The sequence below is a fragment of the Maritimibacter sp. genome, assembly GCF_016774595.1.
Lineage (GTDB): Bacteria > Pseudomonadota > Alphaproteobacteria > Rhodobacterales > Rhodobacteraceae > Maritimibacter > Maritimibacter alkaliphilus.
The window spans coordinates 56,747-170,956 of the sequence record NZ_JACBWT010000004.1; the positions used below are offsets into that span (position 1 = coordinate 56,747).

The 114,210-nt window shown below is 62.4% G+C and carries 110 protein-coding genes and 6 pseudogenes (2 of these 116 only partly in view); 57 read left to right on the forward strand and 59 right to left on the reverse strand.

Annotated features, from left to right (window positions below):
• Positions 1-349, reverse strand: the start of a protein-coding gene (locus HOY44_RS21895; RefSeq protein WP_287437881.1) for a phosphate/phosphite/phosphonate ABC transporter substrate-binding protein. The gene continues 527 nt to the left of window position 1, outside the view; the window shows 349 of its 876 coding nt (coding positions 1-349); its start codon is at positions 347-349; its stop codon lies off the left edge, out of view.
• Positions 349-2,280, reverse strand: a complete 1,932-nt coding sequence (locus HOY44_RS21900; protein WP_287437883.1) for a cytochrome c peroxidase — start codon at positions 2,278-2,280, stop codon at positions 349-351. The genes HOY44_RS21895 and HOY44_RS21900 overlap by 1 nt, the downstream gene beginning before the upstream one ends.
• A gap of 40 nt (positions 2,281-2,320) precedes the next feature.
• Between HOY44_RS21900 and mntR the strand changes: the two genes are divergently transcribed.
• Positions 2,321-2,791: a manganese-binding transcriptional regulator MntR gene (gene mntR / locus HOY44_RS21905; protein ID WP_287437885.1), complete on the forward strand. Its 471-nt coding sequence runs from the start codon at positions 2,321-2,323 to the stop codon at positions 2,789-2,791.
• A gap of 244 nt (positions 2,792-3,035) precedes the next feature.
• Here the strand turns inward: mntR and HOY44_RS21910 are convergent, their stop codons facing one another.
• The 15 genes from HOY44_RS21910 to HOY44_RS21980 form a co-directional block, all read right to left on the reverse strand.
• The gene (locus HOY44_RS21910; protein ID WP_287437886.1) at positions 3,036-3,752 is read right to left on the reverse strand and encodes a copper chaperone PCu(A)C; all 717 of its coding nucleotides are present in this window, start codon (positions 3,750-3,752) and stop codon (positions 3,036-3,038) included.
• A gap of 163 nt (positions 3,753-3,915) precedes the next feature.
• Entirely contained in the window at positions 3,916-4,848 is a 933-nt protein-coding gene (locus HOY44_RS21915; RefSeq protein WP_287437888.1) for a cytochrome c oxidase assembly protein, read from the reverse strand.
• A gap of 165 nt (positions 4,849-5,013) precedes the next feature.
• Positions 5,014-6,015, reverse strand: a complete 1,002-nt coding sequence (locus tag HOY44_RS21920) for a cytochrome c oxidase assembly protein (protein WP_287437890.1) — start codon at positions 6,013-6,015, stop codon at positions 5,014-5,016.
• Positions 6,012-7,949 carry a penicillin acylase family protein gene (locus tag HOY44_RS21925; protein WP_287437892.1) on the reverse strand — a complete coding sequence of 646 codons (1,938 nt, stop codon included), beginning with the start codon at positions 7,947-7,949 and terminating at the stop codon, positions 6,012-6,014. The genes HOY44_RS21920 and HOY44_RS21925 overlap by 4 nt, the downstream gene beginning before the upstream one ends.
• 24 nt (positions 7,950-7,973) lie before the next feature.
• On the reverse strand, positions 7,974-8,141 hold the full coding sequence (locus HOY44_RS21930) for a hypothetical protein (RefSeq protein WP_091846779.1): 168 nt from the start codon (positions 8,139-8,141) through the stop codon (positions 7,974-7,976).
• Positions 8,132-9,661, reverse strand: a complete 1,530-nt coding sequence (gene lnt / locus HOY44_RS21935) for an apolipoprotein N-acyltransferase (RefSeq protein ID WP_353806685.1) — start codon at positions 9,659-9,661, stop codon at positions 8,132-8,134. Before lnt ends, HOY44_RS21930 begins: the two co-directional genes overlap by 10 nt.
• A gap of 50 nt (positions 9,662-9,711) precedes the next feature.
• The gene (lspA, locus tag HOY44_RS21940) at positions 9,712-10,194 is read right to left on the reverse strand and encodes a signal peptidase II (RefSeq protein WP_287437899.1); all 483 of its coding nucleotides are present in this window, start codon (positions 10,192-10,194) and stop codon (positions 9,712-9,714) included.
• Positions 10,195-10,198: 4 nt separating this feature from the next.
• Positions 10,199-10,981: a ZIP family metal transporter gene (locus HOY44_RS21945; RefSeq protein ID WP_287437901.1), complete on the reverse strand. Its 783-nt coding sequence runs from the start codon at positions 10,979-10,981 to the stop codon at positions 10,199-10,201.
• Positions 10,982-10,993: 12 nt separating this feature from the next.
• Positions 10,994-11,449 carry a DUF411 domain-containing protein gene (locus HOY44_RS21950; RefSeq protein WP_287437903.1) on the reverse strand — a complete coding sequence of 152 codons (456 nt, stop codon included), beginning with the start codon at positions 11,447-11,449 and terminating at the stop codon, positions 10,994-10,996.
• A 3-nt stretch (positions 11,450-11,452) separates the two neighbouring features.
• Positions 11,453-12,598, reverse strand: coding sequence for a M23 family metallopeptidase (locus HOY44_RS21955; protein ID WP_425339796.1), 1,146 nt, complete (start codon positions 12,596-12,598; stop codon positions 11,453-11,455).
• A 224-nt stretch (positions 12,599-12,822) separates the two neighbouring features.
• On the reverse strand, positions 12,823-13,449 hold the full coding sequence (locus HOY44_RS21960; RefSeq protein WP_287437906.1) for an SCO family protein: 627 nt from the start codon (positions 13,447-13,449) through the stop codon (positions 12,823-12,825).
• On the reverse strand, positions 13,449-13,916 hold the full coding sequence (locus HOY44_RS21965; protein ID WP_287437909.1) for a copper chaperone PCu(A)C: 468 nt from the start codon (positions 13,914-13,916) through the stop codon (positions 13,449-13,451). The genes HOY44_RS21960 and HOY44_RS21965 overlap by 1 nt, the downstream gene beginning before the upstream one ends.
• Before the next feature lie 23 nt (positions 13,917-13,939).
• Entirely contained in the window at positions 13,940-14,599 is a 660-nt protein-coding gene (locus HOY44_RS21970; RefSeq protein ID WP_071675771.1) for a DsbA family protein, read from the reverse strand.
• Positions 14,596-15,018: a disulfide bond formation protein B gene (locus HOY44_RS21975; RefSeq protein ID WP_287437912.1), complete on the reverse strand. Its 423-nt coding sequence runs from the start codon at positions 15,016-15,018 to the stop codon at positions 14,596-14,598. Before HOY44_RS21975 ends, HOY44_RS21970 begins: the two co-directional genes overlap by 4 nt.
• A gap of 5 nt (positions 15,019-15,023) precedes the next feature.
• Positions 15,024-15,590: an SCO family protein gene (locus tag HOY44_RS21980; protein WP_287437915.1), complete on the reverse strand. Its 567-nt coding sequence runs from the start codon at positions 15,588-15,590 to the stop codon at positions 15,024-15,026.
• A gap of 208 nt (positions 15,591-15,798) precedes the next feature.
• Here HOY44_RS21980 and HOY44_RS21985 point away from each other — a divergent pair, with 208 nt between their 5' ends.
• The 8 genes from HOY44_RS21985 to HOY44_RS22020 all read left to right on the forward strand — a co-directional run bounded on the left by HOY44_RS21985 (position 15,799) and on the right by HOY44_RS22020 (position 23,123).
• Positions 15,799-16,227, forward strand: a complete 429-nt coding sequence (locus HOY44_RS21985) for a MerR family transcriptional regulator (RefSeq protein ID WP_287437917.1) — start codon at positions 15,799-15,801, stop codon at positions 16,225-16,227.
• 46 nt (positions 16,228-16,273) lie between these two features.
• Complete coding sequence (locus HOY44_RS21990; protein ID WP_353806682.1) at positions 16,274-16,462, forward strand: YnfA family protein; 189 nt, start codon at positions 16,274-16,276, stop codon at positions 16,460-16,462.
• A gap of 69 nt (positions 16,463-16,531) precedes the next feature.
• Positions 16,532-17,302: a transglutaminase-like domain-containing protein gene (locus HOY44_RS21995; RefSeq protein ID WP_287437919.1), complete on the forward strand. Its 771-nt coding sequence runs from the start codon at positions 16,532-16,534 to the stop codon at positions 17,300-17,302.
• The gene (locus HOY44_RS22000) at positions 17,292-18,257 is read left to right on the forward strand and encodes a cation diffusion facilitator family transporter (protein WP_167646968.1); all 966 of its coding nucleotides are present in this window, start codon (positions 17,292-17,294) and stop codon (positions 18,255-18,257) included. Before HOY44_RS21995 ends, HOY44_RS22000 begins: the two co-directional genes overlap by 11 nt.
• Positions 18,229-18,600, forward strand: a complete 372-nt coding sequence (locus tag HOY44_RS22005; RefSeq protein ID WP_287437922.1) for a SpoIIAA family protein — start codon at positions 18,229-18,231, stop codon at positions 18,598-18,600. Before HOY44_RS22000 ends, HOY44_RS22005 begins: the two co-directional genes overlap by 29 nt.
• Positions 18,601-18,722: 122 nt before the next feature.
• A protein-coding gene (locus HOY44_RS22010) for an IS3 family transposase (RefSeq protein WP_287437924.1) occupies positions 18,723-20,074 on the forward strand; the annotation gives its coding sequence in 2 pieces (ribosomal slippage) (positions 18,723-19,059 and positions 19,059-20,074; 1,353 coding nt in all).
• A 469-nt stretch (positions 20,075-20,543) separates the two neighbouring features.
• On the forward strand, positions 20,544-21,020 hold the full coding sequence (locus HOY44_RS22015) for a hypothetical protein (RefSeq protein WP_287437926.1): 477 nt from the start codon (positions 20,544-20,546) through the stop codon (positions 21,018-21,020).
• Between the two features lie 939 nt (positions 21,021-21,959).
• A complete protein-coding gene (locus HOY44_RS22020) occupies positions 21,960-23,123 on the forward strand; it encodes an HPP family protein (RefSeq protein ID WP_287437927.1) in 1,164 nt (387 codons plus the stop codon).
• A 105-nt stretch (positions 23,124-23,228) separates the two neighbouring features.
• Here HOY44_RS22020 and HOY44_RS22025 read toward each other — a convergent pair whose 3' ends face one another.
• The 3 genes from HOY44_RS22025 to HOY44_RS22035 form a co-directional block, all read right to left on the reverse strand.
• Entirely contained in the window at positions 23,229-23,792 is a 564-nt protein-coding gene (locus HOY44_RS22025; RefSeq protein WP_287437929.1) for a hypothetical protein, read from the reverse strand.
• Between the two features lie 85 nt (positions 23,793-23,877).
• Positions 23,878-24,435 (reverse strand): hypothetical protein, encoded by a 558-nt coding sequence (locus tag HOY44_RS22030; protein WP_287437930.1) that lies wholly within the window; start codon positions 24,433-24,435, stop codon positions 23,878-23,880.
• 591 nt (positions 24,436-25,026) lie between these two features.
• The gene (locus HOY44_RS22035; RefSeq protein ID WP_287437932.1) at positions 25,027-25,806 is read right to left on the reverse strand and encodes a hypothetical protein; all 780 of its coding nucleotides are present in this window, start codon (positions 25,804-25,806) and stop codon (positions 25,027-25,029) included.
• A 146-nt stretch (positions 25,807-25,952) separates the two neighbouring features.
• Between HOY44_RS22035 and tnpA the strand changes: the two genes are divergently transcribed.
• Genes tnpA through tnpC form a run of 3 tightly spaced genes read left to right on the forward strand, consistent with a single transcriptional unit; the run spans position 25,953 to position 28,399 of the window.
• On the forward strand, positions 25,953-26,366 hold the full coding sequence (gene tnpA, locus HOY44_RS22040) for an IS66-like element accessory protein TnpA (protein ID WP_287437934.1): 414 nt from the start codon (positions 25,953-25,955) through the stop codon (positions 26,364-26,366).
• On the forward strand, positions 26,363-26,713 hold the full coding sequence (gene tnpB / locus HOY44_RS22045) for an IS66 family insertion sequence element accessory protein TnpB (RefSeq protein WP_287437936.1): 351 nt from the start codon (positions 26,363-26,365) through the stop codon (positions 26,711-26,713). Before tnpA ends, tnpB begins: the two co-directional genes overlap by 4 nt.
• Positions 26,714-26,773: 60 nt before the next feature.
• Positions 26,774-28,399, forward strand: a complete 1,626-nt coding sequence (tnpC, locus tag HOY44_RS22050; RefSeq protein WP_287437938.1) for an IS66 family transposase — start codon at positions 26,774-26,776, stop codon at positions 28,397-28,399.
• A 406-nt stretch (positions 28,400-28,805) separates the two neighbouring features.
• On the opposite strand, the pseudogene HOY44_RS22055 reads toward tnpC, so the two are convergent.
• The 3 genes and pseudogenes from HOY44_RS22055 to HOY44_RS22065 all read right to left on the reverse strand — a co-directional run.
• Positions 28,806-29,137, reverse strand: a pseudogene (locus HOY44_RS22055) (transposase); the annotation flags it as partial.
• Positions 29,138-29,306: 169 nt separating this feature from the next.
• Entirely contained in the window at positions 29,307-30,248 is a 942-nt protein-coding gene (locus HOY44_RS22060) for an alpha/beta fold hydrolase (RefSeq protein WP_161353339.1), read from the reverse strand.
• 64 nt (positions 30,249-30,312) lie between these two features.
• Positions 30,313-31,023, reverse strand: a complete 711-nt coding sequence (locus HOY44_RS22065) for an alpha/beta fold hydrolase (RefSeq protein ID WP_161353338.1) — start codon at positions 31,021-31,023, stop codon at positions 30,313-30,315.
• Positions 31,024-31,263: 240 nt separating this feature from the next.
• On the opposite strand from HOY44_RS22065, the pseudogene HOY44_RS22070 reads away from it, so the two are divergent.
• The 4 genes and pseudogenes from HOY44_RS22070 to HOY44_RS22085 all read left to right on the forward strand — a co-directional run bounded on the left by HOY44_RS22070 (position 31,264) and on the right by HOY44_RS22085 (position 34,773).
• A pseudogene (locus HOY44_RS22070) lies at positions 31,264-32,461 on the forward strand (IS256 family transposase).
• A gap of 67 nt (positions 32,462-32,528) precedes the next feature.
• Positions 32,529-33,089 carry a MarR family winged helix-turn-helix transcriptional regulator gene (locus HOY44_RS22075; protein ID WP_287437943.1) on the forward strand — a complete coding sequence of 187 codons (561 nt, stop codon included), beginning with the start codon at positions 32,529-32,531 and terminating at the stop codon, positions 33,087-33,089.
• Between the two features lie 81 nt (positions 33,090-33,170).
• Positions 33,171-33,371 carry a hypothetical protein gene (locus HOY44_RS22080; RefSeq protein ID WP_161353336.1) on the forward strand — a complete coding sequence of 67 codons (201 nt, stop codon included), beginning with the start codon at positions 33,171-33,173 and terminating at the stop codon, positions 33,369-33,371.
• A 53-nt stretch (positions 33,372-33,424) separates the two neighbouring features.
• Positions 33,425-34,773: pseudogene (locus HOY44_RS22085) on the forward strand (IS3 family transposase).
• A 145-nt stretch (positions 34,774-34,918) separates the two neighbouring features.
• On the opposite strand, the gene HOY44_RS22090 reads toward HOY44_RS22085, so the two are convergent.
• The 4 genes from HOY44_RS22090 to HOY44_RS22105 form a co-directional block, all read right to left on the reverse strand.
• Positions 34,919-35,428, reverse strand: a complete 510-nt coding sequence (locus tag HOY44_RS22090) for a hypothetical protein (RefSeq protein ID WP_161353333.1) — start codon at positions 35,426-35,428, stop codon at positions 34,919-34,921.
• 103 nt (positions 35,429-35,531) lie between these two features.
• Positions 35,532-36,596 (reverse strand): hypothetical protein, encoded by a 1,065-nt coding sequence (locus tag HOY44_RS22095; protein ID WP_287437944.1) that lies wholly within the window; start codon positions 36,594-36,596, stop codon positions 35,532-35,534.
• A 126-nt stretch (positions 36,597-36,722) separates the two neighbouring features.
• Complete coding sequence (locus tag HOY44_RS22100; protein WP_161353328.1) at positions 36,723-37,706, reverse strand: hypothetical protein; 984 nt, start codon at positions 37,704-37,706, stop codon at positions 36,723-36,725.
• A gap of 344 nt (positions 37,707-38,050) precedes the next feature.
• Positions 38,051-38,608, reverse strand: a complete 558-nt coding sequence (locus HOY44_RS22105; RefSeq protein ID WP_287437945.1) for a hypothetical protein — start codon at positions 38,606-38,608, stop codon at positions 38,051-38,053.
• A 989-nt stretch (positions 38,609-39,597) separates the two neighbouring features.
• Between HOY44_RS22105 and HOY44_RS22110 the strand changes: the two genes are divergently transcribed.
• From HOY44_RS22110 to HOY44_RS22120, 3 genes are all read left to right on the forward strand, one after another.
• Complete coding sequence (locus HOY44_RS22110; protein ID WP_161351928.1) at positions 39,598-40,122, forward strand: hypothetical protein; 525 nt, start codon at positions 39,598-39,600, stop codon at positions 40,120-40,122.
• A gap of 158 nt (positions 40,123-40,280) precedes the next feature.
• On the forward strand, positions 40,281-40,928 hold the full coding sequence (locus HOY44_RS22115; protein WP_161351929.1) for a hypothetical protein: 648 nt from the start codon (positions 40,281-40,283) through the stop codon (positions 40,926-40,928).
• A 206-nt stretch (positions 40,929-41,134) separates the two neighbouring features.
• A complete protein-coding gene (locus HOY44_RS22120; RefSeq protein WP_161351930.1) occupies positions 41,135-41,599 on the forward strand; it encodes a hypothetical protein in 465 nt (154 codons plus the stop codon).
• Between the two features lie 143 nt (positions 41,600-41,742).
• On the opposite strand, the gene HOY44_RS22125 is transcribed toward HOY44_RS22120, so the two are convergent.
• Both HOY44_RS22125 and HOY44_RS22130 read right to left on the reverse strand, forming a co-directional pair.
• Positions 41,743-42,591, reverse strand: coding sequence for a hypothetical protein (locus HOY44_RS22125; RefSeq protein ID WP_287437946.1), 849 nt, complete (start codon positions 42,589-42,591; stop codon positions 41,743-41,745).
• Positions 42,592-42,738: 147 nt separating this feature from the next.
• A complete protein-coding gene (locus tag HOY44_RS22130) occupies positions 42,739-43,251 on the reverse strand; it encodes a hypothetical protein (RefSeq protein ID WP_287437947.1) in 513 nt (170 codons plus the stop codon).
• A 449-nt stretch (positions 43,252-43,700) separates the two neighbouring features.
• On the opposite strand from HOY44_RS22130, the gene HOY44_RS22135 reads away from it, so the two are divergent.
• The 3 genes from HOY44_RS22135 (at position 43,701) to HOY44_RS22145 (ending at position 47,477) form a co-directional block, all read left to right on the forward strand.
• Positions 43,701-44,090 (forward strand): helix-turn-helix domain-containing protein, encoded by a 390-nt coding sequence (locus HOY44_RS22135; protein ID WP_287437948.1) that lies wholly within the window; start codon positions 43,701-43,703, stop codon positions 44,088-44,090.
• Between the two features lie 106 nt (positions 44,091-44,196).
• Positions 44,197-46,077 (forward strand): site-specific integrase, encoded by a 1,881-nt coding sequence (locus tag HOY44_RS22140; protein ID WP_287437949.1) that lies wholly within the window; start codon positions 44,197-44,199, stop codon positions 46,075-46,077.
• Positions 46,074-47,477: a site-specific integrase gene (locus tag HOY44_RS22145; RefSeq protein ID WP_287437950.1), complete on the forward strand. Its 1,404-nt coding sequence runs from the start codon at positions 46,074-46,076 to the stop codon at positions 47,475-47,477. Before HOY44_RS22140 ends, HOY44_RS22145 begins: the two co-directional genes overlap by 4 nt.
• A gap of 182 nt (positions 47,478-47,659) precedes the next feature.
• On the opposite strand, the gene HOY44_RS22150 is transcribed toward HOY44_RS22145, so the two are convergent.
• From HOY44_RS22150 to HOY44_RS22160, 3 genes are all read right to left on the reverse strand, one after another.
• The gene (locus HOY44_RS22150; protein ID WP_287437951.1) at positions 47,660-48,292 is read right to left on the reverse strand and encodes a nucleotidyl transferase AbiEii/AbiGii toxin family protein; all 633 of its coding nucleotides are present in this window, start codon (positions 48,290-48,292) and stop codon (positions 47,660-47,662) included.
• A 59-nt stretch (positions 48,293-48,351) separates the two neighbouring features.
• A complete protein-coding gene (locus HOY44_RS22155; protein WP_287437952.1) occupies positions 48,352-48,615 on the reverse strand; it encodes a hypothetical protein in 264 nt (87 codons plus the stop codon).
• Between the two features lie 437 nt (positions 48,616-49,052).
• Positions 49,053-49,622 (reverse strand): hypothetical protein, encoded by a 570-nt coding sequence (locus HOY44_RS22160; RefSeq protein ID WP_287437953.1) that lies wholly within the window; start codon positions 49,620-49,622, stop codon positions 49,053-49,055.
• Positions 49,623-49,885: 263 nt separating this feature from the next.
• Between HOY44_RS22160 and HOY44_RS22165 the strand changes: the two genes are divergently transcribed.
• From HOY44_RS22165 to HOY44_RS22175, 3 genes are all read left to right on the forward strand, one after another.
• Positions 49,886-50,428 carry a hypothetical protein gene (locus tag HOY44_RS22165; RefSeq protein WP_287437954.1) on the forward strand — a complete coding sequence of 181 codons (543 nt, stop codon included), beginning with the start codon at positions 49,886-49,888 and terminating at the stop codon, positions 50,426-50,428.
• A gap of 192 nt (positions 50,429-50,620) precedes the next feature.
• Entirely contained in the window at positions 50,621-50,923 is a 303-nt protein-coding gene (locus HOY44_RS22170; protein WP_287437955.1) for a helix-turn-helix domain-containing protein, read from the forward strand.
• A gap of 2 nt (positions 50,924-50,925) precedes the next feature.
• Positions 50,926-52,152: a type II toxin-antitoxin system HipA family toxin gene (locus tag HOY44_RS22175; RefSeq protein ID WP_287437956.1), complete on the forward strand. Its 1,227-nt coding sequence runs from the start codon at positions 50,926-50,928 to the stop codon at positions 52,150-52,152.
• Here HOY44_RS22175 and HOY44_RS22180 read toward each other — a convergent pair.
• Both HOY44_RS22180 and HOY44_RS22185 read right to left on the reverse strand, forming a co-directional pair.
• On the reverse strand, positions 52,137-52,412 hold the full coding sequence (locus HOY44_RS22180) for a hypothetical protein (protein ID WP_287437957.1): 276 nt from the start codon (positions 52,410-52,412) through the stop codon (positions 52,137-52,139). The two genes, HOY44_RS22175 and HOY44_RS22180, sit on opposite strands and share 16 nt — an antisense overlap.
• Before the next feature lie 39 nt (positions 52,413-52,451).
• Positions 52,452-53,024, reverse strand: a complete 573-nt coding sequence (locus HOY44_RS22185; RefSeq protein ID WP_287437958.1) for a hypothetical protein — start codon at positions 53,022-53,024, stop codon at positions 52,452-52,454.
• A 1,415-nt stretch (positions 53,025-54,439) separates the two neighbouring features.
• On the opposite strand from HOY44_RS22185, the gene HOY44_RS22190 reads away from it, so the two are divergent.
• Positions 54,440-54,796: a hypothetical protein gene (locus HOY44_RS22190; protein WP_287437959.1), complete on the forward strand. Its 357-nt coding sequence runs from the start codon at positions 54,440-54,442 to the stop codon at positions 54,794-54,796.
• Between the two features lie 148 nt (positions 54,797-54,944).
• Here the strand turns inward: HOY44_RS22190 and HOY44_RS22195 are convergent, their stop codons facing one another.
• Positions 54,945-55,454 carry an MbcA/ParS/Xre antitoxin family protein gene (locus HOY44_RS22195; RefSeq protein ID WP_287437960.1) on the reverse strand — a complete coding sequence of 170 codons (510 nt, stop codon included), beginning with the start codon at positions 55,452-55,454 and terminating at the stop codon, positions 54,945-54,947.
• 374 nt (positions 55,455-55,828) lie between these two features.
• Positions 55,829-56,077 (reverse strand): hypothetical protein, encoded by a 249-nt coding sequence (locus tag HOY44_RS22200; RefSeq protein WP_287437961.1) that lies wholly within the window; start codon positions 56,075-56,077, stop codon positions 55,829-55,831.
• 224 nt (positions 56,078-56,301) lie between these two features.
• Here HOY44_RS22200 and HOY44_RS22205 point away from each other — a divergent pair, with 224 nt between their 5' ends.
• From HOY44_RS22205 to HOY44_RS22210, 3 genes are all read left to right on the forward strand, one after another.
• On the forward strand, positions 56,302-57,180 hold the full coding sequence (locus tag HOY44_RS22205; RefSeq protein WP_287437962.1) for a hypothetical protein: 879 nt from the start codon (positions 56,302-56,304) through the stop codon (positions 57,178-57,180).
• A 2,276-nt stretch (positions 57,181-59,456) separates the two neighbouring features.
• The gene (locus HOY44_RS22685) at positions 59,457-59,642 is read left to right on the forward strand and encodes a type II toxin-antitoxin system MqsR family toxin (RefSeq protein WP_353806686.1); all 186 of its coding nucleotides are present in this window, start codon (positions 59,457-59,459) and stop codon (positions 59,640-59,642) included.
• Positions 59,626-60,057 (forward strand): type II toxin-antitoxin system MqsA family antitoxin, encoded by a 432-nt coding sequence (locus HOY44_RS22210; RefSeq protein ID WP_287437963.1) that lies wholly within the window; start codon positions 59,626-59,628, stop codon positions 60,055-60,057. Before HOY44_RS22685 ends, HOY44_RS22210 begins: the two co-directional genes overlap by 17 nt.
• A 340-nt stretch (positions 60,058-60,397) precedes the next feature.
• Here the strand turns inward: HOY44_RS22210 and HOY44_RS22215 are convergent, their stop codons facing one another.
• Positions 60,398-60,958, reverse strand: coding sequence for a hypothetical protein (locus tag HOY44_RS22215; protein ID WP_287437964.1), 561 nt, complete (start codon positions 60,956-60,958; stop codon positions 60,398-60,400).
• A gap of 466 nt (positions 60,959-61,424) precedes the next feature.
• Here HOY44_RS22215 and HOY44_RS22220 point away from each other — a divergent pair, with 466 nt between their 5' ends.
• Positions 61,425-61,898, forward strand: a complete 474-nt coding sequence (locus HOY44_RS22220) for a hypothetical protein (RefSeq protein ID WP_287437965.1) — start codon at positions 61,425-61,427, stop codon at positions 61,896-61,898.
• A 225-nt stretch (positions 61,899-62,123) separates the two neighbouring features.
• A complete protein-coding gene (locus HOY44_RS22225) occupies positions 62,124-62,879 on the forward strand; it encodes a hypothetical protein (RefSeq protein WP_287437966.1) in 756 nt (251 codons plus the stop codon).
• Positions 62,880-62,975: 96 nt separating this feature from the next.
• Here HOY44_RS22225 and HOY44_RS22230 read toward each other — a convergent pair whose 3' ends face one another.
• The 7 genes and pseudogenes from HOY44_RS22230 to HOY44_RS22265 all read right to left on the reverse strand — a co-directional run bounded on the left by HOY44_RS22230 (position 62,976) and on the right by HOY44_RS22265 (position 69,819).
• On the reverse strand, positions 62,976-64,046 hold the full coding sequence (locus HOY44_RS22230; protein ID WP_287437967.1) for a sulfotransferase: 1,071 nt from the start codon (positions 64,044-64,046) through the stop codon (positions 62,976-62,978).
• Positions 64,047-64,050: 4 nt separating this feature from the next.
• A complete protein-coding gene (locus tag HOY44_RS22235) occupies positions 64,051-64,428 on the reverse strand; it encodes a hypothetical protein (protein WP_287437968.1) in 378 nt (125 codons plus the stop codon).
• A complete protein-coding gene (locus tag HOY44_RS22240) occupies positions 64,425-64,664 on the reverse strand; it encodes a hypothetical protein (RefSeq protein WP_287437969.1) in 240 nt (79 codons plus the stop codon). Before HOY44_RS22240 ends, HOY44_RS22235 begins: the two co-directional genes overlap by 4 nt.
• A gap of 2 nt (positions 64,665-64,666) precedes the next feature.
• On the reverse strand, positions 64,667-65,824 hold the full coding sequence (locus HOY44_RS22245) for an arylsulfotransferase family protein (RefSeq protein WP_287437970.1): 1,158 nt from the start codon (positions 65,822-65,824) through the stop codon (positions 64,667-64,669).
• A gap of 440 nt (positions 65,825-66,264) precedes the next feature.
• Positions 66,265-67,245 (reverse strand): phosphatase PAP2 family protein, encoded by a 981-nt coding sequence (locus HOY44_RS22250; protein WP_287437971.1) that lies wholly within the window; start codon positions 67,243-67,245, stop codon positions 66,265-66,267.
• Positions 67,246-67,527: 282 nt separating this feature from the next.
• A pseudogene (locus HOY44_RS22735) lies at positions 67,528-68,269 on the reverse strand (transposase).
• 167 nt (positions 68,270-68,436) lie between these two features.
• Positions 68,437-69,819, reverse strand: a pseudogene (locus HOY44_RS22265) (ISNCY family transposase).
• Positions 69,820-70,030: 211 nt separating this feature from the next.
• Between HOY44_RS22265 and HOY44_RS22270 the strand changes: the two are divergent.
• Positions 70,031-71,133 (forward strand): IS3 family transposase gene (locus HOY44_RS22270; RefSeq protein WP_287437974.1). Its coding sequence is split into 2 segments (ribosomal slippage): positions 70,031-70,292 and positions 70,292-71,133, totalling 1,104 coding nucleotides; the frame shifts between segments, so codons are not numbered across the junction.
• Positions 71,134-71,259: 126 nt separating this feature from the next.
• On the opposite strand, the gene HOY44_RS22275 is transcribed toward HOY44_RS22270, so the two are convergent.
• Together HOY44_RS22275 and HOY44_RS22280 are read right to left on the reverse strand one after the other, a co-directional pair.
• Positions 71,260-71,853: an FAD-binding protein gene (locus HOY44_RS22275; RefSeq protein ID WP_287437975.1), complete on the reverse strand. Its 594-nt coding sequence runs from the start codon at positions 71,851-71,853 to the stop codon at positions 71,260-71,262.
• Between the two features lie 60 nt (positions 71,854-71,913).
• A complete protein-coding gene (locus tag HOY44_RS22280) occupies positions 71,914-72,516 on the reverse strand; it encodes a helix-turn-helix transcriptional regulator (RefSeq protein ID WP_202530759.1) in 603 nt (200 codons plus the stop codon).
• Between the two features lie 153 nt (positions 72,517-72,669).
• On the opposite strand from HOY44_RS22280, the gene HOY44_RS22285 reads away from it, so the two are divergent.
• The 9 genes and pseudogenes from HOY44_RS22285 (at position 72,670) to HOY44_RS22325 (ending at position 84,006) form a co-directional block, all read left to right on the forward strand.
• Positions 72,670-73,272, forward strand: coding sequence for a superoxide dismutase (locus HOY44_RS22285; protein WP_287437976.1), 603 nt, complete (start codon positions 72,670-72,672; stop codon positions 73,270-73,272).
• Positions 73,273-73,323: 51 nt separating this feature from the next.
• A pseudogene (gene fdxA, locus HOY44_RS22290) lies at positions 73,324-73,650 on the forward strand (ferredoxin FdxA); the annotation flags it as partial.
• A 655-nt stretch (positions 73,651-74,305) separates the two neighbouring features.
• A complete protein-coding gene (locus HOY44_RS22295; protein WP_161351837.1) occupies positions 74,306-75,220 on the forward strand; it encodes a beta-keto acid cleavage family enzyme in 915 nt (304 codons plus the stop codon).
• A gap of 66 nt (positions 75,221-75,286) precedes the next feature.
• A complete protein-coding gene (locus HOY44_RS22300) occupies positions 75,287-76,231 on the forward strand; it encodes a LysR family transcriptional regulator (RefSeq protein WP_287437977.1) in 945 nt (314 codons plus the stop codon).
• A 75-nt stretch (positions 76,232-76,306) separates the two neighbouring features.
• Positions 76,307-78,484 (forward strand): hydantoinase/oxoprolinase family protein, encoded by a 2,178-nt coding sequence (locus tag HOY44_RS22305; RefSeq protein ID WP_287437978.1) that lies wholly within the window; start codon positions 76,307-76,309, stop codon positions 78,482-78,484.
• Positions 78,481-80,580: a hydantoinase B/oxoprolinase family protein gene (locus tag HOY44_RS22310; RefSeq protein WP_287437979.1), complete on the forward strand. Its 2,100-nt coding sequence runs from the start codon at positions 78,481-78,483 to the stop codon at positions 80,578-80,580. The genes HOY44_RS22305 and HOY44_RS22310 overlap by 4 nt, the downstream gene beginning before the upstream one ends.
• Before the next feature lie 416 nt (positions 80,581-80,996).
• Positions 80,997-82,151 (forward strand): TRAP transporter substrate-binding protein DctP, encoded by a 1,155-nt coding sequence (dctP, locus tag HOY44_RS22315; protein ID WP_161351833.1) that lies wholly within the window; start codon positions 80,997-80,999, stop codon positions 82,149-82,151.
• 69 nt (positions 82,152-82,220) lie between these two features.
• Positions 82,221-82,712 (forward strand): TRAP transporter small permease, encoded by a 492-nt coding sequence (locus HOY44_RS22320; RefSeq protein WP_287437980.1) that lies wholly within the window; start codon positions 82,221-82,223, stop codon positions 82,710-82,712.
• Positions 82,705-84,006 carry a TRAP transporter large permease gene (locus HOY44_RS22325; RefSeq protein ID WP_161351831.1) on the forward strand — a complete coding sequence of 434 codons (1,302 nt, stop codon included), beginning with the start codon at positions 82,705-82,707 and terminating at the stop codon, positions 84,004-84,006. The genes HOY44_RS22320 and HOY44_RS22325 overlap by 8 nt, the downstream gene beginning before the upstream one ends.
• A 14-nt stretch (positions 84,007-84,020) precedes the next feature.
• Here HOY44_RS22325 and HOY44_RS22330 read toward each other — a convergent pair whose 3' ends face one another.
• Complete coding sequence (locus tag HOY44_RS22330) at positions 84,021-84,938, reverse strand: LysR family transcriptional regulator (RefSeq protein WP_287437981.1); 918 nt, start codon at positions 84,936-84,938, stop codon at positions 84,021-84,023.
• Between the two features lie 301 nt (positions 84,939-85,239).
• Here HOY44_RS22330 and HOY44_RS22335 point away from each other — a divergent pair, with 301 nt between their 5' ends.
• The 10 genes from HOY44_RS22335 to HOY44_RS22380 all read left to right on the forward strand — a co-directional run bounded on the left by HOY44_RS22335 (position 85,240) and on the right by HOY44_RS22380 (position 97,091).
• The gene (locus HOY44_RS22335; protein ID WP_161351829.1) at positions 85,240-85,461 is read left to right on the forward strand and encodes a hypothetical protein; all 222 of its coding nucleotides are present in this window, start codon (positions 85,240-85,242) and stop codon (positions 85,459-85,461) included.
• Positions 85,454-86,686: a thiamine pyrophosphate-dependent enzyme gene (locus tag HOY44_RS22340; protein WP_287437982.1), complete on the forward strand. Its 1,233-nt coding sequence runs from the start codon at positions 85,454-85,456 to the stop codon at positions 86,684-86,686. The genes HOY44_RS22335 and HOY44_RS22340 overlap by 8 nt, the downstream gene beginning before the upstream one ends.
• Position 86,687: 1 nt before the next feature.
• A complete protein-coding gene (locus tag HOY44_RS22345; protein ID WP_161351827.1) occupies positions 86,688-87,701 on the forward strand; it encodes an alpha-ketoacid dehydrogenase subunit beta in 1,014 nt (337 codons plus the stop codon).
• Positions 87,702-87,704: 3 nt separating this feature from the next.
• Entirely contained in the window at positions 87,705-88,982 is a 1,278-nt protein-coding gene (locus HOY44_RS22350; protein ID WP_287437983.1) for a dihydrolipoamide acetyltransferase family protein, read from the forward strand.
• A complete protein-coding gene (lpdA, locus tag HOY44_RS22355) occupies positions 88,975-90,357 on the forward strand; it encodes a dihydrolipoyl dehydrogenase (RefSeq protein ID WP_161351825.1) in 1,383 nt (460 codons plus the stop codon). The genes HOY44_RS22350 and lpdA overlap by 8 nt, the downstream gene beginning before the upstream one ends.
• A gap of 94 nt (positions 90,358-90,451) precedes the next feature.
• Positions 90,452-90,931, forward strand: coding sequence for an Lrp/AsnC family transcriptional regulator (locus HOY44_RS22360; RefSeq protein ID WP_287437984.1), 480 nt, complete (start codon positions 90,452-90,454; stop codon positions 90,929-90,931).
• A gap of 147 nt (positions 90,932-91,078) precedes the next feature.
• Complete coding sequence (locus tag HOY44_RS22365; protein WP_202530757.1) at positions 91,079-92,821, forward strand: CocE/NonD family hydrolase; 1,743 nt, start codon at positions 91,079-91,081, stop codon at positions 92,819-92,821.
• Between the two features lie 84 nt (positions 92,822-92,905).
• Complete coding sequence (locus HOY44_RS22370) at positions 92,906-94,054, forward strand: alpha-hydroxy acid oxidase (protein WP_287437985.1); 1,149 nt, start codon at positions 92,906-92,908, stop codon at positions 94,052-94,054.
• Between the two features lie 43 nt (positions 94,055-94,097).
• On the forward strand, positions 94,098-94,964 hold the full coding sequence (locus tag HOY44_RS22375) for a Rossmann-like and DUF2520 domain-containing protein (protein ID WP_287437986.1): 867 nt from the start codon (positions 94,098-94,100) through the stop codon (positions 94,962-94,964).
• Positions 94,965-94,997: 33 nt separating this feature from the next.
• Positions 94,998-97,091, forward strand: a complete 2,094-nt coding sequence (locus tag HOY44_RS22380) for an acetate--CoA ligase family protein (RefSeq protein ID WP_287437987.1) — start codon at positions 94,998-95,000, stop codon at positions 97,089-97,091.
• A gap of 47 nt (positions 97,092-97,138) precedes the next feature.
• Here HOY44_RS22380 and HOY44_RS22385 read toward each other — a convergent pair whose 3' ends face one another.
• From HOY44_RS22385 to HOY44_RS22395, 3 genes are read right to left on the reverse strand one after another with little or no spacing between them, the layout of a single operon-like run.
• Positions 97,139-98,023 carry a VOC family protein gene (locus HOY44_RS22385; RefSeq protein WP_161351820.1) on the reverse strand — a complete coding sequence of 295 codons (885 nt, stop codon included), beginning with the start codon at positions 98,021-98,023 and terminating at the stop codon, positions 97,139-97,141.
• Positions 98,024-98,041: 18 nt separating this feature from the next.
• Positions 98,042-98,920: a fumarylacetoacetate hydrolase family protein gene (locus HOY44_RS22390; RefSeq protein ID WP_287437988.1), complete on the reverse strand. Its 879-nt coding sequence runs from the start codon at positions 98,918-98,920 to the stop codon at positions 98,042-98,044.
• Complete coding sequence (locus HOY44_RS22395; protein ID WP_287437989.1) at positions 98,917-99,822, reverse strand: NAD(P)-dependent oxidoreductase; 906 nt, start codon at positions 99,820-99,822, stop codon at positions 98,917-98,919. Before HOY44_RS22395 ends, HOY44_RS22390 begins: the two co-directional genes overlap by 4 nt.
• 241 nt (positions 99,823-100,063) lie before the next feature.
• Here HOY44_RS22395 and HOY44_RS22400 point away from each other — a divergent pair, with 241 nt between their 5' ends.
• Positions 100,064-101,014, forward strand: a complete 951-nt coding sequence (locus HOY44_RS22400; protein WP_287437990.1) for an ABC transporter substrate-binding protein — start codon at positions 100,064-100,066, stop codon at positions 101,012-101,014.
• A gap of 11 nt (positions 101,015-101,025) precedes the next feature.
• On the opposite strand, the gene HOY44_RS22405 is transcribed toward HOY44_RS22400, so the two are convergent.
• Genes HOY44_RS22405 through HOY44_RS22415 form a run of 3 tightly spaced genes read right to left on the reverse strand, consistent with a single transcriptional unit; the run spans position 101,026 to position 103,983 of the window.
• Positions 101,026-102,357, reverse strand: coding sequence for a TRAP transporter large permease (locus HOY44_RS22405; RefSeq protein WP_287437991.1), 1,332 nt, complete (start codon positions 102,355-102,357; stop codon positions 101,026-101,028).
• Entirely contained in the window at positions 102,354-102,908 is a 555-nt protein-coding gene (locus HOY44_RS22410; RefSeq protein ID WP_287437992.1) for a TRAP transporter small permease subunit, read from the reverse strand. Before HOY44_RS22410 ends, HOY44_RS22405 begins: the two co-directional genes overlap by 4 nt.
• 4 nt (positions 102,909-102,912) lie before the next feature.
• On the reverse strand, positions 102,913-103,983 hold the full coding sequence (locus HOY44_RS22415) for a C4-dicarboxylate TRAP transporter substrate-binding protein (RefSeq protein ID WP_161351814.1): 1,071 nt from the start codon (positions 103,981-103,983) through the stop codon (positions 102,913-102,915).
• Positions 103,984-104,251: 268 nt separating this feature from the next.
• Here HOY44_RS22415 and HOY44_RS22420 point away from each other — a divergent pair, with 268 nt between their 5' ends.
• The 5 genes from HOY44_RS22420 to HOY44_RS22440 all read left to right on the forward strand — a co-directional run bounded on the left by HOY44_RS22420 (position 104,252) and on the right by HOY44_RS22440 (position 108,546).
• Entirely contained in the window at positions 104,252-104,722 is a 471-nt protein-coding gene (locus tag HOY44_RS22420) for a (2Fe-2S)-binding protein (RefSeq protein WP_161351846.1), read from the forward strand.
• Positions 104,719-106,809 (forward strand): molybdopterin cofactor-binding domain-containing protein, encoded by a 2,091-nt coding sequence (locus HOY44_RS22425; protein WP_287437993.1) that lies wholly within the window; start codon positions 104,719-104,721, stop codon positions 106,807-106,809. The genes HOY44_RS22420 and HOY44_RS22425 overlap by 4 nt, the downstream gene beginning before the upstream one ends.
• Before the next feature lie 93 nt (positions 106,810-106,902).
• Entirely contained in the window at positions 106,903-107,610 is a 708-nt protein-coding gene (locus HOY44_RS22430) for a GntR family transcriptional regulator (RefSeq protein ID WP_161351812.1), read from the forward strand.
• A 136-nt stretch (positions 107,611-107,746) separates the two neighbouring features.
• Positions 107,747-108,118, forward strand: a complete 372-nt coding sequence (locus tag HOY44_RS22435; RefSeq protein ID WP_287437994.1) for a hypothetical protein — start codon at positions 107,747-107,749, stop codon at positions 108,116-108,118.
• 47 nt (positions 108,119-108,165) lie between these two features.
• A complete protein-coding gene (locus HOY44_RS22440; protein WP_287437995.1) occupies positions 108,166-108,546 on the forward strand; it encodes a YciI family protein in 381 nt (126 codons plus the stop codon).
• Between the two features lie 24 nt (positions 108,547-108,570).
• Here the strand turns inward: HOY44_RS22440 and HOY44_RS22445 are convergent, their stop codons facing one another.
• The 6 genes in view from HOY44_RS22445 to HOY44_RS22470 are tightly spaced (at most 48 nt apart) and all read right to left on the reverse strand, a layout consistent with a single transcriptional unit that may run on beyond the window.
• On the reverse strand, positions 108,571-109,101 hold the full coding sequence (locus HOY44_RS22445) for a DinB family protein (protein ID WP_287437996.1): 531 nt from the start codon (positions 109,099-109,101) through the stop codon (positions 108,571-108,573).
• Positions 109,094-110,200, reverse strand: coding sequence for a cupin domain-containing protein (locus HOY44_RS22450; protein WP_161351808.1), 1,107 nt, complete (start codon positions 110,198-110,200; stop codon positions 109,094-109,096). Before HOY44_RS22450 ends, HOY44_RS22445 begins: the two co-directional genes overlap by 8 nt.
• The gene (gene maiA / locus HOY44_RS22455; protein ID WP_287437997.1) at positions 110,197-110,871 is read right to left on the reverse strand and encodes a maleylacetoacetate isomerase; all 675 of its coding nucleotides are present in this window, start codon (positions 110,869-110,871) and stop codon (positions 110,197-110,199) included. The genes HOY44_RS22450 and maiA overlap by 4 nt, the downstream gene beginning before the upstream one ends.
• A gap of 18 nt (positions 110,872-110,889) precedes the next feature.
• Positions 110,890-111,585, reverse strand: a complete 696-nt coding sequence (locus tag HOY44_RS22460; protein WP_161351806.1) for a fumarylacetoacetate hydrolase family protein — start codon at positions 111,583-111,585, stop codon at positions 110,890-110,892.
• Between the two features lie 17 nt (positions 111,586-111,602).
• Positions 111,603-113,549, reverse strand: a complete 1,947-nt coding sequence (locus HOY44_RS22465) for a TRAP transporter permease (RefSeq protein ID WP_287437998.1) — start codon at positions 113,547-113,549, stop codon at positions 111,603-111,605.
• Between the two features lie 48 nt (positions 113,550-113,597).
• On the reverse strand, positions 113,598-114,210 hold the 3' portion of the coding sequence (locus HOY44_RS22470) for a TAXI family TRAP transporter solute-binding subunit (RefSeq protein WP_161351804.1). It continues 365 nt past the right edge of the window; only the last 613 of its 978 coding nucleotides appear in the window; the start codon falls outside the window, past its right edge; its stop codon occupies positions 113,598-113,600.

Here is a 114,210-nt window from a genome sequence, read left to right on the forward strand (position 1 = left end):
AACTCGGCGCGCCGCGATAGACTTCGGACAGCAGAGGCACTGCGCCGATCTCGGCCTCGGCCAGCACGAAGGGGAGCGCGCCCATGAACGAAATGTCGGCGTCACCGTTCCGCAGCGCCTCGACAGCCGCGGCGTGGTCGATGGTGACGAAACCCTCGACCGGTACGCCGATCTGATCCGCCAGCCAACCGGTGATGGCCGCGACGTCGCCGAGAAGTTTATCGGGGTTTTCCTGGGGAATGAAGGCGAGGCGCAAACCTTCTTCCTGTGCTGCAAGCCGTGTTCCCAATGACACGGCGCCCGCGGCGGACAGGATCAGCGTCTTTCTGCGGCTCAAACGGATCGACATCAGAACGCCCTTTCTTCGATTGTGTCGGCCGCATCCCTGAACGCGGTCCAGTGTGCCTTTGCCGTCTCCCAGTCTCCGGCGCGCACGGCGGCACCGACCTGGGCCAATCGCTCGGCAAGTGCATAGACCTCCGGTCGACCGGCAAGGTTGGACATCGTGCTGGCATCGGCCGAGAGGTCCGCCGCGACCGTATCGGTCAGGAGCAGGATGTGCTCTGCGTCCCGCCGGGACAGCAGCGTGTCGAGCGTCGATGCGAAGGTCGTCAGCTCGGCAAACGCAAGGCGGAAGGACGTGTTCTCGGCATCGAAAGTCTCATAGGGGGCATCGGCCGAGCCCACCGCGTTGAGATACGCGGTCAGGTCGGCGCGGTCAGTCTCTGACAGCCCGAGCGATTTCGTCTCGTCGAACCAGTCCACCACGGCGGCAAGGGTCGGCAGCGATCCGTCGTGGAAATAGGGCGCAGTGTAGGCCGTCCCGAGCAAGGTCGGCGTATCGAATGCGCTCGCCCGCGCACCCTCGTAGGCCGGAGTGGCGGACCCGATGTCATGCGCCTGACGGTCGAGGAAGTTGCCGTCCGGCACGTGACAGCTGGCGCAGGAGCGGTCGCCGAGACCCTCGAAAGGCCGGGTGAAGATCGCTTCGCCGCGCCGTGCGGGCTCCGAAGCCGCGTCGGTCAGCCGGCCATCCGGCGTCAGCATGGAATTCGGCAGGAAATCGAACTCGAGCATGTAGGCGATCAGCGCGTCCAGCATAAATGGGGTCGGTTCAGCGCCACCAAACTCGTTCACGATCACGTTGCGGGTGAAATCCCGAAGCGAGGCAAAGCGGCCGTCGCGGCCATAAGGCCCGGTGAAGCGCAGGCCGCGCAGACTGGGAATATCGAGCGGGTCGTCGCGCCGGTCGTTGAAGATCGGGTTGAAGAAGGCGCCGTCCACGTCGATTGCCCCGGGCTGGTGGCTGGCGCCGGGTATGAACAGACGCTGGTTCACGTCCGAGCGGTTGTGGCACGTCGAACAGGCGATCCCGAGGTCGCGCGCCGGGCTGCCGAAGATTTGCGCGCTGTCGAACAGCATGTCGCCGTAAGCGACAAGCGGCAGGTCGGTTTCATCGATGCCCTGTTCCTCGAAATTGAGGACGAGCAGGGGCAGGGGATCCTGGTCGAAGATGTCGGACCCCGGCGGCAGGCTCGGTGGCACCTCGATGTCGCGTCCGCTAGTCAAAGCCGTCTCAGGCAGCGGGCTGAGCTGCTGCCTCGGAGCGAAGTCGTCCACAAGATAATTCTCCGCGAGATAGTCAGAGATCACCGCTCGTGCCATGACCATCGTTTCGCGGTCTGGTGGTGTGGTGCCTGCTCCGAGAACACCGGCGGACCCTGTGCTACTGTTAAGTTCCAGCCAGGCTAGGCCGATCCGTCGTGAAGCCTCAGGATCGGCGGCGGCAACGCCGTCAGCGAAGGCGCGGTAGAGCTCGCGCGCGGTCCTCACCGCTTGCTGCGCGCGTGCCGGGTCGTCAACGTCCAGTACGCGGCCCAGCTCTTCCTCGATCCTGAGAGCGATCAACCTCGTCGCGGCGGCGAAGAGGGACTGTCGATCCCGTCGCGCCATTGCGTCCAGTAGAGGCCCGTCTTCGATATCGCTTCTCTCACCCAACCAGGTCAGCGCATCCGTGGAGAACTCCGAGTTTCGGTAAGGTTCGGACCATGCGGCCTCGACGACGTCCCAAGGTAGCGGCTCCAGATTTCCGAGAAACAACGTCAGACGGTAGGCTGCCGCGTCCGGAAGCCATGGGGCTTCTTTCGCAGGTGTCGCGACGGCCGGCCCGAACGAGATCATCGCGCCGGCCAGAGAGAAAATCACGAACCCAAGTAGCTTCCGGAACACCATGACCTCCAACAAAAAGTTAGCCGTGGCTAAAATATCTACCCAAAGCAAACAAGTTGTCAATCCCTGTGTCTCAGGGCAGACTTGCGAAATGACCAAGCCGCAATCCCATGAACGCGAGACCTTTGAACCTGTGGAACGCGCGCCGGAGGCGCAGGCGGAAGGCTTTGCGATCGTGCGGCAAGCGCATGAAAGCGAGATGGCAGAGGACTACGTGGAATTGATCGCCGAGCTGATCGAGACCCGCGGAGAGGCGCGACCGGTCGATATCGCTGAACGGCTGGGAGTGAAGCCGCCGACTGTCACGAAGAACATTTCACGACTCAGGACCGCCGGCCTCGTTCGGCGAGAACGCTATCGAGCGGTGTTCCTTACTGAAGAGGGCCAGGCCCTAGCCGAGGCGTGTCGACGGCGACACCGGATCGTGGTCGCGTTCCTCCTGAGCCTTGGGATCGATGAGGAAACCGCGGAACGCGATGCAGAGGGAATCGAGCATCATGTGAGCGAAAACACCTTGAACGCATTCGAACGTGCGTTGCAGAACGCTCGGAGTGAAGGGTAGCCCTGCTCAGCATCGTCGCGCAACTCGGACACGCGCCGCTTGCGCGGCATCCGATCTGCACCGAGCTCCCGCCCGGACGGCACTGTCGCTATGTGGCGGAACGCAACAACCTCGTGATTGGGCGACGTCAAATGGCCAAAGCGCCGCCTGAGAACTCAATTCAATAGTATGGATGCTCGGCTTGGCGCCGTGAGACCGAGCCCGTGGGGTGCCAGCTGGCTCCAGAACTGTCTCTGCTTCGGTATCAATGCGAAACGACACGTAGCAGGCCGGCCAATTTTTTTCGAGCGCGACAACCGATGGCACCTAAGATGACACGGTGCCGAAAAGGCTGAAAGTCAAGCCTTCGTGACGCAGGTTGACCAGGTTTAAGCCGGTTAGCAACGAAACGCCCTCGGCGAGGCCGTGCTGTTGAGGCCCGCCTCGGCCCTAGTGACCTGGTCGGCAGCAAAAACCTCGGCAATGCCCGAAAGCCAGCGGTTCGGTTGAGCCTTATTGATGTCTCTCCGAGCATTGGCCCTTCATTCCGTGCGAGGATCAGCACTTTGACTGTCACATCGCCCCCGTCGTAGAATTTCAGACGAAGTGACCGCGTGTCTCCTTCGACCAGCGACTTTTCGAGGTCGATCAACGTTACGTGCCAACCTCCCGGCTCAAGTATCACGGTCGCTCCCGGTGCCACACGCAGTTCCGGAACCGCGCTCATGCGCGACACGCCATTCGATCCAGCATTGGTCTTGTGAAGAGCTTCGGTCGAGGCCAGATCCGTGCGCACACCGATCAGGTCGATCGTCTTTCCGCTGGTGTTTGTGAGAGTGAAATAGATCTCCGCCGAGCCACCGATATCCGTACTGGAGCGGGTCAAGGCATTTTGGACCAGCAGATCGCGATCCGGAGTCGTCGTCTGGCCGCCGGCAGTCTGAACCCAGACGGCGGCCAATAGGACTGTGCCGATCTTCAAGAGCCTACGCTGAATAGAACGCCCTTTTTACTGTTCGCCAAATTGCCCGCGTGCGCACCACGCAGTACCGAGCGGCTTGCAGCTTGAGAGCTCTAGTGACTGTAGACGCAAGGTGACATCGCGTTCGGCGGGACAATTCGCCCGGTTGTCGATTGCATTTGGCTCAGCCCAGCAAGACAACGAAAACTGCTGTGCCGATGATTAGTCCGAACATGGTCAGGGCACTGAGGCCCAGTAGCTGCCCGAGCCGGTTGTTCGCCTGATCCGGCCGAGTAGTTGTCCAGTCCGGTCCCGCTATTCCATGTCCTCGGTGAAGGCGTTTTCTTTCGGTGAGATTCCAGTCGTAGACCACGATGATGATCGTGATAATCAACATCATGCTTGCCGGCACCCAGAGGATGAAGCCGCCGGCGGTCTCGTCGGTTAGCGGCGCGATGCCGAAGAGCCGCCCCTCAATGTCATAGGCATTGTAGAGAACCGCTGACTTGAAGACCGTAATCGCGCCAAGAAGGATGTTCGACACAATCGCCGCGAAGAGTAGCACGATACGCAGAAAATGCGCTGGAGCGGTTGGTACGTCACGCTGGTCAAAGATCATTGCGAAGAAGACGAAGCCGGCGGCCAGCATCGTCAGGTGCATCGCCCAGTGGATCGACGGGTCAAGCAGGGCTGCGTTATGGAGTGGCGGAACCTGCCAGGCATAGAGCGAAATGAGGAACAGGACGAAGGCCGTGACCGGGGCGGTCAGGCGGCGGTAGAGGCCGGAAGCAACGCCACTAGCCATGATCGGCGCGATCATGCCCCTGCGCAGAGCCTCCGGCAAACCAGCGATGATCACCGCCTGCGGGCGAGCGAGCACCACCAGCATCGGGCCGACCATTCGCAACAGCAGATGCTGGATCTGATGCGCCAGAAACAGCCGTTCGCCCATAGGGTCAATGGGTGATTGAAGAGAAAGAAGGAGGGCCAGCATTCCGCTAGCGAACAGGGTTTGCCGGACAGCCGAAACAGGCTGGGTGACCGAGCGGCGCCGGATCACGCCACGAACATAGATCGCAAAGGTCACAAGGATCGGGCCGCTGATTTCCGGTGTCACGCTCCATGCCGACCATGCAGCGGAAGCTGACAGGCCCGCACCGCCGTGGGCCAGCGCAGCACCCGGTACGAGTAAGGACACTACAATATGTGTCCAGCCGTGGCAGTGGCGAAAAGGGCGGGCCCTAGCGGGGAAGAATACGTCTGGTTTCATGTCGAATTCGATCTATCCGAGCGCATAGACGATGGTCACGACGGTAATCATGACAATCATGAACATGGCGAATGCGCCGAGGGCGAGGGTACGGCCCATGTCCCGGTTCGGCTTCTCCACTTTCAGACGCAGTTCCTCCGCGGTTTCCGGAAACTCGAGCGCCGCCGCATTCGATTTGCGCATGAGTTCGTAGCGGGAAGTCCAACGCCGTTCCTCCGCCGCGTTCCAGCCGTTCAGCACCAGGATGATTGCCACGATGAGAACCATCGACGACGGGACCCAGATTACGTAGCCGCCGATTGTTTCGTCAGCCAGGGCGCGAAGTCGACCACCGTTGGCTGCGATGATTTCTGATCCATAGAGAGGCACCTCTTTGAGCGTTGTCAGGGAGCCCAGAAAGATGTTGGAAACGATCACCACGAACCCTGACATCAGACGAGCACCGCGCCGCGCTCCTTCAGGCGGATCACGCGGATCGAACAGCATAGCAAAGTACCAAAGCCCCGCTAGCGCCATTGACAGATGTGCCAGCGCCTCAACCGCCGCAATACGTTGTGCAAGGGCGTAGATCACCGGGATTTGCCAGACGAAAAGCGCGCCAATCAACAGGGAGGTGGCAGATGCAGGAAGCGCCAAGAATCGCGGGATGCGCGCGCGTCCAATCAGGGCAAGGCGTCGGCGCCATTCCCTTTTCAATCCGGCTTGAAGGACAAGCCAGGGCTGAGAAACCGCGATGAGAAGTGGTCCGGCCAGTCGCAGAAGAAGATGCTCGGCCTGGTGTACCGAAAACAGACTGTGCCCCAATGGCGGGAGCGGCCCATTCGTCGCGACGAGGACGGCCGCGAGGCCGACAAAGAAGACGGTTCGACGCCAGCCAGAAACCCTTCCGAGACAGCGAGCGTGTATTTTGAGCCCACGCAAAAACAGCCATGCTGTAATGCCGACAACAATGAGCGACACCGGTGACAGCGCATCGCCGAAAGGGTCGTAAAGAAGGAAGAGGTTCGTGATCATTCGCTCTGGCCCTCGCTCATCCGAGGACTGACCGAGGTAGCCGGTGTGAGTCGCGAGAACCCGGAAGCGCCGCCACGGGCCAATGACAGATCGGTCGACATGGCCAGGTATTCGCCTTGTATCCACGAAAGAAAGAGATTGTCGTAGAACCGAGATAGCGGATGTCCCGACTGTCCGGCGGGCGCGATGTAGTATGATCCCGCTTCTTCCGATATCGACATGACCGCCTGAAAATTGCTTCCGGCATTCACAAGAAATGGACCGTCTTCTTCGAAACCAAATGACGTCGAGAATTGCGTAAAGGGATCGCCTGAAATCGGCGCTTGAAGGGACAGCAGGTCGGTCAGTAACCCACGCGAACTGATCGGCAACCACTGCATGTCCAAATTATGCTCTTCGCCCCAGATCCAGGTCGAGGGATCGCGCCCGTATCGATCAACCAGCCAGCCAAGGGCATCATCCAGGGCCACGCGAACCTGCTCCTCGCAAGTCTCGCGAGGTGATGATGGCCGGATGTCGCACCAGATCGCGCTGCCGCGACGATCGCTGAGTACGGCATAAAGAAAGTCCGGGTTCGGACGGGACCAGAGTTGCTGCGCTGCCGGAAATTCGTCTTTCAAAATGCGCTGCTGCAAAGCCCGGACCCAAGTCCAGAACACCAGAGGTTCCGGCGAATAACGATCCATTTCGCCATTCCACGACGCAAGCATGTCCAGTAGCTCACGACGAATGTCGTCCGCATCGGTGCCTTCGATGCTGTCTCTGGACGGCACGAACCAAAGCTCTTTTGCCATAAGGGGCAGGAGGGTTCGCGCCACGGAGCTTACGGTGTCCCTTTGAACACTGATGGCGCCTTCTGTCGAGAAGATCGATTGCCGTGCTTCAAGCTCCGCCAGTCGAATGTCGCGAAATGACGACGCCCGTACGGCTTCTTCTTTTGGCCATCTGGCAACGGTCACTCGATCAATTGCCAATGCCTCCATGCGCTTCGGCAACATGTCTGCGGCCACTCCAATGACATTGGTCGCATCGGCAGAACGCGCGAACAGCTCCAGCATCGTCAGGAAATCTGCCGCCTGCACAGTTGATGCCCCCCCTGGCGCCTCCTCGTCTGGCACGGGAAGTGACCGGAAGGCCCAAGCGACGCGCGCGTTGCGACCAACTATAACGAAAGGTACGCCCGGCATTGTGGCACCTATGACCGGCCCTGTCGAAAATTGAAGATCGGCGAGATACCATTCCGAGGGCAGCGACAGGGAACCGCTGATATCGGCGGCGAGAATTGGCGTCCCGGTAGCGGTTCGCTCACCGTCTATCGCCCATGCATCGAGGCGCTGCTGCGGATCAGTGGCAAGCAATTCGGGCAATCTCGGGCGATCCGTCGGTGCCAGAGCTCTCGACGTGCCTGGGACGCCGACCCATGCACTCCCCGGTCGCAGGCCATGCAGGAAAGACCGGGCAATCCTCAGGCTATCGCCGGGCGTCCAGGCGTCGATCGACCGTTCGTCTGCGATCAGCAGCTCCGGCGAGCCTCTGCCACGCCCGCCTTCCGACACAAGCTCGAGCCACGCATTGATGCCAGCGGCATAGGACGCGAGCGCATCTGAGACCGCTGGCGCAAAGGACAATGTCTCATCCGATGGCCAAGAAGCTTCGGCCATTCGCCTTGTCCTTAACAGCTGACCGAGCCTGTCTTGGGCATGAACGAAGCCGATCGCGAAGTAGACATCCGCGGCGGAACTCGCGGTAATGTGCGGGATTGCCGAGGAATCTCGCAGAATATCGACCGGTCCGTCCAGCCCTGCGACCGAGAAGTCCTCGTCGTAGTCGGGAACGGATGCGCTCAGCAGAAAATAGACCAACCCGGAACCAACCGATGCCGTGATGCAGATCGCCAGGAACCCGTACAGCAATATGTTGAAAAGACGTCGCAAGTCGGTGCCGTTTCCAAACCCATTTCATGAAAAGATGCGCAAGAGGACCACCGAGACGAAATAGGTGAGAAGACCGAAGGCGATGGCCGAACTCGCCGCATACTGGAGGATATCCAGCCGGTTTCCTTTTCGGCGTCGCGCCAGATATCCACCCCAGATCGCACCCGCGACAATGCCCGCGATTACCAGCATGACTTCGCCTCCGTTCTTGTTTTCTTGTTGTGCCGGTGTGTGCCGCCAAGACCCGCAGCCAGTCCTACGGCCCAGGTTACGAAGATGAGAGCCAGCAGCGTCCGGTCGCCGAAGCGTGCATAAAGCGTTGGCGGATAAGTGAAGGGAAGAGCCGCATCAATGACACCGGTTTCTCCGGTGCCGAGCCGCGCGACCAAGTCACCGTTTGCGTCGATGATCGCGGAGATTCCGGTATTCGCGGCCCGCACGACGGGAAGCCCTTCCTCGACGGCGCGCATGCGTGCAGAGGCGAGGTGCTGCTCCGGCCCGATGCTGGTTCCGAACCAGGCATCGTTGGTTGCGTTGAAGATCCAGTCCGGCCGGAACAGGCCGTCAACGACATGGCCCGGAAAGATGATCTCGTAGCAGATGGCGACGGCAACCAGCGGCACCCCCGGAAATGCCAGCGTGCGCGGCCCCGGTCCGGCAGTGAAGTCCCCCAGACCCTCCGTCATGCGTTCGATCGGCAGCCAGCCCCTGAACGGAACGTATTCGCCAAAGGGAACGAGGTGGTGCTTGGCGTAGCCGGTCAGGCTGCGGCCGGTATGATCATAGGCCTGAACGGTATTAAAGTAGCGCGTGCCTTCGTCCGTCGAAACGCGATCCGGCACTCCGGTCAGAAGCAGGCCCTCATCCGGAATGGCGGCAGCGATGCGCGACCGTGCCCCGGAATCCTCATCGAGAAAGCCCGGGAAGGCGGTTTCGGGCCAGAGCAGGATGTCGACAGAGCCGGGACGAGTCGAGAGGTCGAGATAGCGAGTGATCGTCGCCACCCGGTTTTCGGGCGCCCACTTTTCCTGCTGGGGAACGTTGCCCTGAACGATCCGCAAATCGAGCCCCGGCGGGCCTGGCGGCTCGAGCTGGAGCCGCGCCACGCCTGCGGACCAGATCGCGACAACGATCCCAACGCCGAGCAGTGGGATGCTCCAGCGGGGGCGCACCTCCGTCAAGAGGGCCGGCGCCGGAAGAGTGCCGACGAGTATTACGAAAAAGCTCAACCCATAGCTTCCGACCCATGCAGCCGGCTGCCGCAAGGCCGCGTAGTCGACAAGGGCATAGCCGACGAGGTTCCAGGGAAATCCCGTGAGCACGTGCCCTCGTAGCCACTCTGCCGCCGTCCAGCAGGTCGCGAACAGTAGACAGGCCGCCACGCCTTCGATCGCACGACGGCGTGCGATGGCGGTGAAGAGCGCCGACGCGATGGCCGGAAAGGCGGCGAGACCTGCGGACAATCCTGCGACGGCAGGGATCGCCATCGCACCGAATCGCTCGGCATCCACGTAGAAACTCTCCGCGATCCACGAGAGTCCGAAACCGAACTGCCCGAGACCGAACGCCCAGCCGACAAGTGCTGCCTTGGCGACCGGGAGATGCCGGAGGAGGACAAGGAGGGTGGCGTAGGCAACGGGGACAAGCGGGAGGATCGAGAACGGAGGTAGGGTCAGAACGGCAACGCCACCGGCTGCAATGGCCGCCATCATGCGCGATGGCAGGGAAATCACCCGTTCCCGGGACGGCGTCCAAAACAGCGTCATGGACCGCACCTGGGCCGTCGTGTGATCATCGGCGCGATAAGAAGCAATCCGACGCCGCCGACCACGAAGACGTCAGCCATGTTGAAGGCTGGCCAGTGCGCGGCGCCAGCGTAGAAATCGAGGAAATCGGTCACGGCCCGGAACCTGAGGCGGTCCAAGACGTTGCCGAAGGCGCCGCCGATGATCGCCCCGTAGGCAAGCGCCTCGATCCCGTCCCGGGTGCGCAGCATCATGATCACAAGCCAAGCGCACACGGCAAGAGCGAGCACCACGAGGCTCCACCACGGCGCGCCGCCCAAAAGTCCGAAGGTCACGCCATCGTTCCGATGGAACGTGAGGTTGAATCCGGGAAACACGGGAACACCAGCGCTCAGGACGCTCGCATTCGTGACGACGATGGCCTTTGTAACCTGATCGATCGCGAAAGCCGCGACGGCAGCCAACATGCCGATCACCGGCGGTCTTTCGGCTGACAACATTGCCTCACCCCAGCCAGACATCGAGAAACAGCATCAGGACAAGACCGATCGACAGTCCGAGCGTTGCCTTGTTCTGATGTCCGCTGCGATGGGTCTCGGGGATGATTTCGTGGCTGATGACATAGAGCATCGCGCCGGCGGCGAATGCCAGCCCCCAGGGCAGCAGCGGCTCCGACAGCGTGATGATACCCGCCCCGAGCAACCCGCCGATCGGTTCGACCATGCCGGTGAGGGCCGCAATGCCCCAGGCGCGCAGTTTCGCGTATCCTTCACCCATGAGCGACACCGCAACCGCCAGACCCTCGGGCGCGTTCTGCAAGCCGATACCGATGGCGAGTGGGAGGCCACCTTCCATGCCACCGGAACCGAACCCGACCCCGACCGCAAGACCCTCGGGAAAGTTGTGGATCGTGATTGCGATGATGAAGAGCCAGACCCGCCGGAGCGACGCGGCGTCCGGACCTTCGCGGCCCGTTCTGAAATGCTCGTGCGGCAGCTTCTCGTTCATCAGGGCAACGGCAGCCATGCCCAGAAGGGTTGCGATGCAGACGATGGCCGCGGGCGCTGCCCCGTTGTCGAACCGTGGCTCGGCCGCGTCCAGCGCGGGAATGATCAGCGAGAAGAACGAAGCTGCGAGCATCACGCCAGCCGCAAAGCCGAGCGACAGGTCGCGGGTGGCGCGTGAAGGGATCCGCCCGACCAGCACGGGGACTGCCCCGACGGCTGTCAATGTGCCGGCGGCCAGGCTTCCGAGAAAGCCGAGCATGATCGGGGACAATTGATCCATTCGTCAGGTGTCTTACCCTTCCGGGTAGCTCGAATAGACTTCGGTCGAGCCGTCCTTCAAAACCAGAAAGACGTCGTAGGCTTCGCGGTCCTCCTCGGGCCCCATGCCGGGCGAACCGTAGGGCATGCCCGGAACCGCGAGACCGACCGCGTCGGGCCGCTCGTCTAGAAGCCGGCGGATGTCAGCGGCCGGCACGTGGCCCTCGATCACGTAGCCGTCAACGAGCGCCGTGTGGCAGGAGACCATTCGCTGCGGCACCCCGTTGTCGAGCTTGAAGCGCACGAGAAGGCCGCCGAACATGTCCTGGCCCGTCGGTGCGAAGCCGTTCTCCTGGAGATGGTTCATCCAGGACAGGCAACAGCCGCATCCATTGGTCTTTCGGACATCGATGGCAGTTGCCTCCGCGAGGGCCTGCGCCGCCGGAAACAGAGCGATGGCGAAGGTCAGGGCTTGTGTCAGACGTTTCATGGGTCAGAGCCTTTCGGTTGCTGTCAGGGCGATCTCGCGGTCGAGACTTTCAGCGAGAAGCGCGCGGACTTCGGCCAATCGCGACAGCGCGCCAGTGTCATCCGCTTCGCGCTCGGCAGCTTCGGCGAGCCGCTCGTCGGAGAGAGGATCGGTCGGCCGACCGTCCACCAGAACCTCGTAGTGCAGATTCGGACCGGTCGCGGTGCCGGTGGCGCCCACACGACCGATCACGTCTCCGGCGCCCACGCGCTGGCCTTGCACGAGGCCTTCCGGGACCGCGCTGAGATGTGCATAGCGCGTCGTGGTATCCGAGCCATGCGAGATTTCAACCACGCGGCCGTACCCGTTCCGCCAGCCGATGAAGCTGACGCGCCCGGGTGCCGTGGCGTGAACCGGCGTCCCTCGCGCCGCAGCGAAATCGACGCCGGTGTGCATTCGCACGTTCCCATAGACCGGATGCGTGCGGCGGCCGAAAACAGAGCTCAGGCGCGCACCTTCGACGGGCTGCGCGAAGACGCGGAGGACTTCGCCGTCGACGAAGATCGTCGCCTGTCCGCTGCCGCTGTCCGGCCAAACAACCTCGTAGAGCGCGCCGCCGACCTCCAGCGCGGCGAAGGCAAGGTCAGGCTGGCCGATCCTGTCGTCTCCGACGCGCGCCTCGCGCCAGAGAAGCCGAAGCGTTTCGCCGCCTGCCATCTCACGGCGAAAATCCACCGTTCCGCCGAGCATCTGCGCCAGGTCCACCGCGAATCGGGCCGGGATATCGGCTTCGTCGAGCGCAGCGAAAAGCGAGCTGTCGATCACCGCTTCCCCGGAAAGCGTTACCGTCTCGGACTCCGGGGTGACGACCTGCGTGGCAAGCTCATCGCCGAAGATCGCCTCGATGCGCACACCGTTTTCGATGGCGAGCACGACGCTGCGCGGGCTGCTGTCCATCGTCGAGACGACGGTGACCGAATGTCCCGGCCGCAGCCGCCTCAAATCATATTCCGCGCCAAGAGCGAGGGCGACTTCCGCACGGTCGGTCGCCGAGAGACCGGCCTCCGCGAGAACTGTGTCGAGCGTCTCACCGCTTTCTATGTCGCGCGACCAAGTGGAAAGGGGAGGTTCGATCGTCGGCAAGGAAGTATCAGCGACCGAGATTTGCATAAGAGGAATGGGGCTAGGCAACGTCGTGGGCTCGGCTCCTGCCTGCGCAATTCGCGGCCGTTCCGACACCACAAACGGGGGAGGCTGGAGACCGTCCGGCGTCCATATGCTTGCTGCCGCGAGGCCCGGAGGTACGGGGTCCTTCGACCAGCTCCCCGAAAGAAAAACGACACCACCCGATAGCGCGGCGACAATTCCGATACCTGCCGCGATAGCTCTGATCTTCATGTTGCCCCCTCAGTTTCTTGTTCGAGTGCGCGGCGAATCTTCGGCACCGCGAATTCCCTCGGCTCGTGATAGTCGATCATGGTGACGAACCGCCCTGCAGCGTCGAAAAGGAAAACGCTGGCGGTGTGGTTCATCGTGTAGCCGCCACCCTCGGTCGGCACCCGCTCGTAGCTCGCGCGGAAGCCGCGGACCGCTTTCGCGATTTCCTCATCTTCGCCGGTCCAGCCGCGGATCGCCGGATGGAAATAGCCGACATACTCCGACATCGCATCGACAGTGTCGCGCTCGGGATCGACAGTGATGAAAACAACGGACATCTCGTTTGCCTCGTCCCCCAAATCGTCGAGCCATCCCGAAATGTCCGAGAGCGTGGTCGGGCAGACGTCCGGACAGTAGGTAAAGCCGAAGAACACCATCGCAGGGCGCCCGATCAGCGTTTCCGGCCCGACCTCGTTTCCGTCGTGATCCGTCAGGCTGAAGTCCATGGCGGACAGAGCCAGCGGCAGCTGGCCCTCCGGTTCGGGCGCACCAGGCCCGTCCACTTGCCACCAACCGACGAAGAGCGCGATGACTAGCGCCCCGGCACCCGCTGCGCCGTATCGAAGGATCGTCCGTCGTCGCATCAGTCGTTTGGACCGCGCGCGGCGATCCCAAGGATCGGCACCTCGACCGTCACTTCGCCCCCGTCGTCCAAGAGCAGCGTCAGCGGGTAGGATCCTCCTTCCGTCATCGGCGTCTGCAACTGCATCAGCATCGCGTGCAGACCGCCCGGCTCGAGCGACACGCTTTCGCCTGGCGCGATGGTTATTTCGTCGGCCGGAGCCATGGAACTCACGCCATCGGCATTGGTCTTGGACTCGTGGATTTCGGGCATCATGGCGAGCGGCGTCACGAGACCGATCAGTGTCACCGGTGTATTGCCGGTATTTCGGATCGTCATGTAGGCGGCGCCGGGGCGGTTCATGCCGATGGACGCGCGGGACCAAGCGCCTTCGACGACCACGTCCTCAGATCCTGCCAGCGCCGGCGTCAAAGCCCCCGCGGACGACAAAAGCGCTGTCAGAGCGCCGGTAGTAAAGAAGGTCCTCATCCTGCTCTTCCCATTCTCTTGGTTCAGCTTCGCGCCGCTGTAACTTCAGCCGCGACCAGGCTTCGCAGTTCGGCTTCGCCGAACGGGTCGAGCGGCTTGCCGTTCACGAAGAACGTGGGCGTCTGGCGGACGCCCACAGTCTCGACGTCGGCACGGTCCTGGTTCAGGATCGCCACTACGTCCGGCGCAAGCATCTGCGTGCGCGCGGCCTCCGCATCGAGGCCCGCCGTTGCGGCGATCTCCAGGATCAGTCCCGGCTCGGGTGCTCCATGCGACGCCCATCTCGGCTGTTCCCGTAGTACCGCTTCGAGAACCGGCTCAAAGACGCCCTGCATGCGCGCGGCCTCGAGCACGCGAATCGCTTCCTCGGACGCCGCGCCGTGGAACGGCGTATAGCGGATCACCACGCGCACGGCATCGCCATGCTCGGCCATGATGGCTTCGACCACCGGATAGAAGGCGCGGCAAGCCTCACAGGCCGGGTCGAAGAACTCGACGATGGTTACGGGCGCATCCTCGGGACCGAGAACGGGCGAATAGGACCGGATCAGAGCCTCCGCCATCTCCGGGGCGACAGGCGCGGCCTCCGGCACCGGACCGGGGCGTGTTGCGTACCACGTCGCGCCGCCGAAACCGGCGACGCCGAGGGCGAGAACGGAGAGGATCAGGCCGCGTCTGTTCATGTTCGTGTTTCCTTCAGGGAGAGTGCCGACAGCGCGCCGATCAGGGCGAAAGCGGCAAGCGCCATCAGCGGGATCGGAATGCCGAAGACCAACTGGTTGTCGTCAGTGCAGGAGGGACCAGCGGCCGTGCAGGGCTGGATGCGCTCGGGGATCAGGCCAACGTAAAGACCCATGTGCCAGAGCGCGACAGCGCCACCACCGAGCGCAAGCGCGATCCCGTAACGGCCCGCGAGCGGGTCGCGCCACCAGAGGCCGAGCCCGAGAATGATGGCCAGCGGGAACATGAAGGCTCGCTGGAACCAGCAGAGCAGGCAGGGCGTCTGTCCCAGCACCTCACCGATGAAGAGTACGGCTAGCGACGCCGTGAGAGCAGTCACCCATGCCAGTCCCAGTGCCGTTTCTCCGGATACTCGGGCCATGTCTGTCAGATCCTTTCTCTCAAATCGGCGAGGATCTCTTCGGCGGGCGTGCCGTAGGGCCAGGACTCGGCGAAGCCTGCGTCTGGATCGAAAAGGAACAGATGCGACGTATGCCCCATCGTGTAGCCGTCGGGGGCAGAGGCTTCTTCGATGCGTTCGAAGAAGATCGGGAAAGTTTCCGACGTCTGTGCAATCTGCTCCGGTGTGCCGGTCAGTCCGATGATGCCGGCATCGAACAGGGGAACGTAATCCGCAAGCGCCGTGGGCGTGTCGCGTTTGGGATCAATCGTGATGAATATCGGCTGCACCTTGGCAGCGTCATCGCCCAGTCCCTCCATCACGGCCGCGACCTCTGACAGGGTGGTGGGGCAGACATCGGGACAGTTGGTGAAGCCGAAGAAGATCAGCATCCAGCGCCCCGCGAAATCGTCTTCGGTTCGTACCATGCCCTGATGATCGGTCAGTTCGAACTCCGCGACGAAAGCCGGATCTGCCTCTGATCGCGCGTTGTCGGCGCGATAGTCGGACCAGAGCAGAAGCCACCCGAGCGCGATGGCTGCAATGCCCACCAATACCCAGAGAACTTTTCTTACCGATGCGAGGGACAATCCGGACAGCCTGTCATTGATTCTTGATTGTTTCTGCGTTTACATCCTCTAGCTACTGTAGATTCAAGCCTGATTGTCCGGCTGCGGCGGGAGGTCACGCATCTGTGAGTCTTGGACTTGCGCTATCAACCCACCAAACCTACAAAGTCTGTAGGTTCTCTGAGGGAAACATATGCTGACGATTGGCAGTCTGGCGAAGAAGACCGGCACCAAGGTGCAGACCATCCGGTACTACGAACAAATCGGGCTCATGCCTGAACCGGGCCGGACGGAGGGTGGGCAACGCCGCTACGGGGATGCCGAACTCGATCGGCTATCATTCATCCGTCATTCGCGGCAACTCGGTTTCTCGCTCGATGCGATCCGGGAACTCCTCGATCTCAGCGACCATCCGGAAAAGTCGTGCGACGAGGCAGATGCGATCGCCCGCCGGCAACTCGGCCAGGTCGAGCAACGCATGGCGCGCCTGAAAGCGCTTCGCACCGAGCTAAAGCGCATGGTCCACGAGTGCAGCGGCGGGCGAACCGCGGGTTGCCGAGTGCTCGAGGTCCTGCGGGACCATTCGGAATGCCTGACCGAGCACGACGACATCGGCGCATGAGTGCCGCGATTGCCTTTCCGCTCGCAGCGTTGGCCGAGATCGCTGGTTGCTTTCGCAGGTTGAGGCCCCCGCTGCCGGCAGAGTCTTTGCCGCATATGGCGGCATTTACATCGTGGCGTCGATTGGGTGGATGTGGTGGGCGGAGGGTGAAAGACCAGACAGATGGGATCTAATTGGAGCGGTCATCTGTCTGGCTGGGGCGACGGTCATTCTCGCCGCCCCCCGCAGTTCTTGAAGAACAGGCTTGAAGCTACAGTCGCTGTAGCCTCTATGTAGACCCTCGATAGATTCGAGGAGATGCATCTTGCCCGCCGTTGACCCCTTGCTGACAGCCACGCGGCTGCTGGATTTCGAAGCCGCTCCCATTGCGGACCTAGTCGCGGACCGAGGCTGGCACGCACTTGCCGAGCGTGACCGGATCGGTGCCGCCTATGATTTCGTCCGAAACGAGATCGCTTTCGGTTACAATCGCTCTGACGACATCCCTGCGTCCGAAGTGCTGGCTGACGGATACGGCCAGTGCAACACAAAGGGCACGCTTCTCATGGCGTTGCTCCGCGCGCTCGGGGTCCGCTGCCGGCTGCATGGTTTCACCATCCACAAGGCGCTCCAGCGCGGGGTCGTGCCGGAGCTCGTCTATCCCGTCGCCCCGAAAGAAATCCTTCATTCCTGGGTCGAGGTCGAAACCGAGAGCGGATGGGTCAACCTGGAAGGCTTCATACTGGACGCGCCATTCCTGGCATCGTTACAACGCGAGTTCAGCGAGTCCGAGAGCCTTTGCGGATACGGAGCGGGCACCAGCTGCCTGAGCGCGCCGCCGGTCGAATGGACCGGGCGCGATACCTACATTCAGAAGACCGGCATCGCCAGCGACTTCGGAACCTTCGATACGCCCGACGACTTCTACTTGAAGCATCGTCAGAACTTCGGAATTCTGCGCGACTGGCTCTATCGCAACATTATCCGCCACTGGATGAACAGGCGGGTGCGAGTAATCCGGCGAGGACACCTGCCTCGGCTTCCCGGTTTCGCCCAGCCGAACCATCGCCACGAGGAGACGAACCGTGCCGCATGATCACGGCCACGCCCATATCGACCCCGACTCCGGCGATCGACGAGTATCAATTGCGATCTGGGCGAACGGGCTTCTGACCGTCGCGCAGATCGTTGGCGGCATACTTTCAGGCAGCCTCGCGCTCATCGCGGACGCGCTTCACAATTTCTCGGACATGGCGTCGCTGGTCATCGCCTTCGCCGCGCGCAAGATCGCGAGGCGACCGGCCGACGAGCGCATGACATTCGGTTATGGCCGGGTCGAAATCGTGGCAGCTCTGATCAACTACACGACGCTGATCTTGATCGGGTTCTACCTGATCTACGAGGGCGGCATGCGCATGATCGATCCGCCCGAAGTGCAGGGCTGGACGGTCGTGATCTTGGGCGGGGTCGCACTGGTCGTCGACACCCTGACAGCGCTGCTGACCTACTCGATGCAGAAAGGCAGCGTAAACATCCGCGCGCTCTTCCTGCACAACCTCTCCGACGCACTTGCTTCCGTTGCGGTCATCGTCGGTGGGTCGCTGATCATCCTCTACGACATGCGGTGGGTCGATCCGGCCATCACCATCGGCATTGCGCTCTATATCCTCTATCTGGCTTTCACGGAGATCGGTGGTCCGATCCGAACGCTGATGCTCGGCAGCCCGCCGGACATCGACAACGAGGCCGTCGTCGAAGCGATGCGGAACACCGAAGGCGTCGCCGAGGTCCACCACGTCCATCTCTGGCAAATGCAGGAGCATGAAGCCGCGCTCGACTGCCACATCGTCGTGAAGGCCGAAGCGTGGCCGCGAATTGAAGAGATCAAGAGTGCGATCAAGAAGCGGCTGAAAGAAGAATTCGACATCAACCATTCCAGCCTCGAATTTGAGCATGAAGAGCGCGCACACGATAACGCTGATCTCTACGGCCATGGCCGTTCAGGTGAAAAGGAGGGAGTTCATGTTCAAGGAAACGCTGACCGAGCATGACGATGTCATCGGACTGGTGTGCGAAGGCAAGTTGTCAGAAGATGACTTCGAGCGGATGCACACGCTAATTCATGAGCGACTTTCCCAAGGCGGCAGGCCCGGACTTTTGCTCGATCTGACTAAGTTTGAAGGGTACGGAAATGCCTCGGCACTGCTGGAAGACCTCAAGATCGACACGGCCCATACAAACGATTTCAGTCGCGTCGCAGTGGTCGGAGAGCGAAGTTGGATGGAATGGGGCACGCGAATGGTGAATCTGTTCGCCCGTTCCGAGATGCGGTGGTTCGACTCCAGTGAGGAAGTCGATGCGGTGGAGTGGGTGCAAAAGGGCAAAAAAGCGTGAAGCAATCCCAAGAAAGTTGGACGCATGCGGCTCGTGCGTGTCTCCCGTCAGGACCTCTGGGACATCTGATTTGATTTCGTAACGGAGGGTTTCTGGCTCATCGTAACCGCTAAGGAGTGGAGATGAGACAGAAACCCGGAACACGTAAAGAGCCTGCTGAGAAGGTCGTGAAAGACATCCGGCGGCGCACCAGGAAGCATCATTCGGCCGAGGAGAAAATTCGGATCGTGCTGGAAGGTCTGCGTGGCGAGGACAGCATCGCCGAGCTCTGCCGGCGCGAGGGTATCGCGACGAGCCTGTATTACAGCTGGTCGAAAGAGTTCCTGGAAGCCGGCAAGAAGCGTCTTGCGGGCGACGTGGCCCGCCAGGCGACAAGCCCTGAGGTCAAGAACCTGCGGCAGGAGTCAGCGGCGCTGAAGGAGGCGGTTGCCGATCTCACGCTGGAGAACCGCTTGCTCAAAAAAAGCATGCTCGGGGATGGGGACGACGAGGAATGAGGTATCCCGCATCCGAGAAGCTGGAGATCATCCGGCAAGTGGAGCAATCGCACCTGTCGGCGAAGCAGACACTGGATCTGCTCGGGATTCCCCGGACGACCTTCTACCGCTGGTATGATCGGTACCTGCAGCTGGGCAGCGCCGGGCTCGCAGATCGGCCGTCACACCCGGCGCGTGTCTGGAACCGTATTCCGGACAACGTGCGCGAGGAGATCGTCGATCTGGCGCTCGAAGAGCCCGAGCTGTCGCCGCGAGAACTGGCGGTGCGGTTCACGGACACGAAGCGCTACTTCGTCTCGGAAGCCAGCGTTTACAGGCTCTTGAAGGCACAGGACCTGATCACGAGCCCGGCGTTTGTGGTCATCAAAGCTGCCGACGAGTTCCATGAGAAGACGACCCGGCCGAACCAGCTTTGGCAAACCGACTTCACCTACTTCAAGGTGGTCGGCTGGGGCTGGTTCTACCTGTCGACGATCCTCGACGACTTCAGCCGCTACGTCATTGCCTGGCGGCTCTGCACTACGATGAAGACCTCGGATGTGACTGCCACCCTGGAGGATGCTCTGGTCGCATCTGGCTGTGACCGCGCCACGGTCGCGCATCGGCCTAGGCTGCTCAGCGACAATGGCAGCAGTTACATCTCCGGGGAGTTGGCCGACTGGATGGCCAGCCAGAACATGGATCATGTTCGCGGTGCCCCGTGCCACCCACAAACCCAGGGCAAGATCGAGCGCTGGCACCAGACCCTCAAGAACCGCGTCCTGCTCGAGAACTACTACCTGCCAGGCGCCTTGGAAGCGGCGATCGGCGACTTCATCGACCACTACAACCACCACCGCTACCACGAGAGCCTCGGCAACCTCACCCCTGCCGATGTCTATCTCGGCAGGGCCGAAGCCATCCTGCGACGACGAAAGGAGATCAAAGCCAGGACCATCGAGAAGCGCCGCTTGCTGCACCGCCAGACAGCGGCATAGACTGAAACCCCGTCGAGCCAGACCCTCCGTTCGAGATCAGGCGCTCGTGTTCCAAATCACCTGACGACGGACATGTCTCGGCCTTGGCGCTTCACGAGCGGTCGTAAGGGCGATGATGCAGGATGAAGACCGCCTGGAAAAGCGGATTGGTCAGGGTTCAGCTGCGTTACGCGGCTGACGCGTATGCCGGGCTCGGGGATGGGCGAGGTGGACCGGTTCGCAAACTGCCATTCCCATTGTCGCATCCTGAATTGAAGTCCGTAGGGAAGCGGAAGGTGGCGCGGCGGACGTGCCCCAAATCCGGATAGCGCCACGGGATAATGAACTTGTGTCGTGAGCAGCGACGCGTGCCTGGGAGGGCACGCTCAGTGCGCCCCGAGAAAAATTTTTGCAGCGCCGAAAAACGACCCACGTCCTCCTCGACCCGTTGATCCGGGTCGTAATTGAATCTTAAAAACAGGAGTCTGAAATGACCACGACTACAATTGCCGCCATCCTCGCCCTCTCCGTCATCGATGACACGTTCATTCGCGCAGAGGTCGCGCTCCCGGACGGATTGTTGCCCGTGACGGTGGAGGCAGAGTTCTGCCCCGTCGAACGCGTGTCCCTCACCGGGGCCACGTTCCGTGATACGGGTGAGCCGGCCCTGGAGGCAATCCTGCCCCACGCGTCCGCGATCAAGGCCGCGATTTGCGATCGCCTCGCCCCTTCCATTACCGTCGACTCCCTCATGCTGACGGATGGTGCTTTTGTCGATGCGATCGTCGTGGTGCCAGGTGTCGCGGGCCCCGTTCGGATCCAGGGGAAGCGGTGTTTCTTCGAAGGGCTGATGATCGAGTCGGCAGAATACGTCCGCGACGGGTCGTCGGCGCTCGACGTCATTGTGGAACTTAGGCGACCGCTGGTTCAAGCGGTGTGCGACATCCTCGATGTCGACACCGCCTGAAGCGGGAACGCAGAGGGCCGCGGTGGTTGATTGGCGCCGCGGCTCGTGGGCGGGCAGGGGGCGGCCTAACCCAAACTATCGCTTGCCCAGTCCCTGACGCGGGCAACCCTTGTTTTCCGATAATGGTGTCTAAGCGATACCTTAACCCATTTTGTGTTGGCGTGATGCAACCCTATGGCCGAGACACCGGGAGCTACCGATGTGAAGGCAACTGCTGGCTCGGTCGCTTGCGCCTGAAAGGCAGATCTTGTAGCGCCGCTTGCGGCGCGGTCATTTCCCCCTTGAGGGGTCAGGATGCTCTCGGTTTTCGAGGCCTTCGGCGACATAATCCCCCGTGAGGGATATCGGCGCGGTTGCAGTTTTGTCTGCAGTCGCGCCTTTCTTGCCTACGTGTCGAACCCGCGCCAAGTGTGGCCCGCCTCGCACGGAAGATGCCAAGGCATGCGCCCGGAATGTAAAAAAATCCAAAAAAGTCGCCAGAAAGTTTTGGGCCTCCGAAAAACAGTCCTACCTTCTTCTTGTGACCGATGCGAAGTGAACTCCTGGATCGGTTACTCATACGCCCGAAAGGCAGTCCTTTTAACGCCGCTTGCGGCCTAGTCATTTTCCCCTTGAGGGGTCAGGACAACCTCGGCTCGTCCGAGAGACACTGGGCGTCATAAACCCCGTGAGGGCTCCCCGGTGCGATTGCGGTTCCTGCTGCAATCGCACCGCTTTTCACAAGCAGGAACAGCAGACGCGTTGCTGCCAGGCACCTCCACGAGGCGCGTGGCCGCTGCCAACCCGCTGGGCTTGGCGTGATCGTATTTGCACCGGCGGCCGCGGCAATTTTCCCTGTGGTCCGATGAGACCGCTGGCTCAGGGTCTCGAGCTCTTGCGCGGCTGACGTCAGGACAACCTGCTTGCAGACCGGGCACTTTGCTGAAAATCAGGGCAAAGTTGAAACGAGGCATCGTCTTGTCCATCTTGCGTTCACTCGGCCCGGTCGTCCCCCGCGCATCGACCCGTGAGGCTCTCCGGGCTGGTCTCGGCGCCCTGGTGGGCTTGGGCGTCACGGGACTGCTCCTCCTGTCGCCGCAGATCGATCCGGCGCTCGGGCTTTACTTGGTTGCGCCGTTCGGGGCGAGCGCGGTGCTGCTCTTCGCCGTGCCCAACAGCCCGCTGGCACAACCGTGGTCAGCGGTGGTGGGCAACACGCTCGCGGCGCTGGTCGGGGTCGCCGTCTGCTTGTTTGTGGCGGACCCGTTGGGGCGGATTGCATTATCTGTGGCCTTGGCCATCGTCGTCATGATCCTTGCACGCGCGGTCCATCCGCCCGCAGGCGCAGTGGCAATGACGGCCGCGCTGAACCCGGAGGTCATCGAAACATTGGGGTTCCGGTTTGCGTTGGCGCCCATAGCAGTGGGGACGCTGGCGTTGGTGGCGCTTGCAGTGCTCTACGCAAGACTTACAGGGCGCCATTATCCGTTCCGGCAGTTCCACGACCGGAACCCGCATGGCACGGAGGACGCGGCGCCGAATGAGCGTCTGGGCCTCAGTGAAGAGGAACTGACGGGGATCCTCGAACGCTATCGGCAGTCCTTCAACCTCGGGGTCGAAGACCTCGCGCGGCTCATCGGGGCGGCCGAGGCTCAAGCCGTCACGCACAGGACCGGGCCGATCACGGCTGCGGACATGATGTCTCGTGATCTTGTGACGGTGGGGCCGGAAACTTCGCTCGCCCAGGTGGCGCAGGAATTCCGCAGACATCGGTTCACGTCGCTTCCGGTGGTCACTGGGGACAGGCGATATCTTGGCGTGATCTTCCAGATCCACTTGATCATGCGGGCGGACGACGACGCTGCGCGGTTGAAGCGGCGGTTCCTTCCCGCTCTTCGGCGACTTACCGATCGGCGCAGAGATCGACCGGTTGAGGCGCAGGACATCATGAGCGTTGCCGGACCGCGCGCGACGCCGACCACGCCGCTCGCCGCCCTCATGCCAATGCTTGCGGACGATGGCGTCGATGCGGTGCCTGTGTTGCAGCACGGTCGGATCACTGGGATTGTGACACGCACGGACCTTGTCGCAGCGCTCGCACGGGCCGACCTGCGCGCCCGCTGATGCGAGTCCGGCTGGTTGTGACCGACATCGGCGCCGCCCCGACAAGCCCGTCCGGCTGAACGGGTTTGCCGGCGCCATCGCGACCAAGAGGTCAGCTTTCTGGGTTTACTGCCCCCAGTTGAAGCCAATCTCGGCAAGAATTCTTCGCCCTGGCCCATAATTGTTGACCCGGTAATCTACGATGACATCCCGGCCGCTCATATCAAAGTGACCGCTGTGCAACACGCCGGGAAGGCCGATTTCTCGAACACCAGGGAGGTGCAGCATCAGGGTCTCGGCCTCATGATAATTTCGATCGTCGAGATTTCGCATGACTTCGATCTTGAGATGATCTTCAAGGAGGTCACCGTGACCGGTCTTGATTGCCTGACTTGCCTTTTCTTCAGGAATCCCCAGGCCGTCGGCGAGCTTGAGGAACGTGCCGCGAAAGCCCATGTTTTTTTCGAGCCAAATAGTCGGTTCTTCATGGAATGCGCAGGCGTCTTCTTCGGGGAACCCCTCTGCGACGACCCCGTAGAACTCGAGAGACGGGTTGTCGAACTCGTTGGAAAATGCCGCTTGGCAAAATTCCAGGACGCTTTCGGCCAAGGTCTCCAGGGTGCAATCGCTTGGCAGGGCGAAGTCGGCCTCGTCGAGCAGTAGGCCCTTGTTTCTGATGTCGTTCCCCATGACGAACTCCTCTGTTTGGGATTTCCGGCGGCCAGAAGATCAGGCCGCCTTCCGGGTGGTCTGGTTCGGTGTCAGTTGGGCGACCTCAAGCGGCGCGCTTGAGATGCTCGATCCGAGGCAGTTTCAGGCCATTACATGGCACGGTCTTTGCGTGCAGGTGATCCAACCAGCGCCAAAGCGTTCGCTCGAACGTGTCGTTCCGTCGAATGAAGTCATCGGGGCGTTGGATGTCGCGCGTTATGAGGCACATATGCGCGTCGGGACATTGCAGAGCACCCCGCTCATTGCGAGGCCAGCAAGTGTCATGGAGAATGCCGATTGCGTCCGGAAAATATACCACTTCGCAGGGCCCTTGAATCTCACCTGCCTTTTGCATCGAGTGCACGTGGCCCAGAACGACGTTTGGCAAATACCGATCATACGCAATGGCCCGAGCGAACGCCCAGCGTTGCTCCGGTGCGATGGACATGGACATGCACACCGGGCCCTTATCCATCGAACGCCAGGCGGCCGGATCAAGGGTTTGGTTGGCGATCGGATCACTCGCGAGGTCAAACGCCCGGCCCCCGAGTATATCTTCGATCACCTGAAGCGTCTCGTCCTCGTAAAGGCAGCGGACGGTCCGGACGGGTAACAGCGTCATTGCGTGCACCCCCGCGGCGAAATGGGCCTGACGCAGTTTCCGGAAGTTGAGCGTCGCTCAATGTCGGCCTTGCTCGAGACCGGTGCAGACCTGCGGTGCGGCGGGTTGATCATGCGGCGCCAATCGAGCTTACCGCGATGGGTGATCTGTGGGCCGCGCGGAAAACCTGCGCCGTTCAGAAAGTCGGCTGCGAGTGACCGGCGGCCGAGACCCCTTTGGCGCTCGCTCCTGAAAGGCGATCTCGGATGAATGAAAGCACCGAGTTCTACAAGTGGAAGTGGCTTCATGGGCGTATGATCTCCAGATGGTCACAAGCAGGGCACCGCGCCCGGCTCTGGTAAGGAGTTGGGTCGATTGTCCGATGGGGAAAAACGGATTTCGGAAATCTCCGACTTTTTTTGAAACCGTTGGGTTCAGACGCCGCGAGCCCGGGGCGTTCAGCGTGTCGCACCGGTCAGGTGGTGCGGGCACGAAACAAAGCGACACCTTCCTGTGCGGATCTTTCCATGGGAACCCCGAGAACGCGTCCGAAGGCTCGTGTATATCGTGCTTTCGTTTTTGAGTTCACGGGTGGTGCAGATGTGAACGGCCTCAAGGAGGCGGCAGGACGCGCCCTGCATCAATGGCTTCGATCTCGGCCAATGTGCGCTGTTTGATGCGCTTGCCCCCTGGTGCGATGATCACGAAGCCGCGGTTGGGCGGGAACTTCTTCAGCGCCTTCGGGGCCCATTTCGTGGTTTCCGTGACCGCTTTTATCACCAGCCGTTCGAGCACCGGCCGGTCCTTCGCGAAACACGACGCGACATGGAATTCCGCGTTCATGAGAGGCGCCAGGCGCTCGAACGCGCGGAGAAAGGCCTGGCGTTGGGTTCGCCACACCTCCGGGTTAATACGGATTTCGAATTTCGGACGCAGTTTTCGAATGTGAACCTGGGTCAGGAGGTATGCAGCGTGCTGAGCATCGCTGCGCAGGGACCGAATGATTTCGAAATCCAGAAGCGCGTAGGAGTGAATACGCTCCGCCATGCGTTCGAAGAGTTCGGGCGATGCCCGCCAACGGATGTACTGACCGCCCTGGAGTAAGTCGATTTCATCGAAAAGTGTGCGGTGGTCCTCGAGCCAAGGTAGCGCGGCATGAAACATCCGGTTGTCGTTCGTGCGGCCCGGCGAAACGCGCGCCCGGATGACCGCGGTTTCCTCGAAAAACGCGGGCGGCGGGCCCGCAACCGGGTTGTACCGCCAGGTTCCGATCAGTTCTTGCGCATGCATCAGCCCGAGGGCGACACGCAAGGCCGGAGGGGGCGCCAGTTTGTCGAAAAGATCTATGCAGACATCGCGTTGGATCTGCACTTTGCCGTTGTCAGCAACCATTAAAGCATTCCGTTTCTTGCGGCGGGTTCGAGGGACGTAGGTCGATTTTCGGCGCCGCAAAACGGCGCCACAGCCGTGAGAAGAATCGTATCCCTCCGGCGGAGGCCGTCTGACGGGATTTCGGCGTCGGTGCTAAGTCCGACCTTATGGCCGACTATAAGTTCAGACCCGAGATTGAAGTCCTCTCCGCCGCGGACGTGCCGCGCCGGCGACACTGGGATGATGCGGACAAGGTCCGTATCGTAGAGGAGAGTTTTCTTGGGCATCGCCAGGTCTCGGCTACGGCGCGGCGGCATGGCGTGTCGCGCTCCCTGCTAACCATATGGCGGCGACAGTATCGCGACGGTGAGCTTGGCACCGAGACGCCGCCTTCATTCATCCCACTGGCGGTTTCACCCAAGGCGCCTGCGGCAGTGCCTGTGACGGCACAGGAGGCGCCGCGCGACACCCCGGACGTTCAGCTCGAGATCGTGCTAAGGAACGGACGGCGGCTTCTGGCACCTTCGTCGGTGGACCCGGAGGTTTTGACGCGGCTGCTTCCGGCACTGGAAGGCCGATGATCGCCTTCCCGGCGGGGGTGCGCGTGTGGATCGCGGGCGGGGTCACCGATATGCGGCGCGGCATGAACACCCTGGCGCTGACGGTGCAGCAGGGGCTCGGGCGCGACCCGCATGCCGGCGAGATCTTCTGCTTCCGAGGGCGCAAGGGCGACCTGGTCAAACTGCTGTGGCACGACGGCGTCGGCATGTCGCTCTATACGAAGCGGTTGGAGGCGGGGAAGTTCATCTGGCCGATCAGCGGAAGTGGTGAAGCGGTGCAGATATCCGCAGCCCAGCTCGGTTATCTCCTGGAGGGGATCGACTGGCGCAATCCGCGCTGGACCCAACGCCCTGCAAAGGCGGGATAAATCGGCTTCTTCAGCCTTATTTGCATGGGCTTTCCGATGGCCGCATGGTAGGTCTCACCCATGTCAGATGCCGCTTCCGAGATCGCCAGATTGCGCGCCGCGCTCGCGGCCTCGGAGGCTCGTGCGGAGGCCGCCGAGAGCGAACTGGCGCAGACCCGGGCGGTCGTTTCGACCTCCGAAGCAATGATCAAGCACCTCCGGCTCGAGATCGCCAAGCTCCGGCGCGAGCAGTATGGCCACAGCTCTGAGCGCCGCGTCCGCCTGATCGACCAGATGGAATTGCAGCTCGAGGAACTCGAAGCCGCGGCCACCGAGCACGAAATCGCCGCCGAGAAGGTGGCGAAGACCACGACGGTCGCCGGCTTCGAGCGCCGCCGCCCGGCCCGCAAGCCCTTCCCCGAGCATCTGCCCCGCGAGCGGGTGGTGATTGAGGCACCCTCCGCCTGTTCCTGCTGCGGCTCGGATCGTATCGTGAAGATGGGCGAGGATATCACCGAGACGCTCGAGGTCATTCCCCGGCAGTGGAAGGTGATCCAGACCGTCCGCGAGAAGTTCACCTGCCGGCAGTGCGAGAAGATCAGCCAGCCGCCGGCCCCCTTCCACCCCACGCCGCGTGGTTGGGCGGGGCCGAACCTGCTGGCCATGGTCTTGTTCGAGAAGTTCGGCCAGCACCAGCCGCTCAACCGGCAAGCCGAGCGCTATGCTCGGGAAGGCGTGGACCTCAGCCTGTCGACCCTGGCCGACCAGGTCGGCGCCTGCGCCGCGGCGCTCGCGCCGATCCATGCCCTGATCCAGACCCATGTTCTCGGGGCCGAACGGCTTCACGGGGACGACACGACAGTGCCATTGCTCGCAAAGGGCGGGACGCGCACGGCGCGGCTCTGGACCTATGTCCGCGACGATCGCCCGTTCGCGGGCGATGCACCGCCGGCCGCGCTGTTTTACTTCTCGCGCGACCGGGAGATGGCCCACCCCAACCGGCATCTTGCGGGCTGGAAAGGGGTTCTCCAGGCCGATGCCTATGGCGGCTACAACGACCTCTATCGCGGCGACCGCGATCCCGGCCCGGTCAAGAGCGCGCTCTGCTGGAGCCATGCCCGGCGCAAGTTCTTCGAACTGGCCGACATCAAGGAAAACGCCCGCAAACGGAAGCCGGCCCACGACATCTCCCCCGTGGCGCTGGAGGCCGTCACCCGGATCGACGCGATCTTCGATGTCGAGCGCGGCATCAACGGTCTGGACGCCGCGGCGCGGCTCGAAGCCCGGCAGCGCCTGGTCCGGCCGCTGGTCGACGAGCTTCACGACTGGATGCGCACCGAACGGGACACGATGTCGAGGCACAATCCCGTCGCCAAGGCGATCGCCTACATGTTCAAGGCCGAACGTTGGGAGACCTTCATCCGCTTCCTCGAGGACGGCCGGATCTGCCTGACGAACAATGCCGCCGAGCGGGCGCTGCGCGGCGTGGCCCTTGGCCGGAAGTCATGGCTCTTCGCCGGCTCGGAGCGCGGCGGCGACCGCGCCGCCTTCATGTATTCCTTGATCGTCACCGCAAAGCTGAACGACATCGATCCCCAAGCTTGGTTGGCAGACGTTCTCGCCCGGCTCCCCGACATGACCGCCTCGCAGGTGCCGGACCTACTACCGTGGAACTGGCAACCCCTGGAACTCCGACAAGCCGCCTAACCGCGGCCCACGCCGGATGCTTACGAAGAATCCGCTCATTCATGCAGCGCGCCGCGTCATCGTGCCGCCCGGCCACTTCATTTGTGCGCCGGTCCCGCTCGATTGCTGCGGAATTTCGGGTAACGCATTGCAAAGCCGGTCAAATCGCTCTCGGAAGTTTTGGAAACGGTTGGAAATCAGGGTTCATTACATTCACCCCAGAGGAAATGGCACAATCCTGTGCGGGCGCTGACGCGCTGTCTGGGTGGGGGTGCGATTGCGGGCCACGATGCGACCTGAGGGCAGCCTCAGCGCCCCTGGGCACGTGGGCCGGTCAAGCCGCCCAGGCAGTGACCGGAAAAAGGGGCCGCGGCGTTTCTGTTCGGACCGTGAGGATCCTACGTTCGCCTTGTGATCACGCGACGACGCCAAAAGTACGGGAGGCCCGGCGCTCGGACACGCCCAGTTCCTGCCAAACATGGTCAATGCACTTGCGGCGTCGCGAAGGGCTCAGAAGTTTCCCCTGGCTACCTTGGGCAGGATGAGCTTGTCCAAGGTCAGGTCAGACACCGCTCGACGCAGCCGCTGGCACTCTTTTTCAAGCTGCTTCAGCCGTGCGAGTAATGACGGTTGCGCCTCGCCGTACAACTTGCGCCATCGATAGAACGTCTGTTGTGTCATGCCAATATGTCGCACCGCCTCGGCAATCGCCGTCCCCTGCCCCTGAGGAACTTCAACCTGCCGAAGCTTCGATACAATTTCTTAGGGCTTCTCTCGTTTTCCAGCCATCGCTGATCCTCCAAGTTATGGGTCAAATCCATCCCTGCTGGTGGACCACTTTCAGGGGTTTACTCCATGGTCACGGGTTCAATCTCTGTCACATCCCCCATTTTTCTCAACTGGACGTGCGCTGAGCAGTCCTCGTATTCTATGTTTGCGTTGGGCTGATTTTCTGTGACTCGTTGATAAGAACCACGAGCAGATCAAGGATCTGATCGCTGTTGCGTTCGAGCATCATCATGTGTCCGTTTCCGGTGATGTCGTGGTCGGGTAAGTACACAAAGCGGCTGATCATCCCTTGTTCCGTCAGGAAATCGCCGATAGCGGAGTCCGTAGCGGGAGGATGATCGGGGTCGCTGTCGCCGGTGACAATCAGCACCTGGGTTCCGGCCAGTGCATTTGGGGTCAACATCCGCAATTGCTGCCCTTCGAAATTGATACGCTCCAGAAAAAGTTGCCGGGGGACTGCCTGCAGTCCGGCAAGGTAACTGTCCGTGTGTTGACGAGGAAACTGCGTGCTTGAGCCGATTAGTTTGGCGCGGGCTGCCTCATGGCTGAGTACAACCGGCCCGTTCGGATGTACATCGAGTGGAACGCCGGCAAATTCCATGACCAATCGATCCGGGCCTTGGGACATCAGTTTGGCGGCTGGCTGGATGTTGCCTGGCGGGCCAGGCGCGACCGCGACCAAACGGCTGACCCGGCCGGCCAGCAATTCGGCAATCCGCCAGCCAATGGCGCCGCCCATTGAATGGGTCCAGAGGATGATTTCGCCCTTGAGAGTTTTTACCGCCGCGGCGATCTGGTCGGCAACGAGCTGTCCCGTCAACTTTTCGGGCGGGACATAGCCGCTGCGGCCGCACCCCGGCCAATCGACGCATATGACGCGATCACCGGTGCGAGCGAGCCGTATAGCCCAACCTTCCCGGTTATCCGGCGTCTGCAACCAGCAGGCGCCAGTGTGCATGCCGCCGTGTACCATGACGTGCGTTCTTGCGAAATTGGTGTCAGCCGGGACAATGATGTCGGCGTAAACGCCATCCGGCCCAAGGGGGCCGGATGTTTTGGACAGGCATGCGTCCTCAATCATTGGATGCCATTACCTTCGGGCAACCTGAAGCTGCACCCTCCAGGGATCAAAGCGTTGGGACGCATCAGAGGACGCTGTCGATGGCGTCGGCCAATTCGCGTGGGCGTGTCATCATTGCCTGATGGCTGCCGGGACTTTCGGCGGTTTTGGGATTTTCCAGGCGGGACGCCATGTTGCGATAGACCTCAGCAGGCATGGCCATATCTTCTTTGAGGAAGACGTAGGCAGATGGGTGTTTCTTCGCCCAGAAGCTGTTGAGGCGGATCGACTGATCGAGCCATCCCATCGGGCAGGATATCAACCGCTGCGCAAGCCGGTCCAAGCTTTCCGTGTCGGCGTCCTGCATGAAAGCGTTGTCCCACAACTCCCGGGTCATGGGGACTGTGTTGTCAGGAGATGCGCTGGCCATCGCGGTAAGACCTCCCACAAGTTCGGCGGGCAGTACATCATTTATGCATTCGCCATCGAGCAGGACCCAGGCGTCCACAAAGGTAATGTTTTTTACTGCATCCGGCATAGCGTCAGCCACCAATTGCGCCAGCGGGCCGCCGCCGCTATGTCCGACTATTGCGAACTCTGTCCAGCCTTGGTCCTTGATCCTGCCAATGAGGTCGTCGGCCATTTTGGAAAGTGTCACCCTGGCCCTGTTGTCGTTCTTTTCGTGGCCCAACATTGTGGGGTGGAAGGTCTCATGGCCCTTCTCTTCAAGCGCTGCGGCGACGTCGTCCCACGCCCAGCCGCCCTGCCAGCCTCCATGCACCAATACGATTTTCATGATTACCTCCCATAGGGTTATGATGTTATTCAGCGTATATATGGTAGAATAGCTTCGTCCCATATGCAACCATAATTAGTTCCAATTGCAACTATGAAATCGGTAGTGCCCCACGGGGTGGTGTAAGAGGCCGCGCGCGAAGCCTTTTGGCTTAGCGCAGCGCGCGGCCTGACTGGCGGCCACCGCGCTTCTTCGTAGTCTGAGGTTGTTCGACGACCGACGACAACGAAGGAGAGCACGATGACCGAGACCATGATCGACCTTCCGGGGGTGATCGCCAAGAGCGATGACACGGATTTCCTGCGCGAGCTGATCCAGGACGCCGCGCAGCGGCTGATGGACATCGAGGTGGCCGCCGTGTGCGGTGCCGCGCATGGCGAGCGTAGCCCGGACCGTGAGAACCAGCGCAACGGCTACCGGCCGCGGCAATGGGATACGCGCGCGGGCAGCATCGGGCTGAACATCCCGAAGCTGCGCAAGGGCAGCTATTTCCCGACCTTTCTGGAGCCGCGCAGAACGGCCGAGAAAGCATTGATGGCGGTCATACAGGAGGCCTATATCCACGGCGTCTCCACCCGCGCCGTTGACGATCTGGTGCGCGCTATGGGTCTGACGGGCACGTCGAAGAGCCAAGTGTCGCGGCTCTGCGAGGAGATCGACGAGCGGGTCGATGCCTTCCTCACCCGGCCCCTCGAAGGCGACTGGCCCTTCCTCTGGCTCGACGCGACCTACGTGAAGCTGCGCGAGGGCGGTCGGATCGTCTCGATGGCGGTGATAGTGGCCGTCGCCGTCAACACGGACGGACGCCGGGAGATCCTGGGGATCACGGTCATGCCCTCGGAAGCCGAGACGTTCTGGGCCGACTTCCTGCGGTCTCTCACGCGCCGAGGGCTGCGCGGCGTGCAGCTGGTGATCAGCGACGCCCACGAGGGTCTGAAGGCCGCTGCGCGCAAGGTCTTGGGCGCCGGATGGCAGCGTTGCCGCGTGCATTTCCAGCGCAACCTGCTGGCCCGCGTGGGCAAGGCCAACAAGCCGGTGGTCAGCGCCGTGGTGAAGACCGTCTTCGCCGAGAAGGACCGCGACCAGGCCCATGCCCGCTGGCGCGAGGTGGCCGACAACCTTCGTGACCGGTTCCGGGATGTCGCGGAACTCATGGACGAGGCAGAGCATGACGTCCTCGCCTACATGGCCTTCCACGAGAGCCTGCGCTCGAAGTTGCACAGCACGAACCCGCTGGAGCGCGTTAACAAAGAGATCAAACGGCGGACCAATGTCGTGGGGATATTCCCCAATAGAGAGGCCGTCGTCCGCCTCGTCGGGGCGCTCATGCTGGAGCAAAACGATGAGTGGGCCGTCTCCCCGCCGCTACATGCCGGTGGAAAAGTTGACCGCCATGTGTAACCATCCCGATGCAGCGACGATGATCGCCGCACAGTGAACGAGCAACACCAGCTATGAAGAAGCAGGTGGACGTCAGTTCCTACACCATCTCCCGGGACACTACCATGAAAACCATGAAATCCGATGAAAGCAGAAATGAGAAGGATATGGGTTTACAGGACCGCGATGCGGTCCTGAACGGTACTGAAATACCGTTCGCCTACAAAGCCTCCTATATTCTCAACTTCTATCGAGAGCCCTTGTTCAGGGTTATTGAAAATGAGCTTGGTCTGAAGCGATCCGAGGCGATCTTGCTGATTTTTTTGTCGTTTCGCGATGGCGTGGCGGCCCAGGAAATGTGCGATCTGACCGGTCATTCCAAGACCAATGTAAGCCGCGCGGTCAACGCGCTGAACAAAAATGGCATGATCACACGAGATGTCGATCCGGGTGATAATCGCCGCCAATTGCTCTACCTGACCGATCTGGGACGGCGTGCGTATAGTGCATTCATTCCCGAACTCATGGCCAGGGAGGCGTCCATGCTGGCGCCCCTGACAAAGGCGGAGCGGCGGCAATATATGTCGCTACTGACGAAGATCGCTGGCGGCGTTCCAGGTTGGACTGGTAAGAGCGACGATCTGGATGCGAGCGCACGGCGCATGCGCCGTAGATTCGTTGATTAACTCCAAGCGTCAAAGGGGCATTTCTTATCGCATGTGCAGTGGGCGGCCATTTCCTTTGGAAACCTAGGGCCTTACCCGTCAGTGAAAAAAGCCGCCATTCCAATCGGCGGTAGCCAGTCAATTGGGCAGCATTTTTCTGAAGAGGTGGAGCCGCAAGAGCATGCTCTCCAAAAATCAGAAGCCATTTTGAATGCCTGCAAATTGAAGGAAGATAAAGACAACAACGAGTCGATTTTCTCCATCAAACGTGTTGTCCCCCGTCAGCGCCCCTGGGACTTCTGAATTGATTTCGTAACGGAGGGTTTCTGGCTCATCGTAACCGCCAAGGAGTGGAGATGAGACAGAAACCCGGAACACGCAAAGAACCTGCCGAGAAGGTCGTGAAGGACATCCGGCGGCGGACCAGGAAGCACCATTCGGCCGAGGAGAAGATCCGGATCGTGCTGGAGGGCCTCCGCGGCGAGGACAGCATCGCCGAGTTGTGCCGACGCGAGGGGATCGCGACAAGCCTGTATTATAGCTGGTCGAAGGAGTTCCTTGAGGCCGGCAAGAAGCGGCTTGCAGGCGACACGGCGCGGCAGGCGACGAGCCCCGAGGTCAAGGAACTGCGGCACGAGGCAGCCGCGCTCAAAGAAGCCGTCGCCGACCTCACGCTGGAGAACCGCCTGCTCAAAAAAGCATGCTCGGGGATGGGGAGTTCGAGGAATGAGATACCCCGCAACCGAGAAGCTGGAGATCATCCGGCAGGTGGAACATTCGCACCTGCCGGCGAAGCAGACTCTGGGCCTTCTCGGCATCCCGAGGACGACGTTCTACCGCTGGTATGACCGCTACCTGTCACTCGGCGCCGCCGGGCTCGAGGACCGTCCCTCACGCCCGTCCCGGGTGTGGAACCGGATCCCGGACAAGGTGCGTGACGAGATCGTCGAGTTGGCCCTCGACGAGCCGGAGTTGTCGCCGCGGGAGTTGGCGGTGCGGTTCACGGACACGAAGCGCTACTTCGTCTCGGAAGCCAGCGTTTACAGGCTCTTGAAGGCACAGGACCTGATCACGAGCCCGGCGTTTGTGGTCATCAAAGCTGCCGACGAGTTCCACGAGAAGACGACCCGGCCGAACCAGCTTTGGCAAACTGACTTCACCTACTTCAAGGTGGTCGGCTGGGGCTGGTTCTACCTGTCGACGATCCTCGACGACTTCAGCCGCTACGTCATTGCCTGGCGGCTCTGCACTACGATGAAGACCTCGGATGTGACTGCCACCCTGGAGGATGCTCTGATCGCATCTGGCTGTGACCGCGCCACGGTCGCGCATCGGCCTAGGCTGCTCAGCGACAATGGCAGCAGTTACATCTCCGGGGAGCTGGCCGACTGGATGGCCAGCCGGAACATGGATCATGTTCGCGGTGCCCCGTGCCACCCACAAACCCAGGGCAAGATCGAGCGCTGGCACCAGACCCTCAAGAACCGCGTCCTGCTCGAGAACTACTACCTGCCAGGCGCCTTGAAGCAGCGATCGGCGACTTCATCGACCACTACAACCACCACCGCTACCACGAGAGCCTCGGCAACCTCACCCCTGCCGATGTCATCTCGGCAGGGCCGAAGCCATCCTGCGACAACGAAAGGAGATCAAAGCCAGGACCATCGAGAAGCGCCGCTTGCTGCACCGCCAGACAGCGGCATAGACTGAAACCCCATCGAGCCAGACCCTCCGTTCGAGATCAGGCGCTCGTGTTCCAAATCACCTGACGACGGACAACCGGTCCACCTCTGGGCGTAGCGGCGGTGTCTTGCAAAACAACGGTGGGCGTGGACTTGCTCAACGGCCTGTCAGGCATGCAGCCGTCGATGTTCGCGCTGGATCCGCTTCGATCGCACATCGCGCGGGAGCGTGTGATCAACCCAACCCCAGATCGCGTCCGCGGTCCCGTGCTCGAACCCGCGACCTTTGTCCAGCACACCGAAGACGCCGCTGTCCTCAAGGTTCGTGAGCAGCACGCCGGTTGGAACGTGGACGCCCAGGTAGACGGCGCCTGCTGCATCTCGCCAGGTCGTGTCGCGAACCGCACCGGTGCGCCGATCGACACCCCAGGCATGATGGAAGGGTAGTTCGCCGCAGACGGGGTCCCAAGCGTAACCCTCAAAGTAGTCCACCTCGCCTTTGAGGGTCAGATCCCATGCGTTCCGAAACGCCTGGCGCGGTTTTCCGAATGCAATGCCTGGCGGCAGCGGTTCGCCGGCCATGGGTATGCCGTGCTCGCGCAGGAAACGCGCCATCGGTTCCTGCCCGAACACGTCGGCGAAGCATGCGTCGATCAGGTCATAGAATGTGGAGGCCATTTTGGTATCCTTCGGGGTAGAGACGTGGGTCATGTGTGGGGGGCGCAAAATGCCCTGGACCGGCCGGGTGACCCGTTTTGCGGATCACCCTTGTGTGCCGGGTTCAGGGCTTGCCGTAGGGTTCGGCGGCGCGGCAGTCGCGCAGGAAGACATGGGCCGGGTCTGCGAAATTGTAATACGGCGGATCGTCGGGCCCGAGGCGTTGCCAATAGGCGGTTCTCTCGAGCGAGGCGGTGGTGTGGAGGACACCCAGGGAGGCCAGGAACAGCTCGCGGGCAGGGCGCACGTGCCCGCCGTGGGACAGGTTCATGCCGAGACCCTCGAGGTACCGGGACACATCGCGCAAGTAGGCCCGGCCCGCATCGGTATGCATGGCATCCAGCTTGTCGCTGTTCCTGACCAAGTCCGCTTTACGACGCCGCAACGCCTCTCTGGAGTAGGGAGACTCCGGCAGGTCGGATGCGAGCTTCTCCGGAAGCGGGCCTGCGAGGATGGAGGAAAGCACCACGCTCGTGAGGTCACCGCACAGGAAATCCTGGTTGGACAGGCCTTCCTCGATATCGCGCGACTGAATGGAAAGCCGCGGATCGCGTTCGGAGACGGCCCCGATCTCGACGAGCCCCCGGAAGGTTTCAGCGGGGGTTTTCACGCTCACCGGGGTCACGTCGGCGGTAAAGCCGGTGTAGTGCTCGCGGTCGAAGGCGACCGTCGCATGATCAGTGAAGCCCGCAACCAGACGCGCGAGTTCAACGTGGGCGGATGCGTCCCATGACAGCTCGAGCATGAGTTCTTCGAGAGCCATGGCGATGGCGCCGGCCACCGCGGCCGGCCGGGGGGCCTCGGGCCAGTCCACGACAGCTTGTTGCAGGTCTTCCAAGCGACGCTCGGTCGCGGGCGACCAGTCAGCGGGCTCGATCACGTCGAGGACTTCGAGGGTGTGGCCGCGGAGGTCCTCGAGGTGCAAGGACAGGCCGTGCTCTTGCACGCGGGGGTGTGTGGCCGGGTCTTCAGCGAGGAGGCAACGGGCGGCGGCCAAGCCGGCCACCTCGGCAAACGTCATCTTGTAGAAGATGGCGAGGGCGGAGAGCAGGTTGTCCCTGGGCGAGACGCTGTGAAACGTGGGGCAGAAGGGCTGCCGCTGGATCGACAGGTGGGATGTCAGGTACATGAGGTGATCCTTTCAGGGTCAGGTCTTGTGTCGAAATCTGGCCTCGTGGGCCTTGAGGAGTGGTTGGGTGCAGACCCCCGCGTGGTGAGGCGAGGGGCTGTTCGTTGCGGATTGGGGACGTCCGGCTCAGCCGGCGACCGGTGCCCAGAGCGCTGGCAGGGTAGGCACATCGAGGCCGCCGTAGCCGGCCGCGTTGAGGCAGAGGTCACGTCGCGTGCGGAACCGCTGGCGCGATATGATGGCTGCGGTCGCGAGATACCTGTCAGCCGCGGCGCGCGGGGCCTTGCGGGACATGTGAAGGTTCATCCCGATAGCCTCAAAGAGCCGCGCAAGGTGGCGCATGAGCTCGAGGCCCTCCGGGCTGTCGAGCCAGGCGTCGCCCGCGTCGATGAACGCGGTCATCATGCGTCGGAGAGACGTGCGGCCGTAGGCTGACCCCGGAATGGATTTCGCGGAGTTGATGCCCGCCTGTGCTTCCATGACAAGCTCTGCGAACCCGGCCCGCACGTCGAGGTCATGAACGGCTTTGTAGGCGGAATAGGACAGTATTGCGCGTGGGTCGCGTTTCGGCAGGGCGCCGATCCGAACGAGACCTGCCGCCAGCTTGCGGGGGTCCCACTGGATGTCCGCGAGATCCACGACGAAGCCGTTGAACGCCTCGTGGCGAGCGCCCAGCACGGCGCGATCCGTGAGGCAGGCGATCAAATGTGCCAGCTGCATGCTCTCCTCGAATGGAAGCTTGGCTTCCAGGAATGAGGTCTCGAGCGCGATGGCGATCTGCCCGCAGCGGGCGGCGCCGTCTGTGTGCCCGTGCGTATCGTTGAAGGCCTCACGGGCCTCGGTAACAGCGCGCGCGGTGTCTGGGTCGTCGGCCTGGGCAAGAACGGTGACCAGCGCGTCGAATTGCGCCAGGATCGCTTGAGGAGACAGATCCGTGGCGGGTCCCATAACATCGGGGTAAAGTCGGCAATCGAAGACCGGGGTCTTGCCCGGCTCAATCATGGCCACGCATTCTGCATAGCTCAGTCCGGCCTTCAGGGACATGTCGGCAACCAGGGTCTCGGTCCCCGGGGTGATCCCGGCCATTGTTGCAATCGGAAGTCTCAGCATGATCAGCTCCTACGCTGTTTGGTGTCGCTGAACAGGACATCGGTACGTTGGATCCGGGTCGGAAAAAATCGGGCCGGGAAATTTCGAAAAAACCTCGAAAAACCTTGTAAGCAATTGCCAATAATAAAAATATTTTTTACGCGAACACGAAGCAGGGCAATCCAACCGGGACCTTGCCTTGGTCAAAGGGTTTTCTGGGTCCCAAGCGTGGGGATCGGAAAACGGCCAAAGACCATGGCACAGAGCGCGCCCTGACCTGACTAAGTGACCGCTGATGCAGGTCACATGGCGTAGCGGGCCCAAGATACAGGATCCTGTTGCGGGTTGCGCCGGGGGTCGCGGCCTCAAGGAGGCGGCAGGACGCGCCCGGCATGCATGGCTTCGATCTCGGCCAGCGTGCGCTGTTTGATGCGCTTGCCCCCTGGTGCGATGATCACCACGCCGCGGTTCGGCGGGAACTTCTTCAGCGCTTTCGGGGCCCATTTCGTGGTTTCCGTGACCGCTTTTATCACCAATCGTTTGAGCACGGGCCGATCCTCCGCGAAACACGACGCGACATGGAATTCCGCGTTCATGAGAGGCGCCAGGCGCTCGAACGCGCGGAGAAAGGCCTGGCGTTGGGTTCGCCACACCTCCGGGTTAGGGTTAATACGGATTTCGAATTTCGGACGCAGTTTTCGAATGTGAACCTGGGTCAGGAGGTATGCAGCGTGCTGAGCATCGCTGCGCAGGGACCGAATGATTTCGAAATCCAGAAGCGCGTAGGAGTGAATACGCTCCGCCATGCGTTCGAAGAGTTCGGGCGATGCCCGCCAACGGATGTACTGACCGCCCTGGAGTAAGTCGATTTCATCGAAAAGTGTGCGGTGGTCCTCGAGCCAAGGTAGCGCGGCATGAAACATCCGGTTGTCGTTCGTGCGGCCCGGCGAAACGCGCGCCCGGATGACCGCGGTTTCTCGAAAACGCGGGCGGCGGGCCCGCAACCGGGTTGTACCGCCAGGTTCCGATCAGTTCTTGCGCATGCATCAGCCCGAGGGCGACACGCAAGGCCGGAGGGGCGCCAGTTTGTCGAAAAGATCTATGCAGACATCGCGTTGGATCTGCACTTTGCCGTTGTCAGCAACCATTAAAGCATTCCGTTTCTTGCGGCGGGTTCGAGGGACGTAGGTCGATTTTCGGCGCCGCAAAACGGCGCCACAGCCGTGAGAAGAATCCGCTCATTCATGCAGCGCGCCGCGTCATCGTGCCGCCCGGCCACTTCATTTGTGCGCCGGTCCCGCCTCGATTGCTGCGGAATTTCGGTAACGCATTGCAAAGCCGGTCAAATCGCTCTCGGGAAGTTTTTGGAAACGGTTGAAATCAGGGTTCATTACATTCACCCCCAGAGGAAATGGCACAATCCTGTGCGGGCGCTGACGCGCTGTCTGGGTGGGGTGCGATTGCGGGCCACGATGCGACCTGAGGGCAGCCTCAGCGCCCCTGGCACGTGGGCCGGTCAAGCCGCCCAGGCAGTGACCGGAAAAAGGGCCGCGGCGTTTCTGTTCGACCGTGAGGATCCTACGTTCGCCTTGTGATCACGCGACGACGCCAAGCCAGACCCTGAACAGGAGACTATCGCCATGCTCAAATCCATCCGCATCAGCGATGCCGGGCCTTCGGGGTCCTTCATCCATGTCGATGTCGCGTGCCCGGCGTGACCTCGTTGATCCAGCCCAAGGCTGCCTCCAGCGCGGATGAATGTATCGACATGCTCGGCCGCGTTTCGCACCGTCGCGAGGCCGCCAAAGACGGGCTTTGCTCCATGTTCTTTTGAGGGAGACCCCCGGGGCGGTGGGTTGGTCGGTTTTTGTTTGAAACCGATCAGACCCACCGCACCGAGAGGACTCCGCATATGACGAGACAAGAACCGTTCAAGGCCGGCGACATCGTGAGCTTTCACTTTCCCTGCAAAGAGGGGCCGGGGCTATACGCCCGACCCTGCCTGGTCCTCGAGGCCGATGAGCAGGAGGTCCTGCTGGCGTATGGCACGACCTCGCAGACGGCCTCGAACCGTGGCCACGACCTCAAGCTCCAGCGCGAATTTTCCGAAGCCGGGCTTCATGAACCGACCCGGTTTGTCTGCGCCCGCCGTATTCGCGTCGGACACACCGACCATCGGTTCGATCGCTCCGTGGACAACCGTGCCACGCTCGGTCACTTGCCGGTCACCCTTCGTACCCGCTTGAACGAGATCCTGGCCGAGATCGACGGCGAAGAGGACCGGGCGGTGCGCCAGGCGCGTGAGCGCGAAGGCATCCACCCGGCCTCCATTCGGCGTCGGGCCGCATTGTTCGGCCGGCCCAAGGTCGAGGTGCGACGGTCGAAATCCGTCGGTCGCAAGGCTGGACGCCCGGGATCCGCCGCGTCCCCGGTCTGAGGCCCCAGGTCGACCGGACCACTCTTCTTGCTCAAGGCCGGCCAGAAAGACAGGCAGACAGGAGCAACGAAGAAATTTCCTCAAAATCGCGCAATTTCCTTTGGCGGGGTGTCAACGAACCCATGTCCTCGGCACCACGTCAAGAACAGGAGGACATCATGTCCGAACAAGTCAGCCCGCTTCTCATCACCGCCGCAGAACTCGAACACTACACCACGCTCTACAGGGGGCATTCCGGTGAGCTCGACAGCGGCCTACAATCCGCAAGTGATCATCTCTCCGAGGAAGAGATGATCGAGACCGCGCGGTGTTTGCACGCCGTCGCGACGCTTTCCGATGACCTTGGGGAGATTGTTGCGCAGGGCCGCAGCCCGCTCGCGCGCTTTCTCGAGGAGGCATTGGTCCCCATTATGGGGAACCTCGTCAAAACATGTCGCTACGACCCCCTGGACGAAATCTGGGAATTATTTGGGGACTTCCGGGGGGCGGGGTTGTCGCCTCGCGATCAAGAACTTGGGTTCGTGGAAGTGTCATACTCTAATAGACAGTTTTGCCTTGCGCTCTGCATCCCATTTGATGAGCGCGGCGAGAGTGCCGGCCCGCCGCGCCTCACCCTGGAGACGCGGCGCGGCGTTCTCTGGTCGCACGAATATGACGCCGAACTCGGGCATCAACTCATCGCGGAAGCCGCCGAAGACATCGCCATTTTCTACGAGCGCCCGCAGACGCCGCCGTCATTGGAGCCATTTTGCTGCCCGGATCATCGTCTCTGGCTCGAGTGGCGGAGACTTCGACGCTTGATATGAATCGCGGGCCGACTATCAGGTCCTTAGGCCAGCCGGCCAAAGCGTCCGGGGCATCCGAGAAACCGCCATGGACGCGGTCGGACCGCTGCAAGCATAACAAGGATTGAGACCAGGTCGGATCCATCCGTCGAGCGCAGCGGTCATGACGCGCTCGACGGACAGACCAACCCGTTCGACGTGTCGTTTCTGAACTGAAAGGACACTTCATGAATACCGAACAAAACACGCTCCAGCTCCCGCTCGGGGTTGCTACCACGCACGCGCTCGTCGATGAACTACGGCGGATCGCGAAACGCCACGGACCGGATCTTGCCAAGATTCCGGGGCCGGGTGCCGTCGCGCAGCGCGATCGGGTCATCGCTTGGCTCGAAGAGGTCCGCGCGGGGACGTGGCATCCCTCGACAGGCGCGCTCCGCATGCTTCTCATCGATCTGGTGACGTGGCGCTGCTCGCGGATCGCGTTTTCGTTCCCGACCCATCCCGTGGCGGACTTGAAACCGGAACCGGCCAAGGATCTCGGTGGGGCGGTGTTCATCGGCGCGGCGCTTGTCGAGATCTGCCAATGCCTCTCGCGCAACATGGGCTCTGATGCAGCCGAGCTGCAAAAGGATGCCCTGCGCGCCTACGACCGGATCCTGGCAAGCATGACAGAAGCCCGGTTCATCTCGTAGGCCTAACGTAATCCGCGCGGCCCTTCATGGGCCGCGCGGTCCTTGTTATCGCTTGTGTGAGAGCACCCCGCCGTGCGGCCCACCACGTCGGCGAGACGCTGCGGCAGACATTCCGGGCAATCCCCTGCCGCCCGGTGCCGGGATCAATGCGTGGACGGCCCGGCTGCAAGCCGCGGGCATGTGCGGGCGGCTTCGACGGCGGCTGCAAGACCGGGCATCCGCTCATGCGCAGAAAGGAACTTGAATTCCTTGATCGTATCGCAGCTTGCGAGCTCCAATTGATTCAGGAGCTTGCCTGTCGCTTTGACAGGAAATGTGGTTCCAGTCCCACCGTAGAACATGTCGATCGAACCGTCGTCATCGGGACGTTTTCTCGCATACGTGTAGCGCCAATTGCCTTGCACAAGAAACAGTGCGCCCCCCGGAACGGTCTTGAACTCGGCCCGTCGGCGCCGTGTCTCGGCCGCCTTGCGTTTTGCCTGTGCGTCGATTTCGGTGACGTTCGCGTACTCTTCCGCAAGGGCGAGCAATTCATATCCGAAACGGGCCTTGAACGCCGGCGAAAAGCCGAACGCGGACAACGATGCGGCGATCCGCGCCTGGTGTTCGTGCGACAAGTCCTCAACAGCGCAGCGCGGCGCGCAGTCGATGAAGACGCTCTCGCGCACCGCGGCCTCGTCGTCTTTCAGGAACTGAACGAAGCGTTCGAAACGCTTGGTCATCGAGACCGGCGTGCCGGGACCCGTGCTGTAGGACATATTACTCCAGCTGGGATGCTGATCCAGGAAACTCGTTCGAAGACAACCGGCGTTGTTTTCCAACAAGAGCGCGCGTTCCGCAGGCTCAGCGGCGTTGGGATAGGAATGGTACGACACGGTGGTGTTGTGGGCTCCGCCAAGCGGTTGCTTGAAGAAGCCATGACCCGACACGTGCGCGGTTTCCGCGGCATCCTCGAAGGCGCGCAAGGAGGCCGGGATGACGTGAGTGTTCATGTGATCTGCCTTTCGTGGCTGTTGTTCAGGTGAAGAAGATGTGGGTCGACCCGAAGGCTGGAAAGCATGCAGCGCATCGGGGACGCCCACCGGGACATCGGCGGGCGTCACTCGAAGCATGTGGACGGCCGGCACCGGGTACGCGGCCTATGCGCGCGCCTCGCCCGCTTCCGCGGGCGCTGGCCCATAGGTGACGAACATCAGCATGTCGCCCACCGCGAAGAACGGAAGTTCATCGTCGCCGGTCGCGATAATGCAGACAAACTTGACGGCCTTCATGAATGCCTCGATCGCGGTGGCCTGACGCAGCTCCGGAGGTAGTCCGATGCAATTCGGTGCACCGTCGGGAGCATTCTTGAAGCAAATGAAGGCCGACCACCGACCGCCAATTTTCTCGCACACGAGCGCCTCGAAGTTCGCGCGGTTTATGTGGTCCGGCAAAGGGAGGTCAGGCGCTTTCGCCGGAACGAGGTCTTTCGCCTCGAGGGCGGTCATGACGAGGGGCAGGAAGTCCTCCAGCGGCGTCGGTTCAGCGGGAAACGCCCGTCTATGTATCTTCAACATCACAAATCTCCTTTTTGCCCTCGATCCCGAGGGCGTGGCGTGTTGAAGCGGCTCGACGTTTTCCGTCGACCGCTCCGGTTTCGCGTGACCGGCCATGTCGTGCCGCCCACAAAGTGGAGTTCGGTTCGTTTCCCGGGCCCGGAAACGAAAAGTGGCGGATGAGGAAGATTTTTTTTAAATGACGCAGCGTGAAGGCGCGGTGACCAGGCCGCTGACCGGACCGGTCACACCCGGTGCGCGCGCGAAGGTCGCGCCCGATTGTCCGCCGCGCGCAGTGGTGACTGCTCACCAGTCGGGCCGTCTGGCTTGGCGTCGAGGTCGGACCGCCGGCACATCCCGCCCGGCGCGAACCGCGCCATCGATCGACGCGCAAAAGCACCGAGGGCGGCGGTGCCGCGACGCTCCGGTCCCTGGCCCCCCAGGAATTTTCCTGACGATTTGAAAACGCCCCGCGGCTTCCCTCTGTCCACTCTGCTCAATGAGAATGGACAGAGAAATTGATCGCTAAATCTGAACGTCCCGATCGCAATCCTCTGACAGACGCTTTGCTCGATCGGGCGTTTCTGAGGCGCCGTTGGCGCTCGGCAAGTGACGCTTTCTTCTGGCGACACGAACAGCGGGGCCGGCTCATCCCTGTCACCGACGGTTCGAAGCTGCGCTACTCCTGGGAAGCGGTCTTTGCCTTCGAAGGCGGCTTGCCGCCGGAGGGCATGGTCGAGGCCTACAAGAGCGACCTCCTCGACGTCTATGAGGCGGCGCGGCTTTGCTCCGTCACGCCATCCTACATCAAGTCGGCGGCCCGCTCGGGTGACCTTCCGAGCCGACGTCCGGGGCGGGCCTATCTCTTCGTGCCGGCGGAAGTGGACGCCTGGCGCGCGCGGCGCTTCGTGAACCGGAAAACCCTGAAAACAGGGGGTAATTCGTCCGATGAATGAGACGGGGGGCGAAGTTTATGGGCCATATTTCGCCCCCCGTTCCATTCATTTTTTCGCAATGAACGGTCCGGCGTTCGAATGAAATCCAACAGAAGGAAATGAAAAGATGAGCAATGAACAACAGATCGGTCTGAAGACCCTCAAGGATGTCGTGCATGTGCTGCCCACGATCTATTCCGAGGCTTCCGCGAAGACCCTCAAGGCAGCGTTGGAGAAGGCCGAACGGCTCACGGGCCTGCGGCTGTCGCAAATACCCGCGGATGAGAACGACTGGGTTCGCCGCGCCCAGGCCATCGTGTGGGCCGGCGAATTCCGCGGCGCCACGCCTGGAGACCAGGCAGCGGCGTTCGATACCTGGGTGAAGAAAGTCGCGTCGACGATCCGCCGTGCGCACGAGAGCGTGGCGGCGCCCGTCGCGGTCTCTGACCATCGCAGCGCTTGGGATCAGATCGTGGGATATGCCGAGCGCGTCGAGAACACATTCGATGAAGACGGCAAGCACATCCTGCCGAACTTGTTTTCGGTGGCGATGTCTACCCTGCGGTCGCACTGCGGTCAGCTGCACCCGACCGAGCTCACGACGGAAACCGCCCGCCAGGCCCTGATTGCGTGCCGCGCGGACAAGGCCACGTCGTTTCGCAATGCTATCGCCGCGTTCAACCGCCTCGTCCGCGAGCAGAACCGGCATCCGGCGATTGCCAATCTTCTTCCCAAAGTTCCGGTCGGCCCGATCCCGCATCTCAGAGACGCGCCGCTCCACTGGAAGCTTTTCACGCCAGCTTTCATCGCGTCCCGCGACCGGGCCGTGGCCCGCGCGCTTGCGCCGGATCGCACGCGGCGCGCGGACCGGTTCGAGGGTAAGCTCGGTAAGGGGCAGCTGTCTGATGCCGGCCGGCGTAAGGGCCGTCGCCGCAGCGTCGGGAACCCGGAAAGTGGGCGCAAGAACCATCTGAATGCGCTGAGCTGGTTCGTGCGCCACGCCTACCCCGATCGGTCTGTCGCGTATGTCCTGGAAGATATCCGCGACCTCTTCACCCCCGAGACCGTCAAGCGTGCGGTCGACAACTACATCGCGCGTGCCGAGGCGTCCGAGGTTCTGCTCAATCCGACCGAGACGTCTTCCGCTGGCGGGCTGCTGTCGCGTCTTCACGTGCTGGCGGAACGGAACGGGTGGTCCGAGGACGTGGTGCACGAACTGGATAGCGCGCGGTTCGATCGCGTCTACAGCCACCAGAGCCGGGAGATGTCGAAAGAGCGGGAGCAGTTCGTGAAACTCGTTCAGCGCGATCCTGCCGTGCCGCGCGCGATCGTGTCGGGTCCCCGCCGGTTGGCCGAGGAGGCCCAGCTGGTCTTCGACGATTGGGACAGTTTCAAGCCGCGCGGGCGCGAGACGGCGCTGCATCTGTCAATGGGGGCGAGCTTGCTCGCGATGCTTCTCGCGCGCTCCGTTCGCTCGAAAAACGTGCACGAGCTCTTCATCGATGGCGATGATGCCGAGTTGCTGCGACCGCTTCGCGAGGCCACGCCGTGGCTGGAAATCGACCGCCGCCGGGTCAAGAACGGTAACCCGATCGCCGGCGAGATCCCCGAGCGCCAATGGCGGGTCATAAAGCAATGGCTCGATCAGGGGCTTCCCAAATGGTGCGAGAAACACAAGATCGATTTCGATGCGAACGTCCTCCTCTTGCCCGGTCCCAAGGGGCTGCTGTCGCGCCATACCTACAACAAAGTGTGGAACAAATGCGTCGAGCGGCTCGGTGTGCCGGGTCTTCAGCCTCATCTCATGAGACACGTGATGGCGACGATCTGGCTCGCGGCCAACCCGGGCGACTACGCGACCGTAGCGGCGTTTCTGTGCGACAAGGTTTCCACGGTGGAAAAATTCTACGCCCGAGGCGAAGGCGCGGCGGCCGCGAAGCTCTTTGCCGAAGCGCTCGAGGCCCTCGACCCGACCCTCGAGTCGTTCCTGAAAAGGAGAGCTGCATGACCAGCACCCGGGATCAAAGGGCAGGGGCGTTGCCCGCCCGCATGCCCCACGTGCCACCACGCGTGGTGGGGCGGATGCAGGATCATCTGCGGAAAGAGGAGTTTTCCCAGCGCGGCATGCCCGCCGCGCTGGAGGCCTTCTTTGCCGAACTGGACAAGGCCGGGCTGGCGCCGGAGCAGGTGACCGCAGAGGTGTTTCGTGCGGCCGGCACATCGCGGTCGCGGTTTCGCTGTCTGATCGCAGCGTTGCGCCAGTTTGCGCCGGACGTGCCGCTGGCCCCGTCGCGCCCGGTCAAGCAGGAATGGGACCACTGGCTGAACACGCGCTACAACAAGAAACCCAAGGTCGAAAGGTCGACCCGACGTGTGGGCCTGGCCCCGGACGACTGGCCGACAACATGGCGCGAGGCTCTGCCGGTGCTCGACCGGAGCGTGTCACCCTACGGCACGCGGCTGAAGCGGCTCGCGCCGAGAACCAAGCGTGCCGTGGTGTCCGCCGTCGGAATGTTGGCCCGCGCCCGGGCCTGGGCGGCCAGCCGGGGTGTGGATCTTCCCGAGACTCCCTCGGGCGAGCTCTACGAGGGTTTTCTGCACTATCTCGACGAGGAGCGCGACGTGTCCTTCGGCACCGCGCGCGACTACCTCGACAGCGTCCGGATGTTTTTCCTGCGCGCGGGGCTGTTCGACGAGGACAGCTTCGAGGCGATCGGCAATCTTATCTCGGCGCTTCATTGCGAAGCCGTGGACACCGATCCGGGGAAGTGGGCGCGGCTGAAAGAGTTTCGCAAGAAATTCACGCTGGCAGACATCCTGCAAAAAGCCAAAGCGGCGTGTGCCAAAGCGGATGGCCTACCGGGCCATTCGACGGCGGCGTTCAAGCTGCGGCAGAAAGCCATGATCTACGCCCTCCTCGTGAATACCGGGGATCGCCAAGGGGATCTGCGGGAATATCGCATCGGCGTGGACCTTCGACGTTTCGATTCCGGCGATTGGGAGCATGGGCTCCGGCAGAACAAGACCGGTAACAAGAAGGAACTGGACTGCCTCTGGCCCGGCACGTCCGTGCTGATCGACCGGTTCATTCTCGGGGACCGGCCAGACTGGATGTTGGCTCAACGACTGGATGAGCTCGACGGCATGAACCTGCTGACGCTCTCGGAACATGTCGTCGACAAGGGCTATATCAACCGGCGGTTGGCCCGGGACTTCGGAATCCACGGTCATCTCGTGCGCACGCTTATCGCCGATCTTCTTCGCAGGGCGCGGCCGGACGCGCTCTGGGCCCTTCAAAAGTTGCTGGGGCACACGAACCGGACCACGCAGAGAGTCTATCGGTCCGATTTCGACGAAAGCGCCGCCGTGCGCAACTTCGATGCGCTGCTCGGCACGCTTGCCGATTGAGCCGCGCAGATTCAACCCTCGCAGCGCGCCGGACGCGGAACCTGTCCGGCACGGCGCGCTGCTGAAAAAGATCGCCATGCATTGGCCGAACTCTGACAGGAAATGTTAGGGCCAGTGCATTGCGCGACGACGCCAATCTACGCCCTTCTCCTCTTTTGAGGATAGGCGTAGCGATGCCCGGGTCATGACCAAGCGAGGTTCATTGCCATGCGCAGGACGTCCACGGTCTCCTCCCGCGCGGTTTCTTGGAGACCTTTGAAGCCGGGCTTCACGTTCAGTCCGGAAAGGACGGGCCGAAGCAACTGCGACCGGTAGGCTGTCGCAACGTTCAAAGCCCGCTCGACCTTGTCCGGCATGCCGCTCAGAGGTCGCGCGAGATATTCCGCCCCCCTCACACGGGCGACCGCCGCAATGTCGAACATGTCGCGCGGCTGGAGGCGCGCACCCCTGTGGAATACCTTCTTCGCGATGATCTCGGCTGGCGTCTCAATCTTGACGGAGGCACCCTGCACATCCCAAAGCGCACTCTCTCCGTCGAGAGTTGGTTCGCAGCATATGAAGTCGATCTCTCCAACGCCGTCAAACACGATCTTCAGGCTCGCTGAGCCGTCTGAGACATAGCTGCCCGGCGCAAGCGCGAGGACATAGCCCTGGGTCTCGGGATTCAGATAAGGCAGCGCTTGCGGGTCACGGATGAATAGGTCCACATCGTGGCTTTCGCGATGGTCGATTTGCAGCATCAAGGCCGTTCCGCCCCCGAACGTCCAGTCACTGACGAGATCATAATCCCGATTGGCCTGGTTGATGATCGACACGGCGATGTCGAACAGTTCAGACCACCGGCTGGGTGAAGGCGTGTTCAAAACGTCGGGGTTTACGAAGCGAGCGCCAACGGGAACGGACAAAGCGACTGAAAGTGCTTTGCGACCCCCTGCACTTTGTCCTGGGTGAGGCCCATTTCTGCCACGAAGGCCGTCTGGAGATCGGTTGGGACTTCGGAGAAGAAAGAGAAGGCCGGACCCACAGCAGACTGCGCGGCTCCCACGTCCGAGATGACGTCGGCAAGCTGGCAAGCGGATAGGTTCGCACTATAAGGTGCGTTCACCGTTCCGAGGACCTGCGACGTAACATGCGTCATCTCTTATCTCCCTGCCCAATCCACTTTCTTGGACATTGACGCTCGAAGATATATGTCTAGCGCTCTTAAAGTCAATGTCGAAGGCGTGGGCGCAGCCTGTGGAAAACGCCTCCGGATCACCCTGAAAGAAGCAACAGATCACCATCCCAGACGGGCTCCAAGGTGACCTTGTCCAAGGTGCGCCATGCGTCGGCGCTGGCCCGGTTGGCGCTCACCTTCGGTGTCAAAAGCAAAGTTGGCGCCATAGCGGCAAACAGGGGGCCATTCCAACATTGAGCGTCAAAGTCTGGATGTCGTGGCCGTCGGAACAGCCTTCGCGTGGCTGACAGATCCAACCCACTGGACGGAGGGTCAGGTTCTCGAAGGGCCGTAGGGCAGAAAAATTCTGAAAATAAATACATAAAATACAATGCCTTACAGAAATTTCGCGTTTTTCTTCAGGTTAAAATTTCCGTGCCAGGAAAACGGTCCAACGTTCTCTCCAGTGCTTGAAAATGGAGAGAACAATGTTCCTGAACGACAATACCGCCACCGCCTGTATCCTCGCCAACGACAATCGTCCGGCTGAGGCCGCGAAGCGCGACAACCGGACCCGCGCCGGGACCCTCATCAGCACCGGCCCGGATACCGTCGGCCTTCCGTGGCTCCACTTCTTTGCGTCCGACGCCATCCAGTGCTTGCAGCACTTGTCCCAGCAAGTGGGTGAGTGCCGCGTTGCAGGCGAGGATGAAACCGGCCGCGAGCTTGAGATGACGGCAACCCAGAACGGCTCGGTCGTGTATATGCGTGCACCGCTCGCCCAGATTCAGTCTGGCAGCGCTGGCCTCGTTGTCGAGGTGTCGTCGGAACAGGGTATCACCGGGAGCGTCCGGATCGATGACCCGCGTGTCATCTCGCTCCTCGAACGGGCCGTTAAGATCGCCGGTTGCTTCGGCTTCCAGGACGACCCGAATTGGGGTGCCCGTTGCGTCTGTTGCTCGGTACCGCTCTGCGCGAAATGCTGGCATCCGGCGTCCTGCGGAAAGCGGACCTGCAGCTGGCGCCGAAAGCCCGAGCGAGACCCGGGCGCTTCGCGTGGTATCGGAAGACGACGGCGACAAAGGCCATACGCCTCGGCTTCGCTGACGAGTTGGGCGGTGCCGAATGGGTCAACCAGACGCAGTCCGGCACGCCCGCCAAAAAACCGGAAAATGTGCCGCCTCTCATTTTGGCGGCGTCTCGATCGGACCGAAGTCCCTTCCAGACACAATGAACCCCTGAGGAAGAAGACATGGGACTTGATTTTGGTTTCTACCGCGACCACCAGGAAATCCACTCCGTGGACGGTCACGGCGCGCTGTTCGAGCTGTTCGACAGCCAGATTGGCGGCCCCGCATACGATGGCTACGACGACTTTCTCGTGACCGAGGAGACGCTGGACGTCGCATCGCGCAAGCTCGCGCTGCGCCTCTACCGGGCAGGCATCGCAGATAGCCCGTCGACCCGAAGGCTTTCGAGGACCTCCGCTCCCTCGATGAGAGGAGCACACCCTCTGATGTGCTGCTCCTGGCCTATCAATCCTTCCTGGAAGAACTCCTGCGTGAAGTCGGAACACGAGGGCCGCTGGTTTGTGCCTACTCGGCGTGACCGGCCAAGACGCCGCAGGAGGGCAGGGGATCTTGCGCGATGCGGCACCACAAGGAAAACTGGGCACGCGGCACCGGCCAAACACATCTCGGTGCCGCATCAAAACCTGGGCCCACGTATCGCTCCAAAGCCCGCCCCTTACTGCGCGAAACGATCAGCGGGTTGCATCGACCGACGGCGCCTCTGACGACACTTCAGCCCTCTTGTGTGACCGCGGAACCATCGCGACCCCGTCCGGGAACGTTCGAGCCAAGGACCACGACACGGGGGGTGCGGCGCCATACGGGGGGCAAGTCTACTCCTTCTTGCTTAAACGGCGGGGATAACATAGTATTCTCAAAGACCATAAAATCCTATAATGGATAATATATTGTCTCTTGTGCTCAACATCGACACGCCCTCCGAGATGCAGGATCGGGTTCGCGCGGCGGCACGCCGCCGACGCATCGCGCTCGGACTGACCCAGAGCGACCTGGCCGCGCGGTCCGGGATTCCGCTGGCGACGCTGAAGCGCTTCGAGCAGAAAGGGCAGATCAGTCTCGCTGGCCTGCTAGCCCTCGCTGACGCGCTCGACGCGCTGGCTGGCTTCGGCGCCCTTTTCCCGGACGTCGAGGCGACGCGTCTCGAGGATCTCGACAAGCCCATGGCGCGACAGCGTGTCCGCAAACGCAAGAAGACCTGAGCATGGCCGGTTACCTCCGCGTCGAGCTTGCCTTCGAACCGAACGACGTCCGCCCCGTGGGACGGATCGCCTGGGATCCCGCCCGCCGCTCTGCCGCGGTCGAATGGGACCCGGCGTTCGTGGCCAATCCGCTGCCAATTTCGCCCTATCACGTCAAGACGTTGGCCGGACTCTATCGCACCGGCAATCCGGCGGCCTTCGAGGGCCTGCCCGGAGTCTTCGGCGACTCCCTTCCTGACGGTTGGGGCCGTCTGCTCATCGACCGCGAGCTTGAGCGCCGCGGCAGCGGTCGCACCGCCATCACCCCGGTCGACCGCCTGGCGATAATTGGCAGCCACGGTATGGGCGCGCTCACCTACCAACCAGAAAAGCAGGTGGTCGATCGGACGGGCGTGGATCTCGAATGGTTCGCCGATCTGGCGACCAGTATGGCCGAGGATGCGTCGGTGGAGGATCTTCGCAAAGCGCGCGCGGCGGCCGGCGGCTCTGCGGGTGCCCGGCCGAAACTCGTGGCCTTGCTCGATGTGGAGACCGGCCGCTTGCGCGACCATCGGCGCACCCCGGAGCAAGGCGAACGGCAGGTGCTGATCAAGCACCGGGCAACAAACGACAGCCCGACCGCGATTGAAGAGGAAGAGGCCTACGCCAGGATGGCACGCGCGGCCGACATTACCATGCCCTGGACGAAGGTTCTGCGCTCGGGGCGCGGCGATGCCTTCTTCGCCGTTGAGCGCTTCGACCGGAGTGGCGCAGGCCGGGTGCATATGCACACGGCTGCCGGCCTGCTCGACGTCGATTTTCGCCAGCCATCGATCGATTACGAGAACCTGCTCAAGCTGGTACGCTGGACAACCAGGCACGCTGCCGACCAGGACGAAATGTTCCGCAGGATGACTTTCAACGTCCTCACCCACAACCGGGATGATCACCTGAAGAACCACGCATTCCTTATGGACCCGGGAGGCAGTTGGCGATTGTCGCCGGCCTATGACGTCAGCTTCTCAGACGGTCCCGGTGGCGAGCACCACCTCGCGATCGCCGGGGAGGGACGCCGGCCAGGCCGGACACATGTGGAAGCGGTCGGACGCGCACTCGGGATGAAACCCGCAGCGATCGCCGCCCTCGTTGAACCGGTTCGTGCCGCTATTGCCGACTGGCCGCGGCACGCAGAGGCCGCAGGAGTTCCGACGCGACGCGCCAAGCAGATTGCCGGCTATTTCGCCACGTAAGGCTGGGTTGTGGTATACCAGCGTCTCAGCTGGTCGCCGTACTTGCACGTGCCGAGCGCGTTTTCTTTCTTGCTGGAGTTGTCACAGATGCTTTCGCTCCGTCCTGCGCAATACAACCACTTGCCCGCGGCATGGCCAGGGATGCCGTCACCTTCGTCCGCTGCCACCACCCACGCCGGATCTATCCTTCGTGGTTCATCGAACAAAGTGGCAAGCATGCCGCCCGTGAACCCGCCATGCCTCCTGCTTTCGTAGGTCATTGCCTGGATCTGCTCAAAGGTATTCGAGCGATGGGTAAGTCATCGCAACACGTCGTTCAGGTCCTGCAGGGTGGGCGGCACGATCTCTAGATTTCCGCCGGCTTCGTGGGCATGCGCAAAGGCCTGGAGGCCGCGCTCGATATTCCTTTTCAAAAGGTGCAGATGGGTGCGGTCAGCGCCCGGGTGAATGTGCAGATGGCAGATGCGCGCTGTCTGCTCCGGGCCTGACAATCGCTCGACGCTCGGCGCATAGGTCAAAGTGAAGCCATTGAAGATGAGCGTATTGACTTGTTCAAACGCGTAGGCGACCGCCCGATAGGCATCGAGGGCCGGTTTCTTTTTGCCTCGCAACTTTCCTTGTATGCTTTTGAAGGCGGGACCAACCTGCGCCGGAAACAGCGACACGCCAGCAGTGAGTTCCCCGCCGGCCTCGAAGAAGCCGGCACAGGCTTCGGACGCGATGAGGCCGGGCATCTTCACATGGCCGATATCCACGCCGAGAAGGGCGGGCTGGGCTTGGCCCTGAACGCCGAGTTTCGACACGACAGCCTTGTGCCAAGGCTGTTGGGTCAGGAGGGAGGCTACTATCATAGAGACAGTCGAGTTGGTCATGAGTCAAATCCTCGTACAAAGTCGATCATTTCATGCCGCGTGCGTTGCCTTCAGGTCTCAGCTCGCGGTCATGAACCGGACCTGGTGTCATCGCTGGGGCGACGGAAATTTTTCCGTGAATTTTTTGCCGCGGCCGTATCCCTCATAAGATGTGGCTATGGGCATGGGGTCGCCGCGCATGGAGCCTTTGCCAAAGCTGGTGCCCGCAATGAAATGAGTCTGTTCGATGCTGATGAAGAAACGATGACGCAGCGGCTGCCGAAAGGCGTAGGTCCTCTGAGCGCAAACCTTCGCGCACGGTTCGAGCACACCATCTGTTCGTGTTCAGCGCGGGGGCGTTGGGGTTTCTGGCGCTCACGCGCCGCGCGACCGTCGGTCATCCTTTTCCGGGCCCACCAGATCGCCGATCGCATTGCGTGAGCCGGACTGCGGCGCCGACAGCCGACAACGGGACATGGGTGTCACCCCGGAGCCTCATCATGCGCGGGACGCAGGAGAAGGGAAAAAATTCAGAAGAAATAGCTCTTTCTAAAACAATGCCTTAAGGGGTTTCTTCGCGTGTTGAAGCGTTTTTCTTCAGGCTAAAATTTCCGTGCCAGGAAAACGGTCCAACGTTCTCTCCAGTGCTTGAAAATGGAGAGAACAATGTTCCTGAACGACAATACCGCCACCGCCCGTATCCTCGCCAACGACGATCGTCCGGCTGAGGCCGCGAAGCGCGACAACCGGACCCGCACCGGGGCCCTCATCAGCAGTGGCCCGGATACCGTCGGTCTTCCGTGGCTCCACTTCCTGGCGTCCGACGCCATCCAGTGCTTGCAGCACTTGTCCCCGCAAGTGGGTGAGTGCCGCGTTGCAGGCGAGGATGAAACCGGCCCCGAGCTTGAGATGACGGCAACCCAGAACGGCTCGGTCGTGTATATCGTGCACCGCTCGCCCAGATTCAGTCTGGCAGCGCTGGCCTCGTTGTCGAGGTGTCGTCGGAACAGGGTATCACCGGGAGCGTCCGGATCGATGACCCGCGTGTCATCTCGCTCCTCGAACGGGCCGTTAAGATCGCCGGTTGCTTCGGCTTCCAGGACGACCCGAATTGGGGTGCCCCGTTGCGTCTGTTGCTCGGTACCGCTCTGCGCGAAATGCTGGCATCCGGCGTCCTGCGGAAAGCGGACCTGCAGCTGGCGCCGAAAAGCCCGAGCGAGACCCGGGCGCTTCGCGTGGTATCGGAAGACGACGGCGACAAAGGCCATACGCCTCGGCTTCGCTGACGAGTTGGGCGGTGCCGAATGGGTCAACCAGACGCAGTCCGGCACGCCCCGCCAAAAAAAAACCGGAAAATGTGCCGCCTCTCATTTTGGCGGCGTCTCGATCGGACCGAAGTCCCTTCCAGACACAATGAACCCCTGAGGAGAGAAGACATGGGACTTGATTTTGGTTTCTACCGCGACCACCAGGAAATCCACTCCGTGGACGGTCACGGCGCGCTGTTCGAGCTGTTCGACAGCCAGATTGGCGGCCCCGCATACGATGGCTACGACGACTTTCTCGTGACCGAGGAGACGCTGGACGTCGCATCGCGCAAGCTCGCGCTGCGCCTCTACCGGGCAGGCATCGCAGATAGCCCGGTCGACCCGAAGGCTTTCGAGGACCTCCGCTCCCTCGATGAGAGGAGCACACCCTCTGATGTGCTGCTCCTGGCCTATCAATCCTTCCTGGAAGAACTCCTGCGTGAAGTCGGAACACGAGGGCCGCTGGTTTGTGCCTACTCGGCGTGACCGGCCAAGACGCCGCAGGAGGGCAGGGGCGTCCTGAGCCGCCTCCTGCCACCTTCGTGTGATCCTGGATCATTTCCGGTTTGGAGACACGATATCATACGCCTTCCGGAAGATCAGGCGGTGCGTGCGCTTCTGCGCGAACGGCGCATCACTTGAACACGAGGTCCATCTCGCGCACCGGCTCGAAATGAGCTCCCTCGCCGGGACCGCCACGCAGCCCGCTGCGCCAGCCGTCGAGGTAGCGCCGGACAGTGAGAATGCCGTCGAAGCCGCCCTCGAGCATTGTCTCGAGCGGGGCCTGTCCGCCAAAGACGTCGCCGCGATGCGGTCCCGTGAGCCAAATCATTGCCTCGGCGTCGTTCGGGAACAGGATGCCCAGGGCCTTGTGAATACCGAGAATGGCGGAAATCCGGGTCAGCGTGTCGAGCGGCAGCGCCAGGGGTTCCTTCGCTTGCGCCTTTCTCACCCACTTTCGGTAAGTCGAGGCCGAGGGCTCACCCAGGAGCGCCACGTGGTCTTGCGGCGCAATGCCATAGCGATCGGCGATGATCAGGAAGGTCCGCAGGGCCGGGCCGCTCACGCGGCGCCGCGCCGCGGCGTCAATCGTTTGCGAGACGGGCTCGGCACCGGCCTGCTCGGGCAGCTGAAGAATGGTCATATCGGGCCTCCGATCCAGATTGAGTGTATCGAACAAATGCATGATGGCGCAATCGGCCCATCCTCGACCCGGCTTTGGCTGGAAGGTGCCACCGTAATGCAGATCGTGAAACAGGAATCCTCTTTCTTCTGATCACGCGACATTGACGGTACCAAGGCGCCAGCTGTGCGCGCGGCCAATGGTTGGATGCGGGCCGGCGCCCTGAACTTCAGGCCCTACACGTGCCAGTGGGCGAGACGAGACGCTGCGGTTGGTTCGAAGCGGGGAAAATTCGGCTGGTCCAGCGGCGGGGAACGATTTGTATCGAGGAAACGTCCCCCGATCTTCAACCAAGAAGATCGGGGGAAGGTGCCCAGCACAATCTTTGCCAAGTCTCACCACTCGGCAAGGTCTTCCTTGAGGGCCTGGATGTCAATCTGGCCCTTGGCCGTTGCCGGCACAAGCATTTGACCGAGCCAATCGGTGGAATGGTAGCCAACTTCCTCCGAGCGGTCGCGCCACACTTTGAGTTGCACCATGTACTCCTGGGCCGCTCCGTAGACGGTCCATGGCTCGAATTGAGCCTCAATGTAGTAGCCCGGGATCTCAGGGTTCCGGTGCGCTGCGTTGAAGGTCTTTGCCATCATGTTCTCCAGCCCTGACGGCGGAAGGGCGGTTAGGGATCAAGCGCCGTCTCTCGGGACGTAGGACCGGTTTGCAGGATCCGGAAAAAACTCACCCAATTTCTCGTTTCGACCCTGCCTGGCGCCCGTGGCCACGGGCAGATTGGTGATCTCCACGGGGTAAAATTTCCGAAAAAATCAAACGGACCGACCTCCTCTCCAGCCCTTGAAGACTGGAGAGAAAAATGGCGATTGACGACTACTTCACCGCCCCCACCCGTGCCCGTGACCTTGTCGCAGAGCTGTCAGACCTGATCGACGACGTCGACCTTTTCGTCGAGCCGTCCACCGGTGGCGGCGCCTTTCTTGATCACTTGCCGGACAGCACGATCGCGCTTGATCTCGCGCCGCGCGCGCCCGGTATTCACCAAGCAGATTTCTTGACCTGGGAGCCGCCCGCAGGCGACCAAAGCATCGCGATCGTCGGAAATCCGCCGTTTGGCCATGCCGGTCATCTGGCCCGCAAGTTCTTCAACCACGCGGCGATATTCGCGGACTACATCGCTTTCATCCTGCCGGCGTCCTACGCCAAGGCGTCGATGCAAGCGAAGCTCGATCCACGCTTCCACTTGATCCATGAATGCCACCTGCCTGACGAACCCTTCACGAAGGATGGCGCAGTGCATCGCTTCAACACCGTCTTTCAAGTTTGGGAGAAGCGAACGCAGCTGCGCGAAATCCGGAAAGCCACGACAACGCATGCCGACTTCGCGTTCGTGAAATCCCCTGAAGAGGCCGATTTCGCAATCCGCCGGGTCGGGGCCCATGCCGGCAAGATCATCGAGATCCCCACAGAACCAAGCGAGCGCCAGGGGCTCTCTGCCTCTTCGAACTATTTCATACGGGCGACGGGCAGGGCACCCCGAGAGGTATGGGCGACGTTCGCGCATTGCGACTTCAACGAGACGCGGTCGCAAGCGGTCGCCGTTCCCTCGATCGGAAAAGGCGACCTCATCGCATGCTACGACAGCGCGGCCTGCATGACGCGGGTTTGCTCTGACGTTGAACAGCCCGGTGCTACCGATCGCGTCGAAGCCAGCGGGCAATGCATAGATACCGTTTGAGTGAGGTGTCTGAAACGCTTGGCACATACCTTGACGATGAGGCTCTTTGCGCGGCAGCGGTGCACCGTCTCGAGGTCAAAATTCTGGGGCCATAAGTCTTTTGCCTGCCGGGAAAGAGACCCATCTTCTTATTGAGCCAGCAATGGCCCTCATGAGCCGCCGTATAGGCGGATGACCCAGGTTCGCTTGGGCCGAGAAGATGGGTCGGGAGCATCGCTCCCGACCGGGGACAGAAAAAGTTTTGTGCCCCGGAAAAGAGACCCATCTCCTCTTCGAGCCGGCAACGGTTCGCATGAGCCGCCGCGTAGGCGGCTGAGAAGAAACGGTCGCTGACGCGTCTCGAGAAGCCGCCGCGTAGGCGGAGGCGAGGCCGAAAGGAGACCGCCCAACGCCGCCGCATAGGCGGCTGACCAGGTTCGCCTGGGACCGAGAGATGGGTCCGGAGCGCAGCTCCTGACCGGGGACAGAAAAGTTTTGCGCCCCGGAAAGAGACCCATCTCCTCTTCGAGCCGGCAACGGTTCGCATGAGCCGCCGCGTAGGCGGCTGAGAAGAAACGGTCGCTGACGCGTCCTCGAGAAGCCGCCGCGTAGGCGGAGGCGAGGCCGAAAGGAGACCGCCCAACGCCGCCGCATAGGCGGATGACCCAGGTTCGCCTGGGACCGAGTGGATGGGTCGGGAGCAGCGCTCCTGACCGGGGACAAAAGAGTTTTGCGCCCCGGAAAAGAGACCCATCTCCTCTTCGAGCCGGCAACGGTTCACATGAGCCGCCGCACAGGTGGCTGAGAAGAAACGGTCGCTGATGCGTCCTCGAGAAGCCGCCGCGTAGGCGGAGGCGAGGCCGAAAGGAGATCGTCGAACGCCGCCGCATAGGCGGCTGACCAGGTTCGCCTGGAACTGGGAAGATGGATCCGGAGCGCAGCTCCTGACCGGGGACAGAAAAGTTTTGTGCCCCGGAAAAGAGACCCATCTCCTCTTCGAGCCGGCAACGGTTCGCATGAGCCGCCGCGTAGGCGGCTGAGAAGAAACGGTCGCTGACGCGTCCTCGAGAAGCCGCCGCGTAGGCGGAGGCGAGGCCGAAAGGAGACCGCCCAACGCCGCCGCATAGGCGGCTGACCAGGTTCGCCTGGGACCGAGATGGGTCCGGAGCGCAGCTCCTGACCGGGGACAGAAAAGTTTTGCGCCCCGGAAAAGAGACCCATCTCCTCTTCGAGCCGGCAACGGTTCGCATGAGCCGCCGCGTAGGCGGCTGAGAAGAAACGGTCGCTGACGCGTCCTCGAGAAGCCGCCGCGTAGGAGGCTGAGAGGTCCAAAGGAGATCGCCCAACGCCGCCGCAGAGGCGGATGACCCAGGTTCGCCTGGGACCGAGTGGATGGGTCGGGAGCAGCGCTCCTGACCGGGGACAAAAAAGAGTTTTTGCGCCCCGGAAAAGAGACCCATCTTCTCTTCGAACCGGCAACGGTTCACATGAGCCGCCGCACAGGCGGCTGAGAAGAAACGGTCGCTGATGCGTCCTCGAGGAGCCGCCGCGTAGGCGGAGGCGGGGCCGAAAGGAGATCGTCAAATGCCGCCGGATAGGCGGGAGTCCTGATCCGTTCGGCCAAATGCCGGCGGATCAGGAGCGTTCATTGAATCCTTAGGGGAACAGCGAAAAAAATCGCTCAGTCCCGTGTATGACGGCCACTTGAAGCGCGACTCTTTCGTTGATGTTATCAACGGCGTCGCACTTCGTGCCAGCCAGCCGGTTCACAAGGACCTGCAGCTCCCGGAAACCGGACGTATCATCCCGATCATGCTGGGCCTTCGGGCTTGGATACCGCGCCGGAGCGGAAAGTCCGAAAGATCGAGCCGGCCGGCGCGCTTGCGGATTTGTTCGCCGAGGTCGCAGGGCAATCATGTCCTGGCCGAGGGTCCTATTGGGCCTTGGTCTCACCCAGGCGACGACAGCCGGTATGTCGCCCGTAATGCGCGCTGCCCTTAGTTTTTTGTCGTGCACGCAATGCCGTGTTGGTCTTAGAGCAAGGAGATTTTCACACTCACTTCAGTTTGCGAGGAATGGTCGACCTGATCAACGATTACAGAAGATAGAGTTCTCTGCCAGCGGACTCACTTCAATCGATCTTACTTGATGATCCACCATAATGGTGCCAAACAGCTGATACACGAAATCATGTGAGCTCCCATCCACCCAGGGGGCGGCAGGGTCGATGGTCATGACGCGAGCAGCGCTTTCCGGTGCTGCGGACATAGTATCACGCGTCGCGATAAGAGGACGTTATTCGAACATTGGCTCGGAAGAATTTCTATAAGCCCAGAACGACATTCCATGACCACCGGGTCTGGATGGATGTGGATCGTGGTCGAACTGAAGACCACGATACATACATCAAGTTCGTGCAGTATGCCGTTACGGGATCAGTTGCACGTCGTTCAAGGAGAAAGACCGATGGGCAACAAGGCTGAGGTCAAGATTCACCCTGAAACAGGTGCTGAACTGGCCCGCGGTGTTCGGTCTGTGCGGTTGTCTTTCAAGTCGCAGTCGATGGTGGTCGATCTGCCTGGTTGGTACTCGGAGAACGACGCAATGGGCAAGAACGGCCTTTTCGACAAGAAGGATATGCAGGTATCAGACCGCGCCATCAACTTGATGAAAGCAAAAGAGCTCGGACGGCTTCTGCCTAAGCAAATCAAGACGATCCGATTGGCCCTTGGTCTTTCGCAGAGAGATGCCGGGCATTACATCGGCGGCGGCCCCAACGCATTTCAGAAGTATGAGAGCGGCGATGTACTGCTGAGTAAATCAGCCGACACTGCACTGCGTTTGCTCGCTGTCGACCCAAGGCGGCTCGATGAAATCAGGGATTGCAACGCCACCTGATGAGCCACGCTCTTGGTATCGCTCACGATCTGGCGAAAAATCTGCGCGGAATCGGTGCCATGGCTGGAATCACGATGCGAGGTATGGATGCGCTTCGCCTGCCGAATGGAAGAAGGTCCCGAGTGCCCATCACGTCCCGACTTACTTTGAGAAATAGATCTGGCAGATGAATGTTCCCGATGCTGGATGTCGTTCGACCTCACAAGGTCTTCTGACAGCTTCCAGCGCTGATTTGGCAAGAAGCGCGCGTTTTGTCGCACAGGAACCCTGAATGCTTCGAAAAGGCGGGCACGTAGAAACTCTTGATGTCGGCAAGAGCGGACCGGGAAACACCTCCTGTTCAACATTTGGCGTAAAGGGCTGGACCCTGCGGGGACACGCCGAAGTGTTGCTCAAGAAACCTGACATGCGATGGGGTCAGTGCACCCTCGTGTCCCTCCGCGAGGAGAACGAAACCGGGCACCGGCACATCCGTGCGCATCGGGGACGGTCGCGAATATACATTGTCCTCGAGAGCCGCGAAGAACACGAACTGTGGAAACGTGACCCTCACGTAGGGGCCATTCATCTCGTCGAACTCGTGAAGAACGCAGGACGGAAATCCTTCGAGCTGTTCCCAATCGTCATCGAGGAATGCGACACTGGAACCCACGAGCACTTTCTCTTTCTGCTGCAATTCGCTGAAACGCACGACCGCATCGCCGTTCTTTCCGCGACGCCAGTAAGTGTAGCCGGCAGTGAAGAGGGCACATTCCGAGATCTGCCCGCGTTCTTCGATCGCGAAAACTTCTCCCGGCGTGGCCGCCTCCGGGGTCGGGACCAAGACGCCAAGCGCCTCGCGGACACTGCGCCCGTGGACCTCGCTGGTCACGAAAGTGGGTATGGAAACGGTGTTCGACATAGAATTCTCCTCTTGCGCTGCCCCCTCGACCGGAGTGGGGCTTCTTGCGCGCTTGCTGTCTGGCAAAAAGGAAGTAGGTCCAGCTTCCCGCATGCAAAAACCGAAACCTCGGATTGCCGGCTCGGTCCTTGCCAGTGAGGCCGCGCACCTGCTGGAGGGGTCACCGAGAGGCGCCACGCAATGGAGCAATGCATTCCCAGAGCAAATCAATGACACCGGGATTTCGCGATCTGGCTTGGTGCTTCTTCGAACCGCTACTGCCTGAAGGTGTGTGAGCACATAAGCTCCCACGGAATCCGGGAGGGGCACTCATGCGCTCTGCGAGACGGCATGGCCCGCCATTCCGCCTGGTTCGCGTGTCCACGCGCTGCCATTCGGCATGCCACTGATTGGTTTTTTCTCTTCGGACAGGCGAACCCACATCCTTCGTGATGAAGCAAACCACGACGTCACATAGGAGGTCCTCATGCGTCAAAACCTCAACAACACCGCGAAGATCGATGCCGCGCTGGCCGCGACGAACGGTCGGGCTCAGTCCTTCACGGTCACCTCAGCTGATACGCTGCGTGTGTTCGCCACGGCCGCCGAGGAGCAGCTCGCTGGCATTCTTCCCAAATCCGCCTGGCCGGGGGCGCGCGTCACTTGCTGCCCCCAGGGCCCGTCTTCGAGCTACAGTTACAGCGCACAGACAACAAAATGCGTGCTGGAGCGCGGTGCGAAAGACTGGTTTCTCATCTCATGCGAACGGGATCAGGTGTTCCCGAAGGCGCCGCGCATGTGTCGCGTCACGCTGACCGCCGCGCAGACTCTGGCAGTCCCGCTTGTCGCGGAGAAAAGGCTTGCCGCGGCATTCACACTGACCCCGGTCGCGCAAGACGCCAGCGCGCATGAACGTCTCGAACTTCACGCGGCAGCACAAAAACTCGCCGGCGTGGCTTGAGCTCCGTCCCCAGGGCACGATCACGGATTGCACGACCGCAGCAATGTCCACACTGCTCGTAGGGCCCTGAATGCTCTGCATTCAGGGCCATTCGCTCCCACTTGCACATAGACTAGCAAATGTGGTCGCGACCCTCCACAGCCGGCACGCCCTTGGCGCGTTTCAGGCGCTTCTGACGCGGAAGGGCGCGTTGGGGGCGCCGAAGCCGGCACAGCCCGGATCGCGTTGGAGGATGTCGAAGAAGAGCAAGCCCGCGAAGGCACGGGAGTATGTCTGGAAGAACGCGCTGCCCTCGTCGTGGTCGTAGAGCAGGTTCAGCGCCTGCATCCGGGTCAGGAGATCCGAGGCAATGTGGAACCGGGCCGCCAAGTCGTCTTAGTAGTTCGTCGACTGATCGGTTTTGGCGGCCAGGAAGATGATCCCATGTCCTCGTTAGCAGCGATGCCCGCTGCAATTTTCAACTACGGTAAGGATAACATGCAAGACAAGATCTCCTTTGGACCCGCCACCTACAGCTTCGACACCATCATCAAGATGGCGCTCAGGGTTGTTAAATCGGTCGCGTCATTCGGCGTGACAGATCTCGACGACGCCGCTGAGCACTGTGCAATTCTTGGAGAGAAGCTGACGGCAGAGTACAACTGTCTCACTCCGCTGAATCTCCTGCCCGCTTTTGAAGCGCGGATGGACCGCATTTCCTATGCCATGCCAGAGTTGTATCTTTCGCGCCCCGCCTTTGTAAAAGCCTGCGTGCGAGTGCCTCAATCTGCTGCTCGAAACTTCAACGAGGAACGTGGGCTCCAGGAGCTTTCCAAGTTGCTCCATACCTTTGACCGTCTGCGCCACGACGGCGTTCCGCCATCTGATACTGTCGAGCTTGTCGCATGGGTGACTTGCACGATCCGTTTCATGAGTTTTTGCCGCGAACATCCCAGGCAGGTCCGGCCATTCACGTCGCCCGAGCGCCAGAACAAACTCTGACCGTCGGCCGACTTCACGGTCGAAAGAGCGCGCCTTATGCCGGACGCTGCCATCGTTCTCGCCGGCACGGTCATTTAGCGGCTATGAGCCCCGAGCCTAAGTTCGCTTCTTGCTACGATCGCCGAGCTCCTCGTGGAGTGCGGTAGCCTCGGCGAGGAGCGCGGGCGAAACAACATTGCGCGTGTCATAGTGCCGGATCGGCCGCACCAAGTCGCGTGCGGCGTCAAGCGTCTCCTGGTTGTGTCGCAGATGGAGAACATCGAGCGTAGGGGCAAGGTCACCGCTCGAGGTGAATGCCCCCATGTCGAGAATTTCGATGTCCGACTGGCGGGAGATGTGGCCATAAGCAACAATCCAATATGCGAGCCAGTAGTCGAGGGTTGCCGGGTCGTGACTGGCAATCACCTCTTTCATCCCATCGAACAGAATAGGGCGATGTAATCGTCCGAACTCGAAATGCCCGATATCATTCATGTAGGCCTCGGCGAAGCCGCTCGCACGATGGATGTCGAGATAGCGCATATGTTGGCGGTGCATGGATAGCGCGTGATCGAGCGGTGCGCGCAAGGGCACGATAATGCGCGCATGTGGAAACGCACTCTGCAAGGCGGGGATACGCGCGATATTCGCGTTGTTCTTGGAGAGATAGCGGGGCGTTCCCGGACCCCTATGACCACGCGACGCAATCAATCGGCGGATCAGGTCAGCGAGCGGCTCCCAGATCCGTTGACCCGCATCGTCTCCGCAGGTCGTCAGGCCACTCGCGCGGAATGTCTCTGGAAACTGCCGTAGCCAAAGCACTTCCTCGAAGGCCTCCGGGCTGTCTGCGTTCACCATCACCCCATCGGAGTGGGACCGCTCGCTTGGGGTCAATTCGATCTGAAATTTCCTCGACAATCGACCCCAAATGACCGGAGACAGCACGAAGGGCATATCCCGGTAGGTATGGGTCACGACGTCGGGATGCCGCGATAGGACCTGGAGCAAGAGCGTCGTGCCCGCACGCGGCAATGCCGTGATGAAGATCGGGGCTTCGACCGGTTGGCGGCGAATGTCTTCACCGTAGAGCCTCTCCTCAAGGTCGCAGAGCACCTGCTGGGCAAATTTAGTACCGAACGCAAGACGATGCACCGCGCGATCAAGAACGGAGTAGTTCGACGCTTGCAAGTCCTTACCCCGTTTTCAAGCGTTGGAGTCGGGCGAGTGTGAACAGGGCAACGACAGTAGCACTCAACACGACTGGGCTAAGGGCAAACGCCATGAACCGTGTTAGGTCCAAGCCAACCACCATTGAGAGCGCGACCGGCAGGCCTGCCGCGGTCAACACTGCGACCGTCTTAGTGAAAAGGCCTACGGACTGGCCCAGGGCCGTAATCGCTGACTCGCGTATGCGAGTTTCTTTCTCTCGCTCATTCAGCGTATCGTCGCTGATGAGCAAGGCTGCGGCCCGGAAAGTGGCCAGCAATTCCATGCACCGGGTGACCAGCCCGAACCGCTGGAAGGCTGCATAAAAAGTAAGGCACGCGATGACATAGGTCGCTGCGATCATTGCGTCTCATCAGCGTTGTCTTTGTTCGCTGCTGCGCCCGCTCTGCGACCTTTGAGCAAGCGCTTGAACGGATACCAGACGAAGCCGAGGATGATTAGCCCGATCACGCCGAGAAAGGCAATCACAGAGCCGATCGCGCTCAACCCAGCGCCTGGGCCGACATAGGCCACCGCCGGACTGGCGCCAGCGGAAAGGACGCCAAGAATAGCCAAGGTGGTTATGGGAAGAATGCGCATTGTCAGCTCTCCTTGCATGTCCATGAATTCTTTTCAAAAAAGTCTGGCGGAATCCGCATCACGACCTCGAAGAGAGACGCGGTTTCGTCATCGTACGGAAGCCGATAATCCCATACGACCTTGCCGGCTGGATCCACCTCGAAAGCACGCCCAGCCAAGGTCTCCGTGATCAAAAGGTTGCCGTTTTCGAGCCGTTGCTGCGCCCCCATAATGTCGCTGTGGAAGCGGTCTTCTTCGGCTACCGGGTGCAGCACATTCGTTGTGTCCGTCGTCGCGTCATAGGAGAGGATCTGGCTACCAGTCACCCATGGCCCGACGATTTTTTTCCGGTTGTTGAAGATCTCTATGCTTCCATCCGACATCACATCGGCGTCGTGCTGGTGCACCCAAGGACCCTGCTTGTGCCATTTAAGCCGGCCATCTTCCTGGTCGAGGATCGCAAGCATGTCCATGCTGCGCAGCGAGACGAGAAGATCACCCGCGCGCACATCCCCTATCTTCTCAGCAAGCGCCTCGTTGACCAATTCCACGTCGTTTAGGTGCGTCGGGTCCGGCATGAATTCGAGGAGTGACGAATATAAGGCATGTTCGAGGCCAGCATCGGTCACCGCCTGCAGGACTGAAAATTCACTAAGGATTTCGCCCTCCGTGGAGACCTTCAGAATCGAGTTGTTGTAGTGGCGCCCCCAGCCGATAAGTTTCTGGGCGAGATCATCCGCCGAGACCCCGCGTGGCAGTAGATCCGTTGGCGTCTCTTCCAGGGGAATATGCGAGGCCAACCAGAAATCGCCCTGAGGCGTTCGAGTAACGGCATGGTGCGTCATGCGGTCGAGTTTCCAGACAGGCTCGGAACAATGGTCGAGGCGCACAGCCCCGAGGTCGCTCACATTGACGACGATCGAGCCATCCGGCAGCGGCCAGAAGCCCTGGGTATGGTAGTGAAGATCCGATTTCGGCAAGTTTTCCACCGGGCTGACATGAGTTGGATTGGTCCAGAGATCGAAAAACTCGATGGTCCAGCGATGGACCTCCGTGCCATCCATGTCGACCATGCGAACCTGTGCACCCCCGGGTAGGATGCCCTGAATCAGCGTATATCCGGATTGAACGGCTCCGGTGTCATGGGCCACTACACCAGTTCCGGGGTAGGTCTGTGGCATCAATAGATCAGGGCGCGTCTGACGCATTTCAGAGATCAGTTGTGTGGTGTCGTTCCACCCTTTTTCGAGGGCTGGGAAGGGAGCGACACCGAAGGAGGCTAAGAGCCCGCCCAAAAGAAAGAGCGCGATTGCCAGCGCAGTTTTTTCAGCAGGAATAGCGGAGCTTCGAGGGGTTCCCGAATGGGGCTTCCTACGATGGTGTGCCCTGCTATTGTGCGGTGCGTTATGAATTTCTTCTTTCCTCCTAGATTATCTGACCGGAAATGCGCGCTTTTTGCAGACGTTAACGATCATATTATTCCGGTCCTCTGATCCCTCTATTCGTACGATGTCGTCTTTTGGAATTTCATATCACTGGAATGCAGTTCCGCCGAGTTGGGGATTTGTGCCAGGGGGTTCGAACTGAACGCGATTGGTGGCTGGAAAGCTTTTTGAATCTCTCAATTTGCTGCATCAGGGACAGGCTCCAATACGTTTGAGGTGTCTGCACGCGTTTTCCAAAACCAGTTGGCGCCCCAAACTACCGCGGCTGCCACGATCGCATCCCAGATGTAATGATAACCAGAGTAAACGGAAATCAGGACGATCATGATGAAATACGACCAGCCGATTACTCCAAGGATGCGGGAACGCTCTTGGAGATAGAGGGCTACTATAGTGGCAACGGCGACATGCATCGATGGAAACGCGGAAATGGCCGATATTTCAATGACGTCAATGCTTGTAGATACCTCCCAAAGGCGGTCCTGAACTTGGCCTATCGGTGACGCCAGCCAGCCTTTGGCTGTAAGAGTATCATGGAGACCAGCAAACGCATTTCCCCCCGTCAATCGGTCAATATATATGGGTCCGACCGATGAGCCGATAGTGGCAAGAACATTGCCAACCACGAGCCATGATCCGAAGAAGATCCAAGTGAAGCGGGTGGCACGCTGAATATCCGGGTCGGTTGCGACCACCAATATCGGAAACGCCAAGGCCGCAAACATCCAGACAGGCAGATAGAGCGTGGGGAACCATGCTGCGAGCGCATCAGGCGTGATCCCGTGAACAAGCTCCCAGGCATGGTTACCGAATAGGATCACTTGATCCATTTGAATTAGTGCTTCGTCCGCATAGAAAGGAACAAGCTGCGGAATTGTGCATTTCGCGAACATGAAGCCGATTTGCACAATGAATGCGCTGGCTGTGACGTAGAGGGTCGGCACTATTCGTTCGATAGACCTTTTCGGCCCCAACAGAAACGCAGCGAGTGGAATTGCCCACCACAACTTGACCAGCAAACCGGACAATGTTTGGAACTCGTCGATGGCTGTTCCAGTGAGCACATTGAAAGCCGCTGCGAAGCTACCGTTTAACAGTGCAGTAATTACCAGAATCATACTTAAGTATATAAGACTTGCTCTCAAAAGTATGTTCACGAACACCACCATTTAATTTAAATCTATGTCGCACCCCTCGCGGTGAAATTGGGCGAAACTGTGGCATTCGCTCGCAAAAATATTGGTGATCGTGGGCGGTTGACGCGAAATGGGATCTTCGTCAATCCGATGCCACGCACCTCTACTGGTGGTCGTGCGGCCTCTGCCAAGGAGACGATCGGATTGCCGCTGATCGCGGGTGCAAATGACGTTGGAACCATGCCCCCGCGAGCCCCGGCATACATTCGTGGCGCTCATCACGCATGCCTCGGTCGGGGTTCTCTATCCGGAGCCCTTTCCGAGCGTGCCGTTTAGGTGACCGCAAATCGCCTTCATATTGCGATTTGAGAGCGCCGCGAGTTGGATGTCCCTGGGCAGGCCCGCTTGTTCAGGTTCTCGACCGCTCCATTTGCCACAGCGCCTTGGTGGCAAAACCCAGGCGTCGGTACAGATCCCGGGATTGAGATTGCGCCATCCGTGGAACACGAAGCCGTCGTCGACCTAACCGAACGACGTCCCGGCAGGGGAGGGATTGCCATCACGTTCATCAACTGGTCCATCAATTGCCAGGAGCGGTGATTGATGTTGCTGTTTGCGCTCTTTTCGGCGGCTGCGCTGATGCCACGCGAGTGCGTCGGGGGAACCTTCGCGGCTGTAGACATCAGCATACATCGGCTCGTGGCCGATGCGGACGAGTTTGCCGTCAAATCCGAGGCCACCTGCCATCTGTTCCGGCGGCCAGCATTCCTTTACGCGGTCATTGACGGCGGCGCGCCGCATTGAAAGTCGGAACGGCTTACAGCGCCCGTGCGGACCTGACCATGGGGAAGCGGTTTGATGGCATACCGTAGTAGTCGTTCAAACAAGCTTGCTCTTCATCGACGTCGGCAGTGCACGTGACCTGACGATAAATCGTCGATAGGTGTCGACCGATTTCTGCGGCGATCTCGCTCACCAGTACGTTAGCGGCGAACATATCTTCAGTAAGGCGCCATTCGCGTAGATCCAACACGGTTTGGGCCATGTCCATTCTCCTTGCTTTCCAGCAAGATAGGGGATTTGTCGCAACCCAGTTTAGAATGTGCCCGCCTACAGACTGTGTTGCAACCAAGTAGAAATGTCACCGATTGTGCAAAGCGGAAATGTCACCGATAGGCGCTGACGGTAGCGCGGCCTGACAGGGCGGAGACCTCAATTATCGCAGCCATGGCTGGCTGCGCGGTCTTCCCGCTCGGCACGTTTGCGGGCGTAGTAAGGATCGAGTTTAGAAGGCCTTCCCGGCGATTTCTGGCCCGTCTTTTTGTAGCCATTTCGCGCGCTCTCTGGTTTGACCCTTGGTTTTGGTGGCGTCTTTTCCTTGTTCTTCCTTGATGTGCACCAATACCACGCTCAGGCGTTTGTTTTCGGTTACGGCGGCATGGGTCACGCGTTGCTGGTGTGGGTCGAACACCGTGTGGGGCAGGGCGACGCCCTTCGCACGGATTTGGATGCGCCCGTCTGCGTATTCATAGGTATCGACATATTTGCCGACGATGCCGTGCGTCAGGTCGTTGACCTCGAGCCGGTTGCGCTTGCGATCGTACTTCAGGGTCAGATCTTTTGTGACATAGCGTTTGTCGCGCAGGCAGAAGACCTCGGCCAGGCGATCCGGCTCGATGTTCATCGCGCGGTGCAGGTTGCCGGGCACGCCGGCGGCTTTGCGAACTTCGCATTGTAGCGCTCCATGAAGCGGGGAAGGAAGGCATTGCCCGCCGCCATATCCGAGATGCCGGCCAGCCGGAGTTCCTTCACCAGCCGGTATTGCAGCGTGCGGTTGGCACGTTCGACGCGGCCTTTGGCCTGGCTCGAATTGGCGCACAGAATCTCGATGTTCAACTCTGCCAGCGCGCGGCCGAACTGGGTCATACCGCTCGTGTGCTGGCTGGGCTTCGGAACGCGGAAGACCGCGTGCTTGTCGCTATAGAAGGCCACCGGGCGGCCATGGTTGCGCAGATAGGTTTCCAGTGCCTCGAAATAGGAAAACGTGCTTTCCGATGGCACAAAGCGGAGTTCCATCAATGTGCTGGTCGCATCGTCGATGAAGACGAGCAGGGTGCAGGGATCGCCCCGATCCTCAAACCAGCGGTGCTCGGAACCGTCAATCTGGATCAGCTCGCCGAAACATTCCCGGCGTAGGCGCGGCTGGTGGAATGTTCGGCGCTGCTTGCGTGACAGCCAGAGCCCATCCTCGACCATCCATTTCCGGACCGTCTCGCGAGAGACCCTGAACCCGTGTTGTTCCGCCAGCATCTCAGCCGCCAGCGTCGGACCGAAATCCGCGTAGTTATCTTTGATGAGGGTCAACGCGTAGGCGCGCTTCGCCTTGTGAATGCGGTTGTTCGGAGGTTTGCCGCGTGCTTTGTGCCGGATCGCCGAGGCGCCATCCGATCGGTATCGCCTCAGCAGCCTGAACACCTGGCGCCGTGTCAGGCCCAGCATGTTCGCGCCATTCTCGACAGTCAGGCGCCCATCATCAATCTGTGCCAGCACCTCAATGCGGTTCAACTCGCGCTCGCTCATCATCACCCATCCCATACCCGATCTCCCTCAGTCTTTCGGGGGAGAGTGACATTCCTGAATTGCTCATGGGTGACATTTTAGCTTTGCGGCTACAGACTGGATATCGCATAATCTATGTTATGTAATAAACTGGAGCGTATCCACTTGATCTGATCCCCGCAAACTGGACCGTTTCAAGGTAGAGTTTTCCGCTACGATTTCCCGGCTGGGAGAGGAGCGGAATCACATGAAGGCATCGAAGTTTTCGGACGCGCAGAAGGCGTTCATCATCAAGCAGGGCGAGGAAGGCACGCCGGTGGCTGAGATCTGTCGCAAAGCCGGGATCAGCCAGGCAACCTACTTCAACTGGAAGAAGAAGTATGCCGGCTTGCTGCCGACCGAGATGAAGCGGCTGAAGCAGCTCGAGGATGAGAACAGCCGGTTGAAGAAGATCGTGGCTGACCTGACGCTGGACCGCGAGATGTTGCAGGACGTCATCCGGCGAAAAATCTGAAGCCTGATCGGCTGCGCGAACTTGTTCGTGGGATGTGCGGCGATTGGGCGGTCTCGATCCGGAAGGCCTGTGGGGCCATTGGATTTGATCGCTCGACGTTTCACTACAAATCCCGCCGCGCTGATCAGGCTGCCGTCGAGAAGCGGATCAAGGAGATCTGCGAGACGCGTGTGCGCTACGGTTATCGCCGCGTTCATGTGCTTCTGGACCGCGAAGGATGGGACATCAACATCAAGAAGGTTTACCGTATTTACAGGGAGTTGGGGATGCAGCTCAGGAACAAGACGCCCAAACGACGGGTGAAGGCGAAGCTGCGTGATGATCGCGCAGAGGCTGTTGGCCCGAATGACGTCTGGGCGATGGACTTCGTGCATGACCAGTTGGCGACCGGTAAGAAGCTGCGGGTCTTGACCGTGGTAGACACCTTCTCGCGCTACGTGCCGGTGCTCGACGCTCGGTTCAGTTACCGCGGCGAAGACGTGGTTGCCACGCTGGATCGGACATGCCGCGTCACGGGTTATCCCAAGACGATCCGGGTCGACCAGGGGAGCGAGTTTGTCTCCCGCGACATGGACCTCTGGGCTTACCAGCGCGGGGTCACTCTCGACTTTTCCAGGCCGGGGAAGCCGACCGACAATGCCTACATCGAAGCGTTCAATGGCAAATTCCGGGCAGAATGTCTGAATGCCCACTGGTTCCTGACGCTTGCGGATGCGGCTGAAAAGTTGGAGACTTGGCGTAGATACTACAACGAGGAACGGCCACACAGCGCGATCGGCAACAAGGTCCCGATCACGCTGACGAAATCGGGGGACACAACCAGCCTGTCACCCTGATCGAAGCGGAAAAACTCTCGCCAAGAGCGGTAGAAGGTTCGGGATCGGACCAACACCAACCGGGCTCCGGTCGCGGCTGGATGAAAGTTCAGGGGCAGGTCACCCTGTTCGCGCCAATCCGGCAACTTAGCGGCCCGCAGCGCCAGAACCCTGTTGCGCCCCTCGGCCGGATCCTGCGCGCGGGCGAGATCTTCGAGGCCCGCGTAGGTCGTGACGGGCGTCCATGCCACCGGCAGTCGCAGCGTGACTTGGATGACGACAAAACGCCCCGGCTCGTACTTGAACCGGCTGTGGCGGTAAGTAAACTGGCACTCGTCGCGGGAAAATTCGACCGGGGCGGCGGGTCCGGGTGTCGAGCGCGGTTAGGTGTTCAATGAGATCGGACAGCTCGCGCCCATAGGCCCCGATTTTCGGGATCGGGGCTACGCCGAGAGTGCCGGGTATGCCCGCGAGGTTTTCCAATCCGCCTATGCCCTCGGCCAAAATCCAATCGACAAGGCCGGGCCAGTCTTCGCCCGCCGCGGCGATGATGCGGACCGCGTCGCTATCGCCGCGGTCGATCCGCATGCCCATCATCCGGTTCAACCCGACGATGCCCGGTACATGCGGCGCAAGGACCACGTTGCTCCCCCCCCCGCCGATCACGTGAAACGGCTGCCCTGTTTCGGCGGCATGGTCGAGCGCGAACACGAGGTCGGGCAGGTAGGCAAGCGGCTTCACCGCGTCCCGCCCGCGAGGACAGACCCAGCGTGTTGTAGGGGGTCAGATCGCCCGCGTCGCTCATTCCTCGCCTTCGGTGATCCGGTAGGTACAGCGCCGCCCGCCACCGACGATGTGTTCGACCCGTACGATGTTGGCCTCGGGGCCGAGAAGCTCGGAGAACACCGCCTTTTCGGCGCGGCAGAACCGCTGACAGGTGGTCGCGGCGGCGCAGATCGGACAGTGGTTCTCGACCAGAAGAAGCGCGCCGTCCTCGTCCGCGCCAACCTCGGCCATGTACCCCTCTTCGGCGCGTAACTCGGCCAATTTCGCAACCCTGTCGTCTAGCGTGGTACAGTCGGCCATTTCGACCCGATACCGGGCCTGCGTCGTCGTTTCGCGCGCAGCGATGATACGATCGAGCGCTTCGGTGCCGAGAACGCCCTCGATGGACTGGAGCAATTCGACGGTTAGGTCGGCGTGCGTGTCGGGAAACCGCGTCTGGCCCAGATCGGTGACGTGCCAGTAGATGGCGGGCCGCCCCCGCCCGGTAGAGCGGCTTTCGTCGCGCACTAACCCCGCCTCGCCCAGTTTGACGAGCTGTTGGCGCGCGGCCTCGCCAGTGATGTCGAGCCGCTGCCCGACCTGCGCCGAGGTCAGCGCGCCGTGCATTTTCAGGGCCATCAACACGCGATCCGAGGGCGAGCGGGGCGCCCAAGCCGTTTTTTCCAAGCTAACACTTGACATATTGTCGCCGATAATTTTCAAAGCCTTTACTTGATTAAATATCAGTCCGCTGCGATCGACGCAAGACGAGCCTTGGAAAAGGAGACCGACATGGCTTTCGAACTGCCGAGCCTACCCTATTCTCACGCCGCTTTGGCCGAACGCGGGATGAGTCAGGAAACGCTGGAACTTCACCATGACAAACACCATCAGGCCTATGTCACGGCCTTGAACGGTTTCGTCGAAAAGGACGCTGCGCTTCAGGGCAAATCGCTCGAAGAGCTGGTGACGTTGACCTATGGTGACGACGCCCGCGCCGGGGTGTTCAACCAAGCCGGTCAGCATTGGAACCACCTCCATTTCTGGAATGCGCTGTCGCCCAAGGGGGGTGGCCTGCCCGGCAAGCTGGAGGGGCTGCTGGTCGAGGGCTTTGGATCGGTCGATGCCTTCAAGGACATGTTCAAGACCGCCGCGACCACGCAATTCGGTTCGGGCTGGGCCTGGCTCATCCAGAAGGATGACGGCAGCCTTGGCGTGACCAAGACGCCCAATGGGGTCAATCCGCTGGCCACCGGCGAAGGCACCGCGCTCCTCGGTCTCGATGTTTGGGAGCACAGCTATTACGTCGATTTCCGCAACCGGCGGCCCGATTACGTGACCAATTTCCTCGACAACCTAGCGAATTACGAATTCGCAGAAAGCAACCTGCGCTGAACGGGCGCCCCTGTCGCCCACGCGCGGCGGGGGCACCCTTCGGAGCTGCGCATGACCTATATCGTCAACGACAACTGCATCGCCTTCAAACACACCGATTGCGTTACCGTATGCCCGGTCGGTTCCTTTTACGAAGGTGAGAGTATGCTGGTGAACCACCCGGACGAGTGCATCGACTGTGGAGTCTGCGAGCCGGAATGCCCCGTGGATGCGATCCGACCTGACAGCGATCCGGAGGCCAAGGATTGGGTCGGCTTCAACCGCAAGTATGCCAAGCTTTGGCCTATCGTCATCGAGCAGAAGCCGCCCCTGCCCGGGCCCGACGAAATGGACGGGGCTGTGGGCAAGTTGGAGACGCATTTCTCGGAAAAGCCCGGAGGAATTTCGGAGGGGCAGGGGCGCACGATGTCGTTGTTGGTGCCGATCAGCTTGATCACCGCGTGTACCTCGGCCTGCCAATCGCGAATCGGTGCGGCGAGCGCGACGAGACAGGGGATATAGTCGCCTGACACCGGGGAATAGCCCCCGGCGCGAATGCTGCCGCAAAGCGCCTCGACCCTCGCGCGGCTGGGGGTGAAATCGGCATAGAGTTCCGGCGCCTTACGGGCACGGGCGAGTTCGGTCGCCAGCAGTTTTTCAAGAGGAGGTCGCGGTCCATAGATGAGAAACACGCGACCCGTGGACGAGTTCAGAAGCGGCAGCGTGGTGCCAAACCTCATGGAGGTCACGACCGGCGAGGCGGCGCGTTCCCACTGGACGACCGTCGGGCCCGCAGCGCCCAGACCGACAGCAGCACGGTCAGCCCGGTGTCCTCGCGATGTTCGGCCAAGGGGCCTGTCAGGGGAACTTGTCTTGAGGCAAGGTATGATGCTGGCTAGCGTTCGAGCATGCCCAAGCCAAGTTTCTCTGACAGACCCTTCATTCGGAATTGCTATAACTTCCATCCGCGATCCACATAACGGTGCATCGGGGCACTGTAGCTAAGGTCGTCATCGACACAACACCCATCCTACGCGAAGACAGGAGACATGCGATGTCAGACAAGGTGATCGTAACCGTTGCGCCGACGTCGAATTTCCACGGCAAGGACGCGAACCCCGCATTGCCCGAGCAGCCGGCCGAAATCGCCCAGTCGGTGCGCGAAGCGTACGACGCCGGCGCCTGCCTCGCACATATGCACGCGCGTGATGCGAACGGGGTGCAAAGCACCGACCCCGCGATCGTCACGCAGATCAACGCTCAAGTGCGCGCCGCCTGCCCTGTCATCATCCAGAACTCTATCGCGCCTGCGATGGGGGCGAATGCGGAGGATGCCGGCACCGGGATGCGAACTCTAGACGCCTTTCCCGAGATGTCCTCGATCGACCTTGGCTACGCAGTGATCAATCTTCCGCAGGGCGAGCACCATATCGGCTGGTCCCTGTCTTTTCTGCGCAAGGCCGCCTTGATCATGAAAGAACGCGGCATCCGCCCCGAGATGGAGATATTCAACAATAGCCAGCTCGACCTTGCTGCGACCTTGATCGCCGAAGGGCTGATCGAGCCGCCGCTGTCCTATTCCTTCGTCATGGGCATGAACCGCGCGAACCAGAGCGCCATGGGCTGGCATCCGGCGACCCTGTTCTCGATGGTGCAACTTCTGCCCGCCGGCGCCAAGTTCTCCACCCTCGGGGTGGGTCCGGCGCAGCATCCGGCCACCGTGCAATCGCTGATCCTCGGCGGCGGGGTCCGGGTCGGGTTCGAGGATTCCATCACCTACCGCAAGGGCGAACCGGCAACATCGAACGCGCAGCTCGTGGAGCGCATTGTGACGATCATTCGCGATCTGGGGATGGAGCCGGCAACACCCGCAGAGGCCCGGGAAATGCTGGGCGTGCCCCAGCTCGGGACGCCGGAATCGATCGAAACCCGACATCCGGAATACCGCGTGATCCGCGAGCCGGCCTGAGACGGCCCACACAAAGGCCATAGGCAGAGTTACGCCCTTCTCCTATCGTTATGCAGATTCTGATGAGTGACCGGGCAAGGTCGGGGGGAGCGCGTGGAAGTCCGACAAGTCGAGATGTTCCTGAGAATCTGCGAGCACGGGAGCATCAACAAGGCCGCCGCCGAGCTGCGGATGTCGCAACCGTCACTGTCGCGCTGGATCGCGCTGCTGGAACGCGACCTCGGCACGCAGCTGTTTGTCCGCACGCGCCAGGGCATCCGGCTGACCGATGCGGGCCAGGTGCTCGCCGATCGTGCGCGCCCCGTGTTGCGGCAGTTCGAACTCCTGCGCGATGATGTGGGGAACAAGTCGCTGCGGCAGGTAAACCTCGCCATTCCGCTTTCGATGCAGCGCTTGCTTACTGCCCCTTTCGCGGACCGGGTCCTGTCACGAAGCCCCGAACTCAGGATGCGGGTCTACGAGGGGATCAACAATTCGATCCGGGTGTGGATGGAAAACGGGCTGCTGGACACCGCGGTGATCGTGGAGACGGAACGCGTACCCGAGAATTTCACCAGCCGTCCTCTCCTGCGTGAGAACCTCATGCTCGTCGGGGACCACGCAGCGGGGCTTTCGCTCGATGCACCGGTGCCATTGAGCAAGTTGGACGACCTGCCGATCATCCTGCCCGGGCCGCCCAACTCGATCAGCGCGCAGGTGGCCCACGCGCTCGCGCGTGCAGGCTACAGCTACAACAACGTTTTCGAAGCCGAGATTCTGTCTCTGTGCCTTGAGCTCGCCGGTCGCGGCCGCGGATATACCGTGATGCCCTATTGCGCGCTCGAAGGACGCCTTGGTCCCGATGCCGCCCTGACCGCTGCGCCAATCGAGGGCCTGAATGTCGTCTGGAAGCTCTGCATCAACAAGTCACGGGCCTATGCCGTGGCGAACCGCTCGCTGGTCGACGAACTGACCGAATTCATCGCGACGCAGGTCGAAAACGGTGCGTGGACCTTCACTGAACTCTTGTGAGGCCCAGGCCAGCTATACGCCGGTTCTATAACCGAGATAGCGACTGAGTATTCATGGCCGAACGCCCCGCCTGACATGCTGAGCCGGAACGGTGCCTCCGGGCACCCGGGCTATTACGAAAGGTCGCGTGGTTCGGTGGGCATCGACAGTCAGAACAGGGTATTTCATGTCGGCACCGATGTCGGCGGCACGTTCACAGACCTCTGGGTCAGTGATGGCGCGGGACCTGCACGGGTCTTCAAGACGCCGACGACACCGGACGTGATGACCGGCGTGATGGATGCGGTGGCGCTGGCCGCCGGGACGCTCGGCCTTTCGATCGGTGACTTCTGCGTCCGCATCCGGCGGTTTGGTCACGGTACGACCGTCGGACTGAACGCACTTCTGACCGGCACTTCTGCACGTACGGGCGTGATCGCGACCGAAGGCTTCGGAGATACTCTCGAGATCGGGCGTATCCGACGACAGACCTCGGGTCTCAGCGAATACGAGGTGACGGATTTCCACCTCCACAACCGGTATCCACCGATCGTCCCGAGACACCTCGTGCGAGAAGTCCGCGAGCGTGTCGACGCGACGGGTCGCGTGCTCATCCCGCTGGACGAGGCGCAGGCGGGCGCGGCCCTCGAAGAGCTTGCCGAAGCCGGTGTCGAAGCGCTCGCGATCTGCACGCTCTGGGCGCAGGCCAACCCAGTCCACGAGGCCCGCCTTAAGGACATGGCGCGCGAGGTGCTGCCGGACGCCTTCCTGTGCGTCTCGCACAAGATCGCCCCTGTGGTGGGAGAGTATGGGCGCATGGCCACCACTGCGGCGAATGCTGCCCTCGGCCCGGTTGCAGGACGATACCTATCGCGGCTCGAACAGTCGCTGCGCGATCACGGGATGACCGTGCCGCTGCTGGTCATGACCAATGCGGGCGGTGTGCTGCCGACCTCAGCGCTGAACGACCGCCCGGCTTTCACTCTGTTTTCCGGACCGGCGGCGGGCGTCATCGGCTCGCGGGTGATGGCGGACCGGCTCGGTCGCGACAACATCCTGACGACGGATATTGGTGGCACCAGCTTCGACGTGGGCGTGATCGCCGAGGGGCGTCCATTGGCAAGCACCGAGTTTTCGGTCGCGGGCGCCGACCTGCGCCTGCCCTCGATCGACATCGCCTCGATAGGCACCGGAGGCGGCTCCATCGCGTCGGTCGAATTCGGAGACCTGACGGTAGGACCCCGCAGCGCCGGGTCCACACCGGGGCCCGTCTGCTACGGGCGCGGCGGGCAGGAACCGACCGCGACCGATGCCGACCTCGTGCTCGGGATCCTCGATCCGGACAATTTCCTCGGCGGTCGAATGCGGCTCGACACCGAAGCGGCGCGGGAGGCGATCGAGACCCGGATCGCCCGGCCCCTCGGGCTCGACACCATCCGGGCGGCTTGGGGCATTCGCGAGATCCTCGACAACAATATGGCGGACCTCTTGCGCCGCGTGACGATCGAGCGCGGGCATGATCCTTTGACCTTCACCCTCCTGGCCAACGGGGGTGCGGGGCCGTCGCATGCCTGGTCGATCGCGCGAGAACTCGGGCTCGGCGGCTTCGTCGTGCCCGCCGCGGCCACCGCGCATTCCGCATTCGGGTGCGGTACCGGCGATCTCGGCATATCCGAAAGCACGGCCGTCTATGTCCGCGTAAGGCATGGGGAGCGCCCGTCCGACGCGGTGCTCGGCGCGGCGCGTGACGCGTTGGAGAGGATCGAGCGAGTCGTGACGTATCACCTTGCCGCCGCCGGTGCCGAAGGGGACGTGACACTCGAACGCTTCGCCGCCGTACGCTTCCGCGGACAGACCAACGCGCTCGACGTGCCGTTCGGGGGCGCTGGCTTCGACGCCACCATCTACGACACGGTGATCGACGGGTTCGAAGCAGCTTACGAGCGGTTGTTCGGACGCGGTGCCGGGTACCGGCAGGCCGGGTTCGAGATCGTGGAACTGCGTGTGTCGGGCACGGCGGCGCTTGCGGCCGCGACGGCCACGGGCCACGGCGACACGCCGCGCGCACATGGAAGCCGTCCGGTCGTCTTTGACGACCCCGATGCGCCGGTGGACACCACGATCTACCATGTCGACTACCCCGCACCGGACAGCGAGGTCCATGGCCCCGCGATCATCGAATTCCCGGGCCAGAGCGTCGTCGTGCCCCCGGGTGCGATCGCCCGCGCGGATGCGTATGGAAACCTGCATGTTACGTTGGAGGCACGGCCATGACCGACCAATCCCCGATCCTATACGAGATCATCCGCTCGCGGCTTATGGCGATCACCGAGGAGATGCGGATCGCGCTTCAGAGCGTGTCGGGTTCGCCCACCGTCACCGACGCGTCGGATTTCTTCACGGGGCTGTTCCGCCCGAATGGCGACTTCGCGACCATGGGGTTCCAGGTCACCTACCAGGCCCCGGTCGTCGGACACCTGATCCGTCACATCAACGCGGCCCCGGACAAGTACCGTCCCGGTCCCGGTGACATGTTCCTCGGCAACGACCCCTATGTCGGGGCGCTGCACCAGAACGATGTGCAGATGTGCGGCCCGATCTATGCCGGGGACCGGATCATAGCCTGGGCCGGCGTGGAAGCGCACGAGACCGACGTGGGCGGCATGGATTTTGCCAGCTGGTCGCCGAAGGCGCGCGACGTGCGGCAGGAGGGGTTCCGCGTCCCATGCATGAAGCTTATTGACGCGGGCGTTCTGCGCGAGGACGTACTCGACACGATCCTCACGGCTTCGCGTCTGCCCGATCAGCTGGGGCTCGACATCCGAGCCTTCATCGCGACGATCAACGTGGCGCAGAACCGGATCGACCAGCTTGTCGCCCGGTACGGCGCGGAGGTGATCACCGGCGTCATGGAGCGCATGATCGACGGGTCCGAAGCGCGCGTCCGCGCGCGGCTGGCGGATCTCCCGGACGGGACTTTCCGGGCGACGGATTTCCTCGAACATGACGGGCACGACAACCGCCTCTACCGGATCAGCGTCGCGATGACCAAGACCGGCGACAGGCTGACGTTCGACTTCTCGGGGTCGAGCCCACAGGCCCCCGGTTTCGTCAACTGCACCCGGTCGGGGCTCGAAGGCGGGGTGGCCGGCGCAATGCTGGCCATGCTCGCCTACGACGTACCCTGGAACGAGGGCGTTCTAAGGACCGCGGCGATTGAGGCCCGCGACGGGCTGATCTGTACCGCGCAGTTCCCTGCCCCGGTCGGCGCCGCGACGGTGGAGGCGATCTGGGTCGTTTCCAATGTCGCCGTGGCCGCGATCAACAAGTTGCTGGCCTGTTCTGCCGGGCATGCACACCGCGCACAGGCGGTCAGCAGCGGAACCATGGCCACCTTCAACCTCGGTGGCGTGAACCAGTACGGTGAACCCTTCGGGCTTCACCTGATGGATCCGCTCGCGGGGGGATCGGGGGCCTTCGCCGACAAGGACGGGATCTGCGCCGGCGGACCGATCAACGCGCCGATGCCCAGCATCGCGGACGTGGAGCGCAATGAACTCGTCGCGCCACTCTTCTACCTCTACCGCCGCATGGGCCACGACACCGGTGGCGCAGGCGCGATGCGCGGCGGGCGCGGCGTCGAGATCGGGCTCACTCTCGGCGGCATCTCCGAAGCCGAGGCGCTGATCATGACCCACGGGGCCGAGGTCCCCAACACCGCCGGCGGTTTTGGCAGCTGGCCGGGCGCGACAGTCACCCAGGCCATGGTCTGGGGCGGCGTCGAGGCAGGCGCGCGCGCCACGGGCGAAACCGAGAGCTTCGGTCCGAAACCCGGACTGATGCGGATGACCGACCGCGACCTGTTCTGCGTGACCTGGCAGGGCGGTGGCGGCTGGGGTGACCCGCTCGACCGAGAACCCGAAGCAGTCAGGGCCGATATCGCCTCCGGCGCCGTTTCACCCGAAGCCACCCTCACCCTGTTCGGCGTGGGCGAAAACGAGGACGCGGCAACCACGGCCCGGCGCCGGTCGGATATGAGGGCCGCCCGGATCGGGCGGGCGCCCTCCTCTGCCGAGGTCTCCGGCCGAACGCGGATGTCGATCGGCCCGAACCTGCGGGTTGTCGAGCTGGACGGCGCATATCACGTGGTGTCCGCCGCCGGTGCGCGGCTGTCGACCGATCACACCCGCTGGCGCGAGGGCGCGATTACCGTCGACCTGACCGGCGAAACAGGGGCCCAGCGCATTGCACTGCACGAGGACTTGCGTATGACGGGCTACTATTGTCCCCTTTCCGGCCAATGCCTTGCCATCGACGTACATGAAAGGGACGGTCTGCCCGCTGACGACATCGACCTCGCTCTGCCATGAGGGTCGCAGGTCATGCCGCCGCGCGCCTTCCCCGGGCTCAGTTATGCCGATCCGATATAACGGTTATTGCTTTCAACCGGCTACGATCTCGGCCCGTCTGTTCTTTAGATGAACATACCGAGGGGAGGAGCGCGGTGCGCCACTCGCACGCCCCGCAAGGGTTGCAACTCAAAGCCGCCGCACAGACAAGCCCGCGACAAGGCCGCGCCGGAAGCAGGCAGGAGGTGAAAAGACCGCCGGATGACACGAAAGGTGCGCGGCGACGGGGCAGACACCGGAGGGACAGCGACCCGGTCCGCGCATGATGCGAGACGGGCAAACGCTGACCATTCGGCATTCCGGGCGGACGTTGCGCCGGCCGGCCGGAGGTTCGGGAGGAACCTTCGGGCACAGCAAAGACACTTAGGGAGGACACCATGAAGTATATGATTTCCGCGATGTGTGCGGGTTCACTGTTCCTGACGACGGGCGCCGGCCATGCCGAGTCTCTCGTCCAGCGTTATCTCGACGGCGACCCCGCGGTCGCACTGTCGACGCAGCTTGACTACGACGGCCCAACCGTCCGCATCCGGTATTCCACGCTCGCGCCGAGCGCGGGGATGTCGGGCGAGTTCTTCGGGGCTCTCTTTGACCGGCTTGAGGCGGACACCGACGGCAAGATCGTCATCGATCCGTATTACTCGAGCTCGCTGGCCGACACGCAGGCGGGCGGGTTCGAATCCGTGCGGTCGGGTTTGACCGACATCGGCACCTGCTACATGCAGTTCAACCCGTCGGGCTTCGACCTGCAATTCGGCATCCAGCTGCCGGGGATCGTGTCCCAGGCCGATGCCGGGCTTCTCGTCTACGAAGAGGCCTATGCCGAGTATTTCAAGGAAAACTACGAGCGCCGCGAGGTCTACCTCGCCCATCTCGGGCTCGGTGCGCCGAACCAGATCTACTCCAAGGAGCCGCTCGCCAGCCTCGAGGACTTCGAAGGTCAACGGGCCTGGGCAAATGGCGACGTCGCGAGCCGGACCCTGACCGCCCTCGGCATGGAGCCGACGAACGTCAACATGTCCGACTTCTACCCGGCGTTCCAGACCGGCGTGTTCGACGTCGCACCGTTCCACGACCTCGGCGCTGTGGTGTTCCGGCTGCCGGACATCGCCGACTATCGCACCGGCGTCGATCTGTGGGGCAACCCGAACGAGAACTGCATGAACATCGACTTCTGGGAAGGGCTGGACCCGGCCGTGCAGGAATACCTGTACCACTGGTTCCAGGTCTGGGGCATGGCCTATACCCAGTCGCTCATGGTCGAAGGCGGGGACTACGTCCGCGAGAACGTGCTGGCGGAGCAAGGCATCAACTTCGTCGAACTGTCCGACGAGGACCAGGCCGAGATCGACGCCGTGCTGACGCAACTGGTCGATGACTGGGCCGCCGAACGCGACGCGGACGGTCAGCCGGGCAGCGAACTTATCGCCATGATGCGCGACCGGTACGAGCACTATAACGCCATGACGGCCGACGAACGGTTCCAGAAGGTTCTGGACGAACCCGTGCCGGGCCTTGTCAACGGCTTCTAAGACCGGCTTAGAAGAGGATAACCCCGACCGGCTCTGCGCCGGTCGGGGCATCTTTGTGGAGTCATTCGCATGCTGTGGTTCATAGAAAAGACGGCCTATGCCCTTGGGGTCATCGGGGGGATCGCGCTGCTTCTGCCCATGTGCCTTGTCGTCATCTTCGACATCGGAAGCCGGCTCCTGCTCGGCAGCGGACTGCCATGGGCGGTGGATGCGGGATCGGTCATGATGGTCAGTTTCGTGTTCGCCATTCTCCCGTGGTCGCTGGTAAGAGGCTCACACATCCGGATGGACATCCTCTACATCATGGCAGGACACCGGTTCCGCATCGTCGCCGATTTCATCGCGATCTTCGGCGCCGCCACGTTCTTCGGCCTGATCGGCTGGGGCGCCATCAACACGATCCCCCGTTACCTGAGGATCGGCACCGGTAGCCCCAACGTCTCGATCCCCTATTGGCCCTTCGCCGCGCTCATTCTTTTCGTATGCGCCCTCTCGCTCGTGATCCTCGTGCTTCAGATTTTCGGCCGCATGAAGAAACCGGAACAGATCCTCCATGATTGACCCCACCCTCATCGGCTACGGCACTTTCATCGTCCTTGTCGCGCTGATCCTCATCGGCGTGCCGATCGCTTGGGCGATTTCCGGCGTGTCCTTCGGCGCGCTTTTCCTCATCTACGGGATCGGCCCCACCATTTCGCAGTTCTACACCACCGCTTTCTCGAGCGCGGGCGAGTTCCTGTTTTCGGCGGTGCCGCTCTTCATCTTCGCCGGGCAGCTGATCAGCAAGGCGCGCATCGGCGAAGACCTGTTCGACACGATGCACAAGTGGTTCGGGCGCCTGCCCGGCGGCCTTCTCGTGTCGACGGTGTCCGCTTCGGCCGCCTTCGGGGCTGTCACCGGCGTCAGCGCCGCCGCCGTGGGCACGATGGCCAAGGTCGCGATGCCCGAGATGATCAGGTACAAGTACGACGTGAAGATGTCGGCCGGCGCGATCGCCTGTGCATCGACGATCGCGATCATGCTGCCGCCCAGTCTTCTGCTGATCCTCTACGGGCTCCAGACCGAGACATCGATCAGCAAGCTGTTCATCGCGGGCATCGTGCCCGGCCTCATGATGGCCTTCGTCTTTTCCGCATACAACGTCATCCGGTGCAGCCTGAAGCCCGAACTGGGCCCGCCGGGCCCCCGGTTTTCGTGGCGCGAGCGGCTCGTGTCGCTGGGCAAGCTGTCACCGGTCGTCATCATCTTCGGCGTGGTGATCGGCGGACTCTACAACGGTTTCTTCACACCGGGCGAATCCGCCGCCGTCTGCGCGTTCTCGGTCCTCGTCTACGCGCTCGTCACGCGTCGCGTGAAGCTCAAGGAGATCATCGAAGCGGCCTATGACGCGGTCAGCCTGTCAGCGATGGTGTTCGCCATCCTCATCGCGATGACCGTTTTCTCGCGTGTCCTGATCGCGACGCGGGTGACGAGCGACCTCGTCGACCTGATCTCGTCTGCAGGCCTGAACAGCTATGTCGTCTTCGCCCTGTTCATCCTTCTGCTGCTCGTCCTCGCCATGTTCCTCGACGCGCTCGGTATGATCCTGCTGACACTTCCGTTCATGTTTCCCGTCATGATGGGGCTGGGGTTCGATCCGATCTGGTTCGGCATCGTGCTGGTGCTGATGAGCGAAGTCGGGCTGATCACCCCGCCAGTGGGAATGAACATCTTCATACTATCGAAGTCGTTACCATCCGTACCGACGATCCAGATGTTCCAGGGCGCTTGGCCCTATGTAGCGCTGTGCATCGGGCTCGTGATCCTGTTCACCATCTTCCCGCAGCTGGTCCTGTGGCTCCCGAACTCGATGTAGGCAACGAGGCCGGATCAGAGCAGTTTAGCGAACTTCCACTCCCCGTCCTTCACGCGCTGGCGCATCAGGTCGGTCATCGCGTTGATCAGCGAATTGTTTGAGGTCGAGAATGGCCGGGAACTGTTCACGCAGAGCTTCCACACGATGTTCAGCCCCCGGATCGGGGCAGCGTGTAGGTCGGGATCACGGTCCAGCCGGGAACTCAACGCGCAATAGGGCATGACGGTGTACCCCATCCCCCGCTGCGCGAGATCGATGCACAACGACAGGCTGTCGGCCTCGAACGCATGATTGAACCGGTACCCCTGCCGCTTCACCGCGCTTGCGACATGGCTGCTGATGGAGCTGGGCGGACCCGGCAGGATGATCGGCAATTCGTGGATGTCAGCGATCTCGACCGGAGTTTCCAGGCTCAGCTCGGTCTCCGAGTTGCCCACCAGCATGAGCCCCTCGGAGAGGATCGGCGTCGTACTGAAATGCTCCGGCACCGACTCCATCTCGACGATCAGCGCACTGTCCAGCATGCCGTTTTCCATCCACACGCGAATGGTATGATTGATGCCCTCGAACACGCGCATCGAGATTTCGGGACGATCCCGGATGACCATCTCGGCAAAAGGCGCGGTCAGCAGGTGCTGCATCGAGAAGGGGAACGCCACGTTGATCTGGCGCTGGGACTTATTGCCGATCTGTTCACGCAAAAGGTCGAAATGGCGCAACATCTGCGGCGCGTGGTCGGCAAGAACCTTGCCCGCGTCCGTGAGCTGAATGCCCTGGCGCGTCCGCACGAACAGCTGCGCACCGAGATCGCGTTCGAGAAGTGCGAGCCAACGCGACAACGACGGTTGAGACATGCGAAGTTCGGCGGCGGCCTTGTTGATGCTGCCGTGTTCGCAGGTCCTCATGAAAAGCTCGATCTGACGGACTTCCATGTCCCCTCCTCCCGGTCGACATGCGGCAACGCACCGATGACGACCTCGACCTACTCGCGGAATCGATAACCATTATAGGCGATCAGAGTGACCCTATAGAACAACTCCGGGGCGGTTCAAAGGCCCCCGGAAACTGGGATCAGCAGTATTGCACGGCCATCCGGATCCATAGAGATCATTCTTTCTTTAATTCTACATTTTGAAGAATTTTTATTCTGTTTTTGCGAAACTAAGCAGAATTTCCAAAGGACATTTTCCGCCTCTTTCGCCTAAAAAACCGAAGGGAAGGAAAGGTCATTCAGTGAGATTCAACTGCACAGAACCCGTCCAGACAGCGAGCCGAGTACTCGATATCGCGCGCCGACTCGGGCTGGAATTCGACGACTACCGCTTCACGCGCGAAGGCGCCGGGCGCAACGTGATCGAGCTTCGGCTGAGCGACCCGGACTGCCATGCCGCAACGATTTTCGAGGCCCGCCTCATGGAGATGGTCGACCTCGAACGGGAGCACGCCGATGCCTGAAGAGCGCGCACCACACCTCAACGTCCCTGCCCCGGAAATCCGCCCCGGCGGTGAACCCGATTTCACCCATGTCAGCATCCCGGCCGCCGGCGAGGTCGATCGCCCTGCCCCGGACACGCCGCCTGAAGAGATGCGCGACCTGGCCTTCACAATCATCCGCGTTCTGAACCGCAAGGGCGAAGCGGTCGGGCCATGGGCCCCCGAGGTCGCGCCCGAGATGCTGCTTCAGGGCCTGCGCGACATGGTGAAGCTGCGTACCTACGACGCGCGGATGATGACGGCGCAGCGACAGGGCAAAACGTCGTTCTACATGCAGCACCTCGGGGAGGAGGCGATTTCCTGCGCCTTCCAGCGGGCCCTGCGTAAGGGCGACATGAACTTCCCGACCTACAGACAGGCGGGGCTCCTGATCGCGGCGGGCTATCCGCTCGTGAACATGATGAACCAGGTCTATTCCAACGACGCCGACCCTGTGCGGGGCCGGCAACTTCCGGTGTTCTACAGCTCGAAGCAGCACGGATTCTTCTCGATCTCCGGCAACCTCGCCACCCAGTATCCACAGGCGGTTGGATGGGCGATGGCGGCCGCGATCAAGCGCGAAAAGAAGCTAGCGGCGGCCTGGATCGGAGACGGCTCCACCGCCGAGAGCGACTTTCACGGCGCGCTCGTCTTCGCCTCGACATACAAGCCGCCGGTGATCCTGAACATCGTGAACAACCAATGGGCTATCTCGACGTTCCAGGGCATTGCCCGGGGTGGCGCGGGGACCTTCGCCGCCCGCGGCCATGGCTTCGGAATCCCGGCCCTCAGGGTCGACGGAAACGACTACCTCGCCGTCTACGCCGCCGCGCAATGGGCCACGGAACGCGCCCGCGCCGACCTCGGCCCAACCATCATCGAATTCGTCACCTACCGCACCGGCGGCCATTCCACCTCCGACGATCCATCGGCCTACCGCCCGAAGGAGGAAGGCTTGGCCTGGCCGCTCGGCGATCCGATCCTGCGCCTCAAAGCCCACCTGATCGCGCTCGGCGTCTGGTCCGAAGACCGCCATACGCAAGCCGAAGCCGAAATCAAGGCCGAAGTCGTCGCCGCCCAGAAAGAGGCCGAGGCCATCGGCACGCTCCACACCGGGCGCCGCCCCTCGCCGCGCGACATGTTCGAGGACGTCTTTGCCGAGATGCCCCCGCACCTTGTCCGCCAGCGCCACGAAGTGGGGTACTGACATGACGCGTATGACGATGATCGAGGCAATCCGCGACGCCCACGCCGTCGCCATGGAGGCCGATGACGACGTGATCGTAATGGGCGAGGATGTCGGGTTCTTCGGTGGCGTGTTCCGCTGCACCGCCGGGCTTCAGCAACGGTTCGGCGTGGACCGGTGCTTCGACACGCCGATCAGCGAGTTGGGGATCGTCGGCACGGCGGTCGGCATGGCCGCCTATGGCCTCAAACCCGTGGTCGAAATCCAGTTCGCGGACTACATGTATCCCGGCTACGACCAGATCGTGAGCGAGGCGGCACGCCTGCGCTATCGCTCTGCGGGCGAGTTCACCTGCCCCATGGTCGTACGCATGCCCACCGGCGGCGGTATCTATGGCGCGCAGACGCACAGCCAGTCTCCCGAAGCGCTGTTCACCCACGTTGCGGGGCTCAAGACCGTGGTGCCTTCGAACCCGGCCGACGCCAAGGGCCTGTTACTCGCGGCCATCGCCGAGCCCGATCCGGTGATCTTCCTCGAACCCAAACGCCTCTACAACGGTCCCTACGACGGCCATCACGACCGCCCCTCGGTGCCCTGGTCGAAACACCCGGATGGCGAAGTTGGGAACGGGCATTGCATTACCCCGCTCGGCAAGGCCCGGGTAATGCGCGAAGGCACGCAGGCGACACTTCTCACGTACGGCACCATGGTGCACGTCGCGCTCGCCGCCGTGGAAGAGGCGGGCGTGGATGTCGAGGTCATCGACCTGCGCACCCTTCTGCCGCTGGACCTGGACGCCATCGTCGCCTCCGTCAACAAAACGGGGCGCTGCGTGGTCCTGCACGAGGCGACGCTAACCTCTGGTTTCGGGGCGGAGCTTGCCGCACAGGTACAGGCCGAATGCTTCTACCACCTCGAGGCGCCCGTGCTTCGCGTCGCCGGCTGGGACACGCCATACCCACACGCGCAGGAATGGGATTACTTCCCCGGCCCCGACCGGGTGCGCCGTGCCATCGAAACGGTGATGGAGGACTGAGATATGGCCGAAAGGACGTTCAAGCTCCCCGACATCGGCGAGGGGATTGCCGAGGCCGAGATCGCCGACTGGCTCGTCAAGGTCGGGGACATTGTGCAGGAAGACGACCTGATCTGCGAGGTGACGACCGACAAGGCGACGGTCGAGATCCCCGCCTCGGCTGGCGGCCGCGTCACGTGGCTGGGCGGTGAACCCGGCGAAACGATGGCGATCGGCGGCGACCTGATCCGCATCGACACGGACGACGCGGCGGCGGATGACGTGGGCCGCGAGGCGAAGGCACCGGAGGAGCCGGACGCTGTGCACTCGCCGGAGCCGGTGGAAAGCCCTCCCGCCCCCCAACCGGCTCCGTCACGAGCCCCCCAGTCCACAGCGCCCTCGATGCTTGGCGCACGGGACGCGACCGGCAATCCGCTTGCCGCCCCATCGGTGCGCGGGCGCGCCCGGGAGGCCGGGGTCGACCTCAGGCGCGTGCGCGGCACGGGGCCCGCGGGGCGCATCCTTCACTCGGACCTCGAGGATTTCATCGCGCATGGCGCCGCCATGCAGGGCACCGGCCCGGAACCACGCACCGCCACGACCGAGATCCCCGTCACAGGCGTACGTCGCGCAATCGCGGAGCGAATGGCCGACGCCAAGCGCCACATCCCGCATTTCTCGATCATCGAAGAGGTGGAAGTCGAGGCGCTGGAAGAGCTGCGCGGTCGGCTCAATGACCGCTTCGGCGCTGACCGGGGCAAGCTCACGCTGCTCCCGTTCATCATCCGCGCCGTGTCGGAGGCGATCCTCGACCACCCCGAGATCAACGCGCATTTCGACGACGAGGCGGGGATCGTCACCCGGTACGAGGCACTGCATGCTGGCATCGCGACCCAGACCTACCAGGGGCTCATGGTCCCCGTGATCGAACATGCCGAAGCCTTGTCGCTGTGGGAGACCGCGGCCGAACTGCGCCGCCTTTCCGATGCCGCCCGAGCACGGCGCGCAGGCCCGAAGGAGCTCACGGGTTCGACCCTGTCGATCACGTCGCTCGGCCCCCTCGGCGCCATCGCGACGACACCGATCATCAACCGGCCCGAGGTCGCAATCGTCGGCATCAACAAGATGTCGGTGCGCCCGGTTTGGAACGGTGGCAAATTCGTGCCCCGCCGCATGATGAACCTGTCATGCAGCTTCGATCACCGCGTGGTCGACGGCTGGGTTGCGGCGGAGTTCGTGGCCAAACTCAAATCCCTACTCGAAGTGCCCGCAATGCTGTTCATGGAGTACCGCGATGAATGAAGTGAATACCAGCCTGCTCGTCATCGGCGGCGGCCCCGGCGGATATGTCTGCGCGGCGCGTGCGGCACGGCTGGGCGTCGATACCTTGCTTGTCGAAAAGGACCGTCTGGGGGGTACCTGCCTGAACGTCGGGTGCATCCCGTCGAAGGCGCTGATCCACGCGGCGGGCAAATACGCCACCGCATTGTCGCAGGCAGAGGGCGGCACCTGCGGTGTGTCGGTGGCCGACCCTGTGCTCGATTTCGCAAAAACGCGCAGATGGATGGACGAGGTGACGGGAAAGCTCCGCTCGGGTGTGACCGGGATGATGGAACAGCATGGGGTCAAGACCATGCAGGGTGTGGCCCGGTTTCGCGACGGAAAGACCGTCGAGGTGACGGGCGAGACCGGAACGACGCTGGTGCGCGCGGATCACGTGGTCATCGCCACCGGGTCCCGGCCGGTCGAGCTGCCCGGACTTCCAACCGGCGGCAAAGTGCTCGACAGTACCGCCGCGCTCGCACTCAACGACGTACCAGATCGGATCGCCGTGATCGGCGCAGGATACATCGGCCTCGAACTCGGCACCGCCTTCGCCAAACTGGGCGCGCAAGTGACCTTGATCGAGGCCGCGGATGCCCTGCTGCCGCAATACGACCGGAGGCTCACCAGTTCTGTTGTGAAACGGCTGGGCGCGCTCGGCGTCACCCTGATGACCGATACCCGCGTGACCGGCTGGGACGAGGGCGGCGGCACGCTCGATCTCGAAGGCGCACGGGGCAAGAGTGCGCTTGAAGTCGACAACGTGCTCGTCACCGTCGGGCGCACCGCAAACACGGATGGCCTCGGGCTCGAGGAGCTTCAGCTACGTATGACCGGGGCATTCATCCGGATCGACGACGAATGCCGCACATCCATGCGCGGGGTCTATGCGATCGGGGACGTTACAGCGGGGCCCATGCTGGCCCACCGCGCCACCGCGCAGGCGGAGGTGGTCGCGGATATCGTTGCAGGGCATCCGGCGGCATGGGACAAGTCCTGTGTCCCAGCCGTGTGCTTCACCGACCCCGAGATCGTGAGCGTTGGACTGCTTCCGGACGAACCGGAAGGAGCGGTGGAGAACTCGGAGTTTTCGTTCCGGGCCAATGGGCGCGCCCTATCGCTCGAGGACGCCGAGGGCTTCGTACGCGTGATCGCCCGGCGCGAGGACCACGTGGTCTTGGGCGTCCAGGCGACGGGACCCGGCGTGTCGGAGCTGGCCGCGGGCTTCGCCATCGCGATCGAGGCCGGATTGAGGGTCGAAGACGTCGCCGCGACGATCCATCCGCACCCCACCCTGAGCGAAGCATTCCAGGAAAGCGCTCTCGGACTGGCTTCCTTCCCAAACCATCGCTGATGTGGATGGCCATCAGCCAGATTCCGAAACAGACTTTCTCTCGGACCTGATTTCAAAGTAGAATATCTTCGGATTTGTTGATGCCGGAGAAGAAATGACCAGCCGTCCGCTCGACCGCCTCGACAGCCGTATCCTCGCCATTCTGTCCGAGGACGGCCGCATCTCGAACGCGAATCTCGCGCAGGCCGTGGGCCTGTCGCCCAGCCCATGCTGGCAGCGCGTCCGGCGGCTCGAGGAAGAGGGTGTGATCTCGGGCTACCGGGCGATCGTGGACCGCGCCAAACTTGGCAGCTCCGAGATCGTGATGATCGAGGTCATCCTCGACCGCCACGACGACGAAGTGCTCGAAAGCTTTGGCCGCGCGATGCAGGAGATGCCCGAAGTGCTCGAGGTCATGTTGACCACAGGGGAGTACGACTACCTCATCAAGGTCGCCGTGAGCGGTACGCGCGCCTACGAGGAATTCCTGCGATCGAAGCTCTACCGCGTGCCGGGTATACGCCATTCGCGGTCCAGCTTCGTGCTGCGCTCGCTCAAGGAACGCCAGTACGACCCAAGCCTCCAGGCCGGTTGACGCACGCGGCCAGCGCCATAACGCGAAATCGTTATAGCACCTATAGACCAAGTTTATTATCGCCCTCCCTTCATCTCGCTAGCCTGCAACATGGACAGGTCCGGAGCACGGCTTCGGGCAGGTATTTCCGAACGTTGGGAGGAGCGTATGACGCAAGTTCGTGATGGTATGATGATCGATTGGGACGTGCCGATCGAAATGGACGACGGGATCGTGCTGCGTGCCGATATCTATCGCCCCGAGAAAGCCGGCAAGTACCCGGTGCTGATTTCGTACGGGCCCTATGGCAAGGGGCTCGCGTTCTATGACGCGCATTTCAAGGTGGTGTGGGACTCGCTAACCGAGGCCTACCCCGAGGTCGCGTCGCATTCATCGAACAAGTACATGGCCTGGGAGCTCCCCGATCCCGAGCGTTGGACCCGCGAGGGCTATATCTGCGTGCGCGTGGACAGCCGTGGCTCCGGCCGCTCGCCCGGCGTGCTCGACATGTTCTCGCCGCGACAGGCACAGGATTTCCACGACTGCATCGAATGGGTCGGGGCGCAGGACTGGTGCACCGGTGATGTCGGGATTAGCGGCGTATCGTACTACGCCAGCACGCAGTGGCAGGTCGCCGCCCTTCAGCCGCCGAGCCTCAAGGCCATGTTCGCCTTCGAAGGCGCGTCCGATTTCTACCGCGAGCTCGCCCGCCACGGCGGCATCCTGACGACGTTCTGGGACAACCTGCTCGCGCAGGTCGAGAACCTCCAGCATGGCATGGGCAAACGTGGACTGCGCAGCAAGGTGACGGGCGATCTCGTGTCGGGGCCCGAAACCCTGTCGCCCGAGGAGCTGCACGCGAACTACCGCAACATCTACAAGGAATTCATCGAGCGCGAGACCGAGGACGAGTACTACACCGCGCGCAACCCTGACTGGAGCAAGGTGACCGTCCCCTTCGTCTCGGCGACCAACATCGGCGGCCAGGCGCTCCACCAACGCGGTAATATCGAAGCGTTTGCGAACGCCGCGTCCGAGGAGAAGTACCTCGAAATCCACGGCGGCGAGCACTGGACCCACTTCTTCACGGACTATGGCTTCGAGATGCAGAAGGCGTTCTTCGACTGCTACCTGAAGGGCGACAAGGAAGCGTGGAAGAACCACCCACGCGTCTACCTGCAGGTGCGAAAGCCCGACGACACTCTGTTCCAGCGTGACGAGCAGGAATGGCCGCTGGCACGGACGGATTGGACCAAGTTCTACATCGACGCCGAGAACATGCGCCTGAGCACCACGCCCCCGACCGGAGAGGCAACGGTCAGCTACGAGGGCTTCGGGGACGGCGTGACCTTCCTGTCAGATCCGTTCGAGGAGACCACGGAGATCACGGGACCCAGCGTGGCGAAGGTGACGGTGTCTTCGGAAACCGAGGATGCCGACCTCTTCCTCGTTCTGCGCCTGTTCGGTCCGGACATGAAGGAATGCAACTTCATCGGTGCAGCCGATGCGGCCACGCCCCTCACGCATGGCTGGCTACGTGCGTCACACCGCAAGCTCGACGAGGAGAAGTCGCTGCCATGGCGCCCGTTCCACAGCCACGATGAGATCCAGAAGCTGACGCCGGGCGATCCCGTCGATCTCGACGTTGAGGTCTGGCCGACCGCCATCGAGGTTCCGAAGGGCTACCGCATCGCGCTCAGCATCCAGGGCAAGGACTATTCCTCGCCGGCGGTCAAGCTGATGCCAAAGGGCGTGATGCCCCGCATCTCCAACAACGGCGTCGGGTTCCTCACGCACCAGAGTGGCCGTGACCGCCCGCCGGAGGTCTTCGGCAAGACCGTGACGCTGCACACCGGGCATGACGGCGAAAATGCACCGCACGTGATGCTCCCGGTCATTCCGGCCAAGTGAGAATGACGTCGGCAGGTCCTTCAGGGTCTGTCGACCCTGCCATCACGATGGCAAATCCCGATCCAACCTGCGAATAAACCGAGCATGAGAAGCACCGACAGCTATTTCTGCATTGACGATTTCGTCGCCGGAGCACGGCGATACCTGCCCCGCATGATGTTCGATTTCGCGGCGGGCGCGGTGTTCGACGACGTGACATTCCGGCGCAACCGCTCGGCTTTCCAGCGCTACATCCTGAAACAACGTGTCCTCGTCGACATATCGACACGGGACATCGGCATCGACCTGTTCGGCAAGCGCCGCGACCTGCCGCTCATCATCGCGCCGACCGGCCCGGCCGGCATGGTGCGCTACAAGGGCGAAGTCGCGCTCGCCCGTCAGGCGGCTGCGACCGGCATCCCCTTCACCCTGTCCTCAGCCTCGTCCACACCCCTTGAGGAGGTCGCGCGCGACGGCGGTGGAGACTGCTGGTTCCAGCTTTACGTCAGCCCCGATCTCCCGCGGTCCTATGAGGTGGTGAGGCGAGCGGAAACGGCCGGATACGAGGCGCTCGTGCTTACGGTCGACAGCAATTTCGGCCACGCCCGCGAACGGGACCTGAAGAACGGGCTGACCATTCCCTATGGCCTGAACCGGCGCAACGCGTTCGACCTTCTGTCGCACCCGGGCTGGCTGACTACGACCGTTCTGCCCTATCTCATGCGCGGCGGCATTCCCGGCTTTCCGAATTTCGCGACAGCGCGCGACGACCAGGGGAACGAGAGGTTCCTGAAATTTCCGGGCTTCAACTGGAGCCACCTGGACGAGCTGCGGTCGGCCTGGCCGCGCAAGCTCATACTCAAAGGCATCCTGACGCCGGAAGACGCCCGGCGCGCCGCCGATGCCGGGGCCGACGCGATCATCGTGTCGAACCATGGCGGGAACGTCTTCGATGCCGCACCCGCGACGCTCGATGCCTTGCCCACCATTGTCGAGGCGGTCGGCGACCGCATGACGGTAATCGTGGACGGCGGCGTCCGGCGCGGGTCGGACGTGGTGACGGCGATGGCGCTCGGCGCCGATGCGGTGATGATCGGGCGCGCCACCCTGCTCGCTCTCGCCGCCGCGGGCGAGCCGGGCGTGAAATGTGCACTCGACATTCTGAGGGGCGAGATCGACCATACGCTCGCAATGATCGGCCAGCCCGAGCTGGCCCGCGTGGACGACAGCATCGTGTCGCGCGCCCCGGCCTGATCCGGGAGCGACACCGGGTGCAATCCCTGGGGGAGAGGACGCTATGATACGGACCATGTCATTGGTCGGGGCCGGCAACGTCGGACGCACCCTGGCCAGCCTTTTCACGCAAAACGGGATCGACGTGACCGGCGTGACCAGCCGCAGCGCGGGCTCGACCAAGCGGGCGGCCGACTTGTTCGGGGCCACACCGGTCGAGCGGATCGAGGATCTGCCCGAAACCGATCTCGTTCTCATCACCACGCCTGACGACCTGATCGCCGACGCGGCGGCACGCCTTGCCGGATCGGGACGGCTGGCCGAGGGAGCGGTCCTTCTGCATTGCAGCGGCGCGACGCCGTCCTCCGTCCTGCGCCACGACAGCCCCCGCCCATACCACGTGGCGAGCGTTCACCCGGTCAAGACCTTCACCGATCCGATCCGTGACGCGGCCAGTTTCCCCGGCACGTATTGCGGCGCGGAGGGCGATCCAGAGGCGCTCGATGCGCTGTTGGCGCTGTTCGAAAAGATCGGTGCTCGATGCTTTCGCATCCGTGAAGAGCACAAACTGCTCTACCACACGGCCAGCGTCTACGCGAGCGCCTACCTCTTCGGAATCATCAAGATTGCCTTTGACCTCTACGAGGTCGCGGGGGTGGACCGCGACGTGGCAGCGGAAATCCTCGACCCGATCATGCACGCCACCGTGTCCAATGCCCTGACGCACGGACCGGAGAAGACCGTGACCGGTCCCGTCTCGCGTGGCGACGTGGGCGTCGTCGAACGTCAGATCGCGGCACTCGAGAAGAATTTCCCGGACCGTGCGGCGCTCTACAAGGCGCTCGGCCGCGAAGCTCTCGACCTGTCCGAAGCCAAGGGCGCGGCCTCTCCCGAAAGCGTTGCTCGTCTGAAAGATGTGCTGGGGTCCTGAGCCCCGGTGCGACAAACAAGAAGGATCATCGCCATGAGCGCAGACACCGGAGACTCCGCCCGACGCGCCTCTACAGAAACGCGGCATCAGAACCTCGGTCGACTGTTCAACCCGCGCTCGATCGCTGTGGTCGGTGCTTCGTCCGATCCGGCGAAGGCAGGGTCACAGGCCCTGTCAACCCTTTCGCGGTTCCCCGGCACGCTGGTCGGCGTGCACCCGCGCGAAACCGACATCCGGGGGGTGCCTTGTTACCCGAGCTTCGCAGATCTGCCAAAACCCGTCGACCTCGCCGTCCTCGCGATCCCCGCGAAAGCCTGCGTCGCAGCAGCGGCTGACGCAGCCGAAAGTGGCGTCGGCGGTGTCTTCATCGTCTCTGGCGGCTTCGGCGAAAGCGGCGAAGACGGCGCACGTCTTCAGGAAGAGCTGGGCGAAATCTGCCGACGCACCGGCATGCGGTTGCTGGGACCCAACACATCCGGCTTCGTCAAACCCTCGACCCGGTGCATTGCGAGTTTCGTGCCTGGTGTCGATACGATCGGGGCCGGACACATCGCCGTTGTCGCGCAGTCCGGCGGCGTGAACCTGAGCATCGGCTACATGCTCGACACGCTCGGCGAGGGTGTGTCGATCGCCGCGGGGCTGGGAAATGCCGTGGACATCGGTACAGCCGACATGCTCGACCTTCTCGCCGACGACCCCGACACCAAGGCCATCGCGCTGCACCTCGAGGGCGTTACCGAAGGACGCGCCCTGTACGAGGCGCTGTGCCGCGTCACCCCGCGCAAGCCGGTTGTGGCCGTTGTCGCGGGCCGCTCGGATATCGGGGAGTTCGCCGTGTCGCATACCGGCAACCTGATGGGGTCGCGCGATCGGCCAGTGGCCGCGCTCACACAGGGCGGCGCGGTCGTGGTCGATACGCTGGACGATCTAGCGCAGGCTGTATCGGTGCTGGCGCATCGTCGCCTGCCCGCCCGACCCGCGACGGGGTTGGCGCTGATCACAGGCCAGGCCGGGCCCGGCCTCCTGATCACAGACGCGCTCAAGACCGCCGGTGTCGGGGTTCCGGAACTCGCCCCCGCCACGGTGGACGATATCCAGGGCCGGCTACCTCCGATGACCTTCGTGAAGAACCCGGTCGATACGGGGCGCCCCGGCCCGGGCTTTCCCGAAATCGTGAAGGCCGCGGCCGCAGATCCGGGCGTCGACGCGGTGCTGGTCTTCGGGATCAGCGAGCCATCAGTCCTGAACCCATCCGAGGCGCTGACGCCCGCATACACTGACACAGGCAAGACGGTCGTCTTCGGCACGCTCGGCCCGGACGAGGACGTGGCGGTCACGCGCGCCGGCCTCGAAGAGGCAGGCATCCCGATGGTGCTGGGCCCCGATCGGCTCGCCCTTGGCGGCATTGTGCTGGCCCGTGACGCCCGGCACCAATGGTTGCTGTCCGAACGCGGTAGCGCCCAGCCGGAGCCCCCCGCCGCTCCGTTGACCGGAGCCTTCGACGAAGCTCGAGCCAAGGAATTGCTGCGCGACTACGGCATCGCGGCCCCTCAGAGCCGCCTGTGCGAAACCCGTGCCGAGGCCGAGGCTGCCTTCGCAGAGCTGTCCAAGCCCGTGGTCGTCAAGATTGCTGCGGCGGACATCGCGCACAAGACCGAGGCGGGCGGTGTTGTCCTCGACGTCGCGACCGACGCGGACCTCGCGGCCGCGCTGAACCGGATCGCGGCCATCCCGACAGCCACACCGGAACGCGTACTCATCGAGGAGATGGCCCCCGACGGCATCGAGCTCATCATCGGAGGTATTCGCGATCCGTCATGGGGTCCTTGCGTGGTGCTGGGACTGGGCGGCATCCTCGCCGAGGCCGTGTCGGACAGCGCAGTAGGCATCGCCCCCCTGTCGGACATGGACGTGGACAACATGCTCGAGGGGCTTCGTGGCAAGGCGCTGCTCGACGGCTTCCGGGGTCTTCCCCGGGCCGATCGCAGCGCGGTCTCGGCAGCCGCGATGGCCGTGGGGCGCATCCTCGCCGAGCACCCCGAGATTGCCGAGATCGAGATCAATCCACTGCGCGTGAACGAAGCGGGCGCGGTCGCGCTCGACGCGCTCGTCGTGATTGAAGACTGAAAGAAAAAAAACCGCGGCCCCTCGGGCCGCGGTTCTTTTTGCCTGCCTCAGTCGAGGAAGCCTTCAGGCGGCGGGCTGCCCCACATGTTCGCAGCGAGCTGGATATCTTCCCAAGTCTTGCCCTTCTGCGGGAATTCCTGGTGCGTGCGGCGCGGCTCATAGGTGCCGAGCTCCTCGTTCACGCGGTCGAGTTCGCAGAACAGCTCGATGATCTGGCCATCCGCGTTGCGATGGTAGGTCGAGATGTTGTGCCCGATCCCGTGGCGCACCGGCCCCCAGACGAGAGGGATGCGGTCCTGCGCGAGCCAGTCGCAGGCATCGCGGATATGGGTCCAGTCGCGCAGCTCGAACGCGATGTGGTGCATCTTCGACTTGGCCCCGTCCACGAGGTTGATCGTGTGATGATCCGGCCCGCAGCGCAGGAAGGCAAAGAAATCGCCCATCCAGTCGCTGACCGTGAAACCCAGAACGTCGCAATAGAACTTCACCGTCGATTGCGTGTCGGTGCAGTTGAACGCCACGTGCCCGAGCTTGTTGGGCGAAATGCCCGAGGGCTGGAACCCGACGCCGGCCGGCTCCGCCTCGACGAAGGCTTCGACATTGGTGCCGTTGTTGTCGGAAAAGATCAGCGCGTCCTTGATGTCCGGCTGTGCGTCGGTGCGGCGCTCGGTCTTGATGCCGTGCGCCTGCACCTGCTTTTCATACGCGTCCAGATCGGTACCCGGCGGAAGCTGGAACCCGACGGCATCGCAGCGCGCCTCGCCCCCCTTGCGCAAGGCTACCGTGTGGTGGTCGCCACCGGCCGACAGGTAGGCCGCGTCGCCATCCTGTTCGACGAGCGTGAGCCCCATGATCTTAGTGTAATGTTCGACCTGCGCTTCCAAGTCCGGCGTCTCGAACGCCGTGTATACGATGCGGTTGACCTTTATCATCTCCGTCTCACCCTTTGATTAGACAAACCTGTTTTCCAATGTCCCCAGACCGGCGACCGTCACCTTGACGGTATCACCGGATGCGAGGAATTCCTGCGGATGCTGACCATAGCCGACGCCGGCCGGTGTGCCCGTGGCGATGATGTCGCCCGGCTCGAGCGTCATGATCCCGGCCAGGTGGCGCAGGATAGGAGCGACGCCGAAGATCATGTTGCCCGTGTTCGACTTCTGTTTGACGGCCCCGTTGACCGTCAGCTCGATGTCGAGGTTGTCGGGATCTTCGACGAAGCGCGCGGGCGTGATCCAGGGACCCGTCGGCTGGAACCCGTCCCAGGCCTTCTGCATCACCCAGTCGATACCGACGAAGGGACGGCTGGCGATCCAGTCGCGCGCGGAGACGTCATTGATGACCGTGTAACCCGCCACCGCTTCCATCGGGTCGCGCGTGTCGCCGGGGCCATATGCCTGTCCGATGACGATGCCCAGTTCGGCCTCCCAGTCGTTCATCTTCGCGCCGGTCGGCAGCGCCACTTCTTCGCCATGGGCGGCGAGACAAGTCTGCGGACGCAGGAACGCATAGGGGAAGTCGGGCAGCGACGTGACTTTCATCTCCTCGACATGGTCGTGGTAGTTCGTCCCGATGCAGACCACCTTGCGCGGGTTGGACAGCGGGGTTAGGAACGTCACGGCGTCGGCCTGCAACGGCGAGGCATCCGGCGACACCACGCTGGTCCCGATTGTCTGGTCCATCGCCTTCCAGTTCGCGAAAACCTCCTCCAGCGTCGCCGGGGCCTGCCCTTTCAGGATATCCGACAGACGATAGATGTCCTTGCCGACAAGGACGAGCGGCGTGTGCACGCCATCCACGTGCCCCATGCCAAGCTTGTATTCACTCATGATTTCTTCTTTCCTTTTGGCTCTGCAATCGGCAGCCCCGCAGCCTTGGCGAACGCGGCATAGACCGCGGCGACATCGACATCGCCGTATCCGTCCTCGATCGCGGTCTCATAGAAGGGCCGCACATTCTTGAGGATCGGCATCGGCGCACCAAGCTCGGTGCCAGTTTTCTCAATCATGCGAATGTCCTTGGCGAGCAACGCTGTCGAAGCGAGGACGTTATCCCACTCCCCTCGTGCCATGCGCCCCGCGCGGGCCATGAATTGGATCGATCCGCCGGCGCCGTCGCGGAGCGCCTCGACAAGCTTCTCTTGGTCGAGCCCCATCAGCGCGCCGAACGCCAGCGTTTCCGCCGTGGAGGCGATGTTCGCTGCGACCAGCATGTTGGCGCAGAGCTTGGTCTTCATCGCCGCGCCGAAGTCGCCCATGTAGAAGTGCTTCCCGGTCAGCGCATCGAAGACCGGACGCAGCTTTTCATAGGCCGCTTCCTCACCGCTCAGCATGTAGACGGCCGTGCGCGCAACCACCATCGGGGACAGGCCGCTGATCGCGCCGTCGAGCATGAGACCGCCCTGCCCCGACATGGCCGCCGCCTGCGCCGCCTTGACCTCGGGCGTCAGCGTCGACAGCTCCGCCAGGATCTTGCCGGTGCAATCCGCGCTCGCGATCCCTTCCGGCCCGCTGACGATCTCCTCCAGAGCCGCGTCGCTGGGAATGCAACACACGATGATGTCGGTCTCTTCGGCCACGGCGCGCGGCGAGGTCATCGCCCGGCCGCCCAGCGCCTCGAAGTCCGACGCATCGCCGCGCCGATAGCCCAGGACATCGTAGCCGGCATCGATCAGGATCTTCGCCATGGGCATACCCATGTTGCCCAGACCGATGAGTCCGATTGCCGTCATATCTTTTCCTCCCTCAATTGGGCCTTGCCCGTTCGGATTACGCGAAAGGCCCCGCCGGGGCCGTCGCGCCGCACGCAGTGGCGTCCGATCGCAAACCGCACAATTTCCAAATATTTCCCTCTGTTCCAAAATCATGGACTTATCGGAAAACGTCAAGCATGTTCGGCACGGACCGGACACATCGTCGGCGCCTCGCGCCTGTGAACCGGAACAGCCCCCACGCGTGAAAGGAGACACCATCATGACTTTTGCACAAAAGGCCGGCGAGCCCCCCGTGATCCGCGCCATCGTCTTTCCCGGCGGGTTCAATTGGCCGATCTTCGCGGCACGGCGGCTGGGATTCTTTGCTGCGCAGGGCATTGAGGTCACGCTGGAACCGACCACCGATTCCAAGCACCAGATGGCCGGCTTGATCGACGGGGAATACGACCTCGCTATGACGGCTATAGACAATGTGTATGCCTACAACGCCGGTCAGGGCGAGGCACCGACACGCAACGTCGCCGACCTCATCGCGGTCATGGGCGCCGATTCGGGTTTCCTGAACCTCGTGGGCGTGCCCGGGACGGAAAGCATCGCCGGGCTGGCCGGTCGGCGCGTGGGCGTCGATGCCCTGACCACCGGCTATGCCTTCGTGCTGCTCCGGATGCTGGAGCAGGCGGGCGTGGGCCGCGAGGATGTCGACTTCGTGGGATCCGGCGGCGTGATGGCGCGCTTTGGCGCATTGATGAACCGCGAATTCGACGCCACGCTTCTGGTCTCCCCGTTCGACGCGGCCGCCACGAAACAGGGTTTCGTCCATCTCGGAAGTGGCCTCGAGGCGCTCGGCAGCTACCAGGGTGTGGTGGCCACGGTTCGCCGCGATTGGGCCGCGAAGAACGAGGCGGCCGTGACGGGGTATATCCGGGCGTGGCGGCAGGCCGTCGCGTGGCTGTTCGATCCGGCCAACCGGGAGGCCGCGATCGGGTTGCTTCTGGAAGAAGTGCCGCAGATGGACCCGGACGTCGCGGCGATCTCCTACGAGGTTCTCCTCGACCCCACGACCGGCTTTTACAGCGACGGCGCGATCAACATGGACGGCGCACGCGTGGCGCTCGAATTGCGCCGTGCCTATGGCGCGCCTGACGCCCGGCTGGGGCAAGTCGCGGACCATCTGGATACCCGGTATCATGCCGCGAGCGGCGGGGCCTGACAGCCCCGCCCTCACAGCGCGATAAGGGCGATCTGCGGCACCAGCGCCACCAGCGCCAGAACGGAGAGCATGGTGAGGAAGAACGGGAACGACCCGATGAAGATGTCGCGGATCGTCACGTCCTCGCGGTTCAGCGTCGCCTTGACCACGAAGCATGACAGCCCGAGCGGCGGCGTGAGCAGACCGATTTCGACGGCGATCACCGACAGCACGCCGAACCACAAAAGGTCCAGCCCGAACTGGTTGGCGAAGACCAGCGCAAAGGGCACCACGATCAGCAGGATCGACATTGAATCGAGGAAAGTACCCAGCAGGATCAGCAGCAGGAGATAGAGGATCACGAAGCCGACCGCACCGATCCCGCTCGCGGTCATCCAGTCGTTCAGCGTCATGGGCAGCCCGGTCAGCGTCAGCATCTGCGAATAGATCTGCGCCGCCATGAGCAGGAAGATGATCGAAGCGGTGACGCGCCCGGTCTCGAGCACGACATCCCAGATATTCCTGAGCGTGAGTTCGCGCCTGAGAAGGCCAATGACGATCGCAGCGAGCGCGCCGACGGCCCCCGCCTCGGTGGGCGTGAAGAACCCGCCATAGATTCCCCCCAGCACGACAAAGACGAGCGCGCCCACAGGGATCAGCGGCTTGATCGCGATCCAGATGCCGGCCATGGCCGATCGGGTCGCGGCCTGCGACTCAGCCGCCGTTGGCGCCCCGTCGGCATGGACGAAGCCAGGGGCGAAGACCGACAACAGGAAGATGGTGACGCAGAAGGCGACCGCCATCAGCGCGCCGGGGAGGATCGCCGCGATGAACAGCTCCCCGATCGACACGTTCGCGATTACCCCGAAAATGATGAAGAGCAGGCTCGGTGGAATGAGCATTCCGAGGATCGAACTTCCGGCGACCACACCGACGGAGAACCGGGTCGTGTATCCCAGCCGCTCGAGCTCGGGCACCGCGATCCGCGTGAAGACCGAGGCCGAGGCGATCGAGGTTCCCGTGCAGGCCGCGAACACCGCATTCGCGATTACCGTGGACATCCCGAGCCCGCCGCGCACACGCTTCATCAGGTTACCGGAGGCGTCGAACAGGTCTCTTCCGAGACTTGTCACCGAGACCACCAACCCCATGAGTACGAAGAGTGGAATGACACCGAACAGGTAGCTCGAAATCGACGAGACCGAGGACGCCGCCAGCATACGGCCGGCCGGTTCGATGCCGATGACCATGCTGACACCGAACAGAGACAACAGCATCAGTGCGACCGCAATATGCATGCCGGACTGAACCAGCACGAGACAGCCGAGGATACAGCCGATCCCGATCCAGGTTTCCAAGATCATGATTTTTCAACTTTCCCGGTTTCGGGTTGCGCCGACAGGGCCTTTGCGACCGCGGTCACGGATTGCACGATGAACTGAAGATGCGTCATGACCGCACCGAGCACCACGAGCGAGAGCACTGGCCATGTCGGGATGGTGAAAACACCGGGTGTGCCGACATAGTAGGAGCCATTGTAGGCCGTCGTGAGGATCGGGATCGCGTACCAGACGATGAAGCCCATGAGCACGGCCCCGGTCAGGCTGTAGATCGCCTCGAGGCTCTGTCCGACCCGCGGGCGGGTCATCTTCATCCGCACGAGGAACATGTCCGAGCGAATGTGGCGCCCCGACCGCAGGGTCTCTGCAAGTTGCAAAAATACGATCCCCGCGATCGAGACGCCGACCGCCTCTTTTACACCGACGATGGGGCGACCGACGACGTTCAGGCTGAACACGTCGAGATTGATCATGATCAGCAGGAGCAGGATCCAGACGGTCGCCACCAGGTTCAGAGCCATGGTGACAAAGTGGAGCCAGCGCACAGGGCGGTGAAAGAAACGGGCCGGCTCCATCAGATCACTCTTTGTCCCAGTCGCGCTCGCAGGTGACGCCGGCCTCGCGCAGCGCGTTCATGTAGCCCTCGAGCACCTCCCGCCCCGGAAGACCGGCGGCCTCCTGCGCGGCGGCCCATTCCTTGGCGAGGTTGTCCATGTCGTTTGCCCATGCCGTGCGTTCTTCGGCGGGGTAATCGATGCGCTCGGTCCCCTCCATCTGGCCCACGATCTCGAACGCCTTTTCACCAGCGGTTTCATAGGCTTGGTCGGCGACCTTACCGTATTCCTTTCCGACCTCCAGGATGATCTTCTGGACTTCTTCGGGCAACTCGGCGAGCGAGTCTTTGTTCATGGTGAGAACGGCAGCGTACATCGCGCCGTAGTTCAGCTCGGTCACGTAAGGGGCGACCTCGGCGTAGTTCATCCCCGGCATGGTCGACGGCATGATGATGAACGCGTCGTACACGCCGCTCTGGGTCGAGTTGTAGTATTCCATCATGTTGGACTGCACCGGCACGACGTCGACGCCCTTCATCCATGCGGTTGCGGCCCCGGCGGTGCCGATCTTCATGCCACGCATGTCTTCAAAGGTCCGGACGGGCTTGCTGCTGATCAGTTCGTAGGAATCGACGCCGGTTCCGGCCAGCCGCACCTGGTTGAACTTGTCGTATTGCTCGGCCATCGCCGGAATGTCTTCGTAGAGCTTTTCCATCGCGTCGGTCACGGCCGCCACGTCGGTTGTGCAGAACGGGGTGACGAAACTCAGCTGTTCGAGCGGAAGCTTGTCGGGATGGAAGATCGACGGCACGTAGCCGATGTCGGCGATCCCGTCCGCGACGCCCTGCAGCACGCTGCCGGCCTTCAGAAGCGACCCGGCATAAGCCTCCTGGAATCTGATTTCGTGACCGGTCCCCGATTCTTCGAGACGACGCTGAACCTCCGGAATGAAGAACTCCTGAACGGCAGCGAGCGACGGAAGCGCCTGCGGCGCCTGCCCCCCTGCCACGGTCAGCCGGAACGTGTCCGACATCGCAGGCGTGAAAGTGGCGCCGGTGACGACGGCAGCCGCGCCGATGAGATGTGTAATACGCATGTCTTTCCTCCCTTAGCGACCCATTCCGACCGCGGCGTTCCCGGGCCCACGTGGGTCAATCACAAGCGTTTGCCTGAACATTGGTGCCAGCCCTCCCGGAGCCGGTCATTAACGACACAGTATGAGGGTCGCGTTTCGTGAGCAAGATATTTTGGAAAATTTATCACAACTTCCAATATCTGGACATTCTGTTCATTTTTGTAGAATGATGGAAAAATTGAAAAGTGTCGGCTGCCCCTCGGGCGGACCGGTCCAAGGGAAGGATGTAATGCCAAGTATTCTGGATGAAACCTGTAACCTCACCCTGACGGTCAACGGTCGCGCGGAGACAGTGACAGTCCCGACCGATGCGACTCTGCTCGAGGTTCTGCGCGAGCGGCTCGGCCTGATGGGAACGCGGTTCGGATGCGGTCAGGAACAATGCGGAGCGTGCATGGTCCTGGTCGACGACTCCCCTGTTTTCGCCTGTACCCGCCTGGTCGATTCGCTCGACGGAAGCGAGATCCGGACGGTCGAGGGGCTTGGTGAAGACGACCCGCTCATCGCCGCTCTGCTCGAGCATCAGGCAGCGCAATGCGCCTTCTGCCTGCCGGGAATCATCATGTCGGCGAAGGCACTCCTGGATCGCACGCCGTCGCCGGAAAGGTCCGACATTCTCGAAGCGCTCGACCCGCACCTTTGCCGCTGCGGCGCACATCCACGGATTGTCGATGCGATCCTGTCGGTGGCCCAGCCATGATTTCACCGTCGCTCATGTCTGCGAAAATGGTCGGCGACTGGATCGACCTGTCCACACCCGGGACCGTCACGATCCGCACCGGCAAGGTCGAATTGGGCCAAGGCGTTCTGACCGCACTCGTCCAGATCGCATCCGAAACCCTCGCCCTGCCCGCTGAACGGATCGAGATCGTTTCCGGCATCACCGGCGCGACACCGAACGAGGGGTACACGGCCGGGAGCCTCAGCATCCCGCATGCAGGGACCGCCATAGAAGCCGCCTGCGGTACCTGCATATCCGTCATGCGTGACCGCGTCGCCGCCTCCATGGGGGCCTCACCCGGTGACGTGACGCTGTCCGATGGCGCGTTCCACTGCGACGGGGAACAAACGGATCACACGCTGTGGTCGCTCGCGGAAGATATCGGGCTGGACTTCGAAGTGGCCGAGCCCGCTCAGCCGCACCGCGCCAACCGCCAACCGGCATCGCTGCCCCGCATCGACCTCGCCCGGAAGCTACGTGGCGGCGGCATGATCCAGGACATCCGCACGCCCGATATGCTCCACGCCCGGGTGCTGCGTCCCCCACACCTCGGCGCCCGGCTGATGACCGACGCGCTGTCCGAAGACGATCGCGCATCGCTGGTGATCGAGGGCAGTTTCGTGGCGGTCGTCGATGACGATCCGCTACGCCTGACCCGGCGGGCCCAACGGATGATCCCACGCCTGAAATGGACCGGGGGGACGGAGCTCACCTCGGGGATACTCCGGCCCGATGCGCTGGCCGTCCTGCCGGGCGAGACGATCGAGATCGGCGAGGCCGCCGAGTCGAGCCCGGACACCGGAACTGTCACCGCGCGTTATGAGCGGCCCTATCTCATGCACGGCTCTATCGGATGCGTGACCGCCCTCGCCCATTGGAGCGAGGACGGCCACTTGACCGTCACGAGCCAGAGCCAGGGCCCCTACCAGCTGCGTGACGCGATCGCGGTCATGATGGACCTCGGCCCGGAGCGCGTCGAGGTTCGCCATGCGGCGGGCGCCGGGTGCTATGGCCACAACGGGGCAGACGACGTGGCCGCCGACGCCGCGCTGATCGCCCGGCATTTCCCCGGCCGGACAATCCGGGTGATGTGGACCCGTGCCGAGGAATTCGCGCACGCCCCCTTGTCCACCGCGGGCGAAGTCGAAATCAGCGCGGGCCTGAACGAAGCGGGCCGGCCGGACTGGATGACTCTCCAGATCGCAAGCGGCACCCACGCCCGGCGCCCCGGCACGGCGCCTAGCGGCACCCTGCTCGCCGAACTGCTACGCGATGAGATCGAAACGCTGTCGCCGCCCATTGAACTGCCCGAGATGCATGGGCTCGGCGGCCTGCGCAACGCGATCTCGCCCTACGGCATTCCAAACCAGGCCGCGGCCCTGAAGCTTGTCGATCAACCGGGCCTCAGGACATCTGCAATGCGCGGGCTGGGCACGCACCTGAACGTGTTCGCGATCGAATCCTTCATCGACGAACTGGCCCGGCGGGCGAACGAGGATCCCCTTGACTACCGGCTCTCGCTTCTCGAGGGCGAAGAGCGGGCAAGCGCTGTCCTGCGCCGCGTCGCCGAACGATCCGGCTGGGCCGACCGGCCCGAAGGCGGCGACGGCACCGGATGGGGCATCGCCTACAGCCGGTACAAGAACCGCGCCGCCTATGTCGCGATGGTCGCGAAGATCAGCATCGACCACGACGTTCGGATCGAAAAACTGTGGTGCTGCGCCGACGCCGGGCGCGTCGTGAACATGGACGGGGTGCGCAACCAGATCGAGGGCGGAATCGTCCAGTCGATGAGCTGGGCATTGTACGAGGAAGTCGGCCTCACCGCCGACGAAACCCTGCCGCAAAGCTGGGAGGACTATCCCATCCTGAGGTTCACCAATCTTCCCGAGATCGAGCTGGAGGTCGTCGCATCTCCCGACCCCGTGCCGCTCGGTGCCGGCGAGGTAGCCGTGGGCCCAGCAACAGCTGCCATAGCGAACGCGGTCGCGGATGCGTTAGGAGGGCCTGTCCGCAGCCTTCCCTTATCGCGGGAAAAGGTCATAAGTGCTCTTTTGGAGACATGACATGATACGATATCGTGCCATCGCCCGGACTTCGGATGTAAGCTCCAAAGGTCCGAAGCGTCAGCGCCAAACCTTGGCTTTGAGGAAAATCGAATGAAAAGTGTCTCCGGTCATGTCGCTGCCGAGGGCTTACCGCCGCCGAAGACGATTGCAGAGTCCGTGTATCGCAGGTTGCGATCAGACATCATCTGGGGTGTTCTCGCCCCCGGTGCGGCCCTGCGCTCGGACTCTCTGCGAAAAACGTACGATTGCGGGATCAGCCCTCTCCGCGAGGCCCTGTCTCGGCTGGCCAGCGAAAGACTCGTCACCTCTTCGGGCCAGCGCGGCTTTCGCGTCGCGCCCATCGGGGCCTATGACGTCGTGGACATCATGGAAACGCGGCTCGTGATCGAGGGCGCAGCCCTTGCACGGTCGATCGAAATCGGCGACGTCGCCTGGGAAACCCGGGTCGTGGGCACCTACCACGCCCTGTCGCGCGCACCGTTCCCGACGTCGCAGGGTCCGGACGCCGAAGTCTGGACCGCCAATCACAAGGCGTTTCACATGGCCCTCCTCTCGGCCAGCAAATCCGAGTGGCAGATGTACCTTGCCGACCTTCTGTTCGATCAGGCCGAACGGTTCCGGATCTTGCGAGCGGTCAAGACCGCGGAGCAATCCAACCCGCGCGACCCGGCGAAGGAGCACCAGAGGATCGTGGATGCGGTGCTCGACCGTGACGTGGAGGCTTCGCTCGAGGCCCTGCGCGTGCACTACGACGTGACGAAGGAAATGGCGCTCGAGGCGCTTCGCCAGCAGCAGTGAGACCTTGAACGCCGCGACACCATCGCCGGAGACGCCAAACCTGTACTTGACCCGGAAAATTTCCAAGTTACGCTGTTTGTTAGAAATTATGCGCGAGCCGTTTCATCTGCGCGAATTGCGACCGAATGGAGAAACCATGAACATCGAAAGCCCGCTTGCCTCCTTTTACAGCGGACTGGACGAAAGCCTCGCCTCTCAGGAAGGTCGCTCGGCGCTTCTCGCGCGCCTGTCGGACGATTTTCAGTGGGAAATCAGTCTTCCCGACAAGACCAACGAGGGCAACAAGGACGATTTCGCAGGTTTTCTGGAGGCACGCGCCAAGGCCGCTCTGAGGAAAAAGGCCGGGCACCACGTCACGATGAGCACGCGCGACGGATCGCGTGAAGTCATCATGGGATACCTCAAAATGGCCGGTGCCGCGCCGAGCCCGTTCGTGGCGGCCGCGAGCATCGACGCGGATGGACGGATCGCGCGACTGATGCTGCGTCGCTCACTCCTCGACCTCTAGGCCGGAACGGGCCGCGCCGGATCGAACGCCAATAAGGAAGAGCGGGCATGAGCGAACCCGAAGACACAGTCGAGGATCTCCTGGGTCGGATGATGGCGCAGGAATTCTATCTCGTCGAAAACAAGCTGGCCGCGGAGCCGTCGGAGCTCGGCCCTGTCCTCAAGGATCACCTGCTATACATGATCGAGCTCGAGAAATCGGGCGTCCTCTTCCTGTCCGGACCGCTCTACGACCGCGACGGGACAATGACCTTCGAGGGTGTGACAATCCTGCGCGCGAAGTCTTTCGAAGAGGCCGAGCGCATCGCGGCGCGCGACCCCTTCGTCGTCTCCGGTCTGCGCACCCCGAAGGTCCACAAATGGGTTGTGAACGAGGGGCGGCTGAACATCAGCGTCTCGCTGTCGAACAAGAGCGCCTCATTCGACTGACGGCAATGCGTGCGCCCTGAAGGGTCAGGGCAAATCCCGTTGCATGTCGGGTGGAAGGTCCGCAATCCGAACCCCGGTGTCGAGGCTCTGCGCAGCCGTCCAAAGCGTCCGCGCCCGGATCGACGGAGTGACCCGGCCAACGGCATCGATCCAGCCGGGAAAGTGGACACGCTCGTCCCACGCCGCCGCATCGAGGTCGCGCCACTCCACGTTGAGGTGGATCTGCGAGTGGTCGAACAGGTAGCGCAGCGCATGGGCCGGCAACGTCACCGTCATCCCGACATCAGGGCGCCATTCCTCCTCCTCTTCGGTCAGCGGGGCGCGCAAGGCCTTGACCGCGAGCGCCATGGCGCGGGCCTGAAGGCTGACTTCGGCAATCACGCGGTGCCGGGCTTTCGTCAGCTCAGCATCCGACAACCGGTTCAGACAGCGCGCGAAGTCCGCCGTGGCGCGCCGCGCGACGAGCAGGTCCCCGGAGGGCGCGGTCTCGGCGTCGTAGCGGGCCCCGGCGCCCTGTCGGGCCCGGAGCGCCGCGCGGGCGTCGTCATCAGTCATCCGCGCCCGAAACCTTGGTGCGCATGAAGTTCAACCGTTCCATGATCGGCGCGTCCGAGAACCGGAAAAGCTCGAACTGGGTCTCGGCCTGCAACGACCAGGTGATCCACGACGGCACGACGAACATGTCGCCCTTGGAAAGTTTCCGGGTTTCGCCGTCGAGCACGACACTGCCCTCGCCGTCGAACACCTGGAACACGGACGAGCCGACCTCCTGCGTCACCGGAGTCTCGGTGCCTGCGCGCAGGCGGTGGAACTCGCAGCGTATCGTCGACATCACGTCGCCGCCCGTCGTGGGGTTGGTGTAGCGGATCGCGGCATGGCCTGGTCCGAACGTGGCCGGATGCCCCTCATCCTCGAGCAGAAGCTGCTCTGTCAGCGCCCGGTCGGTGTACTCCCAGCGATAAGCCCCGATGGGTGAGGACACGGTGTCCTGCAACTGCGACAGGGGCCGCAGGCCGGGATGGCACCACAGACGCTCACCGCGCGAGTGGTTGGGGGTCGCATAATCCGTCACGCGGTCCGAGCCGAATTCGAAGAAGCCAACGTCCATCTGCTGGCTGAAGGGAATGTCGAGCCCATCGATCCACGCCATCGGGTGGTCGGTGTCGTTGTGGTGTCCGTGGAAATGCCAGCCTGGGGTGAGCAGCAGGTCGCCTCGCGACATGCGCACCGGGTCGCCGTTCACGACCGTCCAGACCCCGTCACCCTCGACCACGAAGCGGAAGGCGTTTTGCGAGTGGCGATGCTCGGGCGCGGTTTCTCGCGGCCCGAGATACTGGATCGCGGCCCAGAGCGTGGGCGAGATATAGGCGTGTGGCGCGAGCCCGGGATTCGCGAGGCCAAGCGCGCGGCGCTCGCCGCCTCGACCCACCGGAACCAGCTCGCCCGCCTTCTCGGCCAGCGGCAGAAGTTCGGCCCATTTCCACAGGTACGGGACCGCCTTCGATTTGGGGTGCACCGGCATCAGGTCGCCCAGCTGGGTCCAGAGAGGCTTGATGCTCAGGTTCTCGAAGCTGTCGTAAAGCTCGCGAAGTTCAGGACTTTCCTCGGGCTGCATGCCGTGGGCGACATTCTCGTGGTTGAGTTCTTCGTTCATGTGACCCTCCTGTCGGGTTGTGCTTGGGCCGCGTCCGGCTGCTTGGGCGGCGCGGCATCCGCGAACGCGGGGATCGCGTCCAGATGCTTGAAGATCCGTTCGATAGCCGGCCAGGTCTCCACCGGGATACCGAACCGCTTGTTGTTCCAGACCTGCGCGTAAAGGCAGATGTCGGCCAGCGTCGGAGTATCGCCGAGGCAGCATGTGCCGGACTGCCCAGCTCCCACGAGCTCTGCCTCGAACGCGTCGAAGGTCAAGCTCACCCAGTGGGTGAACCATTTCTTCTGCGCCTCCTCGTCGGCCCCGAACTGGTCGCGCAGACGGAATAGGACACGCAGGTTATTCAGCGGGTGGATTTCGCAGGCGACCATGTAGGCAAGCGACCGGACCCAGGCCCGGTCATCGATGTCTTTGGGCAGGAGCGCGGGCTCCGGCTGCACCTCTTCCAGCCACTCGATGATCGCAAGCGATTGCGTAAGGTTCACGCCGTCGCCCCGTTCGAGCGTCGGCACCAGCCCCTGCCGGTTGCGGCCGAGATACTCCGGCGTACGGGTTTCGCCGTCCCGAAGGACGTAGGGGACGTATTCGAAGGGCAGTCCCTTGATGTTCAGCGCCGCCCTTACGCGGGTCGACGTCGACGAGCGAAAGAAGTTGTGCAGCTTCAGGTCCATCTCTTTCACCGCTCCATTTCAGACTTTCGGCCCGATTTTGGTCTCGATGGCACCCAGGCCTTCGATCTCGACCCTGCAGACGTCCCCTTCGACAAGCGGGCCCACGCCTTCGGGCGTGCCGGTCATGATGAGGTCGCCGGGGGCGAGCGCAATGGAATGGGACAGGATCGAGATGACTTCCGGCACCTTCCAGATCAGGGCGGCCAGGTCGCTGTCCTGCTTCGTCTCCCCATTGACCGTGAGGCGGATCGCGCCGCGCTCCAGGTGGCCAACCTTGTCGACCGAATGGAGCGGACCGATCACGGCCGAGTTGTCGAAGGCCTTGCCCCAGTCCCATGGACGTCCCTGTTCGCGGGCCTGAAGCTGCAGGTCGCGGCGCGTCAGGTCGTTGCCGATCGCGTAACCCCAGACATGGTCCAGCGCGTCATCCTCGGAGATATTCGCACCCGCCTTGCCGATGGCCACGATCAGCTCGGCCTCATAATGCAGGTTCTCGGTCTCGGGCGGATATGGCATGGTCTGCGCGTCATCCAGCACGGCATCGGCCGGCTTGGTGAAGAAGAACGGCAAGTCACGGTCGGGATCCTTGCCCATCTCGCGCGCATGGGCGGCATAGTTGCGGCCGACACAGAAGATCCGGCGCACCGGAAAGCGGTCGTCGGAGCCGTTGACGGCCACGCTGGCCTGTGCGGGAGGGTCGATTACGTAAGTCATGTCTTATCCTTCGATTGTCAGGTATCGGTCATTTGCGCGCCGGCCCGGGCCGGTCGCCCCGAGGCCGCCAGAAGCCACATCGCGAAGAGCAGTATGAGCCCCGCGCCGTTTAGCCACAGGGTGGCCAGTCCGCCAACGCCCGGAGGCACGATCAGGAGCACGCCGGCCAGCCCGATGGCGATGCGGGCCGCGAGCCCGACCACGCCGCGCATCCAGCCGACGAACGCCGCCGAGATGGCATAGACCCCGAGCACGGCCGAGCCGACGGCCAGCACGATCTCGAGCGGATCGCCGATCAGCAGCAGTGCGGGCGAGAAAACGAACAGGAACGGGACGATGTAGGCGGTCCATCCGAAGCGCATCGCCTCCCACGCCGTCTTCATGGGCGGCGCGTTGGCGATGGTCGCCGCGAAGAAGGCGCCGATGCCGATCGGAGGCGTCACCATCGACATCATGCCGAGATAGAAGATGAACAGGTGCGCGGCGATCGGCTCGACCCCGGTTTCCACCAGCGACGGCGCGATAAGCACGGCGAGCAGGAGATAAACGCCCACCGTTGGCATGCCCATGCCCAGCACGAGGCACACCAGCGCCGAGATGAAAAGCAGGAGGAATAGGCTCCCCTGCCCGAGGTCCACGAGCGCGAAGGTCGCGGCAAAGCCGAGGCCGGTCACGTTTAGCACCCCGATGATGAACCCCGCAGCGGCCGAGATCATGATGATCTCCGTGATCGAGCGCCCGGTCTCGACGGCGGCGCCCCAGAGGTCACGGAAGCTCATGCGCGTCTTGCCGTAGCCGACCACCAGCCCGATCACGATCGCGCCGAGGCTGCCCCAGAGAGCGGCTGTCTCGGCCCGCTGGTTGAACGAGAAGAGCGCGAGGATGATCGCCGCGAAGGGAAGGATGAAGACCCAGCCCTTCTTCATCACTCTGCCCACCGCGGGCATGTCGGCGGTATCGAGCGGCTTGATCTCCTGCTTGGCGGCCTGAAGATCAGCCTGCACGAAGAGCGCCACGTAGTACAGCAGCGCCGGCACGATCGCCGCGACGACGATCTCGGTGTAGGGCCTCTGCAGGATATCCGCCATCAGGAAGGCGACCGCTCCCATCACCGGGGGCGCGATCTGCCCCCCGGTCGACGCGGTCGCCTCGACGGCGCCCGCCGTCGATCGCCGGAACCCCGACTGAACCATGAGCCGGATCGTGACCACGCCGGTCGCCACGATGTTCGACACCACGACGCCCGAGATCGACCCGAAGAGGCCCGAGGCGACGATCGAGATCTTGGCCGCGCCTCCGCGCCGGTGGCCCATCGAGGCCATGGCGATATCATTGAAGAAGTCCGCCCCGCCTGAGCGCAGCAGGAGTTGGCCGAAAAAGACGAAAGCGACGACCACGGTGGCCGCGACACCCAGCGTCAGACCGAGTAGCCCGTTTGGATCGAAGCCGAGATAGACCGCCAAGCGCGGCGGCGCGACCTCGCGGGTCTGAAGCGCCCCGGGGACGAGATGCCCGATCAGCCCGTAGCCGACGATCGCCAGCACGACGATCACCAGCGTCCAGCCAACCGTGCGGCGCAGGCCTTCGAGGACCAGAACGAAAAGCGCGATCCCGATGATGAGCGCGTCCCACGGCAGCGACATGGCCCGGCCGACAAGACCGGGATAGGCCATGGTGACATAGAGCGACAGACCCAAGCCCAAGACTGACAGGACCCAGTCGAGCGGACCGGGCGAGCGCCGCTCTCCCCCAGCATGCTTGGCGCGCCAGGGCATCAGGAACACGAGCGCGAGGCTCAGCCCCAGCACGAGCGCGAGAAACTGCTCGGTGTAATAGGAATAGCCCAGACGCGACGGGATGTCGGCCGCCTGCCCCACCGCCACGAGCGTCAGCAGTCCAGCCAGCGCGCCGACGACCGGCCCGGGCCGGGGGGCATCGTTTCCGATATCTGTGTTCTCGCGCACGTCGGTTCCTTTCGGACGGACGGGCCGGGGGGCCCGCCCGTTCTCGGGTTACTGGGCGGGAGCCATGTCGACACCGCGCTTTTCGAAGAAGGCGACCGCGCCGGGGTGATATTCGACGCCCGGATATTCCCTGTATGCCGTCTCGAGATTGAGCGCGCCGAGCGGCGGATAGGCTCCGGCGATAGCTTCCCGTTGATCGAAGATCACTTCCATCAGCTGGGCTACCTGCTCATCCGGGACGTGGGTGCCGGCGACCAACACGTTATCCCAGGTGACGAAGGCCATCGGCTCCTTCACACCAACGCGCACCGGCGCCGGCTCGACCTCGGAGAAGTAGAATGCAGGCCGCACGTCCTGGATCTTCGCGAGCGTTTCGTCGTTCGCCTCGACCGTGAGAAAGCGCACGCCTCCCACCGAAGCGTCGACCTCTGCGACCTTGGGGCCGCCGACCGCGAAGAACGCGCTGTCGACCCGGCCAGACGCCATATCGTCCGAGCCCCGGATCAGCTCCGGTACCGGCACCTGGTCGACGTCGTCCCAGCTCAGCCCACCTGCGGCGAGGATCGCCGAGATGTGCGAGCGTGCGATCGGAAACGCATCCCATCCCGAGGGCACGCTCTTGCCCGCGAGGTCGGACACTGCGGTCATGCCGCTGTCTTCC

Coding starts and splice junctions, on each gene's coding strand:
- HOY44_RS21960 (WP_287437906.1), bottom strand. CDS start 13,449: ATGCGACGACGGACGATCCTTCGATACGGCGCAGCGGGTGCCGGGGCG.
- HOY44_RS22235 (WP_287437968.1), bottom strand. CDS start 64,428: ATGATCGCAGCGACCTATGTCATCGCGTGCCTTACTTTTTATGCAGCC.
- HOY44_RS22420 (WP_161351846.1), top strand. CDS start 104,252: ATGCCAAGTATTCTGGATGAAACCTGTAACCTCACCCTGACGGTCAAC.
- HOY44_RS22425 (WP_287437993.1), top strand. CDS start 104,719: ATGATTTCACCGTCGCTCATGTCTGCGAAAATGGTCGGCGACTGGATC.
- HOY44_RS22380 (WP_287437987.1), top strand. CDS start 94,998: ATGAGCGCAGACACCGGAGACTCCGCCCGACGCGCCTCTACAGAAACG.
- HOY44_RS22400 (WP_287437990.1), top strand. CDS start 100,064: ATGACTTTTGCACAAAAGGCCGGCGAGCCCCCCGTGATCCGCGCCATC.
- HOY44_RS22435 (WP_287437994.1), top strand. CDS start 107,747: ATGAACATCGAAAGCCCGCTTGCCTCCTTTTACAGCGGACTGGACGAA.
- HOY44_RS22390 (WP_287437988.1), bottom strand. CDS start 98,920: ATGAGTGAATACAAGCTTGGCATGGGGCACGTGGATGGCGTGCACACG.
- HOY44_RS22060 (WP_161353339.1), bottom strand. CDS start 30,248: ATGATTGAGGACGCATGCCTGTCCAAAACATCCGGCCCCCTTGGGCCG.
- HOY44_RS22330 (WP_287437981.1), bottom strand. CDS start 84,938: ATGGAAGTCCGTCAGATCGAGCTTTTCATGAGGACCTGCGAACACGGC.
- HOY44_RS22460 (WP_161351806.1), bottom strand. CDS start 111,585: ATGACTTACGTAATCGACCCTCCCGCACAGGCCAGCGTGGCCGTCAAC.
- HOY44_RS22325 (WP_161351831.1), top strand. CDS start 82,705: ATGATTGACCCCACCCTCATCGGCTACGGCACTTTCATCGTCCTTGTC.
- HOY44_RS22115 (WP_161351929.1), top strand. CDS start 40,281: ATGTCCGAACAAGTCAGCCCGCTTCTCATCACCGCCGCAGAACTCGAA.
- HOY44_RS22015 (WP_287437926.1), top strand. CDS start 20,544: ATGACCACGACTACAATTGCCGCCATCCTCGCCCTCTCCGTCATCGAT.
- HOY44_RS22130 (WP_287437947.1), bottom strand. CDS start 43,251: ATGGCCGGTCACGCGAAACCGGAGCGGTCGACGGAAAACGTCGAGCCG.
- HOY44_RS21985 (WP_287437917.1), top strand. CDS start 15,799: ATGCTGACGATTGGCAGTCTGGCGAAGAAGACCGGCACCAAGGTGCAG.
- HOY44_RS22095 (WP_287437944.1), bottom strand. CDS start 36,596: ATGTACCTGACATCCCACCTGTCGATCCAGCGGCAGCCCTTCTGCCCC.
- HOY44_RS22025 (WP_287437929.1), bottom strand. CDS start 23,792: ATGGGGAACGACATCAGAAACAAGGGCCTACTGCTCGACGAGGCCGAC.
- HOY44_RS22190 (WP_287437959.1), top strand. CDS start 54,440: ATGGGACTTGATTTTGGTTTCTACCGCGACCACCAGGAAATCCACTCC.
- tnpC (WP_287437938.1), top strand. CDS start 26,774: ATGTCAGATGCCGCTTCCGAGATCGCCAGATTGCGCGCCGCGCTCGCG.
- HOY44_RS22145 (WP_287437950.1), top strand. CDS start 46,074: ATGACCAGCACCCGGGATCAAAGGGCAGGGGCGTTGCCCGCCCGCATG.
- HOY44_RS22160 (WP_287437953.1), bottom strand. CDS start 49,622: ATGCCAGCATTTCGCGCAGAGCGGTACCGAGCAACAGACGCAACGGGC.
- HOY44_RS22430 (WP_161351812.1), top strand. CDS start 106,903: ATGAAAAGTGTCTCCGGTCATGTCGCTGCCGAGGGCTTACCGCCGCCG.
- HOY44_RS22175 (WP_287437956.1), top strand. CDS start 50,926: ATGGCCGGTTACCTCCGCGTCGAGCTTGCCTTCGAACCGAACGACGTC.
- HOY44_RS22215 (WP_287437964.1), bottom strand. CDS start 60,958: ATGTCGAACACCGTTTCCATACCCACTTTCGTGACCAGCGAGGTCCAC.
- HOY44_RS22360 (WP_287437984.1), top strand. CDS start 90,452: ATGACCAGCCGTCCGCTCGACCGCCTCGACAGCCGTATCCTCGCCATT.
- dctP (WP_161351833.1), top strand. CDS start 80,997: ATGAAGTATATGATTTCCGCGATGTGTGCGGGTTCACTGTTCCTGACG.
- HOY44_RS22415 (WP_161351814.1), bottom strand. CDS start 103,983: ATGCGTATTACACATCTCATCGGCGCGGCTGCCGTCGTCACCGGCGCC.
- HOY44_RS22280 (WP_202530759.1), bottom strand. CDS start 72,516: ATGGCCCTGAAAATGCACGGCGCGCTGACCTCGGCGCAGGTCGGGCAG.
- HOY44_RS21955 (WP_425339796.1), bottom strand. CDS start 12,598: ATGCAAATCTCGGTCGCTGATACTTCCTTGCCGACGATCGAACCTCCC.
- HOY44_RS22320 (WP_287437980.1), top strand. CDS start 82,221: ATGCTGTGGTTCATAGAAAAGACGGCCTATGCCCTTGGGGTCATCGGG.
- HOY44_RS22340 (WP_287437982.1), top strand. CDS start 85,454: ATGCCTGAAGAGCGCGCACCACACCTCAACGTCCCTGCCCCGGAAATC.
- HOY44_RS22240 (WP_287437969.1), bottom strand. CDS start 64,664: ATGCGCATTCTTCCCATAACCACCTTGGCTATTCTTGGCGTCCTTTCC.
- lspA (WP_287437899.1), bottom strand. CDS start 10,194: ATGTTGTCAGCCGAAAGACCGCCGGTGATCGGCATGTTGGCTGCCGTC.
- HOY44_RS22385 (WP_161351820.1), bottom strand. CDS start 98,023: ATGATAAAGGTCAACCGCATCGTATACACGGCGTTCGAGACGCCGGAC.
- HOY44_RS22165 (WP_287437954.1), top strand. CDS start 49,886: ATGGGACTTGATTTTGGTTTCTACCGCGACCACCAGGAAATCCACTCC.
- HOY44_RS21950 (WP_287437903.1), bottom strand. CDS start 11,449: ATGAAACGTCTGACACAAGCCCTGACCTTCGCCATCGCTCTGTTTCCG.
- HOY44_RS22305 (WP_287437978.1), top strand. CDS start 76,307: ATGCTGAGCCGGAACGGTGCCTCCGGGCACCCGGGCTATTACGAAAGG.
- HOY44_RS22220 (WP_287437965.1), top strand. CDS start 61,425: ATGCGTCAAAACCTCAACAACACCGCGAAGATCGATGCCGCGCTGGCC.
- HOY44_RS22125 (WP_287437946.1), bottom strand. CDS start 42,591: ATGAACACTCACGTCATCCCGGCCTCCTTGCGCGCCTTCGAGGATGCC.
- HOY44_RS22450 (WP_161351808.1), bottom strand. CDS start 110,200: ATGAACGAAGAACTCAACCACGAGAATGTCGCCCACGGCATGCAGCCC.
- lpdA (WP_161351825.1), top strand. CDS start 88,975: ATGAATGAAGTGAATACCAGCCTGCTCGTCATCGGCGGCGGCCCCGGC.
- HOY44_RS22200 (WP_287437961.1), bottom strand. CDS start 56,077: ATGGCAAAGACCTTCAACGCAGCGCACCGGAACCCTGAGATCCCGGGC.
- HOY44_RS22005 (WP_287437922.1), top strand. CDS start 18,229: ATGTTCAAGGAAACGCTGACCGAGCATGACGATGTCATCGGACTGGTG.
- HOY44_RS22310 (WP_287437979.1), top strand. CDS start 78,481: ATGACCGACCAATCCCCGATCCTATACGAGATCATCCGCTCGCGGCTT.
- HOY44_RS22180 (WP_287437957.1), bottom strand. CDS start 52,412: ATGACCTACGAAAGCAGGAGGCATGGCGGGTTCACGGGCGGCATGCTT.
- HOY44_RS22140 (WP_287437949.1), top strand. CDS start 44,197: ATGAGCAATGAACAACAGATCGGTCTGAAGACCCTCAAGGATGTCGTG.
- HOY44_RS22195 (WP_287437960.1), bottom strand. CDS start 55,454: ATGACCATTCTTCAGCTGCCCGAGCAGGCCGGTGCCGAGCCCGTCTCG.
- HOY44_RS21970 (WP_071675771.1), bottom strand. CDS start 14,599: ATGAACAGACGCGGCCTGATCCTCTCCGTTCTCGCCCTCGGCGTCGCC.
- HOY44_RS21965 (WP_287437909.1), bottom strand. CDS start 13,916: ATGAGGACCTTCTTTACTACCGGCGCTCTGACAGCGCTTTTGTCGTCC.
- HOY44_RS21930 (WP_091846779.1), bottom strand. CDS start 8,141: ATGCTGGTAATCGCGGGCATTGTCGCGGGTGCGATCTGGGGTGGATAT.
- HOY44_RS21920 (WP_287437890.1), bottom strand. CDS start 6,015: ATGATCACGAACCTCTTCCTTCTTTACGACCCTTTCGGCGATGCGCTG.
- HOY44_RS22035 (WP_287437932.1), bottom strand. CDS start 25,806: ATGGTTGCTGACAACGGCAAAGTGCAGATCCAACGCGATGTCTGCATA.
- HOY44_RS22155 (WP_287437952.1), bottom strand. CDS start 48,615: ATGACGCATGTTACGTCGCAGGTCCTCGGAACGGTGAACGCACCTTAT.
- HOY44_RS22105 (WP_287437945.1), bottom strand. CDS start 38,608: ATGTTTCATGCCGCGCTACCTTGGCTCGAGGACCACCGCACACTTTTC.
- HOY44_RS22350 (WP_287437983.1), top strand. CDS start 87,705: ATGGCCGAAAGGACGTTCAAGCTCCCCGACATCGGCGAGGGGATTGCC.
- mntR (WP_287437885.1), top strand. CDS start 2,321: ATGACCAAGCCGCAATCCCATGAACGCGAGACCTTTGAACCTGTGGAA.
- HOY44_RS22030 (WP_287437930.1), bottom strand. CDS start 24,435: ATGACGCTGTTACCCGTCCGGACCGTCCGCTGCCTTTACGAGGACGAG.
- HOY44_RS22285 (WP_287437976.1), top strand. CDS start 72,670: ATGGCTTTCGAACTGCCGAGCCTACCCTATTCTCACGCCGCTTTGGCC.
- HOY44_RS22370 (WP_287437985.1), top strand. CDS start 92,906: ATGAGAAGCACCGACAGCTATTTCTGCATTGACGATTTCGTCGCCGGA.
- HOY44_RS22345 (WP_161351827.1), top strand. CDS start 86,688: ATGACGCGTATGACGATGATCGAGGCAATCCGCGACGCCCACGCCGTC.
- HOY44_RS22365 (WP_202530757.1), top strand. CDS start 91,079: ATGACGCAAGTTCGTGATGGTATGATGATCGATTGGGACGTGCCGATC.
- tnpA (WP_287437934.1), top strand. CDS start 25,953: ATGGCCGACTATAAGTTCAGACCCGAGATTGAAGTCCTCTCCGCCGCG.
- HOY44_RS21975 (WP_287437912.1), bottom strand. CDS start 15,018: ATGGCCCGAGTATCCGGAGAAACGGCACTGGGACTGGCATGGGTGACT.
- HOY44_RS22065 (WP_161353338.1), bottom strand. CDS start 31,023: ATGAAAATCGTATTGGTGCATGGAGGCTGGCAGGGCGGCTGGGCGTGG.
- HOY44_RS22405 (WP_287437991.1), bottom strand. CDS start 102,357: ATGATCTTGGAAACCTGGATCGGGATCGGCTGTATCCTCGGCTGTCTC.
- HOY44_RS22090 (WP_161353333.1), bottom strand. CDS start 35,428: ATGGCCTCCACATTCTATGACCTGATCGACGCATGCTTCGCCGACGTG.
- HOY44_RS22210 (WP_287437963.1), top strand. CDS start 59,626: ATGGGCAACAAGGCTGAGGTCAAGATTCACCCTGAAACAGGTGCTGAA.
- HOY44_RS22185 (WP_287437958.1), bottom strand. CDS start 53,024: ATGACCAACTCGACTGTCTCTATGATAGTAGCCTCCCTCCTGACCCAA.
- HOY44_RS22375 (WP_287437986.1), top strand. CDS start 94,098: ATGATACGGACCATGTCATTGGTCGGGGCCGGCAACGTCGGACGCACC.
- HOY44_RS22295 (WP_161351837.1), top strand. CDS start 74,306: ATGTCAGACAAGGTGATCGTAACCGTTGCGCCGACGTCGAATTTCCAC.
- HOY44_RS22440 (WP_287437995.1), top strand. CDS start 108,166: ATGAGCGAACCCGAAGACACAGTCGAGGATCTCCTGGGTCGGATGATG.
- HOY44_RS22075 (WP_287437943.1), top strand. CDS start 32,529: ATGAAAACCATGAAATCCGATGAAAGCAGAAATGAGAAGGATATGGGT.
- HOY44_RS22395 (WP_287437989.1), bottom strand. CDS start 99,822: ATGACGGCAATCGGACTCATCGGTCTGGGCAACATGGGTATGCCCATG.
- HOY44_RS21945 (WP_287437901.1), bottom strand. CDS start 10,981: ATGGATCAATTGTCCCCGATCATGCTCGGCTTTCTCGGAAGCCTGGCC.
- HOY44_RS22245 (WP_287437970.1), bottom strand. CDS start 65,824: ATGCCACAGACCTACCCCGGAACTGGTGTAGTGGCCCATGACACCGGA.
- maiA (WP_287437997.1), bottom strand. CDS start 110,871: ATGGACCTGAAGCTGCACAACTTCTTTCGCTCGTCGACGTCGACCCGC.
- HOY44_RS22100 (WP_161353328.1), bottom strand. CDS start 37,706: ATGCTGAGACTTCCGATTGCAACAATGGCCGGGATCACCCCGGGGACC.
- tnpB (WP_287437936.1), top strand. CDS start 26,363: ATGATCGCCTTCCCGGCGGGGGTGCGCGTGTGGATCGCGGGCGGGGTC.
- HOY44_RS22205 (WP_287437962.1), top strand. CDS start 56,302: ATGGCGATTGACGACTACTTCACCGCCCCCACCCGTGCCCGTGACCTT.
- HOY44_RS22445 (WP_287437996.1), bottom strand. CDS start 109,101: ATGACTGATGACGACGCCCGCGCGGCGCTCCGGGCCCGACAGGGCGCC.
- HOY44_RS22410 (WP_287437992.1), bottom strand. CDS start 102,908: ATGGAGCCGGCCCGTTTCTTTCACCGCCCTGTGCGCTGGCTCCACTTT.
- lnt (WP_353806685.1), bottom strand. CDS start 9,661: ATGATGGCGGCCATTGCAGCCGGTGGCGTTGCCGTTCTGACCCTACCT.
- HOY44_RS22120 (WP_161351930.1), top strand. CDS start 41,135: ATGAATACCGAACAAAACACGCTCCAGCTCCCGCTCGGGGTTGCTACC.
- HOY44_RS22110 (WP_161351928.1), top strand. CDS start 39,598: ATGACGAGACAAGAACCGTTCAAGGCCGGCGACATCGTGAGCTTTCAC.